Below are 113,068 nucleotides of genomic sequence, written 5' to 3'. Positions count from 1 at the left end.
GCTGGTGGCCTCGGTGGCCCAGGAAGGTCTGATTCGGCACCGCCAGGGCTGAATGGCCGGCGGCGCGGTGGGCGGCTCATTCGCCGCCGCGACGATGGCTGAGCAGCGACTGGATGATCACGGCGACCAGCAGGAACGCGCCGCTGGCCAGCTGTTGATACGATGCCGACAACGTGCCGATCTGGTTGATGATGTTCTGGATCAGGCCGAGCAGCAGCACGCCCGACAAGGCGCCGGTGAGGGTGCCGACGCCGCCGGTGAGCAGCACGCCGCCGACCACCGCCGCGGCGATCGATTGCAGCTCGTAGCCCTCGCCGGCGGTCGGTAGCCCGGAGTTCAGGCGAGCGGCGAGCAGGGCACCCGCCAACCCGGCCAGCGCGCCGCTGAGCATGTAGGTCGCGATCTTGATGCGCTCGACCCGCACGCCCATCATCCGCGCAGCATCCTCGTTGCCGCCGATGGCGAATAGCGCCATGCCGTAGCGCGTGCGGTTGAGCACCAGCGCGCCGAGCGCGAAAGCGATCAGCAGAATCCAGATCATGTTGTTGATGCCGGCGATCTCGCCGTTGGCGATGGTGCCGAAAAAGCCGGCGTCGCCCAGATCCATGCTCTGCTTGGCCAACGCCAGCGCGATGCCGTGAATACCCAGCAGCGCGGCCAGCGTGACGATGAAAGGCGCCATCTTGGCGCGCGCGATCAGCGTGCCGTCGATCAGCCCCACCAGCGCGCCCGCGACAGCCGGCGCCAGCAGCGCCACCGGCCAGCCGTAAGGCAGGGTATAGGCCGAGATCACCGTGCCGAGTGCCAGCATCGAGCCGACCGACAGATCCAGGCCGCCCATGATCAGCACGAAACTCTGGCCGAGGACGATCAGGCCGAGAAAACTCGCGGCGGTGACGATGTTCTCGATGTTGGTCGGTGCCAGCAGGTTCGGGAAATAGGCCCCGGCCCCGAGCGTGACCACAATCAGCACCGCAAGCGCGAGGCGCGACTGGACCAGCGCGACGAGGCGTTCGCGGCGCGCATGGTCGCGCGCGGCGGGGGCGTGGGTCGTGGCGGTATCGCTCATGCTCAGTGCCCTGCCCGCTGGAGGTAGAGCGCGGCGACGATGAAGCCGGCCTTCAGGATCTGGGCGTAGGTGTAGTCGATATTGTTCATGATGAAAGTAGCGTCCAGGACCTGGAGCAGCAGAGCGCCGAATACCGCGCCTAGAATCGAAACCCGGCCGCCGGAGAGCGGGTTGCCGCCGATCACCGCGGCGGCGATGGCGTCCAGTTCGAACAGCACGCCGATATAGTTCGGGTCGGCCGCGCCGGTGCGGGCCGAGGCGAACACGCCGGCCAGCCCGGCGAGCAGGCCGCTGATCGCATATACCCCGAGCAGCGTACGGCGTACCGGCGTGCCGGCGAGAAACGCCGCCGATCGGCTCGCGCCCGCGAACAGCGTGTAACGGCCGAAGGTGGTACCGCGCACCAGGGCCGCGACGACCACGGCGATCACGATCGCGATGATCGCGACCACCGGCACGAAGAAATACGATTGCATGCCCAGCCAGCCAAGGATGCCGCCGCTCGGGAGATCCACGCGCGAGCCGCCCAGCAGCACCTTGGCCAGACCGCGCCCGGCGACCAGCAGCGCCAGGCCGGAAATCAGCGGATCGACCCGCAGGAACGTCACCATCGAGCCGTTGAATAGGCCGACGAGGGTGGTCACGGCGATCGCGGTAACGATGGCCCCGGGCTGACCGAGCCCGATAGCGACCGCGATCACCGATGACGACAACGCCATCATCGAGCCGACCGACAGATCGATGCCGCGTGTACCGATGGCCAGGCTCTGGCCGAGCGCGATCAGGATTAGCGGCGCGGCCTCGAACAGCAGCTGGCGCAGGGCATAGACGTTGTCGAAGCCGGGCGTGACGGCCAGATTGAACGCAACCAGCAGGGCGAATGCGATATACACGCTGTTGCTTCGCAGCCAGTCGACCACGCTGCGTTTCTCGCGCGACGTACGTTGGGGCGCGGCGGCCCGGGCGGGTTTGGAAACGACGGATTCGGCCATGGGTTATGCGCGGTCTCGGGCCGGCGCGTGTTCGGCGGCGCCGGCCAGTAGATGAAGAACGTCGTCGGCGGAGCGGCCGGCGACATCCAGTTCGCCGGCGATCTCGCCTTCGTTGATGGCGACCAGCCGGTCGCAGATGGCGAGCAGCTCGTCGATTTCGGACGAGGTCACGAGCACGGCCATGCCTTCGCCGGCCAGACGCCGGATCACGGCGTGGACTTCGTCTTTGGCGCCGACATCGATGCCGCGGGTGGGATCGTCCAGCAGCAGCGCCTTCGGGCGGGTGGCCAGACAGCGTGCCAGCAGCACTTTCTGTTGGTTGCCGCCCGACAGCTCCGAGATTGCCTGTTGCGGCCCGCTGCATTTGATCGACAGCTCCTCGACGAATTCGTCCACGAGCTGACGCTGGGCCCCGCGCGAGACCAGGCCGAACCGCCCGAGCGACCCGAGCGTGGTGGCGGTGAGATTCTCGCGAATCGGCAGGCGCGCGAAGATGCCGTCGGCCCGCCGGTCCTCGGGCAGAAACGCCAGACCGTGACCGATGGAAATCGCCGGGGTATGCCGGGTCAGCGGCGTGCCCTCGAGCATGATGCGGCCGGCATCGGCGCGTTCGGCGCCGAAAATCGCCTTGAACGTCTCGGTGCGGCCGGAGCCGAGCAGCCCCACCAGGCCGACGACTTCGCCGGCATGAATATCCAGCGACACATCACGCACGCGATCGCGCCAGGATAGATCCTCGGTGGCGAGCACGGTCGGCCCGTCACGGGCTTCACTGCGGGCGCCGCCAGCGGCTTCAGCTTCGCGTTCGCGGCCGAGCATGGCGGTGACCAGGGCGGTACGCGGCAGATCGGCGGTGGTTTCGGTACAGACGTGCCGGCCGTCGCGCAGCACCGTGAGCCGGTCACACAGGGCATAGCATTCGGACAGCCGATGGCTGACGAACAGGATCGCCACCCCGTCGTCGCGCAGCCGATTGATGAGCGCGAACAACAGGTCGACCTCCGAGCCCGACAGCGCCGAGGTGGGTTCGTCGAGAATCACTACCCGGGCGCCGAGCGCGATCGCCCGGGTGATCGCGATCATCTGTTGCATGCCCAGCCCTAGGCTCTTGAGCGGCGCGGTGGCCTGCACGTGGATGCCGTAGCGCGACAGCAGGTCGGCCGCCTCGGCATTCAGACGGCGCCGGTCGATGATCAGCCCGCCGATCCGCGGTTCGCGCCCGAGCATGATGTTTTCGGCCACGCTGCGTTCCGGGATCAGGTTGATTTCCTGATAGACCGCGGCAATGCCGGCGTTCTGCGACGCGCGTGGATCAGCAAAGGTGACCGCTTCGCCCGCCAGACGCAGCTCGCCGGCGTCCGGGGCATGGAAGCCGGTGAGGGTCTTGATCAGCGTCGACTTGCCGGCGCCGTTCTCGCCCATCAGCCCGTGGACTTCACCGGGCATCAGAGCAAACGAGACGTCGTCGAGCGCCGCGAAGCCGCGGAAGGTCTTGGTGATGTGCCGGGCCTCGAGGACCGGCACCGTGGAGGTCGTATTCACGCGGTGGCCGTTGCTGTCGGGTTAGTAGACGCTGCCCTGCTCGAGCTTCGTGGCGGCGTTGTCGGGCGTATAGAGCGTGTCGTGCATGATCACCTGCTCGGGTACCGGCTTGCCGTCGGCATAGTGGGCAAGCATCGAGAACGCGCGCGGACCGAAGCGCGGATTGGTCTCGACATCGGCCGCGACCTCGCCGTTGGCAACCTTCTTCACCACGGCCTTCACGCCATCGATGGTCACGATCTTCACGTCGCGCCCCGGCTTCTTGCCGAACTGCTGCAGCGCCTTGATGGCGCCGAGCGCCATGTTGTCGCTCTGGGCGAACACGGCGTTGATGTCCGGATGCGACAACAGAATCTGCGACATCACCTTCTGTGCCTTGGTCGTCGACCAGTCGCCGGGCTGCTTGGCCACGATCTGCATGCCCTTGTGCTGATCGATGACCTGGGCAAAGCCTTTCGTACGCGCGGTTTCCACCGAGTTGCCGTAGGCGCCCTGGAGTTCGACGATCCTGGCCTGGCCGTTGGTCGCCTTGACCAGCTGCTGGGCGGCGCGCACCGCCTGTTTATGGAAATCCGAGCCCATGAAGGCAATGAAATCGCGGCACGGTTTACCGGCGGTGTGCCGGTCGATGGTGATCACCGGAATATGATGGGCACGCGCGGCCTTGAACGCCGGCTGCAGCCCGGTGGAATTCAGCGGGGCGACGATCAGGGCGTCCACGCCCTGGCTGATCATCGCCTGGATATCGGATACCTGTTTGGCTTGGTCGCTGTCGGCGTTGGCATAGACCAGCTTCTTGATCCCCGCCGCCTTGGCGGCTGAGCGGATCGAGGCCGTCTCCCCGGCCCGGAACGGATTGGCCAGATTCTGGGCCTGGGCGAACCCCACGGTCATCTCGGACAGCGGCTTGTGCGACGGTGAATCGGCCTGGCACTGGGCGTTGTCGGCTGCGCTCGCGACGCCGGTGGCGCCGAGCGTGGCTACTGCAGCGAGTCCGAGCAGGCCGGCGACGAGATGACGGGGATGGGGCAGTTCAAACATGACGGCTCGTTTGGCGTTGAGAAATCGGTGAGAGAGCGACGGCCCGGGGTGCGCGGGCCGTCGTCGATCGCTTAGTAGACCTTGCCGCTATCCAGCGACTTCTGGGCGTTGGCCGGGGTGAACAGATGGTCATGCATGATGATCGTCTGCTTGACCGGCTGACCATTCATATAGTCGTGAATCGCCTGAAACGCCCGCTTGCCGAAGCGCGGGTTGGTCTCGATATCTGCCGCGATCTGGCCGTTGGCGACTAGCTTCACCGCCTCGGTGGTACCGTCGATCGAGACCACCTGGATATCCTTGCCCGGCGTCTTGCCGAACTGCTGAATGGCCTTGATTGCGCCCAGCGCCATGGTGTCGCTCTGGGCATAGACGGCGTTGACGTCCGGATGCGACAGCAGAATCTGAGACATCACCTTCTGGGCCTCGGTGGTCGACCATTTGGCCGACTGTTTGGCCACGATCTGCATGCCTTTGTGCTGGTCGATGATCTGGGCAAAGCCGTCGGTGCGTGCGGTTTCCACCGAGTTGCCGTAAGCGCCCTGCAGCTCGACGATCTTGGCCTTGCCGCCGGTCGCCTTGACCAGCTGTTTCGCGGCGCGCACGGCTTGCTTGTGGAAGTCCGAGCCCATGAAGGTGATGAAATCACGGCATGGTTTGCCGGCGGTCTGGCGATCGATGGTGACCACCGGGATGCCCTTGGCCGCCGCGGCCTCCAGCGCCGGCTTGAGACCGGTCGAGTTCAGCGGCGCGACGATCAGCGCGTTGGCGCCCTGGTTGATCATCGACTGGATGTCGGATACCTGCTTGGCCTGGTCGCTGTTGGCGTTGGCATAGAGCAGACGCTTGACGCCGGCGGCCTTGGCGGCATCACGCACCGATTTCGTTTCGGCGGCGCGGAACGGATTCTGCAGGTTCTCCGACTGCGAAAAGCCCACCGTCATCTTCGAAAACGGCATCTTGGAAGGCGATTTGTTGGTACAGGTGGCGGCGTTATCGGCCGCGCCGTTGTCGGCGGCCCAGGCGGCGCCCGCCGTGGTTGCGGCCAGACTGCCGACCAGAACGGCCGCCAGCAGCGATCCGCGGGTGGATGAAAATCCCATCGTCGTCTCCTCCAGTTCTTGTTGTTTGTTCCGCTAGTCGGAACTTTTGTTTCGCTTAGTGCGTCTTCACTAGAAGCGTGTGTTGCAACGATGTCAATTGCGACTTTGGTTTGGGATCGGGGTCAGTGCGTGCTCGGGAGGTGGCCCAGGGCTTCCGAGATCCGGCGGCCGGCAGCGATCACGCGTGGCTGGATTTCGTCGACCATGCGCGTGCCGGCCAGGCGGCTTGCGGTCGAGGTCACGCTGATGCCGGCAATCGGTTCGCCGCGGAAGTTGCGAATGGCCACGGCCACGCAGCGGATGCCTTCCTCGTGCTCTTCCATGTCGTAGGCACAGCCACGCTCGCGAATCGCCTCGAGTTCCGTGCGCAGCGTATCCGGGGACGTGAGGGTAGAGGGCGTGTAGCGGATCGGTTTGAGCCCGGTGATGATCGCGTCCCGCTCGGCTTCGGGTAGCTCGGCCAGAATGGCCTTGCCGATGCCGGTGCAGTAGACCGGCCCGCGTTTGCCGACGGCCGAAAACAGCCGGATCGACTGCGGACTCTCGAGCTTGTCGAGGTAAATGACTTCGTCGCCCTCGAGCACCGCCAGATGCACGGTTTCACCAAGCTCGGACAGCAGGGCGGCCATTTCGTCGGTCGCCGCGCGCCGGATATCGAGCCCGGCCCAGGTGCCCGCCGCCAGCGACAACAGGCCGAAGCCGGGGCGATAGCATTTATCTTGGCTATCGAAGCGCACCAGGCCTTGTGTGCCCAGCGTGGCTAAGAGTCGGTTCACGGTCGATTTGGGCAGGCCGGATGCGTTCACGATGTCGGAAAAACGCGGCGGCCGATCGGCCTCGCAGACGATGCGTAACAGCCCGAAAGCGCGTTCCACGGATATCGTCATATCGCCACTCGTTGTGGTTCTGTTAGGCGGGACAATAGTTCCGAAATGTGAATGGGCCGACGGCACGACGTCAAGCGATAGGCGCATGGGCCCGAGTGAGCTACGCTGAAATCGTCACTCCTGCGGGCCGCGCCATGGAAGCCAGCCGAAAGATCGTGATCGCTCATCGCGGTGCGAGCGGTTATCTGCCCGAACACACGCTGGCTGGCTACGCCATGGCCTATGCGCTTGGCGCGGACTACCTCGAACCCGACCTGGTTTCGACGCGCGAAGGCGAGCTGATCTGCTGCCACGATATCCACCTCGACCGCACCACCGATGTGGCGGTGCGCTACCCGGCCCGGGCGCGCAGTGACGGCCGCTGGTATGCCGCCGATTTCACGCTCGACGAAGTGCGGACGCTTCATGCGCGTGAGCGTGTCGATGAGACGGGCGCCCGGGTTTTTCCCGGTCGCTTCGACGCCAACGCAAGAGGGTTCGGGGTGCCGACCTTTACCGAACTGCTCGATCTGGTGGCTGCGCTCAATCGGCAGACCGGGCGTCGCGTTGGCGTCTATCCGGAGACCAAGTCGCCCGAGTTCCATGCGGCGGCCGGTCTGGCGCTGGAACCGACGCTACTCGCCCTGCTGGCCGAATACGGCTACACGGGACGCGATGCGCCGGTGTTCGTTCAGAGTTTCTCGCCGACCAACCTGCGCGTGATGCGCGAGGAAATGCGTAGCGAGCTACCGATGATCCAGCTCATTGGCCATACCGAACTCGAGGCCGACTGGATCACGCCCGCCGGACTCGATGCCATTGCCAGCTATGCCGATGGCATCGGCCCGGACAAGACGCTGATCGTCGAAAGCGAGGGCGCGCTCGTGCACGCGGCCCACGACCGCGGGCTGCTCGTGCACCCCTACACCTTCCGTGCGGACCAACTCGGCCCCGGCTACAACAATTTGCGCGCCGAACTGGCGGCGTTTTATTTCGATTACGACGTCGATGGCGTTTTCACGGACTTCTGTGACATTGCTGGGGCGCTGTTGCACCCTGATCGCGGCGGCGCACTCAGCGCCGCGCCGTAGCCGCATATCCCGAAAGTTGGGCGGCGCTCGAACCGCTTCGGTTTCATCCACTTAACTCATCGTTCGCGAAACTCGCGCGGACCCGTGAACGGGCGTGTCTGCCCGGCGGATGCGCCGGCGTTGCGTTGTGACGAATGGGGCTTCGACCAATCGCTAACAGACAACGTTGCAACGTTGAATGATGTTGTTTGTAACACGATAAGAGTTACGTAAAACACTTCGTGTGTTATGCAGCGATTCTTCGGGGCCCGGGTGTATGGAGCGGCAGACTGAAATTCTCGACTTCCTGTGCGAGCAGGAAACCGCCAGCGTGAGCGAGCTGGCCGAGCATTTCGGTGTCAGCCGTATGACCATTCATCGGGATATCAGCCGGCTGGTGGATCTTCGCTTCGTACGCAAGGTCCGTGGCGGGGTCACGGTGCTGCCGAGCGTGGTGTTCGAGAGCAATTACCACTACCGCGCGCGACGCAGCGCGGCGCCCAAGCGTGCTTTGGCGCAACGGGTGGCCGAGTTCATCGAGCCCGGTATGACGGTGATGCTCGACGACAGCTCCACGACGGCGGCGCTGGTGGAATTTCTGCCGGAGTGTAAGCCGCTGACCGTGATCACCAATGCGGCCGCCCTGGTGGAAACCCTGCGTGAAGACGATGGCTACACCGTGATCTGCCTCGGCGGCCGCTACGACCCGACCATGAATGCCTATCTCGGCATGACCTGCGATCTGGCGCTCGAGCATTTGAGCGCTGATCTCGCCGTGTTTTCGGTCGCCGGTGTCCAGAAGGGGTCGGCGTACCTGCAGGAGGATGCGCTGGTGCGGACCAAACGCATCATGAAAGCCAGCGTCGAACGTAGCGTGCTGGCCTTCGATAGTTCGAAGTTCGGCAAATCGGCGCTGCATCAGTTCGCACGTCTCGATTCATTCGATCACGTGCTGACCACGTCGGGGGCGGATCCCGCCATGATCGAGGAACTCGTGACGGCCGGTGTGCCGCTGGAAGTGATCTCGGACTAGATAGGAGGGCTTCTTATCAATTGACTCGGGTAACCGTTCGGTCGCGACAGAAGAAAATGCGGCCGCATGGTTGTTGGAACAACGACGATTCAATCGTCACAGGGCGCGCAAGGGCTTCCCGCCGGGGCTCGATCGCGTGGCCGTTCTGAATGCAACAAGTGCGAACAATCGGAGGGGAATATGAGCGAATTCAATAGCGACAACATCGTCGACCAGCGGCCTGCGGGCGGTATGAGTCGTCGGAAGCTGCTGAAAATGGCCGGCCTCGGCGCGGCTTCGATCCCGTTTCTGGGCAGCAGCGCGCTGGCCATGGCCAAGTCCCTGAAAGGGGCGAGCATCAATCTCGAGATTCTGGGTCTGGCCGGCTGGCCGCCGAGTGCCATGTCGACCAAGATCGGCAACTCGATGTTTGCGCCCTATGCGCAGAAGAAACTCGGCTACAAGGTGCATTTCTCCAGCGCGCAGGCGCCGTTCGAGCAGCTGTTCCAGAAAGCGGCGACCTCGCTGGCGACGCATTCGGCTGAATACAACCTGCTGATCAGCGACTCGCAGTGGCTGGGCGCGTTTGCTACGCCGGGCTGGATCCTCAAGCTCAACGACATCATCGCGAAAAACCCCGATCTGAACATCGACTGGTACTCGGATATCGTCGTCGACGGCTATATGGCCTATCCGGAAGGCACCAAGAGCATCTACGGGCTGCCGCAGGAAGGCGACGTGATGGTGATGTATGTCCGCAAGGACATGCTGGAGGACCCGAAGGAACAAAGCGCCTTCCAGAAGAAATACAACAAGAAGCTGCCGCAGACCTTCGACGAGTTCGAGGCGCTGACCTGGGGCGATTACAAGGACGTGATGGAATTCTTCACGCGTCCGAACGACAACCTCTACGGCATCGGGCTCCAATACGCCAAGACCTACGATAATTTCTCCTGCTACTACTATCCGTTCGTGTTTTCCAAGGGCCAGCACATCTGGGACCCGAAAACGCGCAACGTACAGGGCATTCTCAACACCAAGGAAAACGCGAAGTCGCTGGAAGAGTTCGTGGCCCTGCAGAAATACAACCCGCCGGGCGCGAACGAAGTCGGCATTCCGGAGCTGGCCGACCTGTTCACCAAGGGCAAGGTTTTCTCCTGCATTCAGTGGGCGGCCATGGGCCCGACCATGATTCCGGACAGCCTCCGCGGCAAGGTCATGGTGGTGCCGCCGCCGGCATTCGACGTCAACGGCGAAAAGAAGCGCACCTACACCCTGGGCGGCCAGCCCTGGGTGGTCAACGCCTTCAACAGCGACGAGCAGCTGGCGGCGGTCGTCGATTTCCTCAAGTACTGGTATGCCAAGGACACCCAGCTGGAATTCGCCAAGCGCGGCGGCAATCCCTGCGTGAAGTCGGTGCTGGAATCCGAAGGATTCGACGACATCCAGCCGTGGTTCAAGGCCTACAAGTACATGCTGTCCAATGGCCGGACCAAGGACTTCTGGCACGATCCGAACTACGCCAAGCTGCTGAATGTGCAGCAGGAAGCGTTCACTTCCTATGCGGCGGGCAATGCCAAGGATCCGCAGAAGGTTCTGGATTACGTCGCCTACCAGCAGCAGAAGATCCTGCACGACGCAGGCGAGACGAAACAGGCACCGAAAGGCTCGGCACCGAGTCTGGGCTGAGTTCGGCAACGGTCGGCCGGGCGGTGCCCCGGCCGGCCGTGATCTCTAACCTGTCTTCGCGAAACTTCTGATTATGAATGCCAAATCCACAACGGCCGTGCCGAACGCCGGTGGTCGACGCTCCTTTATGGGGTCGCTCGGTCGCCACGGGTTCGTCTGGGGGCTGCTCGCGCCGGCGCTGATTTTTTTCTGCGTCTTCAACGTCGTCCCGTTGATCTGGATGGTCGGGCTGAGCTTCTACAACTATACCCTCACCACCGGCAACCCGCCGATGTTCAACGGCATCGACAACTACCTGTCGTTGCTGAGCGATCCCTCCGACTGGTCGGCGTTTAGTCGCACGTTTCTGTTCATGCTGTTGACGGTCTCGCTGTCAGGGCTGATCGGTTCACTGCTCGGACTGGTGTTCTGGGGCAGCAAGAACCTGCCCGGTCGACGTATCGCGCTGACCATGCTGTTCACGCCGATGCTGCTGACGCCGGCCTCGGTCGGGGTGTTTTTCAAGCTGATGCTGAACCCGAATTTTGGCGTTATCAGCTATATCGCCGAGCTGTTTACCGGTCACCGGGTCGACTTTCTATCGCATCAGATGTCGGCCCAGATCGCCGTTCTGTTGGTGGATGTCTGGATGTGGGCGCCGTTCATGACGCTGATCACGCTGGCGGCGCTGGCCTCGGTGCCGCAGGCGGAACTCGAAGCCGCGCGCGTCGACCGGCTCGGCTGGTTCGCGACCCTGAAACGCGTGATCTTCCCACATGCGAAGTTCATCCTCATGCTCGGCCTGCTGCTGCGCACGATCGATGCCTTCAAGACCACGGACGTAGTGTTGCTGCTCACGCACGGCGGCCCGGGGGCTTCGACCGAGCTGTTGGGGATGCGGATCTACCGGCTCGGGTTCAACTCGCTGGACATGGGTAACGCCTCGACCATGGGCGTGGTCGCGCTGCTCATCGCGATCGGCTTCACCTCACTGTATCTGTATGTCTTGAGCCTCAAGCGGGTGGAGGGATGATCATGGCCGCGACCCAACACACAAGCGTGCAAACTCGCGTCAAGCGAGCGGCTTATTACCTGCTGCTCTGGCTGATCGCGCTGATTTTCTTCCTGCCGGTGCTCTGGATCCTGTTGTCGTCGCTGAAATCGACCGACCAGATGTTGTCCAGCGTGCCCACGGTGTTCTTCGAGCCGACGTTCCATAACATCGTCGACACGCTCAATCGGCCGGAATTCCTGCCGGCATTGATCAATAGCGTGATTTTGTCGGTGGTATCGGTGGTGCTGGCCGTGATCGTGTCGTTCACCGCGGCCTATGCGATTTCGCGCTTCAAGCCGAAAGGCTCCGACTTCCTGATGTTCCTGCTGCTGAGCATGCGCATGGTGCCGGCGGCCGCGGTGATCATCCCGTTATTCCTGATGTTCGTGGAGCTGCACTGGAAGGGCAGCTATGTCGGGCTGACCCTGTTCTACACGATGTATTCCATCCCGTTCTCGTTGTGGATTCTGAAAGGGTTTCTGGACGGGGTGTCACAGCGTTTCGATGAAACCGCGCTGATCTGCGGCGCTAATTATCTGCAGATCATGTTCGGCATCATCCTGCCGCAGGTGCGCCCGGCGCTGATCGCGGCCTTCATCTTCAACGTCATCTTCGTCTGGAACGAATTCCTCGTGAACTACATCGTCGGCGGCTCGTCCACTCAGAACGTGCCGGGCCTGCTGGCTACCGGCATGTATTCCGGCGGCAGCGTCGACTGGACCTTCATGGCGGCCACGACGAGCCTCTACATGATGCCCGTCATCGTCATGATCTTTTTCTTCCAGAAATATCTGCTGGTCGGCATGACCTTCGGCACCGTGCGAGGTGAGGTATGAGCCGGGAGACATCCGCGCCCAGCGCGGCGCGTTTCATTCGCGGCGTGAGAACGGCGCTCGCGCTGCTGTTGTTCGTGTCGCTGGTGCTGATCGCCCAGCAGTCGAGCCAGCTGGTCTACGGCATCGGGGTGCTGCTGGTCATGGTCACCGTATTGCTCGGTTTCACGTTCAACAACATCCCCGACGACGCAAGCTACGCCGGCATCGTCAAGGCACTGATCATCACCTGGGTGATCGTGGGATGCGTGGTGGGCGTCAGCATCGAAAGTGCGCCATTCCTGATCATGCTCGGTCGTTAGGTAATTCATGAGTCAACACCAAAGTCTTTCAGTTGTCGGCGTGCGCAAGACGTTCGGTCGCGATGAGGTGCTGAGCGATGTCCACGTGGCCGCCGATCAAGCGCAGCTGCTGGTGATCGCGGGTTTGCCTTCGACCGGCAAGACCACGCTGGCCCGTATCATCTGTGGGCTCGATCGGCCGGATGCCGGGCGCGTGTATATCGACGATCAGGACGTCACGGACGTGAAACCGGCGGCGCGCCATATCGGCTATGTGCCGCAGTCGTTCGCGCTGTTCCCGAATATGTCGGTGTACAAGAACATTGCTTATCCGCTGCTTCGGGCCAAGCAAAAGAAAAGTGATATCGCGGCCCAGGTCCGCCACATGGCGGAAATGCTGGATATCGACAGTCTGCTCGATAAGCGGGTCGACCAGATTTCGGGCGGGCAGAAACAACGCGTGGCGATTGCGCGCGGCCTGGTCAAGAAATGTGCGCTGTACGTGCTCGACGATCCACTGGTCGGGCTCGACTTCAAACTACGCGAGCAGCTGGCGCTGGATCTGTGTCTTTTGCAGAAGCAGATCGGCGCGACTTTTCTGTACCTGACCGGCGATCCACTGGAGCCGTTGATGCTCGGTGACAACGTGGCGGTACTGGCGGACGGCCGGATTCGCGAGAACGTGCCGGCGGTCGAGGCCTATCAGTCGCCGCAGTCGGCGGCGATGGCCCGCGTGCTTGGTATGCCGCGCGCGAATTTCATCGACGCGACAGTGGCCAACGCGGGCCAGACGGTGTCCTGCAAGCTGTTCGATCTGGCGGTCGACGAGCCGGGGCTGCTGGCACAGGCCGCCGATCGGGTTCGCTTGTTGATTCGCCCGGAGCATATCGGCTACGAAAACGCCCCCGAGGACGCGGTACATTTCCCGGCCGATCTGCGGCTGATCGAGGACATCGGGGTCGATTCAATCCTCCATTTGCAGACCGACGTGGGCAAAGTCGTCGCCAGCCAGCCGAGCGACCTCGTGCGCTCGCGCGACGACCTGCAGGGGGCGGTCCGAATGTGGGTACGGCCCGCCATGATGCGCGCCTACGACCCGGAGTCGGGTCAGGTGATTGATTGTACGTTTCGGGCAGGCAACCGATGAGCAAGATCGAACTGGAATCCATTACCAAGAGCTATGGCCCGGTGGTGGCGGCCAACGCCATCAGCACCGTGTTCGAGGAATCGTCGCTGACGTGCCTGTTGGGCCCGTCCGGTTGCGGCAAGACCACGCTGCTGCGCATCATCGCCGGACTCGAAACCCCGGATGCCGGCCGCGTGCTTTTCGACGGCGAGGATGTAACGAACCTCTCGGTCGGCCGGCGCGACATCGGCATGGTGTTTCAGTACCCGGTCGTCTATCGGGGGCTGACCGTCTACGAGAATCTGGAGTTGCCGCTACGCCAGCGCGGCGGCGGCAACATGTCCGCGAGCCAGCGAAAGGAATGGATCGACCGTCTGTTGTCGATCCTGAATCTCACGGCCCGCGCGAACCAGGTCGTCGATGGCCTGGACAACGAATCGCGACAGAAGGTGGCGGTCGGGCGCGCGGTGGTGCGCCGGCCCAAGGTGGTGATCTTCGACGAGCCGGTGACCAACGTTGCGGTCGATGCCAAGATCGAGATCCAGCGCGGCATCAAGCAGCTCTCGCGTGAGATCGGGCAGACGATTCTGTATGTCACGCACGACCAGACCGAAGCCATGACGTTGGCCGACAAGATCATATTGCTGCAGTCGGGCAATATCGTGGAAAGCGCCAAACCGGTGGATGTCTACAACAATCCGGACAGCGCGTTCGGCGGTTATTTCCTGGGGTCACCGGGCATGAACTTCATCGCGGCGGAGCTGGAACGCGCCGATCGGGGACAGGCCCCCGGCATGCGTGTGAAGTGCTCGGTTCTGCCCGAACCATTGTGGCTTCCGGCCGATGATGCCTCCGGCGACTTGCCCCGGCCGGGCGCGGCCCTGATCGGGATTCGGCCGGAAGAAATCCAGATCGTCGAGGACGGTACACCGGGCGCGGTCCGCGGCCGGGTAAAAGCGGCCGCCCTGGTCGGTGGTGGCCGATGGTTTCTGGACTGTGTCACCGCCGAAGGCGACGAGTTCAAGATGCTATCCGCTGCCGGGGCCGATCCGGGCGGTGATACCGAGAAATCGTTTTTGTTTCGCGAATCCGTGGTGCGTCTTTACTCCGAAGAGGGGAATCGCATCGCCCGCGCGTTGGTGCGCGAGGACGCCGACGTGCCGGCGTAGCCGGGGGCTAACCGCTTCGCCCGTGCTTCGGTCGTCGAATGGACGGCCGAAAGCCGGCCGGCTTGTCGGCGATCCAGGCCACGAACTGGGCGATATCGGGATGCGCGAGCAGGTCGGCGCGCGTGTTGTAGACCTCCGCCAGTTCTTTTTCGCCCAGCACGGCGTGGATATGGCTGTGGCACGGCCGGCAGATATGCAGGATGCGGCCGAGCCGGTCGTCACGATCGAAGCGCTTGCGGATACGCTTGAGTCGATGCGTTCGACGCGGGATCAGATGATGACGCGTGGTGCGAACGCCCTCGCGGCCGCAGAGCTGGCATGTTCCGGTCATATCCCAGCCCTACGCGGCGGCGCGCCACGCGGGTGCGATCAATGCCTGTTCAGTCGTGTGGCACGTGGCCCGCGGCATGTTCCAGTTCGTCCAGCGCATCGTCCAGATACTTCAGCAGATTCTGCATCGACGGCAACGAACGCCGACAGGCGATCAGGCCGAATTCCAGCGTATCGCGATAGCTGACCAGGCTGATGTTAAGCGCCTGGCCGTCGAGCACGATCGACATCGGATACATGCCGAGCATTTCGGCATCGCCGAAATACAGCGTGTCGTCGGGGCCGGGCACGTTGGAGATCACCACGTTGAACGATTGCCGGCTCGGCACGAGGCCGGACAACAGATTCAACCCGGCCGGGGCCGACATCGCGGCCACCACGGCCATGATCTGTTCGGATGACATGCGCTTATAGCGGCGCTTCCAGTAGTCGACGCTGCGCTTGATCGCCCCCAGTCGTTCTACCGGATCGTCGATGTCGGTCGCGAGGTTGGCGTAGATCAGGGCGATACGGTTGCCGGCGGCGTCATCGTCGTCGTGCAGCGATACCGGGAGCATGGCGATCAGCGGGGCCCGGGGCAGTGCGTCCAGATCGATCAGATAGCGCCGCAGCGCGCTGGCACACATGGCGAGCACCACGTCGTTGACCGTCGTGCCATAAGCATCGGCTGCGTCGCGGATACGCGTCATCGAATAGCCCTGGGCCGCGAACCGGCGCGAGCCACTCACCGGACGGTTGAGAATACACGCCGGTGCCTGGGCGGGCCCGGTGAAGTCCGGGTCGTGATGGGCGTCGTGCCAGGCGTCGTAGAGCGAGCGCGCGGCGGCCGGCAGCGCGGCCGCCTGGCGATAGCTGCTCTGCAACATCGTCAGCCCGGCGGACCAGGCATGTGAACGGGAACTCGGCCGCGGTGGCAGTTGCCAGGGCACCCGGAAATGCTCGGTGCCGGGATCGATCGACAGAAACCGCCGCAGCACGCGCATCGCCGAGATGCCGTCCATCATCGAATGATGGAACTTGGTGTACACCGCGAACCGGTTGTCGGTCACGCCCTCGATGAAATACACCTCCCACAGTGGCCGTGCACGATCGAGCAGGGCGCCGTGCAGCATGGACACCAGCGCCAGCAGGTCACGGATGGCCCCCGGCTCCGGCAAGGCCAGATGCCGGACGTGATATTCCATGTCGAAATCCTGGTCCTCGATCCAGAACGGTTGCCCGAAGCGATATTTCAGCCGCTTGTCGAACGGCGGCTGCACCGCGTTCTGGGCCCGGGCGCGGTCGACCAGCTGATGGACGTAATCGGCGGGCGCGTTCTCGGGCACCGAGAACAGCTGCAGCCCGCCGATATGCATCGGCTGGTTGCGCCGCTCCAGACGCAGGAAAATCTGGCTGATGGGATCGACAATCGACATGGATCGTCTGCGCGGTAGGATTTACGCCAGCTTAGGGGGTGCGAGGGTTTCGTGCGAGCCTGGCCGGACGGCCGGCCCGTGTCGCACCTGTGCGATAGGCCGTTTGGTTAGACTCGCGCGCGCCGCTGTTCACGACAAATCGATGGCATGCGATTTGAGATCGGCCAGCGACACGATCTCCAGGGCTGCTTCGTGCGTCGCGGTCAGCACCACGCGCGGTGCCGTACCCGCCTCGAACGCCTCGACCCAGCGGGCAGCGCATAGACACCAGCGATCGCCGGCATCCAGACCGGGGAAATCGAATTCCGGGCGTGGTGTGGATAGATCGTTGCCGCGGGAGGCCGAGAACGCCAGGAAGGCATCGGTCATCACCGCGCAGACCACGTGCCGGCCGGCGTCTTCCGGGCCCGTGTGGCAGAACCCATCGCGATAGAAGCCGGTGATCGGGGCGCTGCAACAGCCACGCAAGGGTTCGCCGAGGACGCTACGGGCGGTCGAGACAGGCTCGTTCATAGACATTACTGTTGCTGCATTTCCTGTTGCCGCAGGGGCATCTGATCGATCGCATCGAGCAGGGCCTGGATGTCGAGCCCGCCCAGTTGGCTGGCCTTGAGCGTACCGTCCTTGCCGATCAGTACCGCCTGGAAACCGTCCGTGGTATGCAGCTTTTCCAGCGTCGCCCGATCCGGCACGTTGTCGATGTTCGACGTGATCTTCTTCGGACCCAGCACGAACCAAGCGATATCGCGCTGCTCGAGGCCGGGCGAGCTCTTGAACGCATTGGTCAGGCTCACGGCGCGTTGGGCGTTGGTCGGGAAAACCGCGATCACGCGGTACTGACCGGTCAGCGAGGGCACCGCGCCGGTATCGCTCCGGCTACTGCAACCGGTGGCGGCGAACGTCGCGGCCAGTGCGACCGCGAACAGCAGATTACGCATTCGACTCCTCTCGAACCTGGATCGCCGGGCGCCGCGCCGAACGCGTGCCGGCTACGGGCGCGTTGCCGCGGCCGAAATAACTGGTAACCACCGCCATCTTGCGCTCGTCGCCGTGGTTGGCGCCGGCGGCGTGAAACACGCCGGCATGAAAGAACAGCACATCGCCGGGCGCCAGTTCGGCATTCTCGGCCGTGGCCATCAGGTCGGTGTTGGCCTGCAAATCCTCGCGCAGAAATTGGGCCTCGTCGAGCCGATCGGCGTCGATGGTCATACGATGCGAACCCGGCAACAGCCGCATGCAGCCATTGTCCGGGGTCTCGTCGCCCAGCGCGAGCCAGGCGTTGATCAATTGCGGCTGCGCGAACGACCAGTACCGCAAATCGCGATGCCAGGCGGTCGCCGACGAGTACGCGGGCGCCTTGGTCATCACGCAATTGTGATGATTGGGTGTAAGCCAGACTGCGGCCGAATCGAGCAGTTGGGCGATGATGGCGGTCAGCCTTTCGTCGGCGGCCCAGTCGGCAAACCAATGATCGCGTTCATAGGCGTCGAGTAGGCGCCGGACCGTGTCGCCGCCCGCCGCCGATCGGGAGGCCGGGGCACCGGGATAGGCCACATCGGCTTCGTATTCCAGCGGCTCGACCGCCTGCTCGAGATGCGTCAGCGCGATACTACGCATCGCGGCAATACGCTCGGCATTCGCCAACCGCCGCATGATGAGATAACCGTCGCGCGCGAAAGCTTCGCTCTGCGCCGGCGTCAGTTGAGGCTGCAGGGCGATACGGTTGGACGTGTTCATAAGATAATTCTAGGCTCTATCGATACTTGGCGCGACCATTGCCGAGTATCGAGGCCCGGTTATGGATTGCAAATCCAGCTACGCGCGATGGGCGAGCCAGGATGCAATCGCAAGCCGGGCCGGCCGGCGCGCCGACCCGGACAAGCTTTCGGGCACGCCCGCCGGGGCGTGCTGAAAGCGGGCGATCAGTTGCCGGACTGCGGCGCGGCGCCGACTGGCTGGTGCAGCAGATCCTGGTGCACATGCTCGGCCTTGGGGTCGATGCGGTGCCAGGTCTGGGTCTTGCCAAGCAGGCTGATCCCGATATAACCGCGGGCGTCGAGTGTGTCCGGGCCCTTCATCGTGGCTTTAGCCTTATAGGTCTTGCCACTGTTGGGATCGTAGATATGGCCGCCGTCGTACTCGCCGTTGTCCTGGTATTTCAGGCCGTGCAGAATCACGACGCCAAGCAAACGGCGCCCTCGTTTGTCGGCGTCGGGGTTTTTCTTGTCGTAGCGCGGTTTGCCGTCGGATGAGCCGACGATACGGCCGTCGTAACTGTCGCCGTCCTTGTAGACCTGGACATAACCGCCGGTTTTGGTTTGCCAGACGCCGGCGATGTCGTCTGATTGCGAATTGGCGGCGGCGGCCGGCAGGGCGGCCATGGCCAGTAACAGGGCTGCGCTCAAGAGCGTTAGACGCATCGGGTTCTCCTCCCGTGGATTGTTTTAGTAGCGTCGCGCCGTTCTTTCGAACGGAAGATGAACGACGTCTTTTCAGATGTTATCCCGAACAGCCGGGTGTCGAGCAACCTGCGCTGCCCTCGAATGCGGTCTCGCAGCGTATGGTGCCCCGAAGGCTAGAACACAAAAAAACCGGCGTCGCGAACGACGCCGGTTTGATCACAGCCCGTATCGCGACCACGCGATACGGCGCAACCGTCTAGGTCTGTCTTACATGCTGTTGTTCGACATGGAGTTGTCACTCATCGAGTTGCCGCTCATCGAGTTATTACTCATCGAATTGTCGGACATGCTGTTATCGGACATGGCGCCGCCCGACATCGAGTTGGAGCTCATGCTATTGCTCGACATCGAGTTCGAGGACATGGCGTTGTCGGACGACGCAGCATTGTCGCTGTTGTCGTTGCCACAGGCCGCCAGGCCGACAGTCAGCAGGGCGGCAGCGGTAACCATAATAACTTTTTTCATTTTCGATGCCTTCCTAAAAATTTGGGAGTGAAATGCACGCGCTATCCAGCTTGCGCGTCGATTCGCTTGACGATTGTAGATGCCGAGACCGACCGATCGCTGAACAACGAGCGGTAGTGTGCTTGCATCCAGCGTGCCAGATTTCCATCGTTCGGTTTGTTCAAGAGAAACGCCAGGGCGTCAATGTCTTCGCCGCCGCCAGCGGCCGCCTGGCGAGCCAGCTGCCGTCGCTGCGAATGCACGAACGCGGCGGCATCGGCATAGCGCGGCACGTCGGGCTCGGTGACCGAGGCGTTGCTGGTGGCCCGACTGACGTGCGCTACCCCCTTGAGCGTGGTCATCGAGGCTTGTCCCGCGCGTTTGGTCGTGATGGAAAGCGCGGTACAGCCGCCCAGCAGCCATACCGTCGCCAGGACCGCAGCGAGACCGGCGATGCGGCGCCGGGGTTCGAATATCGATTTGTACATGCCGCAAACGCTAGCGTGTTGCCCGGTAGCGCTCAAGCATCGATTGTGGAGCGCATCACGTCATCGATAACGCCCGGCTGCATTCCATGGACACGTTTACGAAGAAGCACCCTGATGAGTCAGGGCCGCTGGCATGTCTGCGTACGCCGGCCGATCGGTTTTCGCGGCTGATCGGTTTCGATTATCCGGTCGGTTTCATCGATGTTGGCGGCGGTGTGCGCATGGCCTATATCGCGGCTGGGCCGGCTGACGGCCAACCGATCGTATTGCTGCACGGCGAGCCGACCTGGGGTTACCTCTATCGGCACATGATCGCGCCGCTGGCGGATGCCGGTTATCGCGTGCTGGCGCCCGATCTCGTCGGTTTCGGGCGTTCCGACAAGCCGACCCGCATCGCCGACCATAGCACCCAGCGGCACGTCGACTGGATGCGCGCCTGGTTCGACGCCCTCGGCCTGACCGATGCCGTGTTCTTCGGCCAGGACTGGGGGGCGTTGATCGGGTTGCGGCTGGTCGCGGAGCAACCCGCGCGTTTCAGCCGTGTCTTCGTCGGCAACGGGTTTCTGTTGACCGGGGACGAACCGGCGCGATTCCTGATCGGTGTTTGGCGCGCCTTCGCGCAATACTCGCCGCTGTTTCCCGTGGGGGCGATGCTCCAGGCCGGCACACGACGCTGGCTGTCGCGGGCCGAGCGCGCCGCCTATGTCGCGCCGTTTCCCGATGCCCGCTACATGGCCGGGCCGCGTGCGTTGCCGCGCCTGTTGCCGGTCTCCCCGGGCGACCCGGCGCATCGGCCCAACCGCGCCGCCTGGACCGCGCTCGAAACCTTCGAAAGCCCGTTCCATACCTGTTTTTCCGACGGCGATCCGGTCACACGCGGCGGAGCGAAACCGTTCCGGGAGCGCGTGCCGGGTGCGGCGTCGGTGTCGCACAAGACGGTCGCCGGCGCGGGCCATTTTCTGCAGGAAGACGCCGGCGAGGAGATTGCGCACTTCATGCGCGATTGTGCTCTGCGTTCCTGAAGGCGTTGATCGGCAGATTTCACCGATGGCGGTGAGAGTTCGATCGGGGCGCAAGACCGCATCCGTGTCATCTGCGAAATTCGTGGATCGCTTTCTTCACGGAACGAGGCCGGAAAGGGACAACGTCGCCCCTCTCAGGCTGGGGTACCACCCACCCGTCGTGGATCGGCGCTGGTAGCCGATGACGCTGGGCGAATTCGGATTTCACGACTCACCCGTCTTCAAGTTTGAAACGGGTGTTTAATCCAGCGCGCGGTAGAGTTCGGCGAATTGCGTTGCGGCGCGGCTGCGCGGGGCGAATTCGCGGATCGGCGCGCGGTGGGCGCCCATCTGCTCGACGTGGCTGCTGTAGTCCACGAACACCTCGGGCGCCCGGGCCATGCTCTCCGGTGGTTCGGCGATCAACTGGCGATGCAGGGTGCGCCGCCGATCGGCCATGGAGAAGAAGGGCCGCACGCGAGTTTTGCCGACTTTCTTCTCCGCGATGTGTTCCATCACCTCGTCGAGCGCGCGCAACGACAATGGGGTCGGCACCACCGGCACGAGTACGCGGTCCGCGGCCCGCAGAATAGCGGTGGCGAGCGCGCCAATGCCCGGCGGGCAGTCGAGAATCAGCAGCGAGTAGGTCTCGGAAAAGGGCTCGATCAGTCGTTCCAGTACCTTGCGCGGGCTTTTGGCGGCATGGATTTCGGCATCCCATTGACGATAGCCGCGGTCGCCCGGGAGGACCGATAGCCGCTCGTAGGCCGTCGGCCGGACGTAACGGCCGAGCGGCACGGTGCCGGTCACGATCTTCTTGGCCGAGATGCCGGCGGGTTCGTCGATGCCGAAATACCAGCTCGCCGCCCCCTGCGGATCGAGATCCCAGAGCAGCACGTGCCGTCCGGCGGCGGCCGCCTCGTAGGCGAGGTTAACGGCAGCGGCCGTCTTGCCGACACCGCCCTTCAGACTGTAGAGCGCCCAGGTTTTCATGCGGCCTAGATTACGACAATTCTGTGACAAAGCGATGGCAGCCCGTCATAGTCGGGCGGCATGCGTATCGTGATTCTGGCCGACACCCATGGTTTTCTCGACCCGCGCGTCGTCGAACGTATCGCGGGCGCGCCGCTGATCGTGCACGCCGGTGATGTGGGCACCGGCATCGCCGAAGAACTCGCGCCCCTCGGCGACGACTTGATGATCGTGGCCGGCAACAACGATCCGGACGATTGCCCGTGGCCGGCCTCGGCAGAGCGCGAACTGCCGGGCGGCACGTTGGCGGTGATGCACGGCCACCAGTGGCCCGCGAAGCAGCGGCATCGCCGTCTACGGGCCGAGTTCCCCGACGCCCGCGCCGTGGTCTGTGGCCACAGTCACCGGCGCGTGCTGGAAATCGACGATAGCCCTTGGCTGCTCAACCCGGGCGCGGCCGGCAAGAGCCGGGCTTACGGCGGCCCGGGTTATATCGAACTCACCGCCGAGGCCGATCGCTGGCGGGTCGAGCCGGTCGTGTTCGAGCCGTTGTCGCGGCGTCGCCGATAAACCGGACTAGAAATCCCGCCACTCGCCCGGCGCGAGGTCGCCGAGCCGCCAGTCGCCGATCGCCACGCGCACCAGCCGAAGGGTGGGCAGATCGACCGCGGCGGTCATGCGCCGGACCTGGCGATTGCGGCCTTCGGTGATGGTGATCGCGAGCCATTGTGTGGGCACCGTCTTGCGATAACGCACGGGCGGATGCCGCGGCCAGAGCGCGGGTTCGTCCATGCATTCGATCGTGGCTGGCGCGGTGGGCCCATCCTTGATCGTCGGCCCGGCGCGCAGGGCTGCGAGCTGATGCGCGTCGGGTGTGCCTTCCACCTGAGCCCAGTAGGTCTTCGGCATCTTGCGCGCTGGCTGGGTGATCTTGGCGTTGAGCTTGCCGTTGTTGGTCAGCAACAACAGCCCTTCGCTGTCGCGATCGAGCCGGCCGGCGGGATAGACGCCCGGCACGTCCACAAAATTCGCCAGCGTCGCTCGCCCGGCGTCGTCGGTGAACTGGGAGAGGACGTCGTAGGGCTTGTTCAGGCCGATCAGCCGCGTGGGTGCCGTGGCGGGCGTACGGCGCGTACGGCGGCGACGGGTTGGGGCACGAGAGGAGCCAGGCATACGTCTAGTCTAGGTGAACCGCACTGAAGAGCGCGATCCGCCGACGCCCAAACGGGGCAAAGCCACGGCTACTTCGTATCCGCCAACACGCCGTAGCACGATCGCGGGGCGTGAGCCGGCCGCGCCCGATATGCCGTGCTCAATGGCCGATAATGCGCCGATAGCCGCCGGCGATCAGCGCGGCGATATCCAGCTGCAACGTCGACAAGCGCGCCTCGGGCGGATAGGCGAGATACATCGATTGCCAGACCGGGTGCCATTTCTCCTTGAACGCGCGCAGCCCCTTGTAGTTGTAGAACCGGTTGCCGTGCTCGAACGCCAGCCGCGCGAGCTGTTCGGCCGTGTTGGCCCAGGGCGTATCGCCGACGCCGGCCAGCGGTGCCATGCCGAGATTGAACCAGTGATAGCCCAGGGTCTGGGCTTCCTGCATGAGGCGGACGAACAGAAAATCCATGGTGCCGCCCGGCGCGGATTCGCGATGACGCATCAGATCGATCGAGTATTCCTCGCGATGCCCGTAGCTCGGCAGAATGCTCGCGAACGCGATCAACGTGCCGTCCGCGTCGCGCACCAGGGCGACGGGCGCGCGCTGGAGATAGTCGGCATCGAAGCGACCGAGCGAAAAAGCTTTTTCGGCGGGTTTCTCGCCGAGCCAGTCGTCGGAGACGGCGCGCAGCTCGCTCATCAGCGCCGCATCGAAGGGCGGCTCGCGCAGCTCGAAGTCCAGCCCCATGCGGTTGCCGCGATTGATCGCGCCGCGTTTGTCCTCGTTGATCTTGCCTTTCATCGAGAAATTGACCAGATCCACCCGGCCGATCTCGCCGAGCTTGAACAGCACGAAGCCGTGATCGAGATAGTCCGACAGATAATCCGGGCCCACTTGATAGAACAGCGGCGTGCAGTGCCGGTCTTCGGCAAAACGCCGGAAATCGGCGATCGCGGTCCGGCGCGCCTCGGTATCGCCCACCGGGTCGCCCAGCGCGATCAGCCGATTACGGATGGCCGCGAAGCCGATCATGGCCTGTTCGTTGGCGCTGTAGCGCAGCGTCTTGTCGCCCAGCAGCATGAGGTGCGAATAGCCGTTGGAGCCGTGGGACTCGAGCCAGGCGGCGAGCGCGTCCAGATCGGCCCGGCTCGGGCGTTCAAGTTCGGGGCGGGGCCAGCGCGGCCAGCTCCAGACCATGAGTACGATCACGCTGATCAGCGCGATCATCAGGCCGCGCAGGAAACGCGGACCATGGGCGCCGAAATTGAAGTGAAAGACGCTGGCGCCGTGGGCCGGATAGAACGCCTCGCCAATGATGAAATACACCCCCAGCGCGGCGGCGAGAGCGGCGATCCATTGCCATTCACCCAGCTGTCGGGCCAGGCTGCCGCGCCGATCGAAGGACGCGCGATTGAGCCAGAGCACGCCAGCGACCGCCGCCAGCATCAGACTGGTGCCCCAGTCCAGTCCGCGCAGCAGACCGAAGACCGCGCCGGCCACCAGCAGCCCGAGCGCCAGCCACAGCGCGCGGTTCAGCCGCAGCGACAGCCCGCGCGCGGCGAATACCAGCGTCAGCCCGATCGCCACGCTGGCCATATGGCTGGCCTCGACCGCCGGCAACGGCAACCAGGCACGCAGCAGTCGTGTGTGCGCCAGTAGGTTGGGAAACGCCGCGCCCGCCAGCAGCACCACGCCACTGGCCGCGGTCAGCCAGGCGATCACCCGAATCCCCAGATCCACGGCCCGGCCGACCGGCCAGGCAATGATCTGGATGGCCGGATGCGTGCGCAGCGTATCGGCCAGCCGGCTGGCGCGCAGCTCGTTGGCGCCGAGCGCGAGCGCCACGATCAACGGCACCAGATAGTAGGCCACGCGATAGAGCACCAAGGCAGCAACGGCGGTGTTCGCGCTTACCGCGTGGGATGCCAGTAGCCCCACCAGCGTGACGTCGAACACGCCGAGCCCGCCGGGCAGAAAGCTGAGCATGCCCAGCGTCGCCGCCAGCGCGAATGCGGCAATCACGGCCGCCGGCGACACGCCGGCGCCGAGCACGGCCAGACAGCCCCACAGCAGCGCGCCGGCGATCGCCCAGTCGATCACCGACGCCGTAATGAATGCCAGGGCTTCGAGCGGACGGATGCGTTCGATCGCCTGCAACGGGCCAAAGCGCAGCAACGACGTCGTGGCCAGGATGAAATACGCGGGCAAGTACAGCGCGATCACGCCAAGCGCCACCAGCACCAGCCACTCGGGCACCGGGGTGGCCGCGAGGATCGCCGGGCGCACGATCAGCGTGATCCAGGCCAACGCCGATAGCCCCAACGGGGAGGCGCTGGCCACCAGCGCGGCATAGCGCACGGCACTGGCGGTCGCCGCGCCATCGCGCGTGAGCAGCAGCACGCGCAAGCCGGAACCGGTGATGCCCGACAGACTCGCGATATTGTTGATGCCGTTGGCGAGCATGCCCAGCCGCAAACTTTCCAGCGGCTGGCGGTCGAGCGCGACAAAACGCGCCGCCAGCACGTCATAGCTCGACATCACCGCGATCGCGAACAGCCCGCCCAGGCCGAGCACGGCCAGCCAAAGCGGCGCCACACCAGCCAGCGCATGCTGGATCGCGGCCAGATTCACATGGCGCGACTCCACCAATAGCAGGGCCGCGACCGCAGCGATCAGCAGCAGCGGCGCAAAGCGACGCAAGCGTGCGGAAACAGAAGAGCGTTCGAGAGCGGTTTCCGACATGACGTATCCCGGGGCCGGTTGAGGTTTCGTACGAGCCCGTGCCCATTTGCGCCATGAAAATTTGACGAAAATGCGGCCAGACGAGGCGTAGCGAACGTGGCGTAGCGACTCTACGCGAGAGAACCACAACGCTGTATTGCCGTTGTATTGTCCAATATGGGCGACTGCCCGTTCAGTGGTGGGCCGCCGATAACAATCCGGGGCGCCCTGCGGCGTTGCCAGTCGGGGGCGTGGCGCGCTCGGGCGACACCTCCGCACGCCCGTTTGCGCTCATATACGCCGGTGCTGCGCGGGTTTGATTTCGGTCAAAGGTGTGGGTCGCCCGCGGGCGCAGACTGGCACTTGAACGCCTGCCTGCAACAACCGAGGTGCCCGATCATGTCGCAGACGATACTCGTGCCCGTGGATCTTACCCAGCCGGCCGTACTCGACAGCGTGTTCGCGGCGGTGCGCCGCCAGATCAACATCGAGCCCACCAAGGTCATGCTGCTCAATGTCGTACTGGGCCATTACGCCACAGAGTTCCCGTACCTGGATTCGGCGTATGTCGAACGCTATACCCGGCATGCGCGTAACGAACTCACGCGGATCGGCAAAGAGCGCCTCGGTGATGCCTGCGAGTGGCATATCGATATCGAGCTCGGCCCGGTGGCGCGCACGATCGTGCGTTATGCCGACCGTGTCGAGGCCGATCTGATCATCCTCGCGTCGCACAATCCGCTGGTCTGGGACGTGTTTCTGGGCAGTACGGCCGCGCAAGTGGTCAAGCATGCGCGGCATTCGGTCCTGGTGGTTCGGCAGTCGGCCGAGGCCGGTGAAGCCGCATCCGACGCATCGAAGACAGAATCCGCCCAAGCCAGCGGTTCCGGTGCTCGCTGAACCGCGATAAACCGTTCTATGGCGGCTGGCGCATCGCTCGCCAGCCGCTGTCGTCGCGTTCGTAGATTCGACGGTGACGGGCGCGGTCCCAGCCGGTGGTCCAGAATTCCACGCGTTCCGGTATCAGTCGGTAGCCTTGCCAGTGCTCGGGCCGCGGCGGGTGTTCGAAGCTGTAGCGTTGCCGGGTGACGGCGATGCGCTCGGATAGCTCCTGGTCACTGTCCAGAGGGTCGGTCGAATCCAGCGCCTGGGCCACCAGCGTGCTTTCGCGCGGGCGTTTACGCCATAGGCGGTCGGCGGTGGCCGCGTCGAGAACTTCGCAGGGCCCTTCCACAATGGTCTGTTGTTCGATCTTGCGCCAATAGAAGCAGAGCGCCGCGTAAGGGTTCCACAACAACTGGCGACCCTTGCCGCTGAATGTATTGACGAATAGCCCGATACCGTCGGGTAGCAAGTGCACATATACCGTGCGGGCCGATGGCCGGTTCAACGCCGAGTCGACCGTGGCCAGCGTCGCGGCCAGCGGTTCGATTTCGCCGGCTTCGTAGGCGTGTTCGATAACACGCGCGAGTTCCTTGAGCGGATCGTCCGGTGGCGCGTTGTGCATGATCGGTCCATTGCGTTGTGCCTTGGGGCGATCCTGACGTAGACGCCACGACCCGGCGTTGATCTCGGTCAAGCGGCTGGGACGCGTGCGGCGCGAGAATCGGAGCAAGACCCATGGGAAGCGGGATCATGGCGCACAAGATTTTGTTGCCGATCGATCTGGAGCACGAAGAAGTGCTCGACGAGGTTTTTGCCTGCGCCGTCGAGCAGGCCGCGATGCACGACAGCACATTTGTGCTGTTGAGCGTGCTGCCGCAGCTGTCGCTGGGTTATTTCCCCTCGATCGAGAAACGCTACATGCACAAGATCACGGGCGAAGCACAGCGGCATCTCGACCGGATCGGCGAGGAACGCCTGGGCACCCGGTTCGCCTGGAGCGCCCATGTCCTGATTGGCCACGCCGGCCGGATGATCGTGCGGGCCGCCGACGATCACGAAATCGATTTGATCGTCATGGCCTCGCACAATCCGCGTCGTATGGATGTACTGTTGGGCAGCGTTGCGGACTGGGTGGTCCGGCACGCACGGCATTCCGTGTTTATCGTGCGTCAGCCGAGCGGCGCGTCTTAGGGTCTGTTGAGGTTTGGTGCGAGCGCCGCGTTGGCGTCCGCAAATCGTGTCCGGCAAGGCGCGAGTCGCCGCGTCGTGGCGTGCCACGACCCAGACTCGCAACGCCGCAGGGCGCCCCTAGTTAATTTTTTATGGGCGGCCCAACCCGAAGTGACAAGCGCTGTTTTGCGGCAATCCAGCGTTATAGCTCTCTCGCGTAGATCCACTACGCCACGTTCGCTACGCCTCGTCTTGCCGCAAAACAGCGCTTGGCGCGGACTCGCACGAAACCTCAACAGACCCTAGGGCGTGTTGAAGTTTCGTGCGAGCGCTTGATCTTGCCTAAGGCGCTGATTTTCATGGCGAGCGCCACCGGACATATGACGTTGTCCTGGCGGCCAACCAGGCGTTCGTGAACCGGCGTGACTGATGTCTAACCCGACACCGAGACCCGCTGCAGAAAATCGCGGGTGCGCTCGACTCGTGGATGGCCGAGCACTTGGGCGGGCGTGCCCTGTTCGACGATGCGTCCGGCATCCATGAACACCACGCGATCGGCCACTTCGCGCGCGAAGCCCATCTCGTGGGTGACCACGATCATGGTCGTGCCGGCATCGGCGAGCCGTCGCATGACGGTGAGCACATCGCCGACCAACTCCGGGTCGAGCGCCGAGGTCGGCTCGTCGAACAGCATGAGCGCCGGGTCCATCGCCAGGGCCCGTGCGATCGCCACGCGCTGTTGCTGGCCGCCCGACAACTCGCTGGGATAGGCGTTGGCGCGATCGGCCAGCCCGACCCATTCGAGTTGATCTCGGGCCTTGCGCTCGGCTTCCGTCCGCTTGAGACCGAGCACGGTACGCAGGGCCAGCGCGCAGTTGTCGAGTACGTTGCGATGGGCAAACAGGTTGAACTGCTGAAACACCATGCCGATCTGGCGGCGGGCGGCATCGATATCGCAGTCGGGGTCGGTGAGATCGACGCCGGCGACGACGACGCGTCCGCTGTCCGGCGTTTCAAGCCGGTTCACGCAGCGCAGAAGAGTCGATTTGCCCGAGCCCGACGGCCCGATGACGCATACGACCTCGCCGCGCTCCACCTCGAGGTCGATATCGTCGAGCACACGCTGGCCGGAGAAAGTCTTGCTTACCGCGGCCAGTTCAACCAGGGCAGTGTTCATGCCCGGCGCCCGCTGGCGGCCCGTGCTTCCATGCGTCGCACCACGATCGACAGCGGTAGCGTGATGATCAGATAGCCGAGACCGGCGACCACCAGCGGCGTGATGTTGACGTGGTTGTTCGCGGCGGCACGCCCGAACTTGGTCAGATCGAAGTTGGCGGCCGACAGCCCGACAATGAACACCAGCGAGGAATCCTTGATCAGCATGATCAGTTCATTGGTCAACGGCGGAATCATCAGGCGGAACGCCTGGGGCAGCGTGATCTGGCGCAGGGTCTGTGCGGGACTGAGGCCCAGCGAGCGAGCGGCCTCGATCTGGCCGCGGGGCACCGCCAGAATACCGGCGCGAATGGTTTCCGCCATATACGCACTGCCGACGATGCCCAGCGCCGCCCAGACCGTGCCATAGGGTGAAAACGGCATCGCCAGTCCCTGGAACGCGAGCGGCAACAGTGAGAGTGCGATGAATACGATCAACGCCGGCAGGCCACGGAAGAACTCGATATAGAGGGTCGCCAGCCAGCGATACGGGGCGACCTCGGACAAACGCATCAACGCGAGCAAGGTCCCGGCCGCCAAGCCGATCACGAAGCCCCCGGCGCTGTAGACGAGTGTGTTCCACAAGGCCCGCCACAGCCCGTGGGCGGCGGTGTTGAGTATCAACGCCGGGTCGAAGAAGGTATGCCCGATGGTCGGCCAGTCGGCCATGAATGCCAGGACGCCAATCACGATCGCGAGCGCGACATATTGAATCGCGCGGCGTCGCCGCGCCCGTTGGCGCGGACTGCGGCCTGAGCGTACGGCGTGTCCGTTGGGATCAGCCATGCGCTGGATCAGGGCGAGCCGGCGGTTGGCTTGTGGCCGAACCAATGCTGGTACTTGGACGCGTAAGTGCCATTCTTGCGCGCCTTGGCGAGCACGTCGTTCAGTCGGCCGATCAGCTTGTCGGCGTTGTCGCTGTCCTTGGCCGCGATGAAGCCGTACCGCTCGCCGGTATCGAATGTTTCCGCGACCCGCGTACCGGGGTTCTGGGCCGCGTAGTAAGCCATCGGCCCATTGTCGCCGATCGCGGCCGCCACTTTGCCGGCGCTTACGGCTGTCGTCATCAGTGCGAGATCGTCGAATACCACCGGGGTATAGTGGTACTGCGCGGCGTGTTTTTTGGCATACACCTCGCCGGTGGTGTCGGTCTGCATGCCGAGTCGTTTGTTAGCCATATCGGCGAGGCTCGAAACGCCCGCCTTCCGGTCCACCAGCAAGGCCTGGGTTGCCTTGAAGTAAGGCGCGGAGAACTGAACTGCCTTCTTGCGGGCTGCGGTGATGGTCGCGCCGCCCATCGCCAGATCGCATTTGTGGGCAGCGAAGGCCGCGCCACTGGTGATCTGGTTCCAGTCCATGCTCACTACGTCGAGTTTGACGCCGAGATCGTTCGCGAGCAGCCGAACCAGATCGACGTCAAAGCCGACCACTTTCCCGGAATCGTTGGTGAATTCGAACGGCTTGTAAGGCAGGTGCGTACACACCGTCAATTTGCCCTGGTGCACCAGATGAATGCCGTCGACGGTGTCGCCCGATTGCTGGGAACAGGCACCGAGCCCGAGCGAGAGTAGGCACAGGGCCATGATCGACAGGGGGCGGCGAAACCGCCGGAAGCTAATGGCGCGCACGGGTGTCCGGATCTGTTAACAGAGTTGATGACCCATCAGTTTGCCATAGACTGAGCGTAAAGCCCGTCCAGATCGTGTCGCGGCCGTTTTGCTCGGGCCATTCGGGTTCGCCGCCGCGAATCGGACCGCGTGAAACGGTGCGAGACTCGGTCAAAATAGCGCTTGGGGCGACGCCGCGAATGGCCCAGTATGTGGGTGGGTTTGATATGCACTGCGCGTGGCCGCCCACGGCCACGGAACCGATACCCTCACGGTGGCCCCATGGGCCGGCCGTGATCGCTCCGATGCCGCCACGCGATAACCGGGCGCCCAAGCCGGCGTCGGACCGCGTATTCCGTTTGCCCGACGCACCGACCGTATGCATTCCTCCGATATTTCCTTCGTGCCCCTGTTGGTGGTCATTGCGCTGAGCTTCGCCGTGCCCGTCGCCCTGTCGCCGGTGCGCCGCTTCGGTATCCCGGTGGTGGTGGGCGAAATCGCGGCCGGCATGCTGGTGGGTGACAGCGGTTTGCACCTGGTCTCACAGGACTTCGTGCTCCAGGTGTTGTCGGTATTCGGCTTCGCCTACCTGATGTTCCTGTCCGGGCTGGAGATCGATTTTTCCGGGCTCGCGCCGCGCCAGGGGCTGCGCGCGAGCAAGGCGGGTGAGCGGCTGCGGCGTAATCCGTTCGTGATTGGCGGCGCGGCGTTCGTGGTCACGGCCCTGTGTTCGCTGGCGGCCGGCTTCTATCTCACCTCCGTCGGGTTGGTCGGCCAGCCGTGGTTGATGGCGCTGATTCTGTCGACCACGTCGCTCGGTGTGGTGGCGCCGGTGCTCAAGGAGCGCGGCCTGATCGAGGTCACCTATGGCCAGACGCTGCTGGTCGCAGCGCTGATTGCCGATTTCGTGACCATTCTGCTGGTCAGCGGCTACGCCATGCTGCGCGTGGGCGCGACCGTGGATCTGTTGCTCATTCTCGTGCTGCTGCTGGCCTTCGTCGCGGCCTGGCGGTTGGCGGAGCGCGCGCGCAAGAACCTGCCGGCGCAACGGCTCATGCATGCGTTGTCCACCGCGACTTCGCAGATCCGCGTGCGCGGTTCGATGGCGCTGGCCCTGGTGTTCATCGCGCTGGCCGAAAGCCTCGGCATCGAGAACATCCTGGGCGCGTTCCTGGCCGGCGTGATCGTGTCCATGCTGTCGGGCAGCGAGAGTTCGGTGCTGCGCGAAAAACTCGATGCCATCGGCTACGGGTTCTTCATCCCGATCTTTTTCATCATGGTGGGGGTGAAGTTCGACCTGCCGGCGTTGCTGTCGTCGAACTCGCCGTGGGAGACGATTGGCGTGCTGGTCGTCGCCGCCTTCGGCGTGAAGCTGGTCGGTTCGCTGGTGTTCCGCCTCGCGTTCGGCTGGCGCGAGACGTTCGCGGCCAGCACGCTGCTCTCCGCTCGTCTGTCGCTGATCATCGCCGTAGCGGCGATCGGGGTAGAGATCGGCGTGATCTCGCCGGCGCTGGATGCCGCCATCATCCTGGTCGCCATCATCAGCTGCCTGATTTCGCCGATAGCCTTCAGCCGGCTGGCGCCGCGGCGTTATCGCGCCGTGCAGCAAATGCTGGTGATCGGCGACGATCGCGATAGCAGCGCGTTGGCACGTCGGCTCGAACAAATGGGCAAGAACGTACACACCGTGACCGAGCTTCCGCCCGGCGACAACGGCAATCCGCCGTCACGGGCACGCCTATCGGAATGTCTGCGCGCGGCCGGCATCGAACAGACGCAGACCGTCATCGCGATGGCCGATACCGACGAGGACAACCTGCAGATCTGTCGCGTCGCGCGCGAGGTGCATGCGGTGCGTCGGCTGTTGGCCTGGGTGCGCGATCCGGCCTATAACGCGCGCTTCCGCGCGGCCGATGTGCGCATCGTCAACCCGGCCTATGCCAAGTTGCTGCTGCTGGAAAGCATGGCCCTCGATACCGGGCGTATCGACGGCGGGGTGCACGAGGACGAAAGCCACGAGATCCGTATCGCCAAGCTGCAGAATCGCTGGATCGCCGAGCGCGAATTGCGTCATCTGCATCTGCCGGAGGGCACACGCGTGCTGCGTATCGAACGACGCGGCGCGATTCTCGAGGCGGAGCCGTCGACCGTGCTGCGCGTCAACGACACGCTGACGCTGGTGGGTACACGCGAGGATGTGGATACGGTCACGCGCCGCCTGGCGCGACGCTGGTAGGCGGGGTCAGGCGCCGGGCGCGCCGGGGCCTTGCAGCCCCGACGCGCCCGACGTGTGCAATCAGCTCGAGGTGTTACCGTCGTTCTGGGCGGTGTTCGAGTTCTGTTGCTGCTGGCCCTTGATAGGCATGTGGGCCTGATATTTCGAGCTGGGCGCGTACTGCTCGAGCGTCTTGGTGAAGACGTCGATCGTTTTCGGCACCTGGCTCGACTGGAACGGCTTGCCGTTGCCGGCCTTGGCACCGTAGATCGCTTGGTCGGCGTCTTCGTTACTCGACAGCGTCGCGCCCTTGATCGAGGCGCCGGCAAAACCGCCGGAGCTGCTCAGGCGATAGGTGATGACCGACGCGGGCGCGGTATGCACGCTGGCATGCGCGCCAGCCGGGCCGGCCGTGGCCGAGGCCTTGGCGCCGATCTTGAAGTTGCCGTTGGTCAGCTCCTGCTTGGCGTTCGGGTCCATGAACAGCACGACCATTTCGGTCACCTTGGCACCGGCCTGCAGGCCGATGCTGCCGCCGGACAGGCTGAAGAACGACGGGGCCACACGGTTCCAGTTACCCGATTGGTCGCGGCAGGCGATCAGGCCGTCGCCATGCTTGCCGGCCACGAGAAAGCCTTCCTTGAAAATGCTGGGGAACACGCCGATGCAGTTGGCGCCGTTGAGCAGCGACTGCGGGATACGGTCCTGGTCCGAGCGCTGCATCTGCCCGCGCAGGACGCCGGCGGCGCTGTAGGCCAGCTGGGTGGGCGAGCCCGAGTTGACGCTGGCCCCCGCGCTGGCGTGCGAGCCCCCGTTGTCGTGATCGGTCTGGGCGTTGTTGTTGGCCAGCGCCGACGCGCTGGTGAACGCGAGTGCAGCCGAAAGGGCCGCGGCAGAAATCTGAAGCGTGCGTGGCATATTGATGCTCCGCTGATGCGAATCGATGACAACCCCTCGTGTGTCTGCTCGGTAGGCACCTTGTCGCCATCGGCAGCCGGGATTGCGGCGAATGGCCGAGCCCGTTAAGTGCTCGGCCGACCGACCCAAAATAGCCACGGGCGGCAGGGCTAGGTAATCCGTCTGGCTGACTAGGCATTTGATATTAGGGGTTGTTCCTTAACGCCGTTGGCGGCCTGGCGCCGGGTCGGTGTACCGCTTGCGTGATACGCTTCGAGCAGCCTGTTTCGGAAGTCGTCGATGCCGGGTCTGCACGAATACCTGCTCTTTGTGGCCGCGGGGCTGCTGCTCAATATCACGCCGGGCGCGGACATGCTGTACGTCGTGACCCAGGCCGGGCGGCACGGTCTGGCACGCGGCGTGGCCGGTGCCCTGGGCGTGTTCGCCGGGACGCTGGTGCATATCACGCTGGCGATCGCCGGCCTGTCGGCGCTGCTGGCTGCTTCGGCGACCGCCTTCGCACTGGTCAAATACGTGGGCGCGGCTTACCTCGTTTATCTTGGCCTGCGATTGTTGTTCTCACGCCGCGCCGTGGCGCCTACGAGGGCGGCCGACGCAGAGCCGGCGCCCCGGCCCGCGTTGTCGGCGGTATTCCGGCGCGGCTGGCTGGTCAACGTGCTCAACCCCAAGATCGCGCTGTTTTTCCTCGCCTTTCTGCCGCAGTTCATCGACCCGGCGGCCGGTGATCGCATGCTGGCCTTCGGCGTGCTCGGGCTGACTTTCAATACCACGGGCACGCTGGTGAATTGCCTCGCGGCCTGGGCAACGGTCGGAATCGGCCGGCTGCCGCTGGCTCGCGCCGCGGGGCGCGTGGCCGAGCGGGTCGTCGGTGGCCTGTTCGTCGGGCTCGGTTGCAAGCTGGCTTTCGACTCGTCCGCGTAGTTGTGCCCCGGGATTCGGCGGCCTGCCGCGCCGGGCAGGGCGGGCGAGCCGCGGGCCATAGGCGGGCACCAGAGGCCGCGTCATTTATTCGCCTGCGGCCCGTGATGGGCTCGCGATGCCGTCCAGCTCGGCGATATCGGTCGCGTCGAGCGTGATCGTGGCGCTGGCGAGATTGTCGCGCAGATGCTCTGGCGACGACGTGCCGGGGATGAGCAGAATGTTGGGCGAACGCTGCAACAGCCAGGCGAGTGCGATCTGCATCGGCGTGGCGCCGCGTCGTTCGGCGACCTGATCGAGAATGCCGGACTGCAGCGGATTGAAGCCGCCGAGCGGAAAAAATGGCACGTAGGCGATGCCGTCGGCGGCTAGCCGATCGATCAGCGCGTCGTCCGCGCGATGGGCCAGGTTGTAGAAATTCTGGACGCAGACGATGTCCACCATGGCGCGCGCGTCGGCGACCTGGGTCGGCGTGACGTTGCTCAGGCCGATATGACGTACCAGCCCTTCGCGCTGCAGTTCGGCGAGCACGCTCAACGGCTCGGCCAGCGATCCTTCGGCCGGGTGGTGTGGCGAGAACATGGCGCGCAGATTCACGACATCCAGTGCCTCAAGCCCAAGATGACGCAGATTGTCGTGGACCGCGGCGCGCAGCTCATGGGCGGCGAATGCCGGGTTCCAGGAGCCGTCCTCGCCGCGTTTGGCGCCGATCTTGGTCACGAGCGTCAGATCGTCGGGATAGGGATGCAGGGCCTCGCGAATCAGATGGTTGGTGACGTGCGGGCCATAGAAATCCGAGGTGTCGATATGATCGACGCCGCGTTCGATCGCCTCGCGTAATACGGCTCGGGCGGTCTCGGGATCGCGGGGCGGGCCGAATACGCCGGGCCCGGCGAGCTGCATGGCGCCGTAGCCCATGCGTTTGACGGTGTGATCGCCGAGTTTGTAGGTGCCGGCTTGTTCGATATTCATCGTGTCGTTCTCCGATTGCGACGCTGTGGTGAGCGTAGGGCCGGCCATACTGTCCGACAACTGTCTTCAGGCAGCACGGCCTGTGCGAGAATCCGGACAATGAAAACCGAACTCAGCGATCTGGATGCGATTGTCGCCGTGGCCCAGGCCGGCGGCTTTCGCGAGGCCGCCCGAAAGCGGGCGACGAATCCGTCCCGGCTGAGCGATGCGGTGCGACGGGTCGAGAGCCGGCTCGGCGTCCGGTTGTTTCATCGCACCACGCGCAGTGTCGTACCCACCGAGGCCGGTCTTCGTCTGCTCGAACGGCTGGCCCCAGCGATGGCCGAGGTCGAGTCGGCGCTGGATGTGGTCAACACCTTTCGCGATACGCCGTCCGGGCGGCTGTGTCTGAACGTGCCGGTGAGCGCGAGCCGCGTGGTGCTGCCGCGGATCGTGCCGGGGTTTCTGGCGGCCTATCCGGATATCCGGCTGGAGATCGTGGCCGACAGCGATCTGGTGGATATCATCGCCGCCGGCTGCGATGCCGGCATCCGCTACGACGAGCATCTGGCGCCCGATATGATCGCCGTGCCCATTGGCCCGCGTCGCCAGCGGGTCGCGGCGGCGGCGTCGCCGGCCTATCTCGAACGCCATGGCGTGCCCGCGCATCCACGCGATCTGCTCAACCATAAATGCCTGCGGCCGAAGTTCTCCAACGGCCAGCTGCCGATCTGGGAATTCCAAAAAAACGGCGAAACGATCACCCTCGACCCGCCGGCCACGCTCGTCGTGAATGCCAGCGGTGCCACCGACCTGCTCATCGATACCGCCGTGGCCGGCGGTGGCATCGTCGGGTTGTTCGAGGACTGGCTACGACCGCATTTCGCGCCGGGCCCCCTGGTGCCGGTGCTCGAGGACTGGTGGGCCGAGTTTCCCGGGCCGTATCTCTACTACTCCAGCCGACGACTGGTGCCGGCACCGCTACAGGCGTTCATCGATTTCGTGCGGGCTACGAGCGGCTGAGTCAGGTGCGTGGCTAAGGAGGCACGTCAGTACCTAGCGATTCACCGGGGCCGGATCGCGCAGACACCCACGAGTTCGTTGCCCGGAGTTCGCTAAGCTTCCGGTCGTCTTGCCGTGAGCTGAACCCGATGAATTCGACCGATCGCGAACCCCGATGTGTCTGTTGTGGGCTGCCGCCCCGAGCGTTGGCGCCAGCCGGCGAGCGCGCTGGCGTCGGCGGCCATGGCAGGCTGAGCTGATGCCGGCAGCGAACAGTCACAGCGAAAACGGACGCGCTATCGGTCTCTGGGGCGCGGTCTCGATTGGCGTGGGCGGCATGGTCGGCGGCGGCATCTTTGCCGTGCTTGGCGAAGCCATGGCGCTATCGCACGGCGCCACACCGGCAGCGTTTCTCGTCGGCGGCGTGATCGCGCTGCTCACGGCCGTCGCCTACGCCAAGCTGTCGGTGGCCTATCCGAGCCAAGGCGGTACGGTCGCCTTCATCGATGCCGCCTTCGGCAGCAATCTGCTCTCCGGCAGTCTCAATCTCATGCTTTGGTTGAGTTATCTGGTCACCATCGCGTTGTATGCCACGGCGTTCGCCTCTTATGCCGGCACGTTCTTTGGCCGGCATCACGGCGTGCTGCTCGAACATGGGTTGATCAGCTTCGCCATCATCCTGCCTACGGTGGTCAATCTGGTCAGCGCGGCGCTGGTCAGCCGGTCAGAAACGCTGGTGGTGGCGATCAAGGTTGTGCTGCTGGCGATCGTGATCGTGTTCAGTGCGTCGCACGTTTCGGTGGCGCGACTCGCGCCCGGGCACTGGGGCGATCCGCTGTCGGTCATCTCGGCCGGCATGATCATTTTCGTCGCCTACGAGGGTTTCGAGCTGATCGCGAACTCAGCCGAGGATATCCGCCAGCCCGCGCGCAATCTGCCGCGCGCGTTTCTGATCGCCGTCGCCTCGGTGGTCCTGCTCTATGTGCTGATCGCGGTGATCGCAGTCGGTACGGTGCCCGAAGCACAGGTGATGGCGGTGCGCGATTATGTGCTGGCCGTGGCCGCCGAGCCGGCGCTCGGACGGGTGGGGTTCGTGCTGGTGGCGCTGGCTGCACTATTGGCGACGTTGTCGGCGATCAACGCCACGCTCTACGGCAATGCCCGGCTCGGCTATGTGCTGGCGCGCGATGGCGTGTTGCCAAGCCGCTTCGACGTCGAGCGCCACGGCCTTCCGTTGACCGGTGTGCTGGCCACGGCCGCGCTCAGTCTGGTGCTCGCCAACGTGATCGATCTCACCGATATCGCCATCATCGGCAGTGCCAGTTTTCTACTGGTCTTTGCCCTGGTCAACGCCGCGGCTTGTCGGCTGGCGGAGCCGATTCAAGGGCCGCGCTGGCTGCACGCCCTGGGGGGCGTGCTCTGCGTTGCCGCCCTCGTGGTGCTGATCGGGCATACCTGGCGCAGCAATCCGGCCGGCGTGGCGGTGTTCGCGGGCTTCGTACTCATATCCGCGCTGTTCGAGTTCGTCTACGGGCGCAGCGTGCGCGGGCATTTCCTCAAGCGGCGTTATTGATCGCTTGGGCCGGATCGCTCAACAAGCAAACCGAAAGAACTGCATGCGCAGATCCTCATCGAACTCTTGCGTAGCCGTATATGTGCCGCCGGTCGCCGCGGCAATAACGTGTTCCCAGAACGACAGCGCCGGCTGATTGTTCAGCAGTACGCGGATCTGCCAGTGTCCGGGATGTGCCGCCAGGCAGAGCCGGGCTGCACGCTCGCCGACGCCGGCGCGCCGGTATTCCGGCCGGACGAAGAACTGGCCCATGTCGTGAATGCCGGTATCGGCCGCCGCCGGCCTGAGCAACGCGAAGCCGGCCAGATGCTGGCCGCAGCGAATGGCATAAGGGTGATGATGCGGTTCCTGCCACGCCGGGTCGAACCGCAGGGCGCCGTCGGCGGTGGTCGGCACCGAGACGAACGCCGACATGGCCTCGATGTAGGTCGGGTACAGGTCGTGGATGAGCGCGCGCTCGGCGGCCGGGACCCGCGTGATCGATACGGTCTGGTCGCCTGGCATCGGCTCATCCACTGCCATCCGCCTTTAGCCTCGGCTCGGCCGATGTTGTCTCGATGCCGGGTTCAATGCGATGCGCCGTCCTTCAAGAACGCTTCGAACGCCGCCGCATAATCCGGGTGCCAGCGCGACAGCGGCGGACGGTTTTCGATGATGTCGCCGATCGCCCATTGCATGCGTTTTTCGTCGAGCCAGCGCGGCACGTCGTTGTCCGGGCAGAGGATATAGAAATCGCCGGCGTCCAGACTGTCGAACATGAAGTCGACGGTCTGTTCCGGTGTCCACGCCGATGCCGGTTTTTCGGTTTCGCCGGGCCGGGTGAGCTGGGTGAACACGAAACCGGGGATCAGCAGATGCGCGGTCAGCTCGCAGCCGTCGGTATTGCGCAGCTCGTGGGCCAGTGCTTCGGTGAAGGCTTTCAGGCCGGCCTTGGCGGTGTTGTAGGCCGGATCGCCCGGCGGCGTCGTGATGCCCTGCTTGGAGCCGGTGTTGATCACCAGCCCCGGGCCGCCGCGCTCGATCATGCCGGGCACGAATGTCTGCGTGCCGTGGATCACACCCCACAGATTGATGCCGAGCACCTGGCGCCAGTTTTCGGCCGGGCCGAACATGTCGCTGCCCGGCTGCACGCCGGCGTTGTTCATGAGCACGTCGGTGCCGCCGAAGCGCGAGCGCACGACCGACTCCAGCGTTTTCACCTGCTCGACGTCGGCGACGTCCACGGAATGCGTCATGACGCCGATGTCGTGCGCGGCGCCGGCCGCGCGGACGGCGGTCTCCGCTTCCGCCAGGCGTTCCATGTCGCGATCGGCGATACAGACATGCAGCCCGCGGCGGGCAAAACCTTCGGCCGCGGCTCGGCCGATGCCGGAGGCGCCGCCGATGACCACGGCGACCTGGCCGGGAAACAGAGCAGGATGCGTCATATCGATTGTCTCGTGGATTCGCTGTCGTGTGGGACGTTATGCGGGGCGGGGCCGTCGAGCAAGTCGCCGGCTTACTGCGACAGGTTCTCGTGCATCAACGCCGTCATCTTTTGCTTTATTTCGCTCTGGAGGGCGTTCGTGGCGACGCCGGTTATCGGCGTGCCAAGCGCCAGCCGCGGCTGGTTGTCGTGGACACGGGCGGCCAGCACCTGTAGCGCTGCCGCGATGGCGTCGCGATCCTCCGGATCGATCGCCTGGCGGGCGAGCCAGTGTCGACGATAGTGCGCGGCGATCACATGGCTGACTGCAACGGGCTGTACGGTAAGTGCCGGCACCCGACGGGCGAGATAAGTGGCGCTGGGCGACCAGCGCGCCAGGGCGGCCCGCGCGCCGCCCGGGTCCGCCGCCGGGTCGGGTTCGATGTGCCCGGCCGGATAAGTGACCAGCGTGCCGCCGCTGCGCAAATGCCGAACCGCGGCACGCAGTGCTTGCGCCCGCCCGGCACCGGCTGGTGCGACGCTGATCAAATGGGCCTGCAGTGCAGGCAGGGCATGAAACAGCGGGCGTTCGGCCACCAGCAGACGCACATCGTGATCGGCCAGCGTCGACAGCAGGGTGATCGCATCGACGAGTCCCGGATGGTTCGAGACCAGCAACAACGGGCCGCCGGGCGGCGCCGGGTGGCCATATTGTTGAACCGGGCCGGACCATTGCGTCAGGCCCCAGGCGCTGGCCGAGGCGAGCCCGTCGCGTGCGATGCGGTCATCGAACTCGATCAGCTGGCCGGCAAACCCGGCGATCCGGCGCTCGACGAGCCGCTGCAGCAGTCGGCGAGGCATTCGTGCCAACCAGCGCGAATTGGACAAGGCCGCCAGCATGTCCTGGCGACAGAGGCCGGCGATCCGGGCCAGGCGGTCCGATCCGTATCCGGGATTGCTTCGCTGGCCCGTGGCGGCGTCGCGGTGCAGAGCGTCTTCCTTTTCCGAGCGAGGGCCGGGTTCGACCTCAGATGGCCCGCCCGGCGGCGGGCGATAATCCATTGCAGCGATCGGAACCCGTCCTGTCCAGTGTCGAAAAGTCGGGCCATCATTGGGCCATGCCGCGCGTTCCTCTGGCGTCAGGAGCGACCGAGCGAATTCAGCCGGGGCGTGGGGCGGTCCCGCCAGGCCTGATCGGCGGCATCCAGATCGTAGATCCGATTCATTTCGGCCAGCTCGATGCGTTCGATGGCGCGGTCGCCGGCCTGCGCGGCCGCTGCACGTTCGCGCAGGGTCTCAGCGAGGCCGGTACGCATGTCGTGGTCGCCGTGGTTGAGATAGACGGTGGCGGCGCGCGTATCGGTTGCCCGGGCATCACGTTCGAACACGAAGCGGGCCAGGGCATCGATATCGCCGTGGCCGGAATAATAATCGCCGAAATCGACGATGCGCGCCTGCACCCGCGCCGGATCGATACGGGCGTTGCCGAGAGCCAGCATGCGGTCGAGCGGCCATTCACCGGCGACGAGCTGGCGCAGGCGGCCGGCGCCGGTATCGGGCGGGGCATAGCCACAGAGCACGATGGTGGCGGCCGGATTGCCAATCTGATCGACGATGAAATCCACGATGCGCCCGCCCTGGCACATGCCGCTGCCGGCCAGCGCGATCATGCGGCTGAGCGCGGGATCGCGCATGGCGCGCAGCGTGCCGCCGGGCGCGCGGTTGAGTCGGACGCGTTGCCAGAGGGCGGCCAGATGCGCGTCGACCTCGGCTTCGTTGGCCAGGCCGAGGCGTTCAGCCAGCCGCGGGTTGCGATAAACCGGGGCGTGTTCCGGCCCACCGCTGCCGTCGGCCAGTGCCATGGCGAATACATCGGTCATGCGTACGGCCAGCGGTGCGTCCAGCGACAGCCAGCGCGGTCGTCCCGTGGTATCCGGCCGGCCGGTATCGGTCGTGCGCAGCACGTAATCCAGATCGAACAACAGTTCCTGGGCCCGATGAATGGCAAAACAAGGCGCGATCACCGGTCCCCCGCCGCGCGCGTCGCTGTCGGCGAACACCTCGGCCCAGGCCACCATGCGGGCCGCGAACGATTTGTAGTGGGGCTCGCGCGCCGGTTCGGCGCCACGCGTGGATTCCACCACCATGTAATCGGCGGCGCCCGGCAGCGTCTGGCCGGCGAGCAGCGATTGAAACGGGTTGTCAGGGGTGTTGCCGCCGATATCACCGCTGAACACGATCGAGCGTTCCATGCCGACGCGGCTGCGCCAGGTCACGGTCACCGCGGCCGCGCCCAGAATATGCGCGCTGCGATGCAGGGTCAGCCACAGGCCGTGCATGCGCAGGGCGCGATCGAAGCGAAAATCCGGGCGCCGGTCCAGCGGCTGGAAGTCGATGAGTTCGACGTCGGCCGCATCGTATTCGTCGCTGAACTTGGCGGCGTCGCGCAGCGCCAGTTCGGTCATCCAGGCGGTGGCTTCAGTGCAGTACACCGGGCCGCGAAAGCCTGCGCGATGCAGCTGCGGCAGCCGCCCGGTGTGATCGCGATGCGCATGCGTGAGTACGACGAAATCCAGGCGCCGGGCATCGAAGCCGAGTTTGGGCGCACCGTCCGCGAAGCCGGCGCCGCGTTCGGCATGGGTCCCACAGTCGACGAGAAAACGCACGCCCAGTCGCTCGTCCACCAGCAGGCTGGCCGAGCCGGTCACGCTTTCGGCGCCGCCGATAAAGCTGAGTTGCATAGCCACAGGAAGAGTCGGTCCCGCCGGGCAGGCGGCGGGAAAAGTCGATCTCTGCATCCTACCCGGGAATGGGCAGCCTGGATGCAGCCCGTGCCGCTTCAGGCGCTCAGCCGTGGCCGTACTGCTTCAGCAACTCGGCGTTGACGCAGTTGCGTAGCCCTTCACCGCGTAGATAGCGCGTCAGCGTTTCGGTCGACAGCCGGCGCGCGTCGGCGCGGCTGGCCGGGCTGTACCAGGCGGCGTGCGGGGTGAGAATCAACCGATCCTTGAGGCGCTCGTCGCCGCGTTCAAGCGCGGCGAACAACGGTCGGTTCATATTCGGCGGCTCTTCCGGGAGTACGTCCAGCGCGGCTCCGGCGATCCCGCCTTCCACCAGTGCCGTGTAGAGGGCATCGATATCGACCACGGCGCCGCGGGCGGTGTTGATGAGCACCGCGTGCGCCGGCATGCGCGCCAATGCATCGGCGTCGATCAAGTGATGGGTGGTCTCGTTGAGCGGCGTATGCAGGCTCACCGCATCGCAGGTTTCCAGCAGTTCTTCCAGGCTGTCCACGCGCGAGACGCCGACCGCGATCTCCTGACCGCGCGGCAGTTCCGGATCGTAAGCCACGACCTCGATGCCGAAGGCCTTGGCGCGCAGCGCGGTCGCCGTACCGATCCGGCCCAGCCCGACGATGCCGAGCCGGCTGCCGCGAATCCGTTCGACCTGCGGCGCGCCGGGTTTGAAGGCGTCGACCGGCGACTGCTGCAGGCGCTGATCGTGAAATACGAGCCCGCGCCGGAAGGCCAGCAGCATGCCGATGGCATGATCGGCGACCTCGCCGGTGCCGTAGTCCGGCGTGTTGCAGACCGGGATGCCGGCGGCCGCGGCGGCGTCGAGATCGATATGATCGAAACCGACGCCGGCGCGCACGATGACGCGGCAGTTATCCAGCTTTGCGATCAGCTCGCGATCGATGAATACCTCGTGCCAGACCAGCAGCGCGTCGGCCGCGCGCCAGTGCGTCTCGTCGATACGCGCCGCTTCGCGTTCGCGAAAGATATCGAACGCGAAATCCGGTCCGGCGGTCTCGCGCTCGAGTTCGGCATCGTCTTCGTACTGGGCGTCCGGCGTGAGAATGGAAAAAGCGCGACTCATTGGGGGTTCGTCCGATCGGTTGGGCGGCCATCAACGGCGCGGTTCACTGGTACCACAGCACGATGCCCGGGAAGAGAATGAACAGGAACAGCAGCGCCAGCAGCACGGCGTAGTAGGGCAGCAGCGCAGCCGAGAGTTTTTCCATCGGTACGTCACCCACGCCGCAGCCGACGTAGAGCACGGTGCCCACCGGCGGCGTGATCAGCCCGATGCCGAGCGCGAACGACATCAGCACGCCGAAATAGACCGGGTCGATGCCGAGTTTGGTGACCACTGGCGTCATCAACGGGGCGAGGATGACCATCGCCGGCGTCAGGTCCATGAAAAAACCGACCAGTAGCAGCACCACGATCAGAATCATCAGCATCACGAAACGCTGATCGGTGAGCGCGGTCAGTGCGGCGACGATATGTTGCGGCACCATGTTGGCGGTGAGCAGCCAAGCCAGCACGTTGGCAAACGTCAGCAGCAACAGCACGACGCCGGTGAGCTGGCCGGTATTCACGAACAGCTGGAACAGCTTCTTCAGCGTGAGCGTGCGATAGAAGAACAGCGACACGACGATGGCGTAGATCAGCGCGATCGCGGAGCTCTCGGTGGGCGTGAACACGCCGCCCAGAATCCCGCCCACGATGATCAACGGCAGCATCAGCGCCGGCAGCGCGGCAAAGAAGGAGTCGATGACCTCGCGTACGGAAAACGACTGTGCCGCCCCGCTGGATCGCGAGGTGGCATAGGTCGTGATCATCAGCCCGATGGTGACCAGGATGCCGGGCACGATCCCGGCGAGAAACAGGTTCGAAATCGAGGTGTTGGTGACCACGCCGAACAGAATCATCGGAATCGATGGCGGCACGATGATGCCGACGACCGACGCCCCGACGACGATCGCGGTAGCGGCCGCGGCCGAATAGCCTTTTTCCTTCATCGGCCGGATCAGCATGCCGCCGATCGCCGAGGCATCCGCCACGGCAGAGCCGCTGATGCCGCCAAAGAACATGGAGGTGAGCACCGCGATCTGGCCCAGGCCGCCGGCCATGAAGCCCACCAGCGAGCTGGCGAAGCGTACCAGCCGGCGGGCGATGCCGCCGTGGCTCATCACCTCGCCGACCATGATGAACAACGGGATCGCCAGCAGCGGAAAGGAATCCAGCCCGTTCACGCCCTGCTGGATCAGCGGCGAGAACGCGTAGTGGTAATGCATCATCAAGTAAATGCTGATGCCGGCCAGGCCGATCGAAATCGGAATGCCGATCGCGATCAGCACCAGAAGAGCGGCGAGCATGCCGAGCATGAACATGGTCACGCCCTCCGTGTAAATCGGGCGATCAGCCGCAGCAGATCCACCGTATTGGCGATCGCCAGCAGCGCTGCGAAGAACAGCATTGCCATGTACAGATACGTCTTGGAAATGCCCAGCAATGGCGTGACGCTCACATAGCCCGACACAAGTTGTTGATAGGCCATAACGATGATCACGCAGACGGCATAGACAATCGCGATCTTGATGATGTCGAAGACCCGGGCGACAGCGCCCGGCACCGCATCCTTCACGAAGGTGACGGCGATGTTCTCGTTGGCGAGACAGCCGACGCCGCCACCGACCAGCACGGCCCAGATGAAGAAATAGCGCGACATTGCCTCGGCCCAGTCATAGGAACTGTTCAGCACGAAGCGGCCGAAAACGTTGGCCGAAACACAGAAGAACACGGCGATGGTGAGCACGCCGACGACTACGCCCAGCGCAAGACGCAGGTAATGGACGCCACGCTCAACGGTGGCAACAAGCGCGTCCATGAATATCGACCCCGCAAGATCATGATGAATGAATGGCGATGGGCGGGCGCGGCGCCCGCCCATCGATGTCGCCGTCGCCCCCGACGGCGCGGCTGACAGCCCGCGTCAGTGCGGGTGGTTGGTGGCCTTCATCACCTCATCGAACAGCGGCTCGCCGATCTTGCTCTTGAAGTCCTGGTACACCGGCTGGGCCTTCTTCTTGAACGCGTCGCGCTGGCTGGCGGTCAGGTTCGTGATCTTCAGGCCCTTCTTCTCGAGCTCGCTCTTGGCCTGGGCGTCAATATCGCGGCTGACCTTGCGCTCGTAGTTGCCCATCTGGACGCTCGCGGTACGGACCAGCTTCTGGTACGGCTTGGGCAGACGCTGCCAGAAGCGCTCGGACATCAGCGTGATGAACGGCGTATAAACATGCTTGGTGGCCGTGGCGTTGGACTGTACTTCGTAGAACTTGGAGGTGAGGATGGTCACCCACGGGTTCTCCTGGGCGTCCACCGTGCCCTGGTCGAGCGCGGTGAACAGCTCCGCGAACGACATCGGCGTGGGGTTGGCACCGAGCGTACGCCAGATATCCAGCTGAACCGGGCTTTGCATGACACGGATCTTCAGGCCATGCAGATCCTTCGGTGAATTGATCACGCCCTTGCTGTCGGTGAGCTGGCGGAAGCCGTTCTCGGCCCAGCCTAGCGCCACCAGGCCGTTGCGATGATCGGTGATCTGCTTGAGGATCTTCTGTCCGATCGGGCCATCCAGCACCTTGTCGGCCTGTTTCGTATTGTCGAACAGAAAGGGCAGATCGAAGACCGCGAGTTCCGGCTCCATCTTGATCAGCGGCGACGTCGACGGCTGGGTCATTTCTGCCGTACCGGACTGCAGCGCACTGGTCATCTGCAGGTCGTCGCCGAGCTGGGCGCTGGGGAAGATGTTGACTTTGATATGGCCGTTGCTGCGCTGTTCGACGATCTTCTTGAAATAAGCCACGCCGCGATACTGGGCGCTGCTCTCGGCCAGGCCGATGCCGAACTTGATGGTGAACTGTTGATTGCCCTCGACCTTAACCGGGCCGCCCGAGACCTTTGGCATCGGCAGGAAGTGCAGCGAATCACCGCTGTTGGTGGCAGCCACCGCAGCGCCGGCAACGAGCAAGCCGCCGACCAGCCCGGCATAGCGAGCGAACATTCTGATTTTCATGGCTCTCCTTCAGTTGGTCTGCGATTCGCGATGAGCGAACCGTCGCGGCGCATCTGGACATCGGCTACCGGAGTAGCGTGCTGATCGGCGATTGGATGATCGATTTTTGTTGCGCTCCATGTTGACCATAGATGTGCATAAGCACGGCGACAATGCGCTTGCGACCAAAGTCTCGTGCGTGGCCGCCATGCGTCGGGCCGCCTCGCCCATCTTCAAATGGGACCGATTTCAAAGCGGGTCGCTGGAATGGTGGGACGATTCGCGTTACTAGGACGTGTTGAGGTTTCGTGAGCGCACTGCGTTGACGTGCGCAAATCGTGTCCGGCAAGGCGCGAGTCGCCGGCTCGGGGCGTGCCACGACCCAGACTCGCAACGCCGCCGGGCGCCCCAACCCTTCGGGACAAGCGCCTTAAATTAACGACACGACGGCAATCCAGCGTTGTCGCGCTCTCGCGTAGAACGACTACGCCACGTTCGCTACGCCTCGTCTTGCCGCCCTGGTTAATTTTCAGGGAGCGCTTGGCGCGGGCCCGCACGAGACCTCAACACGCCCGATGCAGCCGTTCGCGTGAGCCGCGCGTGGGCGACTCGGGGAAGGGGCTCACCGGCGGCTCGGAGCGGGCGGCCGGCGTGAGTATCGGGATCGCGATCCATCACGCCATCCCTTAGGCGTGTCCGCCCCTCCGCGCGGCTCGCAGGGGCCTGTCGGCGGCTTGAGCCGCCGACCTGGCTCGAGAAGCGCGTTCGGCGTTAAGCGGCAGCGCCGTGATGCGCGGGTAGGGGCTCCTCCTCAACAGGCATGGCGGCGCTGTCGACGTGTTTCGTCTTCGCTGTCGTGCTATCGGAGTGCTCGTTTTCGGCGCGCGCGTACAGCTCGAAGAATGCCACGCGCTGTTTGAGCGCCTGGGCCTGCGCTTCCAGCGAGCGGCCGGCTGCGGCGGATTGCTCCACCAGCGCGGCGTTCTGCTGGGTGGCGCCGTCCATTTGCGAGATCGCCTGGTTGACCTGCTCGATGCCGGTGGATTGTTCCTTGCTAGCGGCCGCGATCTCGGCGACCAGGTCGCTGACCTGATTCACGCGGTTGGCGATGGCTTCGAGGGCCTCGCCGGAGCGTGCGACCTGGGCCGAACCATCGGCGACCTTGCTCGCGCTATCCGCCACCAGGGCCTTGATATCTTCGGCGGCGGAAGCACTGCGGCTGGCGAGGCTGCGCACTTCGGTGGCGACGACCGCGAAGCCACGGCCTTGTTCACCAGCGCGTGCGGCTTCGACCGAGGCATTGAGTGCCAGCAGATTGGTCTGGAACGCAATTTCGTCGATCAGGCCGACGATCTCGTTGATCTGCTGGCTCGATTGTTCGATCGCCTGCATCGAGGCTACGGCGCTGGTGGCCACCTCGCTGCCCTCGCTGGCTTGCTCGCGCACGCTTTCGGCCACTTGGTTGGCCTGCGCGGCGTTGTCGGCGTTCTGTTTGACCGTGGAGGTCATTTGTTCCATCGAGGCCGCGGTTTGCTGCAGGCTGGCGGCCTGCTCTTGCGTGCGGGTACTGAGTTCGTCGTTACCGGCGGCGATTTCGTTGGCCCCGGCCGTGACCGAATCGGCTCGGTTATCGACATCGCTGACCACGTCGTAAAGACGAGCGCGCATGGATTCGATGCCGTCGATCATCCCGCCGAATTCGTCGCGATAGGGGTTATCGACACGTTCATGCAGATGCCCGTCCGTGATCGAGGCGACGAACCGGCGAGCGGCCGCCAGCGGGCGCATGATGCCGGCCATCAGCCACAGCATGACGAGTACGGCGAGTATGAATACGGCCGCAGCCGCAGCGATGATGTAGGTCTGGGAATGGCGGGCGGAGACGCGGGTATCCGCATAGGCATCGGCGGCGGCACTGCGTTGCAGTCGCCAGAGCTGATGCAGTTGCTTGGCCAGGGTGTCGATGGGTTGATGCAGCGAAATGCCGTAAATATTCGTGGCATCGAGCATGTCGGCCTGGTTCAGGTCATCCACGAAATCACCCAGTGATCCCTTGATGATCTTGAGGTTCTTGTGCGCCTGGTCGGCCAATTTTTGTTCTTTCGGCCCAGTGATGAGCGTGGGATAGTAGGCTTTCCAGCCCTGATCGATTTTTTTCTCGATCGTTCCGATATTGTCGGCCATGCGTTTCATGGCCGAGGCATCGGGCTGTGAGGTCAGCAACGTGCCGACCTGAGAGCGCAAGTCATTGACTTGGCGGTCGAGGCTGGACACCGTCTCGATGCCGGACAGGTTCTGGTTGTAGATCGCGGCCGTATTGTCGGCTGCACGGCGAATCGACCAGATCGACAGCGCGCTGAGCATGACAATGAATACGAGCGCCGCGCCGAAGCCGAGCGCGAGTTTCGCTCGCACACTTTTTCTCGGGTCCAACATCGAAAATCTCCTCGGTGATGTTTCTTATCGTGTTTGTATGGCTTCGCGAGGCGGGGCCACTACGGTCTCGAAGACGCGATAACCTCATATCTTTCATCGGCGGCGGGCGTGCAGACTTGAATCGGCAAGCTGGATCGCTTCTGCCGCGAGCGACGAACCGTACGGTGTGGGGTGTGGGGATTGGCCATCACCGATTTACGGGCGTCGGCTGCGATAATTGGTTAGTCTTGCCGGCGAAACCGCGAACTACAGGTCCGTCGTGCCCACGCTGTCCGCTTTGTATCGCTACCCGGTCAAATCCACCGCCGGCGAGGTGCTGGCGCACGCCACCGTGACCGAGGAAGGCCTGTTGCGCGATCGCCGTTTCATGGTCGTCAAGCCGGATGGCCGCTTCGTTACCGCACGGACGCACCACGGCCTGCAGCGCGTGTTTGCGCGCTTCGACGGCGAACATTTGTCGCTTACGCACGACGATTACCCGGCAATCCATGCCTCGCGACATGAGTTCAGCAGCCAGCGCTTCGATACCGGTGTCTGGGGCGACACGTTCGCCGCGCTGACCACGACGTTCGCCCTCGACGCCTGGTTCAGCCGGATCGTCGGCGAGCCGGTGCATTTGCTTTGGCTGGGCGAGCAATCCCGTCGGTATCGGGACCAGATCGGCGCTCGGGTGAGCTTTGCCGACGGCTATCCGTTGTTACTTACAGCGGAAGCCTCGCTCGCCGAGGTCAATACCTGGACCGACGGCACTCACGTCATGGCGCAGTTCCGGCCCAATGTGGTCATCGCCGGCAGCCCGGCGTTCGCGGAGGACGACTGGCGGCGTATTCGCATCGGCGACGTGGTGTTTCGGGTCGACAAACCCTGCGGGCGTTGCGTGATGATCACGGTCGATCCGGCCACCGGCGAGCGACGCCCCGATGGCGAGCCGCTGCGTACGCTCGGCCGGTATCGCAAGCAGGGCAAGGAGGTCTGTTTCGGCCAGAACCTCGTGGCCGAAAACACGGGTGAGCTCCAGATTGGGCAGGCGGTCGAGATTCTCGAATAAGCCGGCCCGGCGCGCGCTTCGCGCCGCGGATCGCATAGAGCGGGGCACAAACGGTCGGCACCCGGCAGCCGATCATTTTTGAAACGAAAGTTCGATCCGACCGGCAGCGGCTCTGCTAGCTTTCGGCGGCCGTCGCCTGGTAGCCGCGGCACTTCGCTTGTTTCGAATTGGCAGGATCGAATATGCGTGCCGCCCCCGAAAGATTGTCGTCGATGGCTCGGAATGCCCAAGTCAAGGTGCCCGAGATCACGATCTTCTTCTGGATCGTCAAGTTGCTCACCACGGCCATGGGCGAGTCGACGTCGGATTTCCTCGTGTATCACATCAATCCGTATGTCGCGGTGGTGGCCGGGAGTTTGGGCTTTGGTCTGTCGTTGGCGTTGCAGTTTCTCGTGAATCGCTACGTGCCGTGGATCTATTGGCTGGTGATCGTGATGATCGGCATCTTCGGGACCATGGTCGCAGACGTGACGCATATCGTGCTCGGCGTGCCGTATTTCGTGTCGACGACAGCCTTTGCCGTCGCGTTGGTCGCGGTGTTCGCGATCTGGGCGCGTAGCGAGGGCACGCTCTCGATCCACAGCATTTATACGACGCGCCGGGAAATTTTCTATTGGGCCGCCATTATTGCGACCTTCGCCCTCGGGACTGCCGCTGGCGATATGACGGCGACGACCCTGGATCTTGGCTATTTCGACTCGACGCTGTTGTTCGGTGCCTTGTTCGCTGTGGCGGCACTGTTCTGTGCGCTGGTCCGCGGCGATCTCAACCGGATTCTGTTGTTCTGGCTGGTGTATGTGCTGACGCGGCCCGTCGGCGCGTCATGTGCGGACTGGCTGGGCAAGTCGCATCAGGTGGGCGGTATGGGATATGGCGATGGCACGGTCAGTGTCGCGCTCGGGCTGTTGATTGTCTTCTTTGTTGGCTATCTGACCGTTTCCGGTATCGATCGGCGTCGCGAGCCGGGTGAATTGACGGGGCTGGAGGCGGCCGAAGGATAAGAGCCTATTCCAATAGGCTCTAAGTACGAGAGTCACGCGTGACGGCGTGTTGGTAAGTCGCAGCCGGGCGCCGTCGTTCGCGCGACGTGGTGACGGGGCTCGAGCGCGCAAGCGCGCCCGAGTCCCGTTGGAGCGTCTGGGCTTTTAGCCCAGCGCGGGACGACCGCGACGCTGAATCCGCCATTTGAAGACGCCGATCAGGCCCAGACCCACGGCCAACAGGCCGAGCCCGCTCGGCTCGGGTACCGGCCTGCCGACCGACTTGACCGTCAGCTGCAGGGCCCGACCCGGGCTGTTGGATAAGCCGACATCGGCGACATCGAACTGCCAGCCGGCGCCGAAATTCAGCCCGTCCAGGCCGAGATTCGAGAGGTTTTCGAAGCTCTGCGCCATCATGACGTCGAGCGTATCGCCCACCTTCAGGTTGTTGTCGGCCAGCAGATTCAGGCCGAGCAGGCTGCCGCTGCCGAAATCGGCGACGCCGTTGACGTTGACTTGGTCGGTCGATGATTGGCTGGCGATATCCAGATACAGCGACCCGTTCAGATTGAGTGGACCCTGGACGCCCAGCGTGCCGACATCGCCGGTGCCGTTACCAGGCGAGAGGATCGCTTTCTTGGCAATGGTGGTGGCGCCGACCGTACCGTGGCCCGCCAGCGTGGCGCCCGCCTTCGCTGTGATATCGCCGGCCAGATTGGCCCCGTCGCCGGCCTGATCGCCGACGATCAGTGTGCCGTCGGCAATGCCGGTGCTGCCGATATTCGTGTTCTGGCCGTTGAGCACGGTGGTACCGGCGCCGATATTCACGTGATTGAAGTGCGTTGCGTTGCCGGCATAGGCGAATTGCTGGCCGGCGCCCGGCGTGATGCTCAGCGTGCTGTTTCCGGTGCCGCCCGAGATATCGCCGTCGATACGGGCCTGGCCGCCGCGAATCCGCAGGGTCGAGTCACCGCTGCCGAGGTCGACGGCCTTGCCGCTGCCATTCGCGATGATCGTGCCGCGGTTGGTGACCGTAGCTGCATTGCCGCCGGTGAATACCGCGGCTTCGCTGCCGCCGCCCTCGATCGTGCCGCCGGCGCGATTGTCGATGGTGACGGTATGACTGTTGGCCGCCCCGGTCACCGCGATGCCGGCGCCGGTCTGGCCCTCGATCAGGCCACTGTTAATGACCGACGAATCGGCAAAAATGCCTTCCACGGGGATGGGCTGATCGGTATCCGGGTTCTTATCGAGCCCGGCGAGCGTAATGCCGTGGCTCAGGCCGGAGCTATTCTGGCCCGAGATCGTGCCGCTGTTGACGATCTTGCCGCCGCCGACCGTCACGCCTTCGCTGGTTTCCTGATAGGCGTTGCGGGATACGATGGTGCCGGTATTGTTGATATCGACCAGGCCATCGACGTCGACCCCGTCGCCATCGCCGGTGACGCCGTCACCGCTGATCAGGCCGTGGTTGACCACCGTGACCTTCTCGTTGCCGTTGAAGCCATCGATATTGATGCCGGAACCGTCGTCGCCCTGGATGGTGCCCCCTTTGTTGTTGGTGACCCGCATGGCGTAATCGCCGTTAGTCGACGTATCCGTATTGCCGCCGGTAATCCCGTGGCGCGCGCCTTCGATCAGGCTGGTGGCCGCCTTGCCGTTGGGATGATTGACCACGGTCACGCCGCTGTTGTCCTGGGCGTCGATGCCGTCGCTGCCGTCCGTGCTGTTCGCCGGATTGGTCGACTTGATGGTGCCCTCGTTGATCACGACGCCGTCCACGCCCGGACGCACGGCGTCGGCATCGAACGCGGTGATCGTGCCGCCGGCATGGTTGTTGACCGTGTTATTGCCTTGGGTCACGTGATTGAAGTCGATCGCCTGCGCGCCGCCCTGCGAGATATTCTGCGAGTTGACGGTGCCGTAGTTATCGAAGGTGACGTTGTTACCTTTGTGCAGCTGGATGACATCGGCATCCTTGCTCTGCAGCAAGGCGCCCGCCTGATTGACGACACTCAGCGTGAGATCGCTGCCGTCGTTACGAATCGCGCGCCCGCTACCTTGCTGGTCGATCGTGCCGGCGTTGTCGATCGTGGTCTGGCCAGAAACGGTGATACCCACACTGTCACTGCTTGAGGGAAGAACGAGGGCGCCGCCATTTTTGATCGTGCCGCTCTGGCCGTCGGTCAGCGTTTGCGGCGTCGTCAGGGTCTGGCCCGGGTCGATCGTGAATGAATCGGCCAGCACGGCCGGGCTGGCCAGGGTGACCGTGGCGGCACACAGGGTGGCCGCGGCCAGGGGCGTTATCGAATGCTTCATAGCTGCCGTTGTTTGAAGTATGAGACAGCCCTATAGCAATTCGTGTGCCGATAAAATTTATTTGTAAGGTTATGAATTTAAATGTTTAATAAAAGTTAAACAAAAGCGGTGTCAATTATTCTGACTTGGATTTAAGGCAGTTTCGACACTTAATGTTCATAAGATGGTCATCGTCTTGTCATATGGGTATGGCGTGCGCCGCGTGGTCGGCCGGATTGCGGTGCATTTTTAGCCAGTTGTTCAGTCCGGGCTGCGATACGCTTTTGCGCCTGCTGTAAGCGTTGCCGACACTGCCATGCCGCAGCGGCCTCGAGCGCAAGCACCCCAACCAAGTTATCTTGCCAACCTGATGGCTTACGCTGCTCGAGCGTGGCGCAACAAAACACGGCTGACAGAGGCTGTGAATGCACATTGGCGTGTCGTGGCGTGCGCATTCGAGTCGCGTCCGGCCGAATGAGCGCCGGCCAGCCGTTGTGTCGTTTGTGCCGATCGACTGATCTGTATCACGGAGCCCCGACATGCCCATCACGTCATTGCCCGACGACTATGAAATCTCGACCGCACCCGAGCGTGTCGATATCGATGTCGTGCACGGTTTTCTGGCCGAAGACAGTTATTGGGCCCGCGGGATCCCGCGGGCCGTCGTCGAGCGTGCGATCGATCACTCGCTTTGTTTCGGCGTCTATCATCACGGCGCCGCGATGGTGGGATTTGCGCGCGTGGTCACCGATCGTGCCACGTTTGCCTGGCTTGCCGATCTGTTCATTCTCGAAGGCTATCGGGGGCAGGGTTTGTCCAAGGCGCTCATGCAGCACGTCGTCGACCACCCGGATCTCCAGGGGCTGCGACGGTTGATGCTGGTTACCTCGGATGCCCATGGGCTGTATCGGCAGTTCGGTTTCAAGGGCTTGAGCGATACCGAACGCTTTCTGCAAGTGCTGCGGCCCGACTCCTACGGTCAGGCGCGTTCATAGCTACTCACGAAGCGGCGACGGCTGCCCAAGCCAGCGCAGTTCCTAGGGAACCCCGGCTCGCCGTCGACGGCCTCCTGCGATGTTCTACTCCTGAGTTTTGTCGGGCTCGTCGCCCGAGCCCGGATGACCGGTTGTTATCCAGGCATGCGCCGCTTCGACCAGCCGATCCTCCGACACGCCCTCGAACGCCTGCAGTTTGAGGAAATGCTGGGTGATCGTGAGGCCGAGAATGCTGCTCACGGCCAGCAGGGCACGCAGCTCGGCGTCGGCGCCTTCGAATGACTGGCTCAGATTGGCGACGCGGTCGTTCAGGAAATCGCGCATCGACGCTTCGGAATCCGGATCGGTGAGCATCGAACGCACAAGGGCGCGGGTTTCCGGCGGCAGTTCGCGGACACGTACGTTGAGTACGTCCAGCAGATGATCGGTCGCGCCGTTCTGGTCGTTCCAGGGCAGCTGCACCGCCACAGCGAACAGATTGGCCTTGGTGCCGTAGTGCTGCATCACGAGCGACGCATGTACCCCGGCACGTTTCGCGATGGCGCGTACGGTCGCGCCGTCGAAGCCGTGTTCGGCGAATTCGGCCTGGGCCGCTTCCAGAATACGTTGCGCCGAACGGGCGCGTCGGGCTGAGCGTGACGTGGTCGTCATTTCGCTATACGCGTGTTTATCGGATCTGCTATGTTGCCGCTAAACGAGTGTTTAGTTAAAACCGTTGCGGCGTCAAAGGAGGCGATCTGCATGTCGATTATCGCGATCGAGGAACACTGGAATTCACCGAATATCGCCGCGGCGCTCAAGGCATTGCCCGAGGGCCGTAATGACGAGAGCGTGGCGTTCAACGACATGCGCGATCATCCACAGCGGCTGGGCGACATCGGCGCCGATCGTCTGGCCGGCATGGACGCACAGGGTATCGGGATGCAGATTCTGTCGCTGGTGCCGCCAGCGACCCAGGCGCTCGCCGCCGCCCAGGCCGTGCCCTTGGCCCGGCAGGCCAACGATAGGGCCGCCGAGGCGGTGAGCCGGTATCCGTCGCGTTTTCGTGCTTTCGCGACGTTGCCGATGAGCCGGCCCGACGCCGTGGTCGGCGAGCTGGAACGCACGGCCAAACTCGGTTTCGTGGGTGCGATGGTCTATGGGCGATCGGGCGAGGCGCCGCTCGACGATCCGTGCTACGAGCCGTTGTTCGAAGCCGCCGCGGCCCTCGGCCAGCCGATTTTCATCCACCCTCAGATCGCGCCGCGAGCCGTGCGCGAAGCAGCTTATAGCGGCTTCGACGAAATGATCGAGCTGGGTTTGGCCACCTTCGGCTGGGGCTGGCATCTGGAGGCGGCGCTGGCTACGCTCCGCCTGATTCTGCGCGGCACTTTCGATCAATACCCGAGCTTGCAGGTTATTCTGGGCCACTGGGGCGAGCTGCTGCTGTTCTGGCTCGACCGCGTCGATAGCCTGTCCGGGATTGCCGGGCTGGAGCGCACGGTGTCGGACATCGTGCGCTCGAACGTGTACATCACGAATTCCGGCATGCTCAATCCCGCCATGCTGCGCCACGCGCTCGAGGTCACGTCCATCGATCGGCTGATCTTTTCTACCGACTACCCGTTCCATCAGCCGGACAAAGCCGCGATCGATGCGTTCCTGTCGGAACTGCCGGGCGATACAGAGCGGGAGAAATTTACCCGTACCAATGCCGAAAGACTGCTGTTGCGAAATGGCTGATGCGCCCCGGACAGCGGGCGGGTAGGTTGGGCAATGCGCGGAAGCGGCCGGGCCACGGCGGCCCGTAAGGTCTTCGTTCCGCTCGGGTTAATATTTCGTAAGATTTTGTTTTAATTTGAATTTATTCCTAAAGGAAAGAGGCGAGCCTCCGATATGACCTTGCGGCCGAATGGGTCGCGACATTCATCAGGAGTACCAAAATGAGTGTAGGTGCCATCGCTGCGAGTTCGCAGCATGCAATACAGGCCCAGATGCAGGCCTCCTCCGAGACCCGAGAAACGCCGGGCGTGGCCGATCACGACGGTGACAACGACGGCAGCGGGGCCCAGGCCTCGCAAGCCGCGGCCGCCTCCGGCCCGCGGGTGAACGCCTCCGGGCAGACGATCGGCCAGCACATCAACGTCACGGCCTGATCGACGGCGCCGCTCGCCGGTATCCGATCGGCGGGCGGTTGCTTGGGGTATTTAAGAGCCTATTGGAATAGGCTTTAAGCATGCGTCGATGGGGCCGCGTCGGCCGAGCGCAACACAGGCCCCGTTACGAAGCGAGCGCCAAGCTGGCCGGGCTCGATCCGAGTCCGGGTGGGAAGCCACGCGGTGTTTCGCGATAAGCGGGCCCTTGGCTAAACTCGTCATCTGATTTCCGATCCGCGGGCTCAAGCATCCCGCCCGGCCGTCGATAGGACGGCAACCGAAAACGCGGTCCGGCGTGGCTATCGTTCCCGGGACCCGTTTCGTCCTCGATATATCAGACAGGTCGACCCCGCCATGGCGTTCGATGCCCCCACGATGATGACGCTCACCATCGCGATCGCGGCGGCGGCCGCGATCTATCTATGGATCGAGTGGCGCATCGTCCGCGACGACACGTTGTTGTTCTGGAGTGCCGGCTTCGTTGCGATCACGTTGGGCTCGACGCTCGCCACATTACGCAGCGACGGCCTGATGCTTTTGGGTATCTGGTTCGCCGACGGCTTGCTTGTACTGGCGCACTGGCTTTTTCTACGCGGCGTGGCGCGGTTTACGGGGGCCCGATTATCGCGTGCGTGGTGGCTGATTGTCGTGCTCTGGCTGGCTCTGATCGTGGTGCCGCCCGTCGCCGTCGGATTCAAGCTCATCCTGTTCATGAATTCGCTGCTGGTGGGCGTGCTGGCACTGCGAACCAGTGCCCTGCTGGGCTCAAGCACGGAGACCTTGTTGCCGGACGCCGGCGCGGCGCCTTTGCGCTATGTGTTCGCTGTGCACGGGCTGTTCTATCTAATCAAGACGATCCCGACGCTCGTGCCGGGCACGCTCATCGATCTGGCCACCTACCGCGGCACGATCATCCAGGTTTCGCTGGTCGAGGGTGTGATGGCGATCCTGCTCATCGCCTTGTCGATGACCGGCACCGTGCGCTATCGCCGTGAGCGCGAGATCGAGCATTTGGCCGAGCGCGATCCGTTGACCGCGCTGTTCAACCGCCGTGCCTTCGAAGCCCGGGCCGAGCGCGTCATGACGGGCGTCGGCAATGGGAGTCGTGGTGCACTTCTGTTGATCGATATCGATAACTTCAAGCCGGTCAACGATTTATATGGTCATGCGGCCGGCGATCGGCTGCTTGTCGAACTGAGCGAACTCATTCGGACGGTGATTCCCGACAACGCGCTCGCGGCCCGGCTCGGTGGCGATGAGTTCGCCGTCATTCTCAGCGGTATCGGCCCCGAGTGCGGCCTACGCTTGGGCCATGATCTACGCGAGCGTTTTCACGCGCTGGCGGCGCAAGCCTATGCCACACCCGAGGCCGTCACGCTCAGCATCGGCCTCACCGTGTTCGACCGGTCCGAGCTGGCACTGGAAACACTCATGCATCAAAGCGACACGGCGCTGTACGAAGCCAAGCGCCGTGGGCGTAACGAAGTGCGGGCGGTTATGGCGACGGTGTAAGCGTCGGCTTGGCCGTTCGATATGAATGAGCCCGCATCTGCCGGCTCGTTATGTGCCCTTCTCGCCCGGCTTCGGTGTCAGGGCCTTGAGCAAAAACGCAAAGATCAGCCCGGTTTCCTCAAGGGCCGCGAACCGCCCGGGCAGCCCGCCGTGGCCGGCAGCCATATGGGTCTTGAGCAGCAGGGTGTGGTGGTCTGTCTTGGTGGCCCGCAGTTTGGCGACCCATTTGGCCGGTTCCCAGTAGGTCACGCGCGGGTCGGAGACCCCGGCGATCACGAGCATGGCCGGATAATCCTGGGCGGTGACGTTCTGGTAAGGGCAGTACGAGCGGATGGTTTCGAACGCCTGGGCGTCGTCGCGCGGATTGCCCCATTCAGGCCATTCGGGCGGGGTGAGCGGCAGGGTGTCGTCCATCATGGTGTTGAGCACATCCACGAAGGGGACGTCGGCGATGGCGGCGCCGAACAGGTCTGGGCGCTGGTTGACCACCGCGCCGACCAGCATGCCGCCGGCACTGCCGCCGTGGGCGGCGATCCGGCCAGGCGCGGTATAGCCTGTTTCGCAGAGATATTCGGCCACGCGGATGAAGTCGGCGAAGGTGTTGGGTTTCTTCTCGAGCTTGCCTTCGGCATACCAGCGATAACCGCGTTCCTTGCCGCCGCGGATATGGGCGATGGCGTAGACGAAGCCGCGGTCGATGAGAGAGAAACGCGTGGACGAAAACGCGGCCGGCTCGGAGATGCCATAGGCACCGTAGCCGTGCAGCAGACAGGGGGCGCTGCCGTCGATGGGCGTGTTCTTGTGGTGCGTGAGGGTGATCGGGACCTGCTCGCCGTCCGCGGTTTGGGCGGTCAGCCGGCGGACGACGTAGTCGTCGGGTTCGAACCCGCTGGGCACTTGGCGTTGTTTACGCAGGACACGCGCCCGGCTTGCCATGTCGTAATCGAAGGTTTCATCCGGCGTGTGCGGCGCGCTGTAGAGAAACCGCAGCGTGGCGGTGTCGTACTCATAGCCGGCGGCCATGCCGAGCGAGTAGGCCTCGTCCTCGAACGCGATCGCGTGGTCCTCGCCGCTGCGCTTGTCGGTGATCACGATGCGCGGCAGGGCGTCGGCGCGTTCCATGCGCACCCGATGGTTCGCGAATTCGACGTGATCGAGGATCAGCCGCCCCGGCACGTGGGGTACGAGTTCTTCCCAGTGCTCGAAATCCGGCTGCGCGATCGGCGCACGCATGAGGCAGAAGTCCTCGGCGCCGCCGGCGTTGGTCAGAAAGACGAAATATTCGCCGTTGTCGTCATCCACGCTGTATTCGCGGCCGGGCACGCGGGCGGCGATCAGGCGCGGCGTGGCTTCGGGATCGTCGGCCGGGATGAACCGCGTCTCGCTGGTCGCATGGTCGTGGGCATGGATCAGCAGATAGCGCGCGCTCTGGGTTTCGCCCAGGCCGACGAAAAAGCCGGGGTCGGATTCTTCGTAGATCAGCGTGGCGTTGGCCTGCGGCTCGCCCAGCGGCAGGCGCCACACGCGGCACGGCCGATGGCTTTCGTCGAGCGTGACGTAGAACAGCGTATTGCCGTCGGCCGACCAGGCGACGTTGCCGGTGGTGTTTTCGATCGGTGGCTGGATTTCGTCGCCGGTCGTGCCGTCTTCGGTGATCGGGCGAACGTGGATCGTGTAGGCCTCGGAGCCGCGTTCGTCGCGCGCGAATGCCAGTTTGGCGTGGTCGGGGCTGTGGTCGACCGCGCCCAGGGCAAAATAGGTGCGGCCTTCCGCCTCGGCGTCGCCATCGAGCAAGATTTGTTCACCGCTGAGCGGCTCGCCGGGCTCGGCCGAGCCGTCGGATGAACGCGGCGCACGACAGAAGATCGGGTGCTGGCCGCCCTCGCGAAAGCGGACGTAGTACACCCAGTCACCGTCCGGCGTGGGCACGCTGGCGTCCACTTCGGCCATGCGGGCGCGCATTTCGGCGACCAGTTCCGCCTGCAGCTCGGTGGTATCGGCCATCATCGCGTCGGTATACGCGTTTTCGGCTTCTAGATAGGCCCGGATATCGGCATCGAGCTTGTCCGGATCGAGCATCGCCTCGCGCCAGTTCGGATCGCGCAGCCAGGCGTAGTCGTCGTGGAGGGTAACGCCGTGGATGATCGTCTGGCTGGGTTCGCACGCCGCGATTGGCGGCTGCGGGGCGATGGGCGTTTCGAGCGGTTCGGACATGATGTCTATCGATGGTTCGAGCGGGGCCCGGGGATGGCCGGGCCAGAAATATGTGGGCAGCGCGTCATGCTTGCAATGCGCGGCGAGCGATGGGCCCACGATACGGCATTCCAGGGTTTGTCATTCGTTGCTTCTCGGCACCATGATGACGATCTTGGATTGATCGGCCGGAATCGTGGCCATGCAGCGAGAAATCAGTGAGGTCGTCATTGAATGCGTTCAGGGCGATATTACGAAACAGCGCGATATCGACATTATCGTCAATGCCGCCAACAAGCAGCTGAAGGGCGGCGGCGGTGTGGACGGCGCGATCAACCGCGCGGCCGGGCCGGAACTGGTGAAGGCCAGTCGACCGCTCGGGCCCATCGAGGCGGGTGAAGCCGTGATCACCGAGGCCTTCGAGCTGCCCAACGACTGGGTCGTGCACTGTGCCGGGCCGGTCTATTCACAGAAGCCGGAAGTCCCGAAACAACTGGCGGCTTGCTATCGCAACGCACTGGCCCTGGCCGAAGACAAGCAGGCGGCCTCGATCGCGTTTCCGGCAATCTCGGCTGGCATTTACGGCTATCCGCTGGATGAAGCCGGCGCTATCGCCGTGCAGACGGTCGGCGAGCATGCGCGGGCCGCGATCTCGATCCGTGACGTGCGGTTCGTACTGTTTTCCGAAGATGTCTTTGACGCGTTCGCCGCGGCGCTGTCTGAGCTGAACTAGCCGGGAGTAGCCACGGGCGTTGCACGTGGAACCGTTGGGCCGTAAGCCGGCATGGCCCAAGCCATCACGAGTTATAGGGTCTGTTGAGGTTTCGTGCGAGTCCGCGCCAAGCGCTCCCTGAAAATTAACTAGGGGCGGCAAGACGAGGCGTAGCGAACGTGGCGTAGTTGTTCTACGAGAGAGCGACAACGCTGGATTGCCGTCGTGTCGTTAATTTGTGGGCGCTTGTCCCTTCGGGTTGGGCCGCCCATAAAAAGTTAACTAGGGGCGCCCGGCGGCGTTGCGAGTCTGGGTTGTGGCACGCCCAGAGCCGGCGACTCGCGCCTTGCCGGACACGATTTGCGGACGCCAACGCGGCGCTCGCACGAAACCTCAACAGACCCTAGTCGACCGTGGTCAGCCGCTCGACTGGCATGGCCATGATGTAGTCGTCCATGACGAAGCCGTGGCCGATGTCTTTCACGTCCTCCTGCTCTATTTCGAAACCGATGCGTTGGTAGGCGGTAATCGACTCGGCGTTGTCACGGTTCACGCGCAGCCGCAGCGTATCGGCGCCGAATGTCCGGGCTTGCTCGCACGCGCGCTCGACGAGTCGTCGGCCCACGCCCAGATTGCGTGCCTCGATATGCACGTAGAGTTTGTCGAGCCACGCGGTCTTCGGGGCGTCGGAATCGGGTGATACGGCCGCGAAAGCCAGGAACCGCGGCCCCCGGCGGGCAAGCGTGAAGCGCGTGCCGGCAGCCAACTGCTCGTTCAATGCGCTTTCGCTGTAGCCGCCGTGAAGCATGTACTCGACCTGCTTGCGACCGATGATCGGGGTGTAGTGCTGGCGCCAGATGACATGCGCAAGCGCTGAGAGCTCGAGCAGCAGGGACGGGGTATCGGCGGCAACGAGTTCGATCGGATCCATCAGCGGCCTGAGTTAGAGTGAGAACGGGACGCCGCAAGACGTTTGCGGACGCGGTTACTGTAACCGGACTCGCGCAACAGGGCGCGACCACGGGGCGACTGGGCCAGCCGCAGCTCGATCCAGCGAGCGCGCCGGGTGAGTTGCCGCGCCTCGTCGGATTCGGGCAGCGTACGCGCCAGAAGATCCTCGACTTCGCGCAGCTCGCGCCGGCTTTCGATTTCCGGCGGTACATAGCCCGCATTCTTGAGCAATCGGTAGCCGGCCCGTAGATGTTCGGGCACGTGCGCGGCATCGTCTGCCGGCAAAGGCTTGCCCGCACCGGGTAAATCGTCGAATTCGCCGCGCTGGGCGGCCGATTCGATGTGGGCGTCGGCGAGTCGGTCCAGTAGGCTCATGGTCTGCGATTATACGCCGCAGCCGTACCTGTGGCTGTACGGTTCAACGAGGTGGATTCTAGAGATGGCGGATTACCTTGCGCCGGCGCTGGACGGCGCCGATATCGTGGATACGGTCCACGCCAACGGTCTCGAATTGGCCTACGAGCAGTTCGGACACGACGACGATCCGGCGCTCGTATTGATCATGGGGCTGGGCACCCAGCTCACGGGTTGGCCGGATGCGTTCTGTCGCGCGCTGGCCGACACCGGACTGCGGGTCATCCGTTTCGACAATCGCGATATCGGCCTGTCGACCAAGATCCGCGATACCCGGCGCTACGATTCGGCGCGCCGTGCGTTCTTCAAGTCGCTGCTGGGGCGCGAAATCAACGCGGCCTATAGCCTCGAGGACATGGCTGAGGACACGGTCGGGCTGCTGGATGCGCTCGACATCGAGCGCGCTCATTTGGTGGGCGCCTCCATGGGCGGCATGATCGCGCAGATCGTGGCCGCGACCCGGCCCGAGCGCGTGGCGACGCTCACCTCGATCATGTCCACCTCGGGCGCGCGTAAGCTGCCGCGCGGGCGGCTCAAGGTGCTGATGCGACTGGGCAAGGCGCCCAAGAGCCGTGACAAGGACGTGATCGCGGCGCATCTGGCCAAGACCATGACCTTGATCAGCAGCCCGAAGATGGGCCGCAGCTTCGACGATTGGGAAGCCGAGATCCGCCGTACCGTCGAGCGCAGCTATTACCCGGCCGGTACCGCCCGCCAGACCCTCGCTGTGCTTTCGGCGAGTCCGCGCGACGACCTGCTGGGCGCGGTGCGCTGCCCGGCGCTGGTCATTCACGGCAGCGCCGATCCGCTGCTGCCGGTCAAGCACGGCCGCGCGACGGCTAATGCGCTGCCCAATGTCCGCTATGAAGAAATACCCGGCATGGGGCACGATCTGCCGCCACGGCTGCTGCCGCGCTTCGTGGACTGGATCAGTGATCTGGTGCACGAGGCGGAACGCGCCGAATGATGTCCGCGACCGAACCGCGAGCCGGCTGATTAGAAATCGAAGCCGATCTGGTCGCCCGCGGCCGGCGGCACCCGGAACGCCGTGGTATCCAGCGAGAAGCGCTTGCCGTTGATGCCGGTCCGGCGACAGGCGAGCGCAAAGCGTTTGGCGATCAGGTCGGCGTAGGTGCCGGTGCCGGTCATGCGCGTGCCCCAGGCCGAGTCGTAGTCGGCGCCGCCACGCATCTGGTTGATCAGGCTCATGACGTGTTCGGCGCGCTCCGGATAATGCGCGGCCAGCCATTCACGAAACAGATGCTTGATGGCATGCGGCAGGCGCAGCATCACATAGCCGGCGCGCGTCGCCCCCGCGTCCGCGGCGGCACCCACGAGATGCTCTATTTCGGCATCGGTGATCATCGGAATGACGGGCGCCACTAGCGCGCCGGTGGGGACGCCCGCGTGGGCGAGCGCTTCGATCGTGCGCAGGCGCTGGGCCGGCGCGGCTGCGCGTGGCTCCAGATGTCGTTTCAGGCCGTTGTCCAGGCTGGTGAGGCTGACGAACACGCTGGCGAGATTGCGGTGCGCCAGATCGCCGATCAGATCCAGGTCGCGGGTGACGTGCGCCCCTTTGGTGATGATCGAGATCGGCTGGTTGAAGCGGTGGGCGACCTCCAGAATCGAGCGCGTGATCCCCAGATGCCGGTCGTCCGGCTGGTAGGGGTCGGTGTTCGCGCCCAGCGTGATCGCTTCGCAGCGATAGCGCGGATGCCGCAGTTCGGCTTCGAACAATTCGGCCGCGTCGGGCTTGTAGTAAATCTCGGTCTCGAAATCGAGCCCCGAGGAATGATCGAGATATTCGTGCGTCGGCCGCGCGAAGCAGTAGATGCAGCCGTGGGCGCAGCCCTTGTACGGGTTGATCGAGGCCGAGAACGGCACGTCCGGCGATTCGTTGCGCGAAATCACCCGCCGCGTCGGATCGCGATGCAGATGCGTGGCCGGCGCGGTGTCGTCTTCCTCGGCGGCGCGGTCGAGCGTGTCCCAGCCGTCGTCGAAATCTTCGCCGGCGGTTGCCGAAAAGCGCGACGCGGGGTTGGTCAGCGCCCCGCGGCCTTTGTGATGTATCGCGCGATGTACCATCTCGATACTGTATGGATGAACAGTATTGCTGGCAAGGTGCGTGGCATGGGTTGGTCGGTGCGCTGCGTCTGCCGGCGATCTTCACGCGTAGCCGGTCAATGGAAACGCGGCAACGCGATGATTGCACGCGGGTGGGATGCGTTGCCGCCAACATGGGCTCACGCCGTCATTGTCATTTGGATTCGAGTGGCGCCAACTGGTGAGAGATCGGCCGAGGAAACGAGCCGGCAGATCGAGGAGAAAAGGATGCGCGATACGAAAGCCCGGCTGGCCCGGACCGATTTTCCGGCCATCCGGCGCCGTGGCGTGACGACGCTGCAGTTGAATCTGGGTTATCTCTGCAATCTGTCCTGCGTGCATTGTCATGTCGCGGCCGGGCCGAACCGGCGCGAGCTGATGGATCGTGACACCGTCGACACGGCGATCGAGTTCATGACGCGCCACTCGATCGAAACCCTGGATCTGACCGGGGGCTCGCCGGAGATGAACCCGTATTTTCGCGATCTGGTCCGGGCCGCCCGGGCTCGCGGCGTGCACGTGATGGATCGCTGCAATCCCACTATCCTGGGCGAGCCGGGCTATGAATGGGTCGCCGGGTTTCTGGCCGAGCAGGCGGTGGAAGTGGTGGCCTCGTTGCCTTGTTACAGCGAGCAGAACGTCGATGCCCAGCGTGGCCGCCACGTCTTCGAGCGCAGCATTGCCGCGCTGCAACAGCTCAACCGGCTGGGCTACGGACAGCCCGATGGCGAGCTGGCGCTCAATTTGGTTTACAACCCGCTCGGGGCCACGCTGCCGCCGCTGCAGGGGGCGCTCGAGGACGATTACCGTGCCCATCTGCGGGATGAATACGGTATCGAGTTCAATCATTTGTTTACGCTCGCCAACATGCCCATCAAGCGCTTCGGCAGTATGTTGTTGTCGCGCGGCGAGTTCGGCGATTACATGACGCTGCTCAAAAATGCTTATCGCCGCGACAATCTGGCCGCCGTGATGTGTCGCGATCTGATCAGCGTCGACTGGCGTGGCCGGGTGTACGACTGCGATTTCAATCAGATGCTGGACATGCCGCTGGGCGCGGCGGATACGGGCGGGGTGCATCTGGCGGACCTGCTGAATCAGGAGCTGGATGACGCGCCGATCCATGTCGGCGAGCACTGCTACGCCTGTACCGCCGGTCAGGGCAGCAGCTGTGGCGGCGCGTTGAACGGCGCGGCCTGATCGGCCGCGCGCGACGGGCCATCGAGCGGCGCGGCATGCACGGATTCGATCAGCGCAACGCGTGTCATCCCCGCGGTTGCCGGGGTATTCGATGACCGCGCTGCGGGTCAGCATCGCGGTGGCGTTGGTCGCCGCTGTCATCGCCTTCTTTGCGCTGGGCCTGGGGCAGTATCTCGATCTGGCGTATCTGAAAAGCCGGCACGCCGAGCTGGCGGCGGTGGTTGGGGCCCACGAGTTGCTTGCCTCCACGCTGTTCTTTGTCGCCTATGTCGCGATGGCGGCGTTGTCGTTGCCCGGCGCGGCGGTGATGACGCTGGCCGGCGGCGCGTTGTTCGGGGTCGCCCAGGGCGTGCTGCTGGTGTCGTTCGCCTCGTCGATCGGCGCGACGCTGGCGTTTCTGGCCGCGCGCTTCGTGCTGCGCGATTGGGTGCAGCGGCGATACGGGCAGCGGCTGGCCGCGATCGATCGCGGCGTGAACCGGGACGGCGCGTTCTACCTGTTCTCGCTGCGGCTGGTGCCGGTGTTCCCGTTTTTCATCATCAATCTGCTTATGGGGCTCACCGCGCTGCGCGCGACGACGTTCTATTGGGTGAGCCAGCTGGGCATGCTGCCGGGCACGCTGGTTTATGTGTATGCCGGCACCCGGCTCGCGGCCATCCAGCGGCTCGGCGATGTGCTCTCGCCGGGGTTGATCGTGGCGTTCGTGTTGCTGGGGCTGTTCCCGCTGATCGCGCGCTGGGTGGTGGCCTGGCTGCAGCGGCGGCGCCGGGAACGCGCGTTCGCCAAGCCCCGACGTTTCGATCGCAATCTGATTGTGATCGGCGCCGGCTCGGCCGGGCTGGTGACGGCTTATATCGCCGCCACCGTGCGGGCCCGGGTCACGCTGATCGAACGCCATCGCATGGGCGGCGACTGCCTGAATTACGGCTGCGTACCGTCCAAGACGCTGATCCGGTCGGCGCGTGTTGCGGCCCTCATGCGCCGCGGGACGGATTTCGGCGTGCAGGCCGAGCAGGTGCGGGTGGATTTTGCGGCGGTGATGGCACGGGTGCGCGAGGCCATCGCCCGGATCGCGCCGCACGACTCGATCGAACGCTATACGTCGCTTGGCGTGGAGGTGATCGAAGGCGAGGCCCGGCTAACCTCGCCCTGGTCGGTGGCTGTGGACGGCCGCGAACTGACCGCGCGCGGCATCGTGATCGCTACCGGCGCGCGACCGCGTATTCTCGATCTGCCGGGGTTGGATACGGTGGCCTATCTGACCTCCGACACGGTCTGGAATCTGACCGAACTGCCGGCGCGGCTGGTGGTGCTCGGCGGCGGGCCGATCGCCTGCGAGCTGGGCCAAGCGTTTGCCCGCTTCGGCAGCCGGGTCACGATCGTCCAGCGCGCCGCGCAGCTGCTGACGCGCGAGGATACCGACGTCAGCGAACGCGCGCGTTCGGCGCTGGGGGCCGATGGCGTTGATGTCTGCACCGGGCATGTCGCCCGGGCCGTGACCGAGCGCGACGGCGAGTCGGTGCTGCTGTGCGAGCATGATGGCCGCGAAACGGCGTATGCGTTTGATCGTCTTCTGATCGCCGTGGGCCGCACGCCCAATACCGAAGGTCTGGGGCTGGAAGCCCTGGGCATCGAGACCGGGCGTGCGCTCGCGGTCAACGAATTTCTGCAGACCGGTCATCCCAGCATCCTCGCCTGCGGCGACGTCGCCGGGCCGTTCCGATTCACCCACGCGGCCGCGCATCAGGCCTGGCATGCGGCGGTCAACGCGCTATTCGGGGGCGTCCGGCGCTTCAAGGTCGACTACTCGGTGATCCCCGAAGTCACCTATACCGAGCCCGAGATCGCCCGGGTCGGCTTGAACGAGACCCGCGCTGCGCGCGATGGCATCGCCTATGAGGTCACCCACTACGATCTCGACGGGCTGGACCGCATGATCATCGACGGCGCCTCGAGCGGTTTCATCAAGGTGCTCACCCGGCCCGGGCGGGACGTGATTCTCGGCGTCACGATCGTGGGCGACGAGGCCGGCGAGTTGATCGGCGAATTCGTCACGGCCATGCGCCACGGGCTCGGCCTCAACAAGATCCTCGGCACCATCCATGCCTATCCGACCCGGCTCGAAGCCAACAAATACGTGGCGGGCGAGTGGAAGCGCGCCCACGCGCCGGCCTGGATTCTGGCTTGGCTGGGGCGCTGGCATACCTGGCGGCGGCATGACCGCCGGAGAAGCTGATGACTCCGGCAGCCCCGCTGTCCATTATCGTGCCCGTCTATCGCGAGGCCGCGATCATCGCGGCCGCACTGCAGGCGCTGGCGCCGTTGCGGCGTCGGGGCGCTGAAGTGATCGTGGTCGATGGTGGCAGCGACGACGACACGGTGGCTCAGGCTCGGCCGCACGCCGACCAAGTGCTAGTGGCCGAACGCGGCCGCGCGGCCCAGATGAATGCCGGCGCTCGCGCGGCGCGGGGCCGTACCCTGCTGTTTCTGCATGCCGATACCGAATTGCCGGCGGGCGCCGACGTCGCGATCGAGCGCGCTCTAGCGGACAGCGGCCGCGACTGGGGGCGTTTCGATGTTCGCATTGAGGGCCGCGCTGCCGCACTGCCGTTGATCGCAGCACTCATGAACCGGCGTTCCCGGCTGACCGGCATTGCCACCGGCGATCAGGCGCTGTTCGTGACCCGTGCGGCCTTCGCGCGGGTCGGCGGTTTTCCCGAGCAGGCGCTGATGGAAGATATCGCGATCTGTATCCGGCTCAAGCGGCTGTCGCGGCCAGTCTGCCTGCGCGCCCGTGTCGTAACCTCCGGGCGTCGCTGGACCGGGCAAGGGGTCGCCCGAACCGTCGTGCTCATGTGGGCCCTGCGGGCGGCCTATGCCTGCGGTGTATCGCCGGCACGGTTGGCGCAGTGGTATCGCCATGTCCGGGCCTGACGAAGACCATCAATTCGCCGGGCGCGCCGCGCTGCATATCGCGGTGTTCGCCAAGCCGCTGGTGTCCGGCCGCGTGAAAACCCGGCTGATTCCGGCGGTTGGCGCCGACGGTGCGGTTGCGATCCAGCGGATTCTGCTGCAGCGGACGCTCGCGGCGGCTTGTGAAGTCGCCGGATCGGAGGTCTCGCTCTGGGTGGCGGGCGATCCGGCGCATCCCACGCTGGCAGCTTATCGCCAGACGTTCCCGATCACGCTTCGCGCCCAGCAGGGCGACGATCTGGGCGCCCGCATGCGTGCGGCGATGGCCAACCTGTGGGGCGCCGGGCGACGTGTCCTGCTGATCGGCAGCGATTGTCCGCTGCTCGGCGCGGCCGAACTCCGGGCAGCCGCGCAGGTATTGAATGCCCCGGAGACCGACGTGGTATTCACGCCGGTGGCGGATGGCGGCTATGTGCTCGTGGGCCTCGGGCCGGCGGCTGCGCGTCATCTGCCGTCGCGGATACTCGATGCGCTGTTCGTCGACATCGCCTGGAGTACCGAACGGGTGATGGCCCAGACCCGGGCCCGGCTCGATGCGGCGGGCCTGAGCTGGCAGGAGCAGCCGATGCTGTGGGATATCGATCGCCCGGAAGACCTGATCCGGGCCCGAGCGCAAGGGCTGCTCGACCCCGCGCCGGGCTGAGCGATAGCGACGGCCCGAAGTCGCCAGTTGGGGCGCCGGCTAACTCGTCGATTCGGGGCTTGGGGTGCCGCATCGGATGGGGTCTTTGAGGATGCGCTTGCCGACTGCAGTGCGACGTTTGCGGTTTCGGGCGTTGTTGCGCTCAGACGGCGGTATAGCCCCCGTCGATAGAAAACACCGCGCCGGTGACGAAGCTCGATGCATCGGAGGCGAGATACACGGCGAGACCCTCCAGTTCCTCCGGCTCGCCCGCGCGACCCATGGGCGTCATGTTCATCCAGCGGTCGATCATCGGCCCGCCTTCGTCGAAGAACGGCCGTGTGATTTCGGTTTTCATATAGCCCGGCGCGATGGCGTTGACGCGTACGCCGCGATCCGCCCATTCCACGGCCAGGCTCTTGGTGAGCATGATCACACCGGCCTTGGCAGCGTTATACGCCGACTGGGGCTGGGGGACGTTGGCGATCAGTCCCGACATGGACGCTGTATTGACGATCGAGCCGGCGCGTCGGTCCAGCATGTGCCGGCCGATCTCGCGCGACAGCAGATACACCGCGTTGAGATCGATATCCACAACCCGCTTCCAGGCGTCGTAGTCGTCGGACTCCGACGGCGCGTGATGGGCGACGCCCGCATTGTTGAACAGGATGTCGATCTGGCCGTGATCGGCGATCACCCGGGCCGCGATATCGACCACCGCGGCCTCGTCGGTCAGGTCGACCGCGTAAGAGCGAGCTCGGCCGTCGTAGCGGGCCGACAGGCGTTCGGCGGCGGCCGCGGCCTTGTCGGCATCAATATCGACGATGGCCAGACGGGCCCCGGCGGACAGCAGCGCCTCGCCCATGGCATAGCCCAACCCTTGGGCCGCGCCCGTGACCACGGCGACGCGATCGTCAAGACGGAACTGATCGAAGATATTCATGACGTGTGCCGGTTCAGTCGCGGCCGTCGACCAGCGGATGCCGGCCGGGCAGCTTGAAGCGGTTCTTGCGCAGTTCGATCAGCTTGGCGACCTCGGCATCGCTGAATTCGTGCGCACCGCCGTACTGCGAGGCGAGATAGACCACTTTCGCATAGTAATCAAGCGCTTCCATTTTGAAGTGGGCGTTGTCGAGATCGGCGCCGTAGGACAGTGCGCCATGGTTTTCCAGCAGTAGCGCGTCGTGCGTTTGAAGGTAATCGGTGATGGAGTTCGGCAGATCCATGGTGGAGGGTGTGCCGTAGGGCGCGATCGGCACCTCGCCAAGCAGAATGGTCGACTCGGGCATGATCTGCTGGGTCAGCGGCTTGCCGCAGATCGCGTGCACGGTGGCGTAAAGCGGGTGGGCATGCACGACCGCATTCACGTCCGGCCGGTGCTGGTAGACATGCAGATGCATGCGGATTTCGGACGAGGGTTTGCGGCCGTTGTCGCCGATCGGGTCGCCGTTATAGTCGATCAGGCAGATCATGTCCGGGGTCATGAACCCCTTGGAGACGCCGGTCGGCGAGCAGAGCAGGCGCTCGTCGTCCAGCTTCACGGAGATGTTGCCGTCGTTGGCCGCGCCCATCTCGCGCTGATACAGCCGTTGGCCGATCGCACAGATATGTTCGCGCAAGGCTTGTTCGGTGGTGGATGCCGTCATGGAAGAGTCCGTATGGAGCCGGCGGCGCCGGTTTTGATTCCTTGGCTTAATATAATGAAATCGCCCAAATAACAACATAAAAACAGGTAATACTTTTGTTCATGTTGTTATATGACGATGCGCGGCGTAGCTTCGGAAATCATCGGATCGTCTTGTGTTTCCATGTCGCACATCAAGCATTCGACCGAGACCACGGCATCCGCGCCGACGCATTGTCTGGCGTTCGATTTCGGTGCCGGCAGTGGTCGTGCCATGCTCGGCCGGCTCGATGCGGATGGCCTGGCGCTCGAGGAAGTGCATCGCTTCGAGACCGCGACCGTGGTCGATGATGGCCAGCTGTGCTGGGATCTCGATGCCTTGCAGCGCGAGCTGGAAGCCGGTTTGCGCGCGGCGCAGGCGCGGGGGCCGCTGGATGCCATCGGTATCGATTCCTGGGGCGTGGATTTTGGTTTGCTCGATGCCGAGGGCCAGGTGCTCGCGCCGCCGCTGCATTATCGCAACGGACACGGCAGCCGGGGCGTGGCGCGTGGCGTTCTATCGCTGGAGGCGATGCATCGCCGCACTGGCGCGCAGCCGCTGGAATTGAACACCGTCTTCCAGCTCATCGAGCTGGCCGCCCGCCGCCCGGAGCGGCTCGCCGCGGCCGACCGGCTGTTGCTCATGGCGGATTTGCTGGCGGCCCATCTGACCGGTCGACCCGGCCATGAATACACGCTGGCCACGACCAGCGGGCTGTTCGATACGGTGCGCGGCGACTGGCATTACGAGCTTATCGACGAGCTTGGCCTGCCCCGACGTTTGTTCCGGCCGGTTCTGGCGCCGGGCGAGGTCTGGGGCACGCTACGGCCGGCGCTGCGCGGTGGCGACGGGCGCGCCACGCCGGTCGTAGCGGTGGGCGCCCACGATACCGCCAGCGCGGTCGCCGGGCTCGATCTCGCGCCGGACGAAGCGTTTCTCATTCTCGGGTCGTGGTCGTTGCTGGGCGTGGAGACGAGCACGCCGACGCGCGATACGCACACGCTCGTGCATCGCTTCGGCAACGAAGGCGGTGTCTGTGGCACTCATCGCCTGATTACCAATATCAACGGTCTGTATCTCATCCAGACGCTGCGCGATGCCTGGCGTCGCCGTCATGGCGAATGCCCGACGTTTTCAGAGATCACGGCCGCAGCGCAGGCGGCGCGATCGACCGGGTTGCCGGCGTCGGTGCGTATCGATCCGACCGATCATCGTTTTTTCGCACCCGAGGACATGATGGCGGCGATCGACGATTTCCTGAACGAGCACGGCGGGCCACGCCCGGCCGCTCTGGGCGAGTATGCGCTGGCCGTCTATCGCGGGTTGGCCGACCAGATCGCGGCCGGCGTGACCACGCTGGAGCAGGTATTCGGGCGCCGGATTGAGGCGATCCATGTCAGCGGCGGCGGCAGCCAGGACGGGATTCTTTGTGAATGTATCAGCGAGGCCGCTGGTAAGCCGTTGCGCCATGGCGTGGTCGAGGCCTCCGCCTACGGCAACGTGCTGATGCAGCTGATTGGTCTGGGCGCCATCCCCGATTTGCGGGCGGCGCGTGCCTTGCTGGGCGGTTCGCGTCTACGCCAGAAAGCCTGATCGATGACGCTGGTTATACTGGGCAAGGGCGGTGCTTTGGCCCGCGCCTCGTTTGTTGCTGACGTGTGGGGATGATGCTGCCCGCGGAACGAAAACAGAAAACCCTCGATGTGCTGTTGGCCGACGGCAAGGTCGGCGTGGCCGATCTCGCCGAGCGCTTTCAGGTCACGCGCGAGACGATCCGTCGCGATCTCGAAAAGCTCGAGGCCGAGGGCGTGCTCGAGCGGACCCACGGCGGGGCGATCGCCATCGTCAAGCGCAGCCAGGATCTGCCCTATCTCACCCGCGAAGCGTTCAATCGCGCGGCCAAGCAGCAGATCGCGCACAAGGCGGCACAGCTCATCGCGGACGGCGATGCGGTCATGCTCGATTCCAGCTCCACCGTCTGCGAAATGCTGGGCGCGCTCGAAGAACGTGGCGATCTGCAGTTGATCAGCAACTCGCTGCGACTGGCTGCGGTCGGTGCTGAAAGCCCGCATGCCCTGATTACCGTGGGCGGCGAGCTGCGCAAGAAATCGCTGTCGTTCGTGGGCGGCCTGGCCGAGGAATCGTTGGCGCGTTTCAATGTGGATTGGGCGCTGATCGGCTGCAAGGCGCTGCACCCCGAGGCCGGCGTGCTCGAATCTAATCTCGGTGAGGCCCAGATCAAGCGGGTGATGATGGCGCACGCGCGACGCAAGGCGCTGTTGATCGACCACACCAAATTCGATCGCAACGCGCTGGTCCAGATCTGTGGGTTATCCGAGGTCGACGTCGTGGTGACCGACGAAGCGCCGAGCGCCGCCTGGATCGAACGCTTGGCCGAACTCGATATCCGGCTGATTTACTAAACACTATCGGCGCGCGCCACCGACTCTGGGCGAGTCATGCCCCGGATTCGTAGAGGCCGGGCGCGCACGAACCGTCACCACGCCTCCAGCGTGCCGCGGGGCCGGTCCAGCCCGCGCGACCGTGAGACGCGTGGGCGGTGTCGAGCCCGACTGCCCGTCTCCCGTCTTGATTCCCGGCACCGTTGCGGGGTAGCCGTCGTCGTCGCGCCTCGTGGCCGCGGTTCGGCTGCCCGGGAAAGCGTTTGACAGGTGTAAAACGATCGTTTTACATATCGTCATGGATATCGATACACGACTTCTCGAAACCGCCGAACGGCTGTTTGATCACGAGGGCTTCAATGCCACGGGCATGGGGCGCCTGGTGCGCGAATCCGGACTGTCGAGTCGTACCGTTTATAAACACGTCACCGGCAAGAACGCGTTGATGGCGAAGGTGCTGACTGAGCGACAGCGGCGATTCTTCGCTCAACTCGAGACGCAAAACACGCGCGCGTTGTTCGCCTCGTTGCGACGTTGGACCGAACGGGAAGGCGCGCGCGGCTGCCTGTTCTTTCGCGTTCGCGCCGAAACCGGCGGCCAGACGCCGGAAATCGAGGCCGTGGTCGGCGCTTATCACGAACGACTGTATGCGCTCATCATGGATCTCGTGGCACGCGAAACCGGTGCGGCCGATGAGGTATTGGCCGACCAGATCCTGGCGTTGTTCGAAGGGGCTACCGCGGCGGCGACCTATCGTGGCACCACGGTTATCGAGGCCGCGGCGGCCTGTGCCGAGCAACTGCTTGCGAGGGCCGCACGATGACGCCGGCCGTACGTATCGGCGCAACGGGTTTTGGCCTGATCGCCGTCTGTTATGGCTTTGCACGCTTTGCTTTCGGGCTGTTTCTGCCGCAGATCCGGCAGGATCTGGCGATCTCGCCAGCGCTGGCCGGCGTGATTTCGGGCGGGGCTTTTCTGGCCTACTGCGTGGCGATTGTCGTGTCGGCCCGGTTGTCGGAGCGGATCGGCTCTCGGGCCGTGGCCGTCGGTGCTGCCGCGGTGGCCGCAGCGGGCATGCTGGGCATTGCCGCGTCGCCCTCGGCGCTGTGCCTGGCGATGTTCGTTGTGCTGGCAGGGACGAGCACGGGCCTGGCCTCACCGCCCATGGCGCTTGCCGTGGCCGAGGCGGTGGCCGAGACGCGCCGGAACGCAACCAATACCGTGATCAACGCCGGCACGAGCGCCGGGGTGGCCTTATCCGGCCCGGTTGCGCTGGCGATGGGACAGGCCTGGCGCACGGTGTTTCTGCTATTCGCGGCGAGCGCGCTGGTGCTGGCCCTGGCGGCGTTCGTTTCGCTGCCCGGCAAAGCGGCCAAGCCGCCAGGGGCACAGCGAGTCGGCGGGCGGGTGACGTGGGACCCGAATCTGTTGCGGCTGGTCGGCGCGTCGTTTCTGATGGGCGCGTCGAGTACGGCGATCTGGTCTTTCGGCGGCGAGATCGCGGCGATGCGTTTGGACTGGGCGACGCGAGGCGCCGGCCTGCTGTGGATCGCGATCGGCGCTGCCGGGGCGTTCGGTGCCGGCGCCGGCTGGCTGATCGCGCGCCTCGGTATCAACGTCGTGCACTGGCTATTTTTGCTCGTATTGGCGGCGAGTCTCGCCAGCGTCGGGCTGTCGTTTACGACCCCTGTGTTGACGCTGGCCGGCGGCGCTCTATTCGGCGCGGCCTATGTGATGCTGAGCGGCGTCTATCTTGTGTGGGGGACGTCGGCGCTCCCGCAGCGGCCGGCGACGGGGCTGATGATCGGCTTTCTGACCATTGCCATCGGCCAGACGGCGGGTGCGCCCTTGTTCGGTTTTCTGTTGGGCCGCTCCTCGCTCGAGGTCACGGTGCTGGTATTTGCCGGCCTCGGCCTGGCCGCTGGCGGCTTCTGGTTCGGGCGGCGTGATATCGCCGACGATAAAGATAAGCCTGTAGTTCGAGTACAGGGCGGTGGGCGTGCTTCTTGTAGCTAACGTGCGCCGAGCGCCTCAGCCGGCCGCCGTCGCGCGCCGCTGCTGCAGCCGTAGCATGATGTTCTGCATCAGCACGGCCGCGATCAGGATCAGCCCGATCAGGCCGGACTGATACACCGCGTTGAGATTGTTGAAGCTCAGCCCGTAGTTGACCAGCGCGATCACCAGCGTGGCGAGCGCGGTGCCGAGCACCGAGCCCTTGCCACCGAAGATGGACGAACCCCCCAGGACCACGATCGCGATGCTGATGAGGTTGTCGACTTCGCCGGCGTCCGGGCGGGCCGTGGTCAGACGCGAGGCACTGATTGCGCCGGCCAGTGCCGCCAGCACGCCGGCGATCACGAACGTTGCGATCTGGACGCGGCCGATACGGATGCCGGTCAGCCGGGCGGCCAGCGCGTTGGTGCCGGTGAGATGGACCAGCCGGCCGAAGCGGGTCCGCCATTGCACGATCGCCAGCACGATCAACAGCGGCAGATAGATGGCGATGATCTGCAAAGGAATGGTGAAGATCGTGCCCTGGCCGAGGACATAGAAGCCGTCCGGAAAACCGCTGACGTCGATGCCGTTGGTGATGACCAGCGCCAGGCCGTTGAAGGCGAACATGGTGGCCAGCGTGACGATGATCGCCGGCACGCGTAGCCAGACGGTCGCCAGCCCGTTGATCAGCCCACAGACAAGGCCGACACACAGCCCGAGCGCGACCGCGACCGGCCAGGGCACACCGGCCACCATGGCCAGCCCCATCGTCACTTGGGCCAGGGCGAAGATCGCGCCGACCGACAGATCGATGCCGCCGGCATTGATCACGAAGGTCTGGCCAAGGGCGATGATGCCGATCTCGACCGCCAGCACGCCCATGGCGAACAGATTATCCACGCTCCAGATGCCCGGCGCGCCGATGGTGACGCCGATTAGCGTGATGGCGCTGATGACGATGAGTACCGGCGCCCGGCCAGTCCAGTCGATGCGATTCATGAGCCCCTCAATCGGCCGCGCGTCGCACGGTGGCCGAGCCCACCGAGACGAGAATGATCACGCCGAGCACCACGCCCGACCAGAATGGCTGGATATGCAGCAGCACCACGCCGTTCTGTACCAGCCCGACGAGAATCGCGCCGAGCAGGGTGCCAAGCAGCGAGCCCCGCCCGCCGGTAAGCTCGGTGCCGCCGAGCACGACGGCCGCGATTACGGTCAGTTCGAAACCGGTGCCGGTGGTGGTCTGTACCATAGGGCTGTGGCCCAGGCTCATCAGCGCGGCCACGCCGACCAGCACGCCGGTAAGCGTATAGGCCGCGAGCTTGATGCGTTCCACCGGAATACCGTTGAGCCGCGCGGCATTCTCGTTGTTGCCGATGGCAAAGATATGCCGGCCGCGCGGCAGGCGTGCCAGAAACACCATGCACAGCGCGATCAGCACCAGTGCGATCCATACGGCGATTGGAATGCCGAGCGGCTGGGTGAGCACCATCGCCTGGGTCACTGACGGCGGGATCATGGTGATCCAGTGGTTGCCGAGAAAGATGAAGGCGGCGGCGCGATACACGCTCAGCGTGCCGAGCGTGGCGATCACCGGCGGCACGCGGCCGTAGGTGATCAGCGCCCCGTTGACGAAGCCCAGGATCGCCCCGGCGACGAGAAAAACCGGGGTGGCGGCAGCCAGCCCGACGCCGTGCTCGAACGCCGTACCGCCGGCCACCGCGACCAGCCCCAGCATGGAGCCCACCGACACATCGATGCCGCCAGTGAGGATGATCACGGTCATGCCGATGGCGGGCACCAGCGTGATCGCCGTGTTGATCATCAGGTTGGTGAGGTTCGAGTCGTTCCAGAAATTGCCGTGCGAGCCGATCGAGATGCCGGCGGTGATCACGATCACGCCGATGATCAGCAGCAGTTCGCGCGCCGAAATATTGATCCAGCTCGGCCAGCGCGAGCCGGTGGAAGCAGTCGAGGCCATCAGGCGTTCTCCTCGGCGGTTTGGGCCCGCCTGCCATCGGCGGAAGAGCTGGAGCCGATGGCCGCGGCCAGCACGGTCTCGGCCGAGAACGGGCCGTGTTCGAAGGTGTCGGCGATATGGCCCTCGCGCATGACGATGATGCGATCGGACACGGCCAGGACTTCATCCAGGTCGGACGAGATCACGCCCACCGCCATGCCCCGATCGGCCAGATGGCGTACGAAGCGATGGATCTCTTCCTTGGCGCCGATGTCGATGCCGCGGGTGGGCTCGTCGAGAATCAGGGCCTTGAGCGGCAGGTTCGCCCAGCGTGAGAACAAGCCCTTTTGCTGGTTGCCGCCCGACAGCGCGCCGATCGGCGTGTCGGCATCGGGCGCCTTGATGTTGTAGCGCTTCATCAGATCGGTGGTGAAGCGACGCATGCCGGCCAGATCGAGCAGATCGAAGGCTTTCGAAAAGCCGGGTAGGGCGTTCGAGGTCAGGTTCTGTTCCAGCGACTTGTCGAGGAACACGCCCTGGAACTGGCGATCTTCCGGCAGATAGCCGAGGCCGAGCTGGATCGCCTGGGCCGGATGGCGCGGCCGGATGGTTTCGCCATCGAGCTTGATCGTACCGGCGCTCGGCTGCGTATGGCCGTAGATCGCCAGCGCCGTCTCCGACCGGCCGGAGCCGACCAGGCCGTACAGCCCGGTGACGCAACCGGCCGGCAATTGCCAGCTGATGTCCTCGCAATAGCCGTCGACGGTCAGATGCTCGACTTCGAGCATCGGCGGGCGCTCGGTGCCGGCCTCCGCGGGCGGGATGTCGCGATCGCGGGCGCTGCCGTGGCCTCCGGTCATCAGCGATAGCATCTGCTCGGTGGAGATCTCGTCGATCGGATAGGTGCCGCGGCGCTGGCCGTTGGTCAGCACCGTCACCTCGTCGGCGATCTGGTGGATCTCTTCCATGCGATGGGTGATGTAGACGATCGCCGTGCCGGCCTCGCGCAGCTCGCCGATGATCTGGAACAGGCGCGCGGTTTCCTCGCGCGAGAGGATGGACGTCGGCTCGTCGAAGATCAGCAGGCGGGTATCGCGCAGCAGCGCCTGGGTGATCAACACGAGCTGTTGATAGCCGATCGACAGGCTGGACATGCGCCGCGCGAGAATCGACGGTTCCAGCCGCAGACGTTCGAGCAGCGGCGTGGCGGCGGCGATCATGGCCCGTTTGTCGAGCATGCCGGCGGTGCCGCGCAGCTCCTGACCCATGAACAGGTTTTCCAGCACGGTCATGTGCGGATAAACCGTGGGCTCCTGATAGACCGCGGCGATGCCGAGCTCCTGGGCCCGCCGCGGGGTGTCGATCACCACGGTGGCCTCGTCCACGCGGATCTCGCCGGTGGTGGGCATGATGGCGCCGGTCAGGATCTTGATCAGCGTGGACTTGCCGGCGCCGTTCTCGCCCAGCAGCGCATGCACGCGGCCCGACTCGAAGCGGATATCGATGTTGTCCAGCGCGCGTACGCCGCCGAAGCGCTTGCCCACGCCGCGCAGTTCGAAGCTCGCCATCTTGGTCCTCGTGGAGGCGGCAGGAGCCGGCCGACGCTCGGTACGCCGGCCGGCGGTGAGGTCAACGGATCAGAAATCCAGCTGGATGTTCGACTTGTCGATCACCATCGGCGGACCAAGCAGCAGGGTCTTGGTCTTCGCATCGTATTTGATCTTGTGATCCAGTCCCGGGACTTCGTTGACCGGCTTGAACTGCTTGCCGTCCAGGATCTGCTTCACGCCCCAGCCCGTGAGGTAACCCAGATCCACCGGATTCCACAGCACCACCTTGTTCACCGTGCCGTTCATCACGTACGGCCGGATAGTATTCGGGTCGGTGATGCCGGTGACCACGATCTGGCCTTTCTTGCCCGAGGTCAGTACGGCCTGGGCGGCGCCGGGCACGGCGGTCGTGTTGATGCCGACGATGCCGTCGAGATCGGGATAGGCCGAGATCAGCTGGTTGGTGATGTTGGTCGCCTTGGTGACGTCTTCACCGCCGTACTGCACGTCGACCAGTTTGATGTTCGGATACTTGTCCTTGAGGCGTTGCTTCATGAACTTGATCCACGTATTCAGGTTGGTTGCAGTGGACCCACCCGATACGAACGCGATCTTGCCCTTGGCCGCGCCCTTGCTCGCCTTGAGTTCTTCGGCCAGCACGTCGATCACCTTGTAGCCGAGCGCTTTGTCGTTGACCTGCGAGACCCGCAGCTGGTTGCCTTTGGCTTCCACCTGGGAGTCGGTCGAATAGAACACGATGTGCTTGGCGCGTGCCTTCTTCACCATGGGGCCGAAAGCCGTCGGGCTGTTGGCCGCCACGCCGATGGCGTCCACGCCCTGGTTGATCAGGCTCGACACGATGTTGACCTGCTGGGCCACATCGGCCGAGCTTGGGCCCTGATAAATCACCTTAAGGTCGAACTGTTTGCCGGCCTTGTCCATGCCCTTCTTCATGGCTGCGAAGTAAGGGATGCCGACCAGCTTGGGTACGAAAGCCACGGTGTATTGTTTGGCCCACACCGGGGCGCTCAGCGTCAGGGCCAGGGCGGTGCCGCCCAGCACGGCCCAACGCTTGCAGGATGCGAAACGCGACATGCCAGATTCTCCTCCGAGACCGGCGAATGACCGATCTTTTTTTGTGTGGGTTTTTCGATGCGGTTGACTTATCGACGTCAGAATGGACGCAGCCCACCTTGCCCTCGATACAGCGTGGAAGCGCTGCGTCTACGGGCCGAGAATCCTTTAAATAACACGCCGAGGAAATAAGGCGATAGTATGATGACGGTCGCGCGATAGAAAAAAAGTATCAGGCGCGACCTGTTTTTTATTGCGAACGTGTGGCTTGTATTTTTGCTTTTTTCGTTATCGTGCCGCGGTCGATGTTCACGGCGCGATGGGCTTGCCGGCCCAGTCGAACAGCTGGCCGGTATCCTCGATCCGCAATTGAGCGATCACGCCCAGCAGGTGGCTAGCGGCCTGATCCGGGGTTTGCAGTTGGCCTTCGGGCAACCGTTTCTGAAACGGCGCCGACAGTCCGGTGTCGACCGTGCCGGGATGCAGGCCGACGCAGATCACTTGCTTTGCTCGGCGCGACAGTTCGATCGCTGCCGTGCGCGTGAATTGGTTCTGGGCGGCCTTCGACGCACGGTAGCCGTACCAGCCGCCGTAGCCGTTGTCTGAAATCGAGCCGACGCGTGCCGAAATACTAGCGATCACGGCGCGATCGCCGTGGGTCATCAGATCATGGAAATGCTTGATCATGAGCACCGGTCCGATGGCGTTGACCGAGAAACTGGTTGCCAGATGCCCCGGGTTTAGATCGGAGAGCTTCTTTTCCGGCCAAAGATCGCGTGCGTCGTCGTGCAGCAGGCCCGCGCAAGTGATCATCAAATCGAGTCGGCCGTGGCGTTCGCCGACACTCGCCCGGGCGGTGGCGATGCTCGATTCGTCGGTGATATCGAGCGCGACCAGTTCGAGGCGGTCGGTGCCGTATTCGTCACGCAGCCCGACCAGCGCCTCGCTGGCCTCGGGGTCGCGTGCGGTTGCGGTGACGCGAGTGGTGGCGTCCGTGAGTACGCGACGCGCCAGCGCTAGGCCCAGGCCGCGCCCGGCGCCCTGAATGAGAATATGCTTGTCGGTCATCGCAATGATCCACGAGAGTCGATGACTTCAGCATACGAGCGTCGCCCGCCACTCGATGCCGACCGGGCCTACTGAATCAGCCAGCTCAGGATCGCGATGCCCGGAATGCCGGCGATGGCCGCGGCGAAGATCCGGCCCCGGAACAGCGCGCGCAAGCCGGAGAGCAGCAGTGCCAGGCCGACGAGCAGCACGATCAGCGACGTGAGCGTCGGCGAGATGCCAAGCGCCTGGCCGAGCCCATGGTAGAAGCTGGAGAACGCGCTACCGATATGGGTCAGCACCCAGGCGAGCCCGTCCACCACGAGCCGCAGCAGTCGGCCGATCTGTTCGCCGAGCCAATGGAACGGGGTGTTGTCGTTCATCGCGTAGTGCCGGCCGCTAATGCGAGCAGTCTACACGGCCCGCGCTGCGAGCCGCTGTGTTCGGTCTATTGCCCGCCGGCGTTCGTTTTGTTGTCGGTCGGGATCTGCTCGGCGCGCGTCTTGATCGGTTTTTGCTGCGCGCGCTTGTCGGTGGTGCCCTTGCCCGTGATGTCGATATCCACTTCCACCATCATGCCCGGCGCGAGCTTGGGCTTGGGTCCCTGATCGATCGCGATGCGTACCGGGATGCGCTGGGTAATCTTGGTGAAGTTGCCGGACGGGTTGGGATCGGGCAGTAGCGCGAACTGGTTCGTGGCGGCGTCGCCAATAACCTGGACATGCCCCTTGTAGGTCGTGTCCGGTCGCGCATCGACCGAGATATTTACCGGCTGGCCAACGGCTAGATCGCTGATCTCGGTTTCCTTGATATTGGCTTCGATCCAGACATCGTTCGGATCGTGCATCATCAGGATCGGTTGGCCAGCCGACACATACTCGTTCTGCTCGATGAAGGTTTTGTCGACGACGCCGTGAATCGGACTTTTCACGGTGAGGTCGTCGAGGGTGTTCTGCTGGTGTGCACGCCGGGCTTTGGCCTGCTTGAGCTGGGTCTGCAGGACATTCGGATTGCTGATCTGGCCGCCGGCGAGCAGGCCTGTTCGGGCGTTGGCTACCGCGACCTGATCCTGCTGTACCTGGCTCTGCGCCTTCTTGTAGTCGGCCTGCGCCGATTGATAGTCGTAGCGATAAATATCGCGCTGTTTCTCGGTGCCACCCTTGGCTTCGTAAAGATTCTGGGCGCGGACATAGTTATCGTGCGCTTTTCCCATGCGCGACCTGGCGGCATGCATGGCCGCGGTATCGGCGGCCAGCATGGCTTTTGCCGACTTCACGCCGCCCGCGATCTGCTGATTGGCCAACTGCAGCTGGGCCTTGATGTTGGCGATCTCGGCATTGATCTGCTCCAGCTTGAGCTGGTCCGGCTTGCGGTAGAGCTGGGCAATCCGGTCGCCCTGGGCTAGCTTGTCGCCTTCGATCAGGTCGAAGCCGGTCACGCGGCCGGACAGACGCGACGACACGGTGATTTCGTGCGAAGCGACTCGTGCGTCGTTCTCACTGACGTGCGTAAAACGGTGATAAAGCCAGAACGCCAGCCATACCACGATCACCACCGCGGCGATCACGATCGCGGCGATTTTGAGCTGACGCTTGCGTGGCGAGCCGGAGTTTTTGTTTCCGCGAGCGGTGTTGTTGTCGTTTGTGTCGGCCATAAGGTGCTTGAATCGTGTCGAAAACGGTTATTGGGCCTCGGCGGCCCTGCGGGCGGCGGCCCGTTGTTGTCCCCAGCGGGACAGCAGATACGACGGTACGATGACCGCCGCGAGCGCGACGGCGACCATGAGAAAGCCGTCCTGATAGGCATAAATGGTGGCCCAGGTCGCGTCCACCCGGGATAACAGGTCACTCGCCGCGGCCTGGCGATAAACGTCCGAGGTGCCGGTGCGCTGGGCGATCTCGCCGTACTGGCGCATGGCTTCCATCGCCATCGGATTGCCCGGCGTCAGCCCCTGGTGGGTGAGCTGAGCGCTGTGCAGGGCCGTACGCCGGTCGATCATCGCCACCAGCGCGACCGTGCCGAAGGCGCCGCCCAGCTGCAGGGCGAAGTTGATCGCGCCCGACCCGTAGCTGATCAGGCGCGGCGGCAACGAGCCGATCGAGCGCGACAGAGTCGGCGGCGGCACCGTTGCCATGCCGGTCGCGACCAGAGCCATCGACAGGCTCAGATAGAAGTACGAACTGTTCCAGTCGGCCTGGGCGAAACGCCAGGTCGCATACGCGGTGACGGCCAGCGCCGGCACGGTGATCCAGTGCGTCGGAATCCGGTCGCTGAACTTCCCGACCAGCGGGACCAGCACGGCCAGCACGAAGGTCGAGGGCACGAACAACTCGCCCGAAGTGATCGGGCTATAGCTCAGGATGGCATCCATGAACTGCGGCAGCAGATACATCACGCCATAGAACGCGCCGCCGAACAGAAAGAGGACGATCGAACCGGCCAGGAATTCACGCGTCTTGAATATATCGAGATCGAGGATCGGCCGTTCCTGGCGTGGTTCCCACCAGATAAAGAAGCCCGTGCCCACGATTGCAATGGCCTCGAGCCAGTGGATCGTGGCGTCGCCCCAACCCCAGCGCTGGCCATTGGCGATCGCCGCCAGCGCCGAAAAAATGGCGATGAACAGAACGACGGCGCCGATCCAGTCGAGCTTGGGTTTGCGCCCGGTTTCCTCGCGATCGGGCAGGAATATCAGCCCCATGAGGATGGCCGCCGCGCATACCGGCAGCACAATGAAGAATACGTAGCGCCAGTTGAAATGATCTACCAGATAGCCGCCCACAACGCTGGCCAGGGTCAGCGGCAGCCCTAGACTCATGCCGTAGATGGCCGTGGCCAGGCCGCGCTTTTCCGGCGGGTATACAGCGAACAGCGCTTCCAGCGCGACCGGGCGGATCACGCCGGTCATGGCGCCCTGAACCACGCGCGCGGCGATGATCATACCCATGCCGGTAGCCCAGCCGCCCATGAACGAGGCCGCGATGAAGACCAGTAAGAGCCCGACGTAGGTCTTGCGCTGGCCGAACGCGGACATCAGCCACGGCGAGATCAGCAGCGTGACCGTGGTCGCAGCCAGAAATCCGGTCGACAACCACTGTACCTGCGAGGCGCTCATGCCGAACGCCCCCTTGATATAAGGGGTCGCGACATTGACGATCGTGATTGACATGCCAAGCGCAACGAGCCCCAACAACACCGTGATGGTGACGTACAGACGGTACTTGGGCCCGTAGCGCTCGAACATGGCCTCGACCTGGGTCATGGCACTCCGAGCGGAAAACGGTGGCAGAAAAGATTGTGTAGTATACAGAAAAGGAGCGCGATGCGCGCTCGGGGCCTGTTGAGGTTTCGTACGAGTCCGCTTGTCCCTTCGGATTGGGGCGCAAATCCTTCCCCTGCGGCGTTGCGAGTCTTGATCGTGACGAGCCACGGTGCGGCGACTCGCGCCTTGCAGAGCGCGATTTGCGGTCTTCAACGCGGCGCGCGCACGAAACCTCCACACGCCATAGGTCAAACGCGTCAAAAGGGTGGGATGTGAGTCGAATACGCAGAGTGCTGGGTGGCGCGGCGGCCGGCGTTTGGCTGGCGGCACTGGCGGGATGTACACACGAGCCCGCCAGTCACGGGCCGGGCGCGGCGCAGTTCGTCAGCGCTGAATATGGCGTGGCAATGGTCTATCCGGCATCGCTGGACGCCGCCCACGGCTTCCAGAGCGGTTATTTACTGTCGTCGCGCTGGAATCCGGATGCGGCACAGGCCGTCCCGGGCAGGGGGCTACTGACGTTGATGCTGCCGCGGTCGAACAAGCTCACTACGGGCGAGTTCAGGCTAGGTGTGAGCGACGATCGTCGGGCAGTCCAACATTGTGCGCTGCCGAGCGACAGGCAGACGGGCGCGACGTCGACCGTCGTCATCGACGGCGTGACCTTTACGCGACGGGATAGCGAGGATGCCGGCATGAATCACTTCATGCTGCGGCATGCCTATCGCGGCGTTGCGCATGGGCACTGTTATGCAATCGATCTGATCGTCGATGGCACCAATCCGGGCGTCTATCCCGGCAATCCGACGCCGCCGATGACGAAGAAGGCGGCCTTCAAGCGGCTGACCGCACTACTCGACGGCCTGACCTTCTCCGGCAACTCAACGTAGAAGACCGCCAACGGCGCGGCGGTCTTCTCGCTCAGACGTGGCCGTTCATCAGTCGCCGTCGGGCTTATGCTTTTCCGCGCTTTTATGGATGCTCTGGCCCGCATCCTGCACGTCTTTTCCGAAGCCGGCCATCGTATTGCAGCCGGCCAAACCGACCGATGCGGCAAGAATCAGCAGCAAGCCCAACGTAATCTTTTTCATGACATACCCTTGCGAAGCCATGGTTATTCTCATGCCACCACGGCTGATGGCGGCAACTTATCGACGTATTGTACCCCCCAAAACCAATGAACAGAGGCTGACCGGGGGTGGGCGTTCAGACCGATGCCCGCGGCGGCAGTGCGCGGTCGTGCAATACCCGGCGTAGCACGAAGCTCGAATGGACGCCGGACACGCCGGGGATTCGCGTGATGTGCTGGAGCAGCAGGCGCTGGTAATCGTCCATGTCGACCGCCGAAATGCGTAACAGATATTCAGCTTCCTGGCCGGTAATGAGCAGGCATTCCTGTACTTCCGGCAGTTCTGCGACGCGCGATTCGAATTCGGCGAAGCGTTCCGGCGTGTGCTGGTCCATGCGAATCATCAGAACCACGTTGAGGCCGTAGCCCAGCTTACGGTCGTCGACCGTGGCGCGATAACCGGTGATCAAGCCGGCGGCCTCGAGCGCGCGGACCCGGCGCAGGCACGGCGACGGCGAGAGATTCACCCGTTCGGCGAGCGCCTGGTTACTGATCCGTCCCTCCGTCTGCAGGATCTCGAGGATCTGGCGATCGAATCGGTCGAGAAATTCGCTGTTGCGAGTGTCGGCCATGGCTATGCAATTTTGTTCTAGAAATGCATCGTTTGAAGCAATAATTTAGCGCAGTCGTTCGCTGATGCGCCATGGTTGGCAATCATCTGTCGCGTTCACCGGCGTATCATGGGCACATCGCCGGCCGAGACCGGCGTTCGTATTCGTCAGGAGTTTCGTCATGTCCCGATTCGACCATCGCAAATACCAGCGCCCGCCGCGGGTAACGGGCTTCACCCGCACCTGGCCGGAGCGCGAGATCACGCGCGCGCCGATCTGGGTGAGCGAGGACCTTCGCGACGGCAATCAGGCCCTGCTCGAGCCGATGACCGTGGCGCAGAAGCAGAAGATGTGGAAACTCCTGATGGATATCGGCATCAAGGAGGTGATGATCGGCTTCCCGTCGGCCAGCCAGCACGACTACGACTTCGTGCGGTGGCTGATCGAGGAAGATCAGATCCCCGACGATGTCACCATCGCTGCGCTGACCCAGTGCCGCGATCACTTGATCGACAAGACCTTCGAATCGCTGGAAGGCGTGTCGCGGGCCATCATCCATCTCTACAACTCGACCTCGACCATCCAGCGCGAGCGCGTGTTCGAGATGGATCAGGACGGCATCATCGATATCGCGGTCAAGGGCACGCAGCGCGTCAAGCAAAACGCGGCGGCCCGGCCCGGCGTGCACTGGCGGCTGGAATATTCGCCCGAGAGCTTCTCGCAGACCGAAACCGATTTTGCGGTCCGCATTTGCGAGGCGGTCATGGATGTCTGGGGCCCGACGCCGGACGACCGGATCATCTTCAACCTGCCTAATACCGTCGAGCAGGTCGGTCCGCATCATCACGCCGATCAGATCGAGTATTTCTGCCAGCACATCAAGAATCGCGACTCGGTGATCGTCTCGGTGCATACGCACAACGATCGCGGCGGCGCCCTGGCGGCGGCCGAGCTGGCCATGCTGGCGGGCGCCGAGCGTGTCGAGGGCTGCCTGCTGGGCAACGGCGAGCGCACCGGTAATATGGACATCGTGGTGCTGGCGATGAACCTTTACGGCATGGGCGTGGACCCGGAGCTGGATCTGTCGGATCCGGACGAGATCATCAAGGTGGTGCACGAATGCACCGGCATCCCGCTCCACCCGCGTCACCCCTGGGTCGGCGAGCTGGTCTATACCGCGTTTTCCGGCAGCCATCAGGATGCGATCCGCAAGTCGCTGCGCAAGCAGGGCGAGGACGAACCTTGGCAGGTGGCCTATCTGCCGATCGACCCGCGCGACATCGGCCGCGACTATCAGGCCGTTATTCGCGTGAACAGCCAGTCCGGCAAGGGCGGCATGGCCTTCCTGCTGGAGCGCGATTACGGCATCAACCTGCCGCGCTGGATGATGCTGGCACTGGCGCCGCACGTACAGCGCGAGAGTGAGAAGGTCACCGGCGAGCTGGGTTCGGCCGCGATCCGCAGTTTGTTGTTCCAGCATTTCGATCGCCAGGCGCCGATCTCGCTGGTGGACTACAGCGTGCGTCGTGCCGGCGAGGGCCAGAAAGTCTCGGTGACGCTGTCCGAGGATGGTGACCAGTTCACCCTGGAAGGTCAGGGCAACGGCCCGCTATCCGCGTTCGTGCATGCCTGGAACGAATACACGGGCGACGAGATCGCGATCGCCGACTATGCCGAGCATGCGCTGTCGACCGGCTCGGACGCCGATGCCATCGCCTTCGTGCAGCTCAAGTCGGATACCACGCGTATTCCGGCGGTCGCCGAGGATGCCGATACGCTGTCGGCCTCGATGAAGGCCATCATCAGCGCCATCAACCTCTCGCGCGAAACCGACGAAACTGGCCAGCGCGGCGGCCTGACGGCGCTGGCGGGCTAGGGCGTGTTGAGGTTTCGGGAGAGCGCCGCGTTGGCGTCCGCAAATCGTGTCCGGCAAGGCGCGAGTCGCCGTGTCGTGGTGTGCCACGACCCAGATTCGCAACGCCGCAGGGCGCGATTTGCGGCCCAACCCTTCGGGACAAGCGCTGTTTTGCGGCAATACAGCGTTGTCGCTCTCTCGCGTAGAACGACTACGCCACGTTCGCTACGCCTCGTCTTGCCGCAAAACTGCGCTTGGCGCGGACTCGCACGAAACCTCAACACGCCCTAGCATCGCGCTGCGCGTTCGTATACATCAAGCCCCGGGGCGCTGCCGCTCCGGGGTTTGTCTTTTATGGCTGGCCGAGCCGATGCCCGCGGCTGATGAACTGTTCTGCGGTCGCTATCAATCCCAGCCTTCCAGACGAACCAGAAGCGGCGCCAACCACCCGCTGGAAAGCGGTTTTGGATGCGCGCTCACAGGGTCGGCCGGAAGCGTGACCATATAACGGCGTCTATCTTGTGAGGTCTCCAGTTCCAAGCGCCCCCCGTGATGGAACGCCAACAGGTAGGACGCCATCAGTCCGGCTGCGTCGCTTGAAGTCAGCCCGCTATCCGTCGGCAGCACAGCGCAGGGAATAGAAAACGATACCGCGGTGTCGTCATGGGCGGGGTGAATTGAAACTGGGTCCGTCGGGCGCCCGGTGGCGGTGGCGAGTTCTTCGAGCAGTCGCGTCAGGACGGGCTCGGCGCCTCGAATGTGCGGTACCCGGTCACGGTCGGCGATTGTCACGTTCGGAAAAGCATCGGCCACCAGTTGCTGCAGGCGCTCCGCATCAATCACGGTTGCGAAAGGCTCGTCGCGATTCGCGATGTCCACGATGCGTGTGACCACTTGGCTGACGAAAGACAGGGTCCGGCTGATCTCGGTCTCGGTAAGCTGCCAGAGGTCGAGATGCCGAGACGAGGCGAGATCATCGTTCTGGTTCGCGGTGACATGATCTTGGAGATACGCGGCGACCGCCGCGTCGCCGTAACGCAGCGTATTGACGCTGCCGCCCATCACGATCAAATCGCGCAAACGCCCGAGTTGGATCAGGCGCTGCCAAACGCTCATTTTTTCGCGGATGAGTTCAGTGCGTTCCTGTTGCAAGCGAAACATGCTCGCTGCTTGCTTCATTTCGGCTCGAAGCGCCTTGGTTTCCCACGGCTTGGTGATGTAGCGGAATATTTCGCCTGCGTTGACGGCCTCGATAGCGTCATCGAGGTCGGCGTAAGCGGTGGTTAGGATGCGCACGATATGCGGCCAGTTGCGGCGCACTTTTTTCAGCAGCTCGACGCCGGAGAGCCCTGGCATGCGCTGATCGCTTACCACAACGCCGATGGCGTCGCCGTGCGCTTCCAGGATGTCCAATCCCGCATTGGCATCGGTGGCGACGTAAATTGAAAATTCTTTATCCAGAGCGCGCTGGAAATACTTCAGCGCCATTTCTTCATCATCGACGTAAAGAATGGCACATCCGCGGCTGGGATCGTGGGGGCTGCTTTGGCTCATGTGAATCCCTGCTCCGTGGTGTCGGCGCTATTCATTCTGTCTTGACGGAAACTGGAGATCGAATTGTGTGTATTCGCACTCTACGCTAGAGCAGCGAATGTCCCCGCCAAAGCTGGCCATTACTTTATGGCAGAAGCTCAGCCCGATCCCAGCGCCGTGCTGGTCGCCCGAGAAACTCGCGAAATCGTCAAATATTCGCGGTAGCAAACGTGCCGGGATACCTGTTCCCGTATCCTTGACGTGCAAGAAGTTTATGTCGTCTCGGGCATCCGCCCAAATCCTGATCGTGCCGTTTCCCTTGGCAATAACCGCGCGAAGGGCATTCCGCAATAAATTGTGAAGAACCAGGATCATCAAATGCATCGATCCGTTGAAAGAGAAATGGTCGCCTTTATCCCATTGCACAATAGATCGTTCCAGGTCATTGAATGGGAAATCTTCCAGCGCGGCCTCGACGCAATCGGTTATGGCGCATAGCTCAAAGGAATCCGGGCTGATGCGGAATGCCCCGGCGTTGGCCAGCAACAGCTCTATAACGGCGTTGGCTCGGTTTGCGACCCGTTGCATATTGGCGGTCGACTCGCCGAGGATCGCTCGGTGCCGCTGGGTGAGCGGCTCGATATCCGCGCCATGACGGATCGCCCAGTCGTAGCCGTCGAACAGGGTCGACAGGTGTTTTTCGAGGCCGCGTGCGCCGGCGTGGATGGAGCGCAACGGGGTGCGCATTTCGTGCGCCATGTAGCTGGCCACGGTGAGCGTGGCTTGGCGGCGCTCGGCGAGCAGCGCCTGTTCGTATTTTCGGTAACGGTAGACTTCCAGCGCATCGGACAGGGTTTCTCGAAGGGATTCGAGGTCCCAGGGTTTTGTTATGTATCGCCATATCTCGCCCTGGTTGACGGCCGCGACAGCGTGTTCCAGCTCTGAATACGCGGTCGTCAATAGGCGAACGATATGGGGATATTCCGTCTTCACCGCATGCAGTAGCGATACGCCATCGCCCGCTGGCATGCGCTGATCGGTCATCAGAATCGCAACATCCTCGCCGTACGTCTCGAGAACAGTGTATGCGGCCTGGCTTCCGTCGGCCGTCATGATGCGCATGTCCCGGCTGAACGCGCGCTCGAAATATTTCCGGATCATCGGCTCGTCATCGACGAACAGGACGATTTCTCCGTTAGCTGACGTGGTCATTGCGAATAATGCGCGGCACTTTGAAGGCTTGATTCCTCGGTTTCCAACTCCAGCGCGCCGAGCTGCAAGTCAAAACTAAAGCGAGTCCATTTTCCATTCTCGCTGTCGACCGTGAGTTCGCCGTCGTGATTTCGAATGATCGTCTGACAAACGCTCAACCCCATTCCCATACCCTCGCCGACATCAGCTGTGGTGTAAAAAGGATCGAATACGCGATCGATGTCTTCGGGCGCGATGCCCGAGCCATTGTCGAGTACGGAAACCGATACGCGATCGCCTTTCTCGGTCGCGGATATCGTCACTTCGCCGGTACCGTGCATATCCGTCGAGCGTATAGCCTTGAATGCGTTCGACAGTAAATTGATCGTGACTTGCGTGATGTGATTGCGAGAGCCGATGACCACCCAGTCGTCGCCGACTCGATTGTTCACGCGGATTCCCTGAGCTTCGTGTATCGACATCTGAATAGCGGCCAAAACGGCACCGGATAAAGAAAACGCAGTTTTCTCGCTTTTCGAGGGATAGGCAAAGGCGCGCAGCTCTTTGACGATCCCGCGTATCCTCTGCATCCCCTCATCGATATCGCCCAGTATTTCCCGTAAATCGCTGTCGGCTTCGACGGCAGGGTCAGTCTTGGCGAATTCCAGCGCCGTCAGTGTGTAGTTCAGCGGGTTGTTGATTTCGTGCAGCAAACCGGCCGAAAGACGGCCGAGCGCATTCAATTTCTCGCTATGAACCAGTTGGTCCTGGGCGTCGCTCAATCGGTTCAGTGCGTCCTCGAGATCCTTGTTGCGACGATGCAGGTCGCGTTCGAGTTTGGCGTTACGCAGCAGGTTGCGGAGGCGGGTTCGCACTTCGATTCCGCTGAACGGCTTGGTGAGGAAATCATCGGCACCGTTGTCCAGGGCAATCAGCTTCGACGGCTCGTTCGCCCGGGCCGTGAGCAACACGATTCGTGAGGCGCGTAAATCGATGTCCTGCTTAATGCGTCGACAGACTTCCAGACCGTCGATTTCGGGAAGCATGAGGTCCAGTACGATGAGTGCGGGGCGCTCTCGACGGGCGACTTCCAGAGCCTGCTTGCCGTCGATGGCAACGATCACTCGATATTCCTTGCTCAGCAGATCGGCGAGATACCGACGCATATCCGGTTCATCGTCCACCACGAGGACGGTGTGCTCGAATGCCGTGCTGTCCTCCTCGGACAAGTCGGTCTCCGGTTCGTGCGTGGTCGCCACAGCCGCGAGCTGCGCCGCAAGATCCAATTGTCTTTGCGGCGCAATGTCGTTGTCCGTCTCGATCTCAACCGGGGTTTCGGGATTCAGTGTATCGATTGCAAGCGTCGGCAGCGTGACCCGGACCGTCGTCCCCTGGCCTTGTTCGGAATCGATAGTGACTTGGCCGCCGTGAGCTTCGGTGATTTCTTTGACCAGCGCCAACCCGAGCCCCGTGCCGCCGTATTTTCGAGTCGAAGAGCTATCGGCCTGCCGGAAGCGGTCGAAGACGTATGGCAAGCTTTCGCGGCGCATGCCTATCCCGGTATCTTCTATCGTTATCGCCACCGAATCGGCCGTCGGGATGCTGCTGGCTCTGATATTCCCGCCTTTCGGTGTGAATTTTATGGCGTTGCTCAGTAGATTTAAGAACACCTTTTCCAGCGCGCTGCGGTCGCCCATAACCACGATGGGCGAGGCATCCAGATCTGGGGTCAGCGTAATACCGCGGGCTTCCGCCAGCGGGACCATGGATTGAATGACGTCGGCGAGAAGAGTGTCGAAGCGCAGGTTTCGTCGATCGAGATCGGCGCGGCCTTCTTCGAGCCGGATCACGTCCAATAGATCGTTAACCAGGCGAAGCAGACGAAGGCTGTTCTGTCGGATCAAATCGAGTCTGCGAACGGCCGGTTCCGGGAGGCTCTCGCGTTCCTCCAGCAAACCGTCCAGTGGCGCGAGGATCAACGTGAGAGGCGTGCGGAATTCGTGGCTTATGTTGGCAAAGAACTCGGACTTAATACGATCGAGCTCGGAAAGCTCCTGGTTTCGATTGCTGAGTTCGAAATTGAGGCTGAATTCCCGGAGCCGTCTTCTGCGGCTGAAATAAACGGCCGTGGCACTAATGACGGACGTCGTCAGCATGAAATAGACGTTGTTATAGAGCAGTCCGAAATTAATAGGCCCCGGCGAATGGGCGAAACCCGCCGCCAGGTACAGCGCGAGCGTCATGCCGGAGAAGATCAGGACTTCAATCAAACTCACGGGCAAGAGGATGCCCATGCCGAGAATTGCGAGATTGAGCCCTGCGTAGTAGGTCGAGGCGAAGCCGTCGGTCAGGTAAATCATCATGCAAATCGCGATCTGGGCCACAGATAGCCATGCAAAGATGAGTGCGCCGGCCGGAAATTTGCCTCGTTGCTGAAAGTGCAGCGCCAGAATCACCAGCAGAAAGGCGTCGGCCACCAGGCGGAAGCAGAAGAACGTGGCTGCATGGCCTGGATATACAAAAATATCCAGACTTACCCCGGCCGGCATCAATATCAGCGCCAGAATGCATCCGATCTTCGAAAACCTGATGCGCTCGGACCGGTCGTAGGCTTCCCAGGCCTTTAGCGCCTCGTCTTTTCCATCATTGTCCAGCATTCGAATCTTTCGTGATATGCAAAAAGATGTTGATTCCGGTTTCGTCCTTGAAGGCTTGATGGTTCGGAAAAGGGGCGCCCAATTTCTCCATGTCGGTATCGTCTCGATAAATCAGATACCATTCGAGCAAATGCTCCATCCAGTGGCGTGCCGGATTGTCGGGATGCACATTGGTGACCATGACCTGGCCGCCCTCCTTGCACCACTGGTGGAATAGATTGAGAAGTCTGGCGCAGACGCGATCGGAAAGATAGTCGAACAGGCCGGCACAATAGATGATGTCGTACTCGTCCTGCTCCGAGCCTTCGGGCCTGGAGGCATGGCGCAGCAAGCCGTGAACGGACTGGTGGGAGAACGTGATCTGCGGTCGAATGCCGCTGGCGTCACTGGCCTCGTTGAGTTGCTTTTCGGTGTAATCCAGCGTCTCGCGACTGAAATCTATGAGCGTGATGTCGCAGATCTCGATGGCTCGACTCTGGCGGATCAGACGCTGTAGCTCGATGGCCGGGCCGCATCCGACGTTCAATATCCGCGGTGTCTTGTCCGGGGCTTCTTTGCGTAGACGCGTAATCTGGTCACGCAATTGGTCGACCAGGATGTTGATGCGGTTCCGATGTGCCTCCGCCGGTCCGGTTTGTAGATACAGTGTGTTGATGAGCTGGGCATAGATCGTGGGCCCTTCGCGCGGGTCGCGCAGCATCATGTTGACCATTTCGTAGTCGCCCGCGTATCCGAGGGGCTTGTAGTAGGCACGATGTACGAAAGGGGCCCGCATCAGAAGCGGATGCAGATCATCTTGTGCGTAGCGCATGTGGGTTATGCGCTCTTCCTCCGGGATCTGAGAGGCTTGCTTTTCGAAGTCGCTGAACAGTTCGATCAGGGGCGGAACGAGAGGCTCGGCGAGATCTGGAAATAGCTGGTCTCGGGAGGCGGCGGTATCGCCTCTGTCATCCTCGAAGTCCAGATGTTCGAGCCAGCGATTCAAGGCGGTCAGGAACGAGCGTAGCCGCGAAACGCTGAGTTGATAATCCGGCCTGATCTGCTGATTGCTTTGCCATTCGTCAATGAATTGATGGATCTCGTGCCGGATGTTTTCGCGGTCACCGGCCAGGCCGATGAGTTCGGACCAGGGGTCGAGAAGGCTGGCCGAAACGATGAGCATCAGGCCCGTGTTGACCAGGCCGCTGACGACCGCGCGGCCACGGTAGATGACCCGGTCGTTGCCTCGAATCTCCAGGCTGTGCAGCACCTCGCTCAGCTGGACTATGGAGTACGGGTTATATACTTCGAAAATTAGCGTGGTGCGCGACACTTTGACCAAATTGCCACGGGCCGCCGTGCCCTGGCTGTTCGTGAAAACGATCAGGTCGTTGAGACTATGGATGGTAGCCACGAAGCGCTCCTTGAGAAGGTGTTGGGTTATTTGGCAGCCATCGTTGTCGTTGGGTCGTGCCGAGCACGCATGTCGCGCTTACGCGCATGGAAACGTGCTGTTTAAATCGTCGCGAGAGGCTGTTCAGCTTGTTGTGCATGCCGAATCGGCTTCGGGGTGTATCGCCGATGCCCGTGTGGCCATGATCAATAAATAGATCGCGGCGGCGGTCGAACTTCCGACCGGATCCTTTTTGCCGATTTCGCGTTGGCGTGCCCGGCTGCATCGTGATGCAGCGTTGGAATAAGACTCCGGCGCGATAAAGCGGATGTTGCGTTGGAAGGCGATCTTTCATTGGGCGTCGCGTGCTGTGCTCGGTGTGCCGGCTTCCTGGGTAGGTGTCTGGGGGCCCAATGGTACGCGCAGGGGGTTTCGTCGTGCCGGTTTTATCTGGCAGGCGTAATCAACGGCGCCCACCATGAACGTCTGGACGCCGGACTTCGGGGCGAGCGATCCATTTGACGGCTCAAGCCCGTGGCGCTCCGGGCTACCGCTGCTCAAGGCACGGTAAGGTCCGAGGCGTCTAGCTGTTGCCGTGCCAGCTGAAGAATCGAGAGCCGCGTCCCGAGGCTCTCGGTCGCGCCGGCCCAGGGCGGGCGCCAGCCGGCGCTCGGGTCGGCCGCTGCTTTTGAATCAGAGTTCAAGATCAGCGGCGTTGTAACAGGCCGGCATCGGCTCGCCCTCGAGGCCGGCTATGAGGTTGTCCACGGCCAGGCGTGCCATGTCGTAGCGGGTTTCGAAGGTGGCCGAGCCGATATGCGGCAGGGCGACGACGTCGTTGCGGCCGACCAGCGGGTGGTCAGCGCCGATCGGTTCGCCCTGGAATACATCGAGGCCGGCTGCGCGGATGCCACCGGCGTCGAGGGCGGCCACGAGGGCGTTTTCGTCCACCACCGAACCTCGGGCGATGTTGATGAAGATCGCATGCGGCGCCATCCGCTCGAACGCGGCTTCGTCGAACATGTGGTGGGTGTCGTCGGTGCCGGGCACGACCACGCAGACGAAATCCGCATCGGCCAGCAGCTCGTCGAATTCGACGTAGCGCAGGCCGATTTCGTCTTCCGCCTCGGGCTTGCGCGAGCGGTTGTGGTAGACGACTTCCATGCCAAAACCGAAGGCCGCTCGCCGGGCGATGGCCTGGCCGATACGGCCCATGCCGACGATGCCCAGGCGCTTGTGATGCACGTTCACGCCGAACTGGTCGCGGCCGACCGGTGCCGTCCACTGGCCGGCGCGGACCCATTCCGCGAGCTCGACCACGCGGCGGGCGGTTGCAAGCAGCAGGGTCATTGCCGTGTCGGCTGTGGTATCGGTCAGCACGTCGGGCGTATGGCCGAGCGCGATCCCGCGCTGCGACAAGGCGGCGACGTCATAGGCGTCGACCCCAACCGAGACGCTGGACAGCACCCGCAGGTGGGGTGCCCGCTCGATGGTTTCGGCCGGCCAGCGCATGGAAACGCCGATCGCGCCCCGCGCCCGGGCGAGCGCGTCGTCGAAGCCGGGCGCGGTGCTGGGGGCGTCGTAGGCAGAGAAATCGGCGAGCGTGTAGCGCTCGGCGAGCCGGGCTTTCTGATCGTCCGGCAAGCTATCGGAGAAAACGAGAACGGTCGAGCTCATGAGGCGGGGCGGTCGGTAGGGGCCTGCGGGCAATCTAGCCCGCGACTCGCACCTCCGGCAATACACGCATGGCGCGACCTACGGGCCGGGCGTATCTTGAGCCGGATCGGCCGGGGGCGGCGTCGGAGAATAAGAAAGGGGATTGTGAATGTCGGAGTCGAGCGCGTCGCCAGAGGATATGTCGGACGAGGGCGCGGTTCAGCTGTTTTCCCGCCCGCTCAGCATACGTTCGCTCGTATTGACCGCGCTGCTGGTGCTGGCGCTCGGCTATACGTTGTATTTCACTCGGTTCGTCTGTATTCCGATCGCGCTGGCGTTGTTGTTCAATATGCTGCTCGGACCGCTGGTGACGCGCGCCGAGCGCTGGCATTTGCCGCGTGGGCTGTCCGCTGCCTTCATCATTGCCAGCTGTGCTGCCATCGCCGGCTATGGCATCTACATGCTCACGGGGCCCGCCGAATACTGGATCAACCGCGCGCCCGAGGCGTTCTCCTCGTTCAATCACAAGACGAGCGAGCTGCAGAAGCAGATCCAGAACATGAACGAGAGCACCAAGGAGATCAAGAAGGCCGCGACCAAGCTCATCGGCAAGGCCAGCAAGCAGACCATCGAGATCAATCACAAGGGGCTGCGAGCGCGCATCATCACGAACCTGCAGTGGACCGGCAGCATTCTGGTGATGACGCTGATCCTGCTGTATTTCATGCTCGCCGGTCGCGGTACTCTGTTCAAACAGCTGTTATTGCTCATGCCGTCGGCGCGCAGCCGCGCCAACGCGGTGTGCATCGTCCGGAACTTGCAGGCCGATATTGGCCGCTATCTGGCCACAGTGACGTTGATCAACATGACGCTGGGCGCCGTGACGGCGCTGGTGCTATGGCTGATCGGCTTAGCCGATCCAGTGCTCTGGGGCGTGATCGTGGGGATCTTCAATTTCGCGCCCTACGTCGGTGCCGCGGTTTCCCTGGGACTGATTACGCTCGCTTCGTTTGCCACCTTCGATACGCTCGCGCACGTCGCGGCGGCGCCGCTGGCCGTGTTTGCGCTCAACGTGCTGGAAGGTAATTTCATCACCCCGATGATTCACGGCCATCGTTTTGCCATGAGCCCGCTCATGGTCTTCGTCGCGTTGTTCTTCTGGGGATGGCTGTGGGGCGTGGCCGGCATGTTGATGGCCGTGCCGCTGCTGCTGGTTTGCAAGGTCACCTGCGACCATATCGCCGAGCTGCGGCCGCTCGGCCGTGCGCTTGGCCGCTGATAACGACGACATCGCGCCGCCTGCAAGGGGCGGGCGCGTGTCCTGCTAGGCGTCGTCTTCGGCCGGTTCGGCCGGGGCCGTGGTTTGGGGCTTATCGCTGCGCGCGGGCTTGAGCGTGGGGCGGAGTTTGCGCCGACGCTCCATCTGACGGGCCAGGCGGGAAGAGCGCGCCACGTCGGATAGTGTCAGCACGCCCTGAACCTCGCGCGGATGGCTCATGTTGCCGTCCTCGGTCACCAGCGCCACTTCGCAGTTGGCGGCGCGCAGCCGGCCCACGATGTCGAAGATCATGTCCTCGGCGCCGACCACGATGTAGTCGGTTTCCATGTGCTCGTCGACCCAGCTACGGATGCCGATGCCGCCGCGCCCCTTGAGCCGATAGTGGCGTCGCGAGGAGAAGATCGCCTGGATATTCTGTTCGGCGTCCAGCACCAGCACGTTGGGCGCCTGGCGGCCGAAGCGTCGGAAGCGGCGGCGGACTTCGGCCATGCCACGCGTGCTGCCGACCCGCACGACGCGCGGGTCGTAGAAGTCCGAGGCCTTACGCAGCATGAACAGGTTCGTTTCCAGCGAGCCCGGCACCGGGTGGTTACGCCGGGTCAGCTTGAACGTGTAGATGGTGTCGGCCATCAGGAACTGGCGCACGCCATAGGCAATCGACACGATGATTACCATCGGGATGATGACGTGATAATCGCGCGTCATCTCGAAGATGATCACGAGCGCGGTGAGCGCGGCGCCGGTCGAGCCAGCCACGACACCGGCCATGCCGAGCACCGCCATCGTCGCCACGTCCAGATGAAAGCCGGGGGCGACGTGCTGCATGGCCACGGCAAAAGCGCCGCCAAGCGTCGCGCCCAGATACAGCGCCGGCGAGAACACGCCGCCGGATGCGCCCGAGCCCAGGGTGAGCGAGGTCGCCAGCAGTTTGGCGCCGAACAACAGCAGCAGCAGCCACGGGTTGGTGAGCACGTCTTCCAGAATATTCTGGATGGTCGCGTAGCCGACGCCTTCGACGTAGTAGTGGCCACCGTAGACCAGGAACGCATACATCATCACGCCGACGATGCCCATGCCGGCGACATGACGGACGTAATCGTTGACCGGCAGCTTCTCGAAGCCTTCTTCGAACCAATAGATGCTGCGGGTGAAAAGCCAGGCGGCCAGCCCGAGCAACACCCCGAAGATGACATAGACAACGAGCAGCTGCGGCGAACTGAGCACCAGGCCGTCGTTGCCCAGGGCGGGGATATTGAACGACGGGTTGGTGCCGAACAGGCTTTGCCCGACGAAGGCGGCCGAACCGGTCGACAGCAACACCGGAATCAAGGTGCGGCCCGAGGTCTCGGGCAGGATGATCTCGATGGCGAACAGCAGCCCGCCGAGCGGCGCATTAAAGGTGGCCGTAATGCCGGCCGCAGCGCCCGAGGCGATCAGCGTATTGCGTTGCCATTCGCGCAGCAGCGCCAGTTGGCCGACAGTGGAACCCAGCGCCGATCCGATCTGGATGATCGGCCCCTCGCGGCCGACCGCGCCGCCGGTGGCGATCGAAATCGAGGACGCGAGTGCCTTGGTCGCCGCTACCGCCGGGCGAATGATGCCGCCCTTGTAATAGATGGCGTCGATCACTTCGGGCACGCCATGGCCCTTGGCTTCCGGCGCGAAACTCTTCACCAGCCAGGTGACGATCAGTGCGCCGACCATGGGCACGGCAATGATCCATGGGCCCAGCGGGCTGGCCGCGGTGTGCTGGTTGGCGTCGTAGGCGAAAGAGAGCTGGCCGGAGAAGGCGAGATTGTGGAACAGTGCAATCAGCGCGCGGAAAGCACCCGCACCATAGCCCGCAGCAATACCCACACCGACGGCGAGCAGGCTGAGCAACAGGCTGGAGCGTTCGATCGTGCGTGGCCGGGCCACCGGGTCTCTCTTCGTTGTCGGCGACGAAGGATCAGCGCCGCCCCGGACTGGGGGCGCGATCGACATCGTCGAGTGTGGATGTCGGCAACGGCCCGGATCGAGTCGCTGCGCGAAACGCATGATACATCAATCAGTGTCGGTTTTCTAAACACTATCGATGTCGTCGGGAGTTGCGGCAAAAAACAATCGATTTCTCGCTAAAGTTCGCCAAGCGGCACCGGCGCTGCGGGCCGGCCGCTGCGCAGTCCCATTCGTCGAGTCGTGGTTGCACCACAACGGCGCTACACTCGGGTGCATGAGCGGGGTCGAAGGCAAGACCGGGTTGAACTGGCGGGCGCGGCTGGTGCGCTGGGTCAGTCGTTGGCTGTCCACCGACGTGCAACCCGCTCCGGCGCCGCGCACCGACTTCGCCCGGTTGAGCGAACATCTGCAACCCGCCGATGTGGTCCTCGTCGCTGGGCGCAGCCGAGTGGCCGGCGTGATTCAGACCGTAACGCTCAGTTCCTGGAGCCATGCCGCGTTGTATATCGGTCGCGCTGACACGCTGGCCGAGGGCAAGGTTCGGCAGGTCGTCGCTCAGGCGGGTTGGCCGCCGGACACCCAGATTCTGCTTGAGGCCGAAATGGGCGACGGTGTGCGCGTGTCCCCGTTGGCCCGGTATCGTGGCGAGCATTTGCGCATCTGCCGGCCGCGCGATATGCCCGAGTCCGACCGGGCGGCGGTCATCAGCTATGCCTGCGCTCGCTATGGTACGCCCTACGACACGCGACAGATCCTCGATCTGTTGCGTTTCTTTCTACCGTACGGCGTCTTGCCCCGGCATTGGCGCTCGACCCTGTTCGAAGCGGGCCATGGCGACATGATTCGCGCCATCTGCTCGACCTTGTTGGCCAATGCCTTTGCCAGTGTCCACTATCCGATTCTGCCCACCATTCACCGCGGCGAGCATGGGGAGATGATTTTCGTTCGCCGCAACGGCCGCTTGATCACGCCGCGCGATTTCGATTACTCGCCGTATTTCGACATCATCAAGTATCCGTTCTTTGGTGACGACGTCGACCGCTATCGCGATCTGCTCTGGGACGACGACGCGCCGTGTGCCTCGCGTCCGGTTCGCCGGGGGCGCCGACTACGGAAGTAGGTGGGCCGACGGCCGGTAGCCGGGGATTGCGTATACTCGCGATAAGGGTTTCACGGCACACATCATGGTGTTTCGCAAAAACGCGCATCGCCTCGCGCCCGGCGAGACTGTCTCCGAGGATGGCCGCGGTCGCCGCGCCCGCACGCCCGCACATATCCCACTAATCGGCTGGAAGGACATCCTGCTACGGGTGTTCCATGCCTTTTCCGACAACAACCTGTCGATTATTGCGGCCGGCGTCTCGTTTTATGGCCTGCTCGCGATCTTTCCGGGCGTCGCCGCTTTTGTCGCCATCTACGGACTGTTTCAGGACCCGCATGAGGTGGTCGTCCAGATGCAGGGGTTGGCCGGCGTGATGCCGCCGGACGTCATTAATACGGTCACCGGGCAGATGACGCAGGTCGCCGCGCGCCCGACCGGCACGCTCGGTGTCGCCGCGATCGTGACCCTGGCACTCGCGCTATGGAGCGCACGCAAGGGCACCACCGCGTTGATGGTGGCGCTCAACGTGGTCTATGCCGAAAGAGAATCACGCAACATCATCATCACCACGCTGGTATCGCTCGCGCTGACGCTGGCGATTATCGTCGGCCTGATCGCGGTCGCCGTGTTGGCCGCCGGCGTGCCACTGGTCGCCACCGCGCTCGGGCTGGGCGGCTGGGTCGTCGCTATCGCGCGCGGCGTGGGTCTGGGGCTGGGCGCTTTGTTCCTGATGCTGGGTATTGCCGGGCTGTACCGGTTCGCCCCCAGCCGGACGCGGCCAAAATGGCGCTGGGTGCTCGTCGGGGCGGCCCTGGTGACGGTGTTCTGGATCCTGGGCTCGCTGGCATTCTCGGTCTACGTCGCGTTCTCCAATACGTATTCGGCGACCTACGGCTCGCTCGGCGCAGTGGTCGTCGTGCTGACCTGGCTCTATATCACCGTGCTGATCATGTTGGTGGGCGGCGAGATCAATGCCCAGCTCGAATTCCAGACGGCCGAGGACACGACCATCAGCGGCAACAAGCCGATGGGCGAGCGCGGCGCGTTTGTGGCGGACAACGTGGCCCGCCGGGCCGACGAGATCGACTTCCACGCACAGGACGAACTGGACCCCCGATGACCACGCAACGCCTCACAATCGCAAGCAGCGCCGACCCCGGCGCCACGCTGAGTCTGCGCGAGGCCGCGGCCGTGGGGCGGCCCGGCCATGCCGGCCGTGCCCTGTTGTTTGTTCATGGCGCGACTTATCCCGGCGTGATGTTCGACGTGCCGGGTGCGAGCTGGATGGCGCGCGCCGTGGCCGACGGCTACGACGCCTACGCGCTGGATATGCGCGGTTATGGCGGGTCGAGCCGGCCGGACTGCATGGCCGAAGCGCCCGAGGCAGGCGAACCGTTCTGTCGGGCCGAGGACGCGGCCGTGGATATCGCCGATGCCATCACCGCCATCCGGCGCCGGGCCGGCGTATCGGTCGTCGATGTCGTGGCCTGGTCGTGGGGCACGATGACCACGGCTTTTCATATCGCGCATGGCGACGCGGCGATCCGCCGGCTGGTGTTGTTCGCTCCGGTGTATGGCACGAAGAATCCGGGATGGATCGAGGGGCTGTCCGAGCCGGGCCAGCCCAATCGTCTGCGCGCGCCAGGCGCTTATCGGACCGAGACCCAGGCCCAGGCCGATGCGCGCTGGGCGGCCCAGATCACGGCGGCCCGCTCGGATGCCTGGCGCGATCCGGCGATTCTCGCGGCCTGGTTCGAAGCCATGCTGGCCGACGAACCGGGCAATGCCGTGCGCGCGCCCAACGGCGTTTTGCTCGATCTCTGGTCGGCGTTCAACGGGCGGCCGCGCTATGACGCGGCCCGTATCTCGATGCCTACGTTGGTGATCCGCGGCGGCGCCGATACCACCGCCACACGTGCCGATGCGCTGGCGCTGCTGGATGCGCTTGGAGCGCGCGACAAGGCCTATGTCGAGATCGCCCATGCCAGTCACTTCGCGCTGCTCGAACATCGGCGCCACGCCTTGTTCGATCAGGTGTCGGCCTTTCTGAAATCGGACGGCGCGGGTGGCGCCCATGGCGGATGAGCCGGTTCGCCTATCGATCGATGACGCTTTTCGGCTCGCGCGCGATGCACTGATCGCGGCGGGCGCCGCGCCGCGCCATGCCGACCGGGTGGCGGAGGCGGTGATTGCTGCGGAGCTGGACAGTCGGTCGAGCCAAGGGCTGGCACAGATTCCCGTATATGCCGGCCAGCTCGCCGCGGGCGAGATCGACGGCCGAGCGATGCCCGAAATCGTGCAACGCGCGCCCTCAGCGATCACGATCGACGCCCACTCCGGTTTCGCCCATGCCGCGATCGATCTCGGTTTGGGCGAGGCCGTGCCGTGTGCTGCGACAACGGGCTGTTGCGTACTCGCCGTCGCGCACGCATGTCGGGCCGGCCGGCTCGGGCCGTACGTCGAGCGGATCGCCGAGTCCGGCCAGATCGGTCTGGCTTTCGCCGGCGGCTCAGCGGCGCCGGGCGTCCAGGGGGAGCGTGGGCTGGTGACGGATAGCCGCCCTCTGGCGTTGGCCGTACCGCGCAGCAACGCGCCACCGTTGGTGATCGACCTGTCGATGACCACGGTCGCGCAAGGCCACGCCATGCTGGCGGCCCAGTACGGTGAGACCGCGCCGCAGCGAGAGCTCAAGGACGTCCAGGCCGGCCAGGAGGCCGATGCGCGCATCGCCGGGGCGGCTCAGCAAGGCGCGGCGCTGTCCCTGGTGATCGAAATCGTCGCGGCGGCGTTGACCGCTCGGGTTGCGCCAGTCGCCTCGAGTGCCGGGCCCGACGATGTCGAGCTGATGCCCGAATCCGGGCCGGTCCTGTTCCTGATCGATCCGAATCGGCTGGGCGGCGAGGATTTCGGGCCGCGGCTGGAGTCGCTGTTGCAGACGGTACCCGGCGGGCCGGCGGTTTGCCGCCGGGCCGCGCGGGGCGAGGTGGCGCGCGAGAGCGTTCGTCGTCAGGGCGTCGCTATATCGGCGGAACTCGAGGCGCGCCTGAGAGCGCTCACTAGCCGATCAGCGCCCGCAGAATGAAGTAGTACACGGCCGCGAATACCGCGGCGCCCGGCACGGTCAGAATCCAGCCGGTGAAAACGCTGCCGAGCACCGACAGATCCAGTGCCCGCATGCCGCGAGCCAGGCCGACGCCGAGCACGGCGCCCACCAGCGTCTGCGTGGTGGACACCGGAATACCGAACCAGGTCGCGATGACCACCGTCGTGGCCGCGGACAGTTCGGCAGAAAAACCGCGCGTCGGCGTCAGTTCGGTGATGCCGGCGCCGATCGTACGCATGACCCGGTGCCCGTAGGTGGCCAGGCCGAACACAATGCCGGCGCCGCCGAGAATCAGCACCCAGCTGGCCAGTTCCGACTGGCCGCCGATGTGCTGCGGGTCTTCGACCACATTGACCACGGCGGCCACCGGGCCGATCGCATTGGCTACATCGTTGGAGCCATGGGCGAACGCCATGGTCGCGGCGGTGAAGATCTGGGCATAGCCGAATACACGCTCGACGTTGCGATAACGATCGGCGATGGCCGCCTCGGGCATGAGATCGATGCGTTGCAGCAGTAGGCGACTGACCACGGCGACTGCCAACGCGAACACGAACGCGCCGCCGATGCTCTGGGCCAGCGACAGATCGAGCCCGATATGCGACAGGCCTTTTTCCAGCGTGACCAGGCAGATCACGAACGCGGCCAGGAAGACGTAATACGCCATATAGCGGCGCGCGCCTTCCGCGGGATTGTCGTGCGACAGGATCAGCCGGCGGATCGATTCGAACATGACGAACGCGATCAGCCCGGCAATGATCGGCGAGGTGATCCAGCTGAGCACGATCGAGACGATCTCACCCCAGTTCACAGGCTTTGCGCCCGCGGCCACCAGGGCAAAACCCAGAATGCCGCCGATAATCGATTGTCCGGTCGACACCGGCAGCCCGCGCAGCGAAGCGAATACCAGGAATGTGGCCGCGCCGAGCAGGGCGGCCAGCATGCCGGTCGCCAGAATATGTGGATCGGCGGCGAAGATTTCGGGCCGGATCAAGCCCTTGCTGATGGTCTGGGTGACCTGGCCGCCGGCCAGCCAGGCGCCGAGGAATTCGAAGATGCCGGCAATGAGCACGGCCTGCCAGAGCTTGACGGCGCCGGAACCGACCGATGTGCCCATGGCGTTGGCGACGTCGTTGGCCCCGATCCCCCACGCCATGAAAAAGCCGAAAATGCACGCCAGAGCCAGATAGAGCTCGGCATGCTGAGCGATCATCGACATTCAATTCCCTGAGACTTGAGGCGCGCGGCGGGCTGCGGACGGGCAGTGTAGCCCTTGGGCGCGCTCGCGATCCATGCCGCCACGCGAACGCCGAATGACGCCGCTCAGCGCGCCATCATGATCTGAAGACGCGACCCGACGCGCTCGGCGCGATCCGAGACGGTGCCGATCCAGTCGATGATCTGGTAGAGGAACATCACTTCCAGCGGCGGCAGTTCGGACTCCTGCTCGAGCAGACGGTGCCGGATCGCGACCTGTTCCTCGTCGGCGCGTTTTTCCAGCTTGCCGAGCTCGACGACCATGTCCTCGATCACCTCGGAGATATTGCGGCCGAACCCGGATTCCAATAGTTCGTCGAGTTCCTCCAGTACCTTGCGCGCCTGATGCACGGTATCGATGGTGACCTGGATGTACTTGTTGATCGGTTCCAGCAGCGTGGCCGGGAACTGCATCCGCCGGCCCGTCATCAGCCCGGCGATGTCCTTGATCTTGTTGATGATCTTGTCCTGCGCCTCGACCAGCTCCAGGAGGTCCGAGCGCGAGATCGGCAGGAACAGCGTGTTGGGCAGATTCAGCCGGATCCGATCCTTGAGGTCGTCCGCGGTGTGCTCGCAGTCGGAAATTTCGCGATACAGCGTCTGGGCGCGGTTCCAGTCCCCATCCGAACTCGCCTGGAAGAAATTGATCAACAGATCGGCGCCGCGGTCCACCTGCCGAATATGCTCCGACAATGCCTCGAACGGCGAGCCGCCGCGGAACAGCCGCGATAGCGGGCTCGATTTGGTGATATCCATGGATATAGTCGCGATGTCGAGCGGATGGCTTATCGTGAGTTTACTTACTTGTGCTGCCGGGCACAGCCAGCGCAGTGGGACGTGCCTGCCGATGTCGTCAGTCGAGTTCGTTGAAATAGTAATGCTGATCGGTGCGACACAGACTGCGTCGCCATTCCACCGGCTCGTTACGAATATTGAGAGCGCGCCGTTCGACCGATAACAACGGCGAAGCCGGCGCCACGCCCAGCACTTTGGCTTCGGTGGCCGACGCGGCAGCTGCGCGAACTTTTTCGCTCGCGTGTACCACCATCACACCGTATTCCGTCTCGTAGAATTCATATAGCGTATTCGGCAGATTCTCGGGCGGCCAGCTGGCTAGACCCGGGAACAGACTGCTCGGAATGCTGATACGTTCGTGAATGGCCGGCGTGCCGTTGAGCTCTCGCACCCGCTCGATTCGGATCACACTAGCGCGCTCGGGGAGCTCCAGCGCGCGCGCTTCGGCTGCGCTCGCCTTGCTCTGGCGGCAACTCGTGGCACGGCTGACCGGGAGTTCACGTTCGCCGTTGTCGTTGACTAGGTGGAAGAACTGGAACAGCGAGCGTTGCTGACTGTGACGAGCCGCGAACGTACCGCGCCCCTGGCGGCGTTCCACGAGATGTTCCTTTTCCATTACGTTGAGGGCCTTGCGCACCGTGCCCTGGCTGACGTCGTATTCCTGCGCCAACGCGATTTCGCTGGGCAGTGCCGTGCCGGGCGGCCATTCGTTGTTCCCTAAACGCCTGACAAGTAAGGTTTTTATCTGCTCGTAAAGCGGCCTGTAGTTCAGCCCACGTGCTTCGCTCATAGGTTCCTGTGCCTCGTTCACCAGCCCATCATAAACGATAGTCTAATGTTGACAGTCTTATATAAGACATAATACAAGGAGTATGCCGCAGGGCTTAACGCGATACACGGAGGAGAATCGGATGAAGACCCACTTCCTGGTCCACAACAAAGCCGACAAGGTCGGGGTTGTGGTTGTCGAAGGCATCAGCGCGGGCGAAACGCTCACCGGCTGGCTGATGGAAGGCGACGAGACGATCGAGATCAAGGCCAATCACGACATCCCGATCGGCCACAAGATCGCGCTCGCCGATATCGGCAACGAAGACACGATCATCGAATACGAACACGACATCGGCCGCGCGGTGGCCGATATCGCCAAGGGCGATCACGTGCACGTCCACAACATCAAGACCAAGCGGTGGTAGCCATGACGAAGCGCAGTTTTCTGGGATATCGGCGTGAGAATGGACGCGTGGGCGTGCGCAACCACGTCATCATCCTCCCGCTCGACGATATTTCGAACGCGGCCTGCGAAGCGGTGGCCAATAACATCAAGGGCACCATGGCCATTCCGCATCCGTACGGACGGTTGCAGTTTGGCGCGGATTTGGATCTGCACTTCCGCACCCTGATTGGTACCGGTTCGAACCCGAACGTCGCCTCTGTGGTGGTCATCGGCATCGAGCCGGGCTGGACCCAGCGCGTGGTCGACGGCATCGCCAAGACCGGCAAGCCGGTCGAAGGTTTCGCGATCGAACAGCATGGCGATATCAATACCATTGCTCGCGCCTCATGGACGGCCAAGAAATTCGTGCAGGACGCTTCGATGAAGCAGCGCGAAGAGTGCGGCATCGATGAGCTGTGGATTTCCACCAAGTGCGGTGAATCCGATACCACCTCGGGCCTGGCCTCGTGCCCGACGGTCGGCAACCTGATGGACAAGCTGATCGCCGAGGGCGCGACGATGTGTTTCGGCGAGACCTCCGAAATCACCGGCGCCGAAATGGTGTGTGCCGAGCGCGCGGCCGATGAGGCGACCAAGCAGAAGTTCCTGGATACCTGGGGCAGCTACAACGATTTCATCAACCGCCACAAGACCAACGATCTGTCCGAGTCACAGCCGACCAAGGGCAATATCGAAGGCGGTCTGTCGACCATCGAGGAAAAAGCCTTCGGCAACCTGGCCAAGATCGGTCACAAGACGTCGTATATCGACGTACTCGAACCGGCGGAAGAACCGTCGAAGGGGCCGGGGCTGTATTTCATGGATACCTCATCGGCCGCCGCCGAGTGCGTGACCTTGATGGCCGCCGCTGGATACGTGGTTCATCTGTTCCCGACCGGGCAGGGCAACATCATCGGCAACCCGATCGAGCCCGTGATCAAGCTGTCGGCCAACCCGCGCACCGTGCGCACCATGTCCGAGCATGTGGATCTCGATGTGTCAGGAATCCTGCGCCGCGAGATGGATTTCGATCAGGCCGGCGATGCATTGATCGATTCCGTGCTCGAGACCAGCAGTGGTCGACTGACCGCCGCCGAAGCGCTCGGCCACCGGGAGTTCGTGCTGACCAAACTGTATCGGAGCGCCTGATGCCACTGGCGTGCGGCGGCCGGCTCTGACTCAGCGGCCGCACGCCCATCACCCACACCAAAGCGGACCCGCACACATCAATAACGAATGCGGGCCGCGAAGCGGAGGAGAACCATGTCGCACCACACAGCTTATCGGCGGTGGAACTGGCGGGCCGTCGCGCTCGGCGCGGTGATGACCGTCGTCACCGCGCTGGCAGCCTGCTCGCACAGCAGCCCTGGCACGGTTCGCATATCCCAGCAGTACGGGATCGGCTATCTCCCGCTGATGGTCATGCAGCAGCAGCAGCTGGTCGAGAAACAGGCGGCCAAACGCGGCATCAAGAATCTCAAGGTCGAGTGGAAGACGCTCGGCGGCGGCGATTCGGCGAGCGCGGCGTTGCTCTCGGGCAGCCTCGACTTTGCGGCTAGCGGCGTGGGCCCGCTGCTCAAGATCTGGGACAAGACCAAGGGCAGCAGCAACGTCCGCGGCGTCGCCTCGCTCAATTCGATGCCGATCGTGCTGACAACGATCAATCCCAATGTGCACAGCATCAAGGACCTGAGCAATGCGGACCGGATCGGCCTGCCGGCGGTCAAGGTGTCCATTCAGGCAGTGACCTTGCAAATGGCCGCGGCCAAGCAGTGGGGCATCAAGTCCTACGACAAGCTCGATCACCTGACCGTATCCATGAAGCACCCGGACGCGATGGCCGCGATGCTCAGCAAGAGCAACGTCGACGCCCATTTCGGTTCGCCGCCCTACTACCAGGAAGAGTTGGAAAAGCCGGGCGTGCATAAGATTCTCTCGTCGTACGACGTGTTGGGCGGCAAGTCGACGTTCAACACGATTTGGGCGACCCAGGGCTATCGACAGAAGAATCCGAAGGTATATGCCGCCGTGTTTGCGGCGCTCCAGCAGGCGATGGCCTTTATCAAGGCGCATCCCAGGCAGGCGGCACAGATCTATATCGAGCAGGCGAGCTCCAAGCTGCCGGAGTCGCTCATCTACAAGATCATCACCGACCCGGCCATCGAGTTCACGGTCACCCCGAAGAACGTCATGAAGTACGCACAGTTCATGCACAAGACCGGGTCGATCGACCACATGCCGAAATCCTGGAAGGACGTGTTTTTCGACAATCTGAGTCAGGACAAGGGCAGCTGAGCGGATGAGAACAATCGGTCGCCAACACGGGCCGGGTGAATAAGGCTATCGGAGGAGATGCCATGCCGACCGCAACTATCAATCGAACCGAAACCGAATCGGTAGCGCCGGGCGCCACGCCGCTGCTCGACGTCAAGGGCGTGACGCTGCAGTACAAGACCAAGAAACAGATCGTCACCGCCAGCTACCAAGTGGATTTCCAGGTCTTCCCGGGCGACCGATTTGTGCTGCTGGGGCCGTCGGGCTGCGGCAAGTCGACGCTGCTCAAGGGCGTCGGCGGGTTCATGTCGCCGGTCGAGGGCGAGATCAATCTCAACGGCAAGCCGGTGCATGCCCCCGGCCCGGACCGGATGATGGTGTTCCAGGAGTTCGAGCAGCTGCTGCCCTGGAAGACGGTGCTGGAGAACGTGGTCTTCCCGATGGTCACCAGCGGCAAGTACGCACGGGCCGAGGCCGTCGACCGGGCCAAGCGCTATCTGGAGAAAGTGAACCTCACGAAGTTCTTCGATGCCTACCCGCACCAGCTCTCGGGCGGCATGAAGCAGCGCGCCTCCATCGCGCGTGGCATGGCGATGGGCCCGGCCATTCTGCTGATGGACGAACCGTTCGCCGCACTGGATGCGCTCACCCGCTTGAAGATGCAGGAGGAATTGCTCGAGCTCTGGGAGGAATTGCGCTTCACAGTGTTGTTTGTGACCCATTCCATCCAGGAAGCGGTCATCATCGGCTCGCGCATTCTGGTGCTCTCGCCGCACCCGGGGCAGGTTCGCGCCGAACTCAATGCCCAGCAGTTCAATCACGCCAATCAGGACTGCGCCGAGTTCCATGCCTTGCAGCAACGCATCCACGACATGCTGTTTGCCGAGCGGATCGATGCGATGGGGCAACATCATGGCGAATAAGGCAGATGAGGCAGTGCCCGCCGCGCGAATCGAGCCCCCGGTGCGAGATGAATTCGAGCGCGAGCCGCGGTCCATCGGCGAGATCGGCGAGATTTCCCGCAGCCTGAGCCCATGGCAGCGGCTGCGCGACAACTCGCTGGCTCGCAACCTATTCATTCTGGTGGTGCTCGGGCTGATCTGGCAGATCTATGCCATGTGGGCCAACAGCCCGCTGTTGTTCCCGACCTTCACCGCGACCATTCAGGCGCTCTGGGATTCGACCGTGCACGGGCCGTTGCTGATCCGGGCCTGGAACTCGATATCGATCCTGCTGATCGGCTATGTGAGCGGCGTGGTGCTGGCGACACTGCTCACCATGTTCGCGGTGCTCACGCGGTTCGGTTCCGATCTGCTCGGGGTGCTGACGGCCATGTTCAGCCCGCTGCCGGCAATCGCGCTGCTGCCGCTGGCGCTCATGTGGTTCGGCCTCGGCGCGGGCAGCATCGTGTTCGTGCTGATTCACGCGGTGCTGTGGGCGGTCGCGCTCAACATGCTGTCCGGCTTCATCTCGGTGAGCGAGACGCTGCGCATGGCCGGGCGCAACTACGGCCTGAAGGGCTGGCGTTACGTGGCCAAGTTGCTAATGCCGGCGGCATTCCCGACCATTCTGTCGGGCCTGAAGATCGGCTGGATGTTCGCCTGGCGCACCCAGATCGCGGCCGAGCTGGTGTTCGGCGCCACCTCCAGCGGCGGCGGCATCGGCTGGTTCATCTTCGAGAACCGCAACGAACTGCAGACCGCTTCGGTGTTCGCCGGTCTGTTCACGGTGATCCTGATCGGGCTGCTGGTCGAGGGCCTGGTGTTCCGGACCATCGAAGTGCACACCGTGCGCAAGTGGGGCATGACGCGATGATCGCGATCGCGGGGCTGTCGCCCGCTATCGGGCTGCTGGTCGTGGCCACCATCCTGGTGGTCGCTGCCGCGGTCAAGGGCACGCTCGGCCTCGGCATGCCGGTCTTCAGCGTATCGCTGCTGGGCGGCCTGCTCGATCCGCATGCCGTACTCGCACTGATGGTGGTGCCGGTGCTGGCTTCCAATCTATGGCAGGCGCTGCAGAGCGGCTATTGGCGCACGGCCTGTCGGCGGTTCTGGCCGATGATCGTTTGTTTCGCCATCGGCACCGCGATCGGCGGCTACTGGATGGCGCGGATCGATCCGGCCCGGCTGCTGACGATTCTCGGCGTCATCGCGATCGCGTTCGCGCTCGTCAATCTGATCAAGCCCGACCTGCGCCTGGCAGCACGTCACCGCAACTGGGTCGGTGCGGTGGTCGGCGGCTCCACCGGTGTCGTGAACGGGCTGTCGACCGTCAACGGGCCGCCGCTGCTCATGTATCTCGTGGCCTGCGGGCTCGACCGCGAGGAATTCGTCGGCGCCTACGGCGTCATCGCGCTCGCCGGCGCGGTGCCGCTGGCGGCCACCTATGCCTATACCGGCGTGTTCGGCGCGACGGAAGCGTATTGGTCGACGCTGGCCCTGCTGCCGGTGTTCGCCGGGCTCTGGCTGGGCCGGCGCCTGCGCCGTCATATCCAGCCCGAGGTGTTCCGGCGCGTGCTGCTGGTGTTGCTGATGCTGCTCGGCGCGAATCTGATTCGTCGGGGGTTGTATGCCTGAACGACATGCCATCGAGTGGATCAGCTTCGATGTCTATTCGGCGCTGTTCGATTTCCGGACCAGTCTGCTGCCGCATATCCACGAGGCGTTCGCTGCAACGGACCGGGGCGAGGGCGAGCGCGTACTGGAACTCTGGCGGCGCCAGCAGCTTGCGCTCGCCCAGCATCACGCCATGCTCGAGCGCGGTCATCTGTCGTTTCGGCGCGCCACGCGCCTGGCGCTCGACTATGCGCTGGCCCACTGCGGGCTCGATCTGGGCGAACGAGCGCGATGCGCGCTGGTCGCGGCCTGGGATGCGCTCGAGCCGTGGCCGGAAGCCCCGGCCGCGCTCGCCGCGCTGCGCCGCGGCGGCTACCGGCTGGCGCTGCTGTCCAACGGCGATCAGGACATGCTCGAAGCGCTCGCCGCGCGTCTGCCCGGCATTGATGCCGTGATCTCGGCCGAGCGTGCCGGTGCCTACAAGCCGCAGCCGCGCGTCTATACCTACGCGCTCGAGGCGTTGGTCATCGACCGCGACGGCCTGCTGCACGTGGCCGGCTCGTCCACCGACGTGATGGGCGCGCGCTCGGCCGGCCTGCTCTGTGGCTGGTCGAATCGCTTCGACGACGTACTGCTCCATCCGCAGTTCGCCCCCTCATTCACCGTGGCCGATCTGTCCGGGCTGCCGGCCGCACTCTCGGCGATCTCGTCGACGGAGGCTCGTTCATGACTGCAACCCTGACCGTCGCCGTCTGGAAAGGCGACGCCGACGGCGGCTTCGTGGAACACGACGTACCCCAGCGTGCCAACCAGACCGTGCTGGACGTGGTCAGCCATATCCAGCGAGAGCTCGATCCCGCGCTGTCCTATCGTTTCGCCTGCCGCGTCGGCATGTGCGGTTCTTGTGCGATGCGGGTCAACGGCGTATCGCGCTGGACCTGTCGCACCCATGTCGACAAGGTCGCGCGCGACGGCCGGCTGACCATCCAGCCGCTGGCCAATCTGCCGATCGTCAAGGATCTGGTCACCGACATGGCGCCGTTCTTTGATAAATGGGAGCGCGCCGAGGGCCCGTTCGTGCCGTCGGAAACGCGCCCGGCCGATGACGATTTCGCCGTCGTCGAGCCGGCCGGCAAGCAGCGCTCCTGGGCCGACGCCGCCCAGGAATGCATCGGCTGTGGCGTGTGCTACAGCAGCTGCGACGTGGTGTCCTGGAATCCGGAGTATCTCGGCCCGGCTGCGCTCAATCGCGCCTGGGTACAGATGAACGACGAACGTGACGGCGGCCGTCCCGCACGCCTGCGTGCGGTCTCGGGCGACGCCGGCTGTCATGCCTGTCACAGCCAGCAGAGCTGCACGCTGCGCTGTCCGATGGAACTCGATCCGGCGTCGTCGATTGCCGGCCTGAAGCGCCTGAGCTTCAAGGCCGCGCTGCGAGGCAAGCTATGAACCGCGCCAACGAAGTCCGCCTGTGGGCGGTCATGCGGCTGACCTCGATGGTGTTGGCCTTCGCGGTCCTGGTGCACCTGATCACGATGATCGTGGTGATCCGTAATGGT

108 protein-coding genes (2 of these 108 running past the window's edge) are annotated in these 113,068 nt (G+C 63.9%); 50 read left to right on the top strand and 58 right to left on the bottom strand.

Annotation, left to right across the window (positions count from 1 at the left end; translation table 11 throughout):
- Positions 1–52, top strand: the 3' portion of a protein-coding gene (tesB, locus tag C41B8_RS04150) for an acyl-CoA thioesterase II (RefSeq protein ID WP_037334409.1). 833 nt of this gene lie to the left of the window's left edge; 52 of the gene's 885 nt are visible here — the last part of the coding sequence; its start codon lies beyond the left edge, outside the window; its stop codon occupies positions 50–52.
- Between the two features lie 24 nt (positions 53–76).
- Here tesB and C41B8_RS04145 read toward each other — a convergent pair whose 3' ends face one another.
- The 6 genes from C41B8_RS04145 to C41B8_RS04120 all read right to left on the bottom strand — a co-directional run bounded on the left by C41B8_RS04145 (position 77) and on the right by C41B8_RS04120 (position 6,634).
- Positions 77–1,069: an ABC transporter permease gene (locus C41B8_RS04145; RefSeq protein ID WP_037334407.1), complete on the bottom strand. Its 993-nt coding sequence runs from the start codon at positions 1,067–1,069 to the stop codon at positions 77–79.
- A 2-nt stretch (positions 1,070–1,071) separates the two neighbouring features.
- Entirely contained in the window at positions 1,072–2,061 is a 990-nt protein-coding gene (locus C41B8_RS04140) for an ABC transporter permease (protein WP_037334402.1), read from the bottom strand.
- A 3-nt stretch (positions 2,062–2,064) separates the two neighbouring features.
- Positions 2,065–3,603, bottom strand: coding sequence for a sugar ABC transporter ATP-binding protein (locus C41B8_RS04135; RefSeq protein WP_037334399.1), 1,539 nt, complete (start codon positions 3,601–3,603; stop codon positions 2,065–2,067).
- A 21-nt stretch (positions 3,604–3,624) separates the two neighbouring features.
- Positions 3,625–4,644, bottom strand: coding sequence for an ABC transporter substrate-binding protein (locus tag C41B8_RS04130; RefSeq protein WP_051883012.1), 1,020 nt, complete (start codon positions 4,642–4,644; stop codon positions 3,625–3,627).
- Positions 4,645–4,715: 71 nt separating this feature from the next.
- A complete protein-coding gene (locus tag C41B8_RS04125) occupies positions 4,716–5,747 on the bottom strand; it encodes an ABC transporter substrate-binding protein (protein ID WP_037334396.1) in 1,032 nt (343 codons plus the stop codon).
- 122 nt (positions 5,748–5,869) lie between these two features.
- Positions 5,870–6,634 (bottom strand): IclR family transcriptional regulator, encoded by a 765-nt coding sequence (locus C41B8_RS04120; protein WP_037334393.1) that lies wholly within the window; start codon positions 6,632–6,634, stop codon positions 5,870–5,872.
- Positions 6,635–6,681: 47 nt separating this feature from the next.
- Between C41B8_RS04120 and glpQ the strand changes: the two genes are divergently transcribed.
- From glpQ to C41B8_RS04080, 8 genes are all read left to right on the top strand, one after another.
- Positions 6,682–7,704, top strand: coding sequence for a glycerophosphodiester phosphodiesterase (gene glpQ / locus C41B8_RS04115; protein WP_332254105.1), 1,023 nt, complete (start codon positions 6,682–6,684; stop codon positions 7,702–7,704).
- Positions 7,705–7,960: 256 nt separating this feature from the next.
- Entirely contained in the window at positions 7,961–8,716 is a 756-nt protein-coding gene (locus tag C41B8_RS04110) for a DeoR/GlpR family DNA-binding transcription regulator (RefSeq protein WP_037334390.1), read from the top strand.
- Positions 8,717–8,896: 180 nt separating this feature from the next.
- Positions 8,897–10,384 carry an extracellular solute-binding protein gene (locus C41B8_RS04105; protein ID WP_051883007.1) on the top strand — a complete coding sequence of 496 codons (1,488 nt, stop codon included), beginning with the start codon at positions 8,897–8,899 and terminating at the stop codon, positions 10,382–10,384.
- Positions 10,385–10,511: 127 nt separating this feature from the next.
- Positions 10,512–11,396 (top strand): carbohydrate ABC transporter permease, encoded by an 885-nt coding sequence (locus C41B8_RS04100; protein WP_037334576.1) that lies wholly within the window; start codon positions 10,512–10,514, stop codon positions 11,394–11,396.
- Between the two features lie 2 nt (positions 11,397–11,398).
- Positions 11,399–12,253 carry a carbohydrate ABC transporter permease gene (locus C41B8_RS04095; protein ID WP_037334574.1) on the top strand — a complete coding sequence of 285 codons (855 nt, stop codon included), beginning with the start codon at positions 11,399–11,401 and terminating at the stop codon, positions 12,251–12,253.
- Positions 12,250–12,552 carry a hypothetical protein gene (locus tag C41B8_RS04090; RefSeq protein WP_037334387.1) on the top strand — a complete coding sequence of 101 codons (303 nt, stop codon included), beginning with the start codon at positions 12,250–12,252 and terminating at the stop codon, positions 12,550–12,552. The genes C41B8_RS04095 and C41B8_RS04090 overlap by 4 nt, the downstream gene beginning before the upstream one ends.
- 7 nt (positions 12,553–12,559) lie before the next feature.
- Entirely contained in the window at positions 12,560–13,678 is a 1,119-nt protein-coding gene (locus tag C41B8_RS04085; RefSeq protein ID WP_084188468.1) for an ABC transporter ATP-binding protein, read from the top strand.
- Entirely contained in the window at positions 13,675–14,826 is a 1,152-nt protein-coding gene (locus C41B8_RS04080) for an ABC transporter ATP-binding protein (RefSeq protein WP_037334380.1), read from the top strand. Before C41B8_RS04085 ends, C41B8_RS04080 begins: the two co-directional genes overlap by 4 nt.
- A gap of 7 nt (positions 14,827–14,833) precedes the next feature.
- Here the strand turns inward: C41B8_RS04080 and C41B8_RS04075 are convergent, their stop codons facing one another.
- The 6 genes from C41B8_RS04075 to C41B8_RS04050 all read right to left on the bottom strand — a co-directional run bounded on the left by C41B8_RS04075 (position 14,834) and on the right by C41B8_RS04050 (position 18,991).
- Positions 14,834–15,157 carry a hypothetical protein gene (locus C41B8_RS04075; protein WP_037334377.1) on the bottom strand — a complete coding sequence of 108 codons (324 nt, stop codon included), beginning with the start codon at positions 15,155–15,157 and terminating at the stop codon, positions 14,834–14,836.
- A 49-nt stretch (positions 15,158–15,206) separates the two neighbouring features.
- A complete protein-coding gene (locus C41B8_RS04070; protein WP_037334374.1) occupies positions 15,207–16,571 on the bottom strand; it encodes a WS/DGAT/MGAT family O-acyltransferase in 1,365 nt (454 codons plus the stop codon).
- Between the two features lie 129 nt (positions 16,572–16,700).
- The gene (locus C41B8_RS04065) at positions 16,701–17,084 is read right to left on the bottom strand and encodes a DUF2237 family protein (RefSeq protein WP_037334371.1); all 384 of its coding nucleotides are present in this window, start codon (positions 17,082–17,084) and stop codon (positions 16,701–16,703) included.
- Between the two features lie 5 nt (positions 17,085–17,089).
- Positions 17,090–17,509 (bottom strand): DUF4174 domain-containing protein, encoded by a 420-nt coding sequence (locus tag C41B8_RS04060; protein ID WP_037334368.1) that lies wholly within the window; start codon positions 17,507–17,509, stop codon positions 17,090–17,092.
- Positions 17,502–18,308, bottom strand: a complete 807-nt coding sequence (locus C41B8_RS04055) for a phytanoyl-CoA dioxygenase family protein (protein WP_051883004.1) — start codon at positions 18,306–18,308, stop codon at positions 17,502–17,504. The genes C41B8_RS04060 and C41B8_RS04055 overlap by 8 nt, the downstream gene beginning before the upstream one ends.
- 185 nt (positions 18,309–18,493) lie before the next feature.
- Positions 18,494–18,991 carry a DUF2147 domain-containing protein gene (locus C41B8_RS04050; protein WP_037334366.1) on the bottom strand — a complete coding sequence of 166 codons (498 nt, stop codon included), beginning with the start codon at positions 18,989–18,991 and terminating at the stop codon, positions 18,494–18,496.
- A 253-nt stretch (positions 18,992–19,244) separates the two neighbouring features.
- On the opposite strand from C41B8_RS04050, the gene C41B8_RS04045 reads away from it, so the two are divergent.
- Entirely contained in the window at positions 19,245–19,529 is a 285-nt protein-coding gene (locus tag C41B8_RS04045) for a hypothetical protein (protein ID WP_037334363.1), read from the top strand.
- A 10-nt stretch (positions 19,530–19,539) separates the two neighbouring features.
- Here the strand turns inward: C41B8_RS04045 and C41B8_RS04040 are convergent, their stop codons facing one another.
- Positions 19,540–19,965 carry a DUF3015 family protein gene (locus C41B8_RS04040; protein ID WP_037334360.1) on the bottom strand — a complete coding sequence of 142 codons (426 nt, stop codon included), beginning with the start codon at positions 19,963–19,965 and terminating at the stop codon, positions 19,540–19,542.
- Between the two features lie 128 nt (positions 19,966–20,093).
- Here C41B8_RS04040 and C41B8_RS04035 point away from each other — a divergent pair, with 128 nt between their 5' ends.
- The gene (locus C41B8_RS04035) at positions 20,094–20,987 is read left to right on the top strand and encodes a haloalkane dehalogenase (protein ID WP_037334570.1); all 894 of its coding nucleotides are present in this window, start codon (positions 20,094–20,096) and stop codon (positions 20,985–20,987) included.
- Positions 20,988–21,227: 240 nt separating this feature from the next.
- On the opposite strand, the gene C41B8_RS04030 is transcribed toward C41B8_RS04035, so the two are convergent.
- Positions 21,228–21,959, bottom strand: a complete 732-nt coding sequence (locus C41B8_RS04030) for a ParA family protein (protein ID WP_037334357.1) — start codon at positions 21,957–21,959, stop codon at positions 21,228–21,230.
- 60 nt (positions 21,960–22,019) lie between these two features.
- Between C41B8_RS04030 and C41B8_RS04025 the strand changes: the two genes are divergently transcribed.
- Positions 22,020–22,508: a metallophosphoesterase family protein gene (locus C41B8_RS04025; RefSeq protein ID WP_037334354.1), complete on the top strand. Its 489-nt coding sequence runs from the start codon at positions 22,020–22,022 to the stop codon at positions 22,506–22,508.
- Between the two features lie 6 nt (positions 22,509–22,514).
- On the opposite strand, the gene C41B8_RS04020 is transcribed toward C41B8_RS04025, so the two are convergent.
- On the bottom strand, positions 22,515–23,111 hold the full coding sequence (locus tag C41B8_RS04020) for a pseudouridine synthase (protein ID WP_037334351.1): 597 nt from the start codon (positions 23,109–23,111) through the stop codon (positions 22,515–22,517).
- 139 nt (positions 23,112–23,250) lie between these two features.
- Positions 23,251–25,839: a bifunctional lysylphosphatidylglycerol flippase/synthetase MprF gene (gene mprF, locus C41B8_RS04015; RefSeq protein ID WP_037334348.1), complete on the bottom strand. Its 2,589-nt coding sequence runs from the start codon at positions 25,837–25,839 to the stop codon at positions 23,251–23,253.
- A 378-nt stretch (positions 25,840–26,217) separates the two neighbouring features.
- Between mprF and C41B8_RS04010 the strand changes: the two genes are divergently transcribed.
- Complete coding sequence (locus C41B8_RS04010; protein ID WP_037334345.1) at positions 26,218–26,718, top strand: universal stress protein; 501 nt, start codon at positions 26,218–26,220, stop codon at positions 26,716–26,718.
- A gap of 16 nt (positions 26,719–26,734) precedes the next feature.
- Here the strand turns inward: C41B8_RS04010 and C41B8_RS04005 are convergent, their stop codons facing one another.
- Positions 26,735–27,325, bottom strand: a complete 591-nt coding sequence (locus C41B8_RS04005) for a pyridoxine/pyridoxamine 5'-phosphate oxidase (RefSeq protein ID WP_037334341.1) — start codon at positions 27,323–27,325, stop codon at positions 26,735–26,737.
- A gap of 128 nt (positions 27,326–27,453) precedes the next feature.
- Between C41B8_RS04005 and C41B8_RS04000 the strand changes: the two genes are divergently transcribed.
- Entirely contained in the window at positions 27,454–27,894 is a 441-nt protein-coding gene (locus tag C41B8_RS04000) for a universal stress protein (protein ID WP_037334336.1), read from the top strand.
- 412 nt (positions 27,895–28,306) lie between these two features.
- Here C41B8_RS04000 and C41B8_RS03995 read toward each other — a convergent pair whose 3' ends face one another.
- The 3 genes from C41B8_RS03995 to C41B8_RS03985 are packed head-to-tail and all read right to left on the bottom strand — an operon-like array spanning position 28,307 to position 30,716.
- Complete coding sequence (locus C41B8_RS03995) at positions 28,307–29,050, bottom strand: amino acid ABC transporter ATP-binding protein (protein WP_037334333.1); 744 nt, start codon at positions 29,048–29,050, stop codon at positions 28,307–28,309.
- Positions 29,047–29,874, bottom strand: a complete 828-nt coding sequence (locus C41B8_RS03990; protein WP_084188462.1) for an amino acid ABC transporter permease — start codon at positions 29,872–29,874, stop codon at positions 29,047–29,049. Before C41B8_RS03990 ends, C41B8_RS03995 begins: the two co-directional genes overlap by 4 nt.
- A gap of 8 nt (positions 29,875–29,882) precedes the next feature.
- Complete coding sequence (locus tag C41B8_RS03985) at positions 29,883–30,716, bottom strand: ABC transporter substrate-binding protein (RefSeq protein ID WP_232225986.1); 834 nt, start codon at positions 30,714–30,716, stop codon at positions 29,883–29,885.
- A 358-nt stretch (positions 30,717–31,074) separates the two neighbouring features.
- Between C41B8_RS03985 and C41B8_RS03980 the strand changes: the two genes are divergently transcribed.
- Positions 31,075–32,931, top strand: a complete 1,857-nt coding sequence (locus C41B8_RS03980) for a monovalent cation:proton antiporter family protein (RefSeq protein ID WP_037334327.1) — start codon at positions 31,075–31,077, stop codon at positions 32,929–32,931.
- A 60-nt stretch (positions 32,932–32,991) separates the two neighbouring features.
- Here the strand turns inward: C41B8_RS03980 and C41B8_RS19355 are convergent, their stop codons facing one another.
- Complete coding sequence (locus tag C41B8_RS19355) at positions 32,992–33,828, bottom strand: lipid-binding SYLF domain-containing protein (RefSeq protein WP_051882999.1); 837 nt, start codon at positions 33,826–33,828, stop codon at positions 32,992–32,994.
- Between the two features lie 279 nt (positions 33,829–34,107).
- On the opposite strand from C41B8_RS19355, the gene C41B8_RS03970 reads away from it, so the two are divergent.
- On the top strand, positions 34,108–34,749 hold the full coding sequence (locus tag C41B8_RS03970) for a LysE family translocator (RefSeq protein ID WP_037334324.1): 642 nt from the start codon (positions 34,108–34,110) through the stop codon (positions 34,747–34,749).
- Positions 34,750–34,833: 84 nt separating this feature from the next.
- Here the strand turns inward: C41B8_RS03970 and C41B8_RS03965 are convergent, their stop codons facing one another.
- A complete protein-coding gene (locus tag C41B8_RS03965) occupies positions 34,834–35,718 on the bottom strand; it encodes an aldo/keto reductase family oxidoreductase (protein WP_037334321.1) in 885 nt (294 codons plus the stop codon).
- Between the two features lie 99 nt (positions 35,719–35,817).
- Between C41B8_RS03965 and C41B8_RS03960 the strand changes: the two genes are divergently transcribed.
- Both C41B8_RS03960 and C41B8_RS03955 read left to right on the top strand, forming a co-directional pair.
- Positions 35,818–36,720: a LysR family transcriptional regulator gene (locus C41B8_RS03960; RefSeq protein ID WP_037334318.1), complete on the top strand. Its 903-nt coding sequence runs from the start codon at positions 35,818–35,820 to the stop codon at positions 36,718–36,720.
- Between the two features lie 238 nt (positions 36,721–36,958).
- Positions 36,959–38,272, top strand: coding sequence for an APC family permease (locus C41B8_RS03955; protein ID WP_037334564.1), 1,314 nt, complete (start codon positions 36,959–36,961; stop codon positions 38,270–38,272).
- A gap of 18 nt (positions 38,273–38,290) precedes the next feature.
- Here the strand turns inward: C41B8_RS03955 and C41B8_RS19350 are convergent, their stop codons facing one another.
- The 9 genes from C41B8_RS19350 to C41B8_RS03910 form a co-directional block, all read right to left on the bottom strand.
- Positions 38,291–38,776: a GNAT family N-acetyltransferase gene (locus tag C41B8_RS19350; protein WP_198025042.1), complete on the bottom strand. Its 486-nt coding sequence runs from the start codon at positions 38,774–38,776 to the stop codon at positions 38,291–38,293.
- 62 nt (positions 38,777–38,838) lie between these two features.
- Positions 38,839–39,699, bottom strand: a complete 861-nt coding sequence (locus C41B8_RS03945) for an SDR family NAD(P)-dependent oxidoreductase (RefSeq protein WP_037334315.1) — start codon at positions 39,697–39,699, stop codon at positions 38,839–38,841.
- Positions 39,700–39,770: 71 nt separating this feature from the next.
- Positions 39,771–40,538: a 1-acyl-sn-glycerol-3-phosphate acyltransferase gene (locus C41B8_RS19345; protein WP_198025041.1), complete on the bottom strand. Its 768-nt coding sequence runs from the start codon at positions 40,536–40,538 to the stop codon at positions 39,771–39,773.
- A 278-nt stretch (positions 40,539–40,816) separates the two neighbouring features.
- Positions 40,817–42,418 carry an MBL fold metallo-hydrolase gene (locus C41B8_RS03935; protein WP_037334312.1) on the bottom strand — a complete coding sequence of 534 codons (1,602 nt, stop codon included), beginning with the start codon at positions 42,416–42,418 and terminating at the stop codon, positions 40,817–40,819.
- Between the two features lie 106 nt (positions 42,419–42,524).
- A complete protein-coding gene (locus tag C41B8_RS03930; RefSeq protein ID WP_037334309.1) occupies positions 42,525–43,556 on the bottom strand; it encodes a C-terminal binding protein in 1,032 nt (343 codons plus the stop codon).
- Positions 43,557–43,599: 43 nt separating this feature from the next.
- Positions 43,600–44,856, bottom strand: a complete 1,257-nt coding sequence (locus C41B8_RS03925; RefSeq protein ID WP_232225988.1) for a TRAP transporter large permease — start codon at positions 44,854–44,856, stop codon at positions 43,600–43,602.
- 2 nt (positions 44,857–44,858) lie between these two features.
- Complete coding sequence (locus C41B8_RS03920; RefSeq protein WP_051882992.1) at positions 44,859–45,353, bottom strand: TRAP transporter small permease; 495 nt, start codon at positions 45,351–45,353, stop codon at positions 44,859–44,861.
- A 105-nt stretch (positions 45,354–45,458) separates the two neighbouring features.
- Entirely contained in the window at positions 45,459–46,541 is a 1,083-nt protein-coding gene (locus C41B8_RS03915; RefSeq protein WP_037334306.1) for a TRAP transporter substrate-binding protein, read from the bottom strand.
- A 750-nt stretch (positions 46,542–47,291) separates the two neighbouring features.
- Complete coding sequence (locus C41B8_RS03910) at positions 47,292–48,956, bottom strand: methyl-accepting chemotaxis protein (RefSeq protein ID WP_084188458.1); 1,665 nt, start codon at positions 48,954–48,956, stop codon at positions 47,292–47,294.
- Between the two features lie 259 nt (positions 48,957–49,215).
- Between C41B8_RS03910 and C41B8_RS03905 the strand changes: the two genes are divergently transcribed.
- Positions 49,216–50,004: an MOSC domain-containing protein gene (locus tag C41B8_RS03905; protein WP_037334554.1), complete on the top strand. Its 789-nt coding sequence runs from the start codon at positions 49,216–49,218 to the stop codon at positions 50,002–50,004.
- Positions 50,005–50,216: 212 nt separating this feature from the next.
- Positions 50,217–51,005, top strand: coding sequence for a COG4705 family protein (locus C41B8_RS03900; protein WP_037334304.1), 789 nt, complete (start codon positions 50,217–50,219; stop codon positions 51,003–51,005).
- A gap of 144 nt (positions 51,006–51,149) precedes the next feature.
- Here C41B8_RS03900 and C41B8_RS03895 read toward each other — a convergent pair whose 3' ends face one another.
- Complete coding sequence (locus tag C41B8_RS03895) at positions 51,150–53,303, bottom strand: beta strand repeat-containing protein (RefSeq protein ID WP_051882988.1); 2,154 nt, start codon at positions 53,301–53,303, stop codon at positions 51,150–51,152.
- Between the two features lie 518 nt (positions 53,304–53,821).
- Here C41B8_RS03895 and C41B8_RS03890 point away from each other — a divergent pair.
- Positions 53,822–54,277: a GNAT family N-acetyltransferase gene (locus tag C41B8_RS03890; RefSeq protein ID WP_037334302.1), complete on the top strand. Its 456-nt coding sequence runs from the start codon at positions 53,822–53,824 to the stop codon at positions 54,275–54,277.
- Positions 54,278–54,361: 84 nt separating this feature from the next.
- On the opposite strand, the gene C41B8_RS03885 is transcribed toward C41B8_RS03890, so the two are convergent.
- The gene (locus C41B8_RS03885) at positions 54,362–54,928 is read right to left on the bottom strand and encodes a TetR/AcrR family transcriptional regulator (protein WP_084188454.1); all 567 of its coding nucleotides are present in this window, start codon (positions 54,926–54,928) and stop codon (positions 54,362–54,364) included.
- 90 nt (positions 54,929–55,018) lie between these two features.
- On the opposite strand from C41B8_RS03885, the gene C41B8_RS03880 reads away from it, so the two are divergent.
- The 3 genes from C41B8_RS03880 to C41B8_RS03875 all read left to right on the top strand — a co-directional run bounded on the left by C41B8_RS03880 (position 55,019) and on the right by C41B8_RS03875 (position 57,924).
- A complete protein-coding gene (locus tag C41B8_RS03880) occupies positions 55,019–55,999 on the top strand; it encodes an amidohydrolase family protein (protein ID WP_037334300.1) in 981 nt (326 codons plus the stop codon).
- Positions 56,000–56,199: 200 nt separating this feature from the next.
- Positions 56,200–56,412 (top strand): hypothetical protein, encoded by a 213-nt coding sequence (locus tag C41B8_RS20360; protein ID WP_156962399.1) that lies wholly within the window; start codon positions 56,200–56,202, stop codon positions 56,410–56,412.
- A gap of 354 nt (positions 56,413–56,766) precedes the next feature.
- Complete coding sequence (locus C41B8_RS03875; RefSeq protein ID WP_037334296.1) at positions 56,767–57,924, top strand: GGDEF domain-containing protein; 1,158 nt, start codon at positions 56,767–56,769, stop codon at positions 57,922–57,924.
- A 48-nt stretch (positions 57,925–57,972) separates the two neighbouring features.
- Here C41B8_RS03875 and C41B8_RS03870 read toward each other — a convergent pair whose 3' ends face one another.
- Entirely contained in the window at positions 57,973–60,138 is a 2,166-nt protein-coding gene (locus C41B8_RS03870) for a S9 family peptidase (protein ID WP_037334293.1), read from the bottom strand.
- Positions 60,139–60,319: 181 nt separating this feature from the next.
- On the opposite strand from C41B8_RS03870, the gene C41B8_RS03865 reads away from it, so the two are divergent.
- A complete protein-coding gene (locus C41B8_RS03865; protein WP_037334289.1) occupies positions 60,320–60,850 on the top strand; it encodes an O-acetyl-ADP-ribose deacetylase in 531 nt (176 codons plus the stop codon).
- A 382-nt stretch (positions 60,851–61,232) separates the two neighbouring features.
- Here the strand turns inward: C41B8_RS03865 and C41B8_RS03860 are convergent, their stop codons facing one another.
- Both C41B8_RS03860 and C41B8_RS03855 read right to left on the bottom strand, forming a co-directional pair.
- The gene (locus tag C41B8_RS03860; protein WP_051882987.1) at positions 61,233–61,760 is read right to left on the bottom strand and encodes a GNAT family N-acetyltransferase; all 528 of its coding nucleotides are present in this window, start codon (positions 61,758–61,760) and stop codon (positions 61,233–61,235) included.
- Positions 61,760–62,155, bottom strand: a complete 396-nt coding sequence (locus C41B8_RS03855) for a DnaJ family domain-containing protein (RefSeq protein ID WP_051882984.1) — start codon at positions 62,153–62,155, stop codon at positions 61,760–61,762. Before C41B8_RS03855 ends, C41B8_RS03860 begins: the two co-directional genes overlap by 1 nt.
- Before the next feature lie 64 nt (positions 62,156–62,219).
- Here C41B8_RS03855 and C41B8_RS03850 point away from each other — a divergent pair, with 64 nt between their 5' ends.
- Positions 62,220–63,161 (top strand): alpha/beta fold hydrolase, encoded by a 942-nt coding sequence (locus C41B8_RS03850; RefSeq protein WP_084188478.1) that lies wholly within the window; start codon positions 62,220–62,222, stop codon positions 63,159–63,161.
- Positions 63,162–63,190: 29 nt separating this feature from the next.
- Here the strand turns inward: C41B8_RS03850 and C41B8_RS03845 are convergent, their stop codons facing one another.
- Positions 63,191–64,279, bottom strand: coding sequence for a PA0069 family radical SAM protein (locus C41B8_RS03845; protein ID WP_037334286.1), 1,089 nt, complete (start codon positions 64,277–64,279; stop codon positions 63,191–63,193).
- Between the two features lie 246 nt (positions 64,280–64,525).
- Here C41B8_RS03845 and arsS point away from each other — a divergent pair, with 246 nt between their 5' ends.
- From arsS to C41B8_RS03825, 4 genes are all read left to right on the top strand, one after another.
- Positions 64,526–65,497: an arsenosugar biosynthesis radical SAM (seleno)protein ArsS gene (arsS, locus tag C41B8_RS03840; RefSeq protein WP_037334283.1), complete on the top strand. Its 972-nt coding sequence runs from the start codon at positions 64,526–64,528 to the stop codon at positions 65,495–65,497.
- Between the two features lie 91 nt (positions 65,498–65,588).
- Positions 65,589–67,733, top strand: coding sequence for an FAD-dependent oxidoreductase (locus C41B8_RS03835; protein ID WP_037334542.1), 2,145 nt, complete (start codon positions 65,589–65,591; stop codon positions 67,731–67,733).
- Positions 67,733–68,431: a TIGR04283 family arsenosugar biosynthesis glycosyltransferase gene (locus C41B8_RS03830; protein ID WP_037334281.1), complete on the top strand. Its 699-nt coding sequence runs from the start codon at positions 67,733–67,735 to the stop codon at positions 68,429–68,431. Before C41B8_RS03835 ends, C41B8_RS03830 begins: the two co-directional genes overlap by 1 nt.
- A complete protein-coding gene (locus C41B8_RS03825) occupies positions 68,418–69,113 on the top strand; it encodes a TIGR04282 family arsenosugar biosynthesis glycosyltransferase (RefSeq protein WP_051882982.1) in 696 nt (231 codons plus the stop codon). Before C41B8_RS03830 ends, C41B8_RS03825 begins: the two co-directional genes overlap by 14 nt.
- A 142-nt stretch (positions 69,114–69,255) precedes the next feature.
- Here the strand turns inward: C41B8_RS03825 and C41B8_RS03820 are convergent, their stop codons facing one another.
- Together C41B8_RS03820 and C41B8_RS03815 are read right to left on the bottom strand one after the other, a co-directional pair.
- Positions 69,256–70,035, bottom strand: a complete 780-nt coding sequence (locus tag C41B8_RS03820) for an SDR family oxidoreductase (protein WP_037334278.1) — start codon at positions 70,033–70,035, stop codon at positions 69,256–69,258.
- Positions 70,036–70,048: 13 nt separating this feature from the next.
- The gene (locus C41B8_RS03815; protein ID WP_037334275.1) at positions 70,049–70,738 is read right to left on the bottom strand and encodes a class II aldolase/adducin family protein; all 690 of its coding nucleotides are present in this window, start codon (positions 70,736–70,738) and stop codon (positions 70,049–70,051) included.
- Between the two features lie 162 nt (positions 70,739–70,900).
- Between C41B8_RS03815 and C41B8_RS03810 the strand changes: the two genes are divergently transcribed.
- From C41B8_RS03810 to C41B8_RS03795, 4 genes are all read left to right on the top strand, one after another.
- The gene (locus C41B8_RS03810) at positions 70,901–72,349 is read left to right on the top strand and encodes a rhamnulokinase (RefSeq protein WP_051882981.1); all 1,449 of its coding nucleotides are present in this window, start codon (positions 70,901–70,903) and stop codon (positions 72,347–72,349) included.
- Between the two features lie 71 nt (positions 72,350–72,420).
- Positions 72,421–73,179: a DeoR/GlpR family DNA-binding transcription regulator gene (locus tag C41B8_RS03805; protein ID WP_051882979.1), complete on the top strand. Its 759-nt coding sequence runs from the start codon at positions 72,421–72,423 to the stop codon at positions 73,177–73,179.
- Between the two features lie 277 nt (positions 73,180–73,456).
- Complete coding sequence (locus C41B8_RS03800; protein WP_037334272.1) at positions 73,457–73,981, top strand: TetR/AcrR family transcriptional regulator; 525 nt, start codon at positions 73,457–73,459, stop codon at positions 73,979–73,981.
- Positions 73,978–75,174 (top strand): MFS transporter, encoded by a 1,197-nt coding sequence (locus C41B8_RS03795; protein WP_051882977.1) that lies wholly within the window; start codon positions 73,978–73,980, stop codon positions 75,172–75,174. The genes C41B8_RS03800 and C41B8_RS03795 overlap by 4 nt, the downstream gene beginning before the upstream one ends.
- Positions 75,175–75,189: 15 nt before the next feature.
- On the opposite strand, the gene C41B8_RS03790 is transcribed toward C41B8_RS03795, so the two are convergent.
- The 8 genes from C41B8_RS03790 to C41B8_RS03755 all read right to left on the bottom strand — a co-directional run bounded on the left by C41B8_RS03790 (position 75,190) and on the right by C41B8_RS03755 (position 84,046).
- Positions 75,190–76,152, bottom strand: a complete 963-nt coding sequence (locus tag C41B8_RS03790; RefSeq protein WP_037334270.1) for an ABC transporter permease — start codon at positions 76,150–76,152, stop codon at positions 75,190–75,192.
- Between the two features lie 7 nt (positions 76,153–76,159).
- Positions 76,160–77,134, bottom strand: a complete 975-nt coding sequence (locus C41B8_RS03785) for an ABC transporter permease (RefSeq protein ID WP_051882975.1) — start codon at positions 77,132–77,134, stop codon at positions 76,160–76,162.
- Positions 77,134–78,681: a sugar ABC transporter ATP-binding protein gene (locus C41B8_RS03780; RefSeq protein WP_051882972.1), complete on the bottom strand. Its 1,548-nt coding sequence runs from the start codon at positions 78,679–78,681 to the stop codon at positions 77,134–77,136. The genes C41B8_RS03785 and C41B8_RS03780 overlap by 1 nt, the downstream gene beginning before the upstream one ends.
- Before the next feature lie 69 nt (positions 78,682–78,750).
- A complete protein-coding gene (locus C41B8_RS03775) occupies positions 78,751–79,758 on the bottom strand; it encodes an autoinducer 2 ABC transporter substrate-binding protein (RefSeq protein WP_037334265.1) in 1,008 nt (335 codons plus the stop codon).
- A 288-nt stretch (positions 79,759–80,046) separates the two neighbouring features.
- Entirely contained in the window at positions 80,047–80,805 is a 759-nt protein-coding gene (locus C41B8_RS03770; protein WP_037334262.1) for an SDR family oxidoreductase, read from the bottom strand.
- A gap of 68 nt (positions 80,806–80,873) precedes the next feature.
- Positions 80,874–81,167, bottom strand: coding sequence for a hypothetical protein (locus tag C41B8_RS03765; RefSeq protein WP_037334259.1), 294 nt, complete (start codon positions 81,165–81,167; stop codon positions 80,874–80,876).
- A 65-nt stretch (positions 81,168–81,232) separates the two neighbouring features.
- Positions 81,233–82,438 carry an HlyD family secretion protein gene (locus tag C41B8_RS03760; protein ID WP_084188450.1) on the bottom strand — a complete coding sequence of 402 codons (1,206 nt, stop codon included), beginning with the start codon at positions 82,436–82,438 and terminating at the stop codon, positions 81,233–81,235.
- A 27-nt stretch (positions 82,439–82,465) separates the two neighbouring features.
- The gene (locus tag C41B8_RS03755) at positions 82,466–84,046 is read right to left on the bottom strand and encodes a DHA2 family efflux MFS transporter permease subunit (protein WP_037334256.1); all 1,581 of its coding nucleotides are present in this window, start codon (positions 84,044–84,046) and stop codon (positions 82,466–82,468) included.
- Between the two features lie 272 nt (positions 84,047–84,318).
- On the opposite strand from C41B8_RS03755, the gene C41B8_RS03750 reads away from it, so the two are divergent.
- A complete protein-coding gene (locus tag C41B8_RS03750; RefSeq protein WP_156962398.1) occupies positions 84,319–84,936 on the top strand; it encodes a hypothetical protein in 618 nt (205 codons plus the stop codon).
- 48 nt (positions 84,937–84,984) lie between these two features.
- Here the strand turns inward: C41B8_RS03750 and C41B8_RS19970 are convergent, their stop codons facing one another.
- Together C41B8_RS19970 and C41B8_RS03745 are read right to left on the bottom strand one after the other, a co-directional pair.
- The gene (locus C41B8_RS19970; RefSeq protein WP_084188448.1) at positions 84,985–85,137 is read right to left on the bottom strand and encodes an entericidin A/B family lipoprotein; all 153 of its coding nucleotides are present in this window, start codon (positions 85,135–85,137) and stop codon (positions 84,985–84,987) included.
- A 115-nt stretch (positions 85,138–85,252) separates the two neighbouring features.
- Complete coding sequence (locus tag C41B8_RS03745) at positions 85,253–85,747, bottom strand: Lrp/AsnC family transcriptional regulator (RefSeq protein ID WP_037334251.1); 495 nt, start codon at positions 85,745–85,747, stop codon at positions 85,253–85,255.
- A gap of 160 nt (positions 85,748–85,907) precedes the next feature.
- Between C41B8_RS03745 and C41B8_RS03740 the strand changes: the two genes are divergently transcribed.
- Positions 85,908–87,602 (top strand): 2-isopropylmalate synthase, encoded by a 1,695-nt coding sequence (locus C41B8_RS03740; RefSeq protein WP_037334248.1) that lies wholly within the window; start codon positions 85,908–85,910, stop codon positions 87,600–87,602.
- Positions 87,603–87,986: 384 nt separating this feature from the next.
- Here the strand turns inward: C41B8_RS03740 and C41B8_RS19340 are convergent, their stop codons facing one another.
- The 5 genes from C41B8_RS19340 to C41B8_RS03715 all read right to left on the bottom strand — a co-directional run bounded on the left by C41B8_RS19340 (position 87,987) and on the right by C41B8_RS03715 (position 96,011).
- The gene (locus C41B8_RS19340; RefSeq protein WP_051882970.1) at positions 87,987–89,135 is read right to left on the bottom strand and encodes a response regulator; all 1,149 of its coding nucleotides are present in this window, start codon (positions 89,133–89,135) and stop codon (positions 87,987–87,989) included.
- 27 nt (positions 89,136–89,162) lie between these two features.
- Positions 89,163–90,326 carry a hybrid sensor histidine kinase/response regulator gene (locus tag C41B8_RS03730; RefSeq protein ID WP_037334245.1) on the bottom strand — a complete coding sequence of 388 codons (1,164 nt, stop codon included), beginning with the start codon at positions 90,324–90,326 and terminating at the stop codon, positions 89,163–89,165.
- Positions 90,323–92,962 (bottom strand): ATP-binding protein, encoded by a 2,640-nt coding sequence (locus tag C41B8_RS03725; protein ID WP_051882967.1) that lies wholly within the window; start codon positions 92,960–92,962, stop codon positions 90,323–90,325. The genes C41B8_RS03730 and C41B8_RS03725 overlap by 4 nt, the downstream gene beginning before the upstream one ends.
- Positions 92,949–94,355, bottom strand: coding sequence for a class I SAM-dependent methyltransferase (locus tag C41B8_RS03720; RefSeq protein WP_037334241.1), 1,407 nt, complete (start codon positions 94,353–94,355; stop codon positions 92,949–92,951). The genes C41B8_RS03725 and C41B8_RS03720 overlap by 14 nt, the downstream gene beginning before the upstream one ends.
- Before the next feature lie 672 nt (positions 94,356–95,027).
- Positions 95,028–96,011: a 2-hydroxyacid dehydrogenase gene (locus C41B8_RS03715; RefSeq protein ID WP_051882965.1), complete on the bottom strand. Its 984-nt coding sequence runs from the start codon at positions 96,009–96,011 to the stop codon at positions 95,028–95,030.
- Positions 96,012–96,159: 148 nt separating this feature from the next.
- Here C41B8_RS03715 and C41B8_RS03710 point away from each other — a divergent pair, with 148 nt between their 5' ends.
- Positions 96,160–97,269 carry an AI-2E family transporter gene (locus C41B8_RS03710; protein WP_084188446.1) on the top strand — a complete coding sequence of 370 codons (1,110 nt, stop codon included), beginning with the start codon at positions 96,160–96,162 and terminating at the stop codon, positions 97,267–97,269.
- Positions 97,270–97,314: 45 nt separating this feature from the next.
- Here C41B8_RS03710 and C41B8_RS03705 read toward each other — a convergent pair whose 3' ends face one another.
- The gene (locus tag C41B8_RS03705; protein ID WP_198025039.1) at positions 97,315–99,186 is read right to left on the bottom strand and encodes a chloride channel protein; all 1,872 of its coding nucleotides are present in this window, start codon (positions 99,184–99,186) and stop codon (positions 97,315–97,317) included.
- Positions 99,187–99,481: 295 nt separating this feature from the next.
- On the opposite strand from C41B8_RS03705, the gene C41B8_RS03700 reads away from it, so the two are divergent.
- The 4 genes from C41B8_RS03700 (at position 99,482) to C41B8_RS03685 (ending at position 103,391) form a co-directional block, all read left to right on the top strand.
- Positions 99,482–100,327 carry a YiiX/YebB-like N1pC/P60 family cysteine hydrolase gene (locus C41B8_RS03700; RefSeq protein ID WP_051882964.1) on the top strand — a complete coding sequence of 282 codons (846 nt, stop codon included), beginning with the start codon at positions 99,482–99,484 and terminating at the stop codon, positions 100,325–100,327.
- 64 nt (positions 100,328–100,391) lie between these two features.
- Positions 100,392–101,429 (top strand): YihY/virulence factor BrkB family protein, encoded by a 1,038-nt coding sequence (locus C41B8_RS03695; protein ID WP_051882963.1) that lies wholly within the window; start codon positions 100,392–100,394, stop codon positions 101,427–101,429.
- Complete coding sequence (locus C41B8_RS03690; RefSeq protein ID WP_037334234.1) at positions 101,426–102,394, top strand: alpha/beta hydrolase; 969 nt, start codon at positions 101,426–101,428, stop codon at positions 102,392–102,394. The genes C41B8_RS03695 and C41B8_RS03690 overlap by 4 nt, the downstream gene beginning before the upstream one ends.
- A complete protein-coding gene (locus C41B8_RS03685; protein WP_037334232.1) occupies positions 102,384–103,391 on the top strand; it encodes an Ldh family oxidoreductase in 1,008 nt (335 codons plus the stop codon). Before C41B8_RS03690 ends, C41B8_RS03685 begins: the two co-directional genes overlap by 11 nt.
- Here C41B8_RS03685 and C41B8_RS03680 read toward each other — a convergent pair.
- From C41B8_RS03680 to C41B8_RS03670, 3 genes are all read right to left on the bottom strand, one after another.
- Positions 103,366–104,631, bottom strand: coding sequence for an inorganic phosphate transporter (locus tag C41B8_RS03680; RefSeq protein WP_037334229.1), 1,266 nt, complete (start codon positions 104,629–104,631; stop codon positions 103,366–103,368). The two genes, C41B8_RS03685 and C41B8_RS03680, sit on opposite strands and share 26 nt — an antisense overlap.
- Before the next feature lie 104 nt (positions 104,632–104,735).
- Positions 104,736–105,419, bottom strand: coding sequence for a TIGR00153 family protein (locus C41B8_RS03675; RefSeq protein WP_156962402.1), 684 nt, complete (start codon positions 105,417–105,419; stop codon positions 104,736–104,738).
- A 103-nt stretch (positions 105,420–105,522) separates the two neighbouring features.
- Positions 105,523–106,254, bottom strand: coding sequence for a GntR family transcriptional regulator (locus C41B8_RS03670; RefSeq protein ID WP_037334223.1), 732 nt, complete (start codon positions 106,252–106,254; stop codon positions 105,523–105,525).
- Between the two features lie 121 nt (positions 106,255–106,375).
- Here C41B8_RS03670 and C41B8_RS03665 point away from each other — a divergent pair, with 121 nt between their 5' ends.
- From C41B8_RS03665 to C41B8_RS03625, 9 genes are all read left to right on the top strand, one after another.
- Entirely contained in the window at positions 106,376–106,660 is a 285-nt protein-coding gene (locus tag C41B8_RS03665) for a UxaA family hydrolase (protein WP_037334220.1), read from the top strand.
- Between the two features lie 2 nt (positions 106,661–106,662).
- Positions 106,663–107,829 (top strand): UxaA family hydrolase, encoded by a 1,167-nt coding sequence (locus tag C41B8_RS03660; RefSeq protein ID WP_037334219.1) that lies wholly within the window; start codon positions 106,663–106,665, stop codon positions 107,827–107,829.
- A gap of 114 nt (positions 107,830–107,943) precedes the next feature.
- Positions 107,944–108,975, top strand: a complete 1,032-nt coding sequence (locus C41B8_RS03655; protein WP_084188442.1) for an ABC transporter substrate-binding protein — start codon at positions 107,944–107,946, stop codon at positions 108,973–108,975.
- Positions 108,976–109,037: 62 nt separating this feature from the next.
- Entirely contained in the window at positions 109,038–109,877 is an 840-nt protein-coding gene (locus tag C41B8_RS03650) for an ABC transporter ATP-binding protein (RefSeq protein ID WP_051882961.1), read from the top strand.
- A complete protein-coding gene (locus C41B8_RS03645) occupies positions 109,867–110,769 on the top strand; it encodes an ABC transporter permease (protein WP_051882959.1) in 903 nt (300 codons plus the stop codon). The genes C41B8_RS03650 and C41B8_RS03645 overlap by 11 nt, the downstream gene beginning before the upstream one ends.
- Positions 110,766–111,530, top strand: coding sequence for a sulfite exporter TauE/SafE family protein (locus tag C41B8_RS03640; protein ID WP_037334216.1), 765 nt, complete (start codon positions 110,766–110,768; stop codon positions 111,528–111,530). Before C41B8_RS03645 ends, C41B8_RS03640 begins: the two co-directional genes overlap by 4 nt.
- Entirely contained in the window at positions 111,523–112,239 is a 717-nt protein-coding gene (locus tag C41B8_RS19335) for a haloacid dehalogenase type II (RefSeq protein ID WP_051882957.1), read from the top strand. The genes C41B8_RS03640 and C41B8_RS19335 overlap by 8 nt, the downstream gene beginning before the upstream one ends.
- A complete protein-coding gene (locus C41B8_RS03630) occupies positions 112,236–112,958 on the top strand; it encodes a succinate dehydrogenase/fumarate reductase iron-sulfur subunit (protein ID WP_037334213.1) in 723 nt (240 codons plus the stop codon). Before C41B8_RS19335 ends, C41B8_RS03630 begins: the two co-directional genes overlap by 4 nt.
- Positions 112,955–113,068, top strand: partial view of a succinate dehydrogenase/fumarate reductase transmembrane subunit gene (locus tag C41B8_RS03625; protein WP_037334210.1) — the start only. It continues 225 nt past the right edge of the window; the window shows 114 of its 339 coding nt (coding positions 1–114); its start codon is at positions 112,955–112,957; its stop codon lies off the right edge, out of view. Before C41B8_RS03630 ends, C41B8_RS03625 begins: the two co-directional genes overlap by 4 nt.

This window comes from Salinisphaera hydrothermalis C41B8 (genome assembly GCF_000732535.1).
Lineage (GTDB): Bacteria > Pseudomonadota > Gammaproteobacteria > Nevskiales > Salinisphaeraceae > Salinisphaera > Salinisphaera hydrothermalis.
Note: the sequence above shows the minus strand (reverse complement) of the source record. Positions and strands in the feature narration are given on the sequence as shown.

Bases quoted from the DNA above. Each gene is read 5' to 3' on its own strand.
- mprF (WP_037334348.1), bottom strand. From the start codon at position 25,839: ATGTCGGAAACCGCTCTCGAACGCTCTTCTGTTTCCGCACGCTTGCGT.
- C41B8_RS04145 (WP_037334407.1), bottom strand. From the start codon at position 1,069: ATGAGCGATACCGCCACGACCCACGCCCCCGCCGCGCGCGACCATGCG.
- C41B8_RS04020 (WP_037334351.1), bottom strand. From the start codon at position 23,111: ATGCCTGGCTCCTCTCGTGCCCCAACCCGTCGCCGCCGTACGCGCCGT.
- C41B8_RS03915 (WP_037334306.1), bottom strand. From the start codon at position 46,541: ATGAAAATCAGAATGTTCGCTCGCTATGCCGGGCTGGTCGGCGGCTTG.
- C41B8_RS04000 (WP_037334336.1), top strand. From the start codon at position 27,454: ATGGCGCACAAGATTTTGTTGCCGATCGATCTGGAGCACGAAGAAGTG.
- C41B8_RS03655 (WP_084188442.1), top strand. From the start codon at position 107,944: ATGTCGCACCACACAGCTTATCGGCGGTGGAACTGGCGGGCCGTCGCG.
- C41B8_RS04120 (WP_037334393.1), bottom strand. From the start codon at position 6,634: ATGACGATATCCGTGGAACGCGCTTTCGGGCTGTTACGCATCGTCTGC.
- C41B8_RS03930 (WP_037334309.1), bottom strand. From the start codon at position 43,556: ATGAGTCGCGCTTTTTCCATTCTCACGCCGGACGCCCAGTACGAAGAC.
- C41B8_RS03855 (WP_051882984.1), bottom strand. From the start codon at position 62,155: ATGAGCCTACTGGACCGACTCGCCGACGCCCACATCGAATCGGCCGCC.
- C41B8_RS03645 (WP_051882959.1), top strand. From the start codon at position 109,867: ATGGCGAATAAGGCAGATGAGGCAGTGCCCGCCGCGCGAATCGAGCCC.
- C41B8_RS04100 (WP_037334576.1), top strand. From the start codon at position 10,512: ATGGGGTCGCTCGGTCGCCACGGGTTCGTCTGGGGGCTGCTCGCGCCG.
- C41B8_RS04085 (WP_084188468.1), top strand. From the start codon at position 12,560: ATGAGTCAACACCAAAGTCTTTCAGTTGTCGGCGTGCGCAAGACGTTC.
- C41B8_RS03990 (WP_084188462.1), bottom strand. From the start codon at position 29,874: ATGGCTGATCCCAACGGACACGCCGTACGCTCAGGCCGCAGTCCGCGC.
- C41B8_RS03845 (WP_037334286.1), bottom strand. From the start codon at position 64,279: ATGGTACATCGCGCGATACATCACAAAGGCCGCGGGGCGCTGACCAAC.
- C41B8_RS03715 (WP_051882965.1), bottom strand. From the start codon at position 96,011: ATGAGCTCGACCGTTCTCGTTTTCTCCGATAGCTTGCCGGACGATCAG.
- C41B8_RS04110 (WP_037334390.1), top strand. From the start codon at position 7,961: ATGGAGCGGCAGACTGAAATTCTCGACTTCCTGTGCGAGCAGGAAACC.
- C41B8_RS04045 (WP_037334363.1), top strand. From the start codon at position 19,245: ATGCTGTTGTTCGACATGGAGTTGTCACTCATCGAGTTGCCGCTCATC.
- arsS (WP_037334283.1), top strand. From the start codon at position 64,526: ATGCGCGATACGAAAGCCCGGCTGGCCCGGACCGATTTTCCGGCCATC.
- C41B8_RS19350 (WP_198025042.1), bottom strand. From the start codon at position 38,776: ATGCCAGGCGACCAGACCGTATCGATCACGCGGGTCCCGGCCGCCGAG.
- C41B8_RS04040 (WP_037334360.1), bottom strand. From the start codon at position 19,965: ATGTACAAATCGATATTCGAACCCCGGCGCCGCATCGCCGGTCTCGCT.
- C41B8_RS04050 (WP_037334366.1), bottom strand. From the start codon at position 18,991: ATGCGTCTAACGCTCTTGAGCGCAGCCCTGTTACTGGCCATGGCCGCC.
- C41B8_RS03970 (WP_037334324.1), top strand. From the start codon at position 34,108: ATGCCGGGTCTGCACGAATACCTGCTCTTTGTGGCCGCGGGGCTGCTG.
- C41B8_RS03640 (WP_037334216.1), top strand. From the start codon at position 110,766: ATGATCGCGATCGCGGGGCTGTCGCCCGCTATCGGGCTGCTGGTCGTG.
- C41B8_RS03825 (WP_051882982.1), top strand. From the start codon at position 68,418: ATGTCCGGGCCTGACGAAGACCATCAATTCGCCGGGCGCGCCGCGCTG.
- C41B8_RS03800 (WP_037334272.1), top strand. From the start codon at position 73,457: ATGGATATCGATACACGACTTCTCGAAACCGCCGAACGGCTGTTTGAT.
- C41B8_RS03920 (WP_051882992.1), bottom strand. From the start codon at position 45,353: ATGGACGCGCTTGTTGCCACCGTTGAGCGTGGCGTCCATTACCTGCGT.
- C41B8_RS03630 (WP_037334213.1), top strand. From the start codon at position 112,236: ATGACTGCAACCCTGACCGTCGCCGTCTGGAAAGGCGACGCCGACGGC.
- C41B8_RS03830 (WP_037334281.1), top strand. From the start codon at position 67,733: ATGACTCCGGCAGCCCCGCTGTCCATTATCGTGCCCGTCTATCGCGAG.
- C41B8_RS03790 (WP_037334270.1), bottom strand. From the start codon at position 76,152: ATGAATCGCATCGACTGGACTGGCCGGGCGCCGGTACTCATCGTCATC.
- C41B8_RS03995 (WP_037334333.1), bottom strand. From the start codon at position 29,050: ATGAACACTGCCCTGGTTGAACTGGCCGCGGTAAGCAAGACTTTCTCC.
- C41B8_RS04075 (WP_037334377.1), bottom strand. From the start codon at position 15,157: ATGACCGGAACATGCCAGCTCTGCGGCCGCGAGGGCGTTCGCACCACG.
- C41B8_RS03745 (WP_037334251.1), bottom strand. From the start codon at position 85,747: ATGGCCGACACTCGCAACAGCGAATTTCTCGACCGATTCGATCGCCAG.
- C41B8_RS03910 (WP_084188458.1), bottom strand. From the start codon at position 48,956: ATGTTGGACCCGAGAAAAAGTGTGCGAGCGAAACTCGCGCTCGGCTTC.
- C41B8_RS03820 (WP_037334278.1), bottom strand. From the start codon at position 70,035: ATGAATATCTTCGATCAGTTCCGTCTTGACGATCGCGTCGCCGTGGTC.
- C41B8_RS03955 (WP_037334564.1), top strand. From the start codon at position 36,959: ATGCCGGCAGCGAACAGTCACAGCGAAAACGGACGCGCTATCGGTCTC.
- C41B8_RS03890 (WP_037334302.1), top strand. From the start codon at position 53,822: ATGCCCATCACGTCATTGCCCGACGACTATGAAATCTCGACCGCACCC.
- C41B8_RS03690 (WP_037334234.1), top strand. From the start codon at position 101,426: ATGACCACGCAACGCCTCACAATCGCAAGCAGCGCCGACCCCGGCGCC.
- C41B8_RS04070 (WP_037334374.1), bottom strand. From the start codon at position 16,571: ATGTCGATTGTCGATCCCATCAGCCAGATTTTCCTGCGTCTGGAGCGG.
- C41B8_RS03885 (WP_084188454.1), bottom strand. From the start codon at position 54,928: ATGACGACCACGTCACGCTCAGCCCGACGCGCCCGTTCGGCGCAACGT.
- C41B8_RS03850 (WP_084188478.1), top strand. From the start codon at position 62,220: ATGGCGGATTACCTTGCGCCGGCGCTGGACGGCGCCGATATCGTGGAT.
- C41B8_RS03835 (WP_037334542.1), top strand. From the start codon at position 65,589: ATGACCGCGCTGCGGGTCAGCATCGCGGTGGCGTTGGTCGCCGCTGTC.
- C41B8_RS04060 (WP_037334368.1), bottom strand. From the start codon at position 17,509: ATGCGTAATCTGCTGTTCGCGGTCGCACTGGCCGCGACGTTCGCCGCC.
- C41B8_RS04080 (WP_037334380.1), top strand. From the start codon at position 13,675: ATGAGCAAGATCGAACTGGAATCCATTACCAAGAGCTATGGCCCGGTG.
- C41B8_RS04005 (WP_037334341.1), bottom strand. From the start codon at position 27,325: ATGCACAACGCGCCACCGGACGATCCGCTCAAGGAACTCGCGCGTGTT.
- C41B8_RS19355 (WP_051882999.1), bottom strand. From the start codon at position 33,828: ATGCCACGCACGCTTCAGATTTCTGCCGCGGCCCTTTCGGCTGCACTC.
- C41B8_RS03780 (WP_051882972.1), bottom strand. From the start codon at position 78,681: ATGGCGAGCTTCGAACTGCGCGGCGTGGGCAAGCGCTTCGGCGGCGTA.
- C41B8_RS03740 (WP_037334248.1), top strand. From the start codon at position 85,908: ATGTCCCGATTCGACCATCGCAAATACCAGCGCCCGCCGCGGGTAACG.
- C41B8_RS03925 (WP_232225988.1), bottom strand. From the start codon at position 44,856: ATGTTCATGCTCGGCATGCTCGCCGCTCTTCTGGTGCTGATCGCGATC.
- C41B8_RS04030 (WP_037334357.1), bottom strand. From the start codon at position 21,959: ATGAAAACCTGGGCGCTCTACAGTCTGAAGGGCGGTGTCGGCAAGACG.
- C41B8_RS04055 (WP_051883004.1), bottom strand. From the start codon at position 18,308: ATGAACACGTCCAACCGTATCGCCCTGCAGCCTCAACTGACGCCGGCG.
- C41B8_RS04130 (WP_051883012.1), bottom strand. From the start codon at position 4,644: ATGTTTGAACTGCCCCATCCCCGTCATCTCGTCGCCGGCCTGCTCGGA.
- C41B8_RS03980 (WP_037334327.1), top strand. From the start codon at position 31,075: ATGCATTCCTCCGATATTTCCTTCGTGCCCCTGTTGGTGGTCATTGCG.
- C41B8_RS04010 (WP_037334345.1), top strand. From the start codon at position 26,218: ATGTCGCAGACGATACTCGTGCCCGTGGATCTTACCCAGCCGGCCGTA.
- C41B8_RS03765 (WP_037334259.1), bottom strand. From the start codon at position 81,167: ATGAACGACAACACCCCGTTCCATTGGCTCGGCGAACAGATCGGCCGA.
- C41B8_RS03935 (WP_037334312.1), bottom strand. From the start codon at position 42,418: ATGCAACTCAGCTTTATCGGCGGCGCCGAAAGCGTGACCGGCTCGGCC.
- C41B8_RS03670 (WP_037334223.1), bottom strand. From the start codon at position 106,254: ATGAGCGAAGCACGTGGGCTGAACTACAGGCCGCTTTACGAGCAGATA.
- C41B8_RS04065 (WP_037334371.1), bottom strand. From the start codon at position 17,084: ATGAACGAGCCTGTCTCGACCGCCCGTAGCGTCCTCGGCGAACCCTTG.
- C41B8_RS03725 (WP_051882967.1), bottom strand. From the start codon at position 92,962: ATGCTGGACAATGATGGAAAAGACGAGGCGCTAAAGGCCTGGGAAGCC.
- C41B8_RS19335 (WP_051882957.1), top strand. From the start codon at position 111,523: ATGCCTGAACGACATGCCATCGAGTGGATCAGCTTCGATGTCTATTCG.
- C41B8_RS03870 (WP_037334293.1), bottom strand. From the start codon at position 60,138: ATGTCCGAACCGCTCGAAACGCCCATCGCCCCGCAGCCGCCAATCGCG.
- C41B8_RS03960 (WP_037334318.1), top strand. From the start codon at position 35,818: ATGAAAACCGAACTCAGCGATCTGGATGCGATTGTCGCCGTGGCCCAG.
- C41B8_RS19340 (WP_051882970.1), bottom strand. From the start codon at position 89,135: ATGAGCCAAAGCAGCCCCCACGATCCCAGCCGCGGATGTGCCATTCTT.
- C41B8_RS03700 (WP_051882964.1), top strand. From the start codon at position 99,482: ATGAGCGGGGTCGAAGGCAAGACCGGGTTGAACTGGCGGGCGCGGCTG.
- C41B8_RS04125 (WP_037334396.1), bottom strand. From the start codon at position 5,747: ATGGGATTTTCATCCACCCGCGGATCGCTGCTGGCGGCCGTTCTGGTC.
- C41B8_RS03660 (WP_037334219.1), top strand. From the start codon at position 106,663: ATGACGAAGCGCAGTTTTCTGGGATATCGGCGTGAGAATGGACGCGTG.
- C41B8_RS03895 (WP_051882988.1), bottom strand. From the start codon at position 53,303: ATGAAGCATTCGATAACGCCCCTGGCCGCGGCCACCCTGTGTGCCGCC.
- C41B8_RS03875 (WP_037334296.1), top strand. From the start codon at position 56,767: ATGGCGTTCGATGCCCCCACGATGATGACGCTCACCATCGCGATCGCG.
- C41B8_RS03900 (WP_037334304.1), top strand. From the start codon at position 50,217: ATGGCTCGGAATGCCCAAGTCAAGGTGCCCGAGATCACGATCTTCTTC.
- C41B8_RS04105 (WP_051883007.1), top strand. From the start codon at position 8,897: ATGAGCGAATTCAATAGCGACAACATCGTCGACCAGCGGCCTGCGGGC.
- C41B8_RS03880 (WP_037334300.1), top strand. From the start codon at position 55,019: ATGTCGATTATCGCGATCGAGGAACACTGGAATTCACCGAATATCGCC.
- C41B8_RS03795 (WP_051882977.1), top strand. From the start codon at position 73,978: ATGACGCCGGCCGTACGTATCGGCGCAACGGGTTTTGGCCTGATCGCC.
- C41B8_RS03695 (WP_051882963.1), top strand. From the start codon at position 100,392: ATGGTGTTTCGCAAAAACGCGCATCGCCTCGCGCCCGGCGAGACTGTC.
- C41B8_RS03680 (WP_037334229.1), bottom strand. From the start codon at position 104,631: ATGTCGATGATCGCTCAGCATGCCGAGCTCTATCTGGCTCTGGCGTGC.
- C41B8_RS03710 (WP_084188446.1), top strand. From the start codon at position 96,160: ATGTCGGAGTCGAGCGCGTCGCCAGAGGATATGTCGGACGAGGGCGCG.
- C41B8_RS04140 (WP_037334402.1), bottom strand. From the start codon at position 2,061: ATGGCCGAATCCGTCGTTTCCAAACCCGCCCGGGCCGCCGCGCCCCAA.
- C41B8_RS04090 (WP_037334387.1), top strand. From the start codon at position 12,250: ATGAGCCGGGAGACATCCGCGCCCAGCGCGGCGCGTTTCATTCGCGGC.
- C41B8_RS03805 (WP_051882979.1), top strand. From the start codon at position 72,421: ATGATGCTGCCCGCGGAACGAAAACAGAAAACCCTCGATGTGCTGTTG.
- C41B8_RS03650 (WP_051882961.1), top strand. From the start codon at position 109,038: ATGCCGACCGCAACTATCAATCGAACCGAAACCGAATCGGTAGCGCCG.
- C41B8_RS03810 (WP_051882981.1), top strand. From the start codon at position 70,901: ATGTCGCACATCAAGCATTCGACCGAGACCACGGCATCCGCGCCGACG.
- C41B8_RS03785 (WP_051882975.1), bottom strand. From the start codon at position 77,134: ATGGCCTCGACTGCTTCCACCGGCTCGCGCTGGCCGAGCTGGATCAAT.
- C41B8_RS20360 (WP_156962399.1), top strand. From the start codon at position 56,200: ATGAGTGTAGGTGCCATCGCTGCGAGTTCGCAGCATGCAATACAGGCC.
- C41B8_RS04095 (WP_037334574.1), top strand. From the start codon at position 11,399: ATGGCCGCGACCCAACACACAAGCGTGCAAACTCGCGTCAAGCGAGCG.
- C41B8_RS03685 (WP_037334232.1), top strand. From the start codon at position 102,384: ATGGCGGATGAGCCGGTTCGCCTATCGATCGATGACGCTTTTCGGCTC.
- C41B8_RS03815 (WP_037334275.1), bottom strand. From the start codon at position 70,738: ATGACGGCATCCACCACCGAACAAGCCTTGCGCGAACATATCTGTGCG.
- C41B8_RS03770 (WP_037334262.1), bottom strand. From the start codon at position 80,805: ATGACCGACAAGCATATTCTCATTCAGGGCGCCGGGCGCGGCCTGGGC.
- C41B8_RS03775 (WP_037334265.1), bottom strand. From the start codon at position 79,758: ATGTCGCGTTTCGCATCCTGCAAGCGTTGGGCCGTGCTGGGCGGCACC.
- C41B8_RS03755 (WP_037334256.1), bottom strand. From the start codon at position 84,046: ATGACCCAGGTCGAGGCCATGTTCGAGCGCTACGGGCCCAAGTACCGT.
- C41B8_RS03760 (WP_084188450.1), bottom strand. From the start codon at position 82,438: ATGGCCGACACAAACGACAACAACACCGCTCGCGGAAACAAAAACTCC.
- C41B8_RS19970 (WP_084188448.1), bottom strand. From the start codon at position 85,137: ATGAAAAAGATTACGTTGGGCTTGCTGCTGATTCTTGCCGCATCGGTC.
- C41B8_RS03945 (WP_037334315.1), bottom strand. From the start codon at position 39,699: ATGACGCATCCTGCTCTGTTTCCCGGCCAGGTCGCCGTGGTCATCGGC.
- C41B8_RS04025 (WP_037334354.1), top strand. From the start codon at position 22,020: ATGCGTATCGTGATTCTGGCCGACACCCATGGTTTTCTCGACCCGCGC.
- C41B8_RS03665 (WP_037334220.1), top strand. From the start codon at position 106,376: ATGAAGACCCACTTCCTGGTCCACAACAAAGCCGACAAGGTCGGGGTT.
- C41B8_RS03730 (WP_037334245.1), bottom strand. From the start codon at position 90,326: ATGACCACGTCAGCTAACGGAGAAATCGTCCTGTTCGTCGATGACGAG.
- C41B8_RS03965 (WP_037334321.1), bottom strand. From the start codon at position 35,718: ATGAATATCGAACAAGCCGGCACCTACAAACTCGGCGATCACACCGTC.
- C41B8_RS03860 (WP_051882987.1), bottom strand. From the start codon at position 61,760: ATGGATCCGATCGAACTCGTTGCCGCCGATACCCCGTCCCTGCTGCTC.
- C41B8_RS03865 (WP_037334289.1), top strand. From the start codon at position 60,320: ATGCAGCGAGAAATCAGTGAGGTCGTCATTGAATGCGTTCAGGGCGAT.
- C41B8_RS19345 (WP_198025041.1), bottom strand. From the start codon at position 40,538: ATGCCTCGCCGACTGCTGCAGCGGCTCGTCGAGCGCCGGATCGCCGGG.